The organism is Clavibacter capsici, from assembly GCF_001280205.1.
In the GTDB taxonomy this organism is placed as follows: domain Bacteria; phylum Actinomycetota; class Actinomycetes; order Actinomycetales; family Microbacteriaceae; genus Clavibacter; species Clavibacter capsici.
Window position 1 is genome coordinate 2,492,967 of record NZ_CP012573.1, and the last position, 113,341, is coordinate 2,606,307.

Sequence of the window (113,341 nt, forward strand, 5' to 3'; positions counted from 1 at the left end):
CCGAGGCGAACCCCGTCCCCGACTCGTCGCGGTCGTGCTCGGGGAGGAGGGGCGTTTCGGAGGTCATGGGCGGATCCCGTCGGTCGTCGTCGACTCGGGAGGCGGTGCCGCCCGCGCGCCGTGCACTCCGGCGCTCTGCTCCCGACGATATCCACCGGCACCCCCGCCGGGGAGGCCCGACGGCCCGCGGATAGGATGGAACCAGCATGGAATTCAGCATCGCGTACCCGCCGGAGCTCCCCGTCAGCCGGATGCGCGACGAGATCGCCGAGGCCATCCGCGACAACCAGGTCGTCATCGTCGCGGGCGCCACCGGCTCCGGCAAGACCACGCAGCTGCCGAAGATCTGCCTCGAGCTCGGACGCGAGAGCATCGGCCACACCCAGCCCCGGCGGCTCGCCGCGCGCACCATCTCGGAGCGCATCGCGGAGGAGCTCGGCGGCGAGGTCGGCCAGCTCGTCGGCTACCAGGTGCGCTTCACCGACAAGGTCTCGGCCGACACCCGCATCAAGCTGATGACCGACGGGATCCTGCTCAACGAGCTGCAGCGCGACCGGCTGCTCCGCAAGTACGACACGATCATCATCGACGAGGCCCACGAGCGCAGCCTCAACATCGACTTCCTGCTCGGCTACCTCAAGCAGCTGCTGCCGCGCCGGCCCGACCTCAAGGTCATCATCACGTCGGCCACCATCGACCCGCAGAGCTTCTCGCGGCACTTCGGCGACGCGCCCATCGTCGAGGTCTCGGGGCGCACGTACCCGGTGGAGATCCGCTACCGCCCGCTCGTCGCCGAGGCGCCCGCCGCCGGCGACGACGACCTCGCCGACGCCCCGATGGAACGCCCGGCGGACGACCGCGACTACCTCGAGGGCATCAACGCCGCCCTCGACGAGCTCTCCGCCGAGTCCTCGGGCGACGTGCTCGTGTTCCTGAGCGGCGAGAACGAGATCCGCGACGCCGAGGACGCGATCCGCAGCCGGAACCTCCCGCACACCGAGGTGCTCCCGCTCTACGGCCGGCTCTCCTCCGCGGACCAGCACCGCGTCTTCCAGCCGTCGACGCAGGCGGGCGTGCGCCGCCGCATCGTGCTCGCCACCAACGTCGCCGAGACGAGCCTCACGGTGCCCGGGATCAAGTACGTCATCGACGCCGGCACCGCGCGCATCTCCCGGTACTCCGTGCGCTCCAAGGTGCAGCGCCTCCCCATCGAGGCCGTGTCGCAGGCGTCGGCCAACCAGCGCTCGGGCCGCTCCGGCCGCACGAGCGACGGCATCGCGATCCGCCTCTACTCGGAGGAGGACTTCCTCCGCCGACCCGAGTTCACCGAGCCGGAGATCCTCCGCACCAACCTCGCGGCCGTGATCCTGCAGATGGTGTCGCTCGGCCTCGGCGACATCGCGGCGTTCCCGTTCCTCCAGCCGCCGGACTCGCGCGGCATCAAGGACGGCGTGGACCTCCTCACCGAGCTCGGCGCGGTCGTCCGCTCCCCCGACGGCACCCCGGCGCTCACCAAGGTGGGCCGCGACCTGTCGCGCCTGCCGATCGACCCGCGGTTCGCGCGCATGGTCGTCGAGTCGCGCAAGCACGGCGTGAGCCGCGAGGTCATGATCATCGTGGCCGGCCTCACCATCCAGGACGTGCGCGAGCGCCCGCTCGAGAAGCGCCCGCAGGCCGACCAGCAGCACGCGCGGTTCGTGGATCCGTCGAGCGACTTCATCACGCTCCTCAACCTCTGGAACCACCTCGAGGAGAAGGAGGCCGAGCTCTCCTCGAGCGCGTTCCGCCGCATGTGCAAGGCCGAGTTCCTCAACTACGTGCGGGTGCGCGAGTGGAAGGACGTCCTCCGGCAGCTGCGCCAGCTCGCCCGCCCGCTCGACCTCCAGATGAACGACCCCAAGGCCGATCCGGACGGGATCCACAAGTCGCTGCTCGCGGGACTCCTCTCCCACATCGGCCTCAAGGACGCGCAGAAGAAGGACTACGTCGGCGCGCGCCAGGCCCGGTTCGTGGTGTTCCCCGGATCCGCGCTCGCGAAGAAGCAGCCCGACGCGATCATGAGCGCCGAGCTCGTGGAGACCAGCCGCCTGTTCGCGCGCACCAACGCGGCCATCGACCCGGCGTGGGCCGAGCCCATCGCGGGCTCCCTGGTGAAGCGCACGCACAGCGAGCCGCACTGGGAGAAGAAGCAGGGCGCGACCGTGGCGTGGGAGCGCGTGACGCTGTACGGCGTCCCGATCGTGCTCAAGCGCCGCGTGCAGTTCTCCCGCATCGACCCGGCGTACGCGCGCGAGCTCTTCATCCGGCACGCGCTCGTCGAGGGCGACTGGGAGTCGCAGCAGGCGTTCGACCGCGCCAACCGGAGGCTCCGCGAGGAGCTCGCCGAGGTGGAGGAGCGCACGCGCCGCCGCGACATCCTCAACGACGACGAGGCCGTCTTCGAGTTCTACGACCGGCGGATCCCGCGCGACGTCGCCTCCACGCGCGCCTTCGAGGGCTGGTGGAAGAAGGCCCGGCAGGAGACGCCCGACCTCCTCACCATGACCGCCGAGGAGCTCCTCGCCGAGGACGCGGTCGACGTCGACGAGGCCGCGTTCCCGCCCACCTGGCAGCAGGGCGACCAGCGCCTCTCGCTCACCTACCGCTTCGAGCCGGGCGCGCCCGACGACGGCGTGACCGTGCAGGTGCCGCTCGCGCTCCTCGCGCGCCTCAGCCCCGCCGGGTTCGACTGGCAGGTGCCGGGCATGCGGCGCGACCTCGTGACCGCGATGATCAAGGCCCTTCCGAAGGCGCTGCGCAAGAACGTGGTGCCGGCCGCCGACTGGGCCGACCGACTCCTCGAGGGGCTGCCCGAGCCGGATCCGCAGCACCCCGTGGCCTTCACCACCACCATCGCGGGCCTCATCATGCGCAAGGCGCACGTGCGCGTCGCCGACGACGACTTCGACCTCGACCGGATCCCCGCGCACCTGCGCATGGCGTTCCGCGTGGTCGACGAGCGCGGCCGCGAGGTCGCCGCCGGCCGCGACCTCACCGAGCTGCAGGCGCGCCTGTCCAGCCGCGCCCGCGACAGCGTCGCCCGGGCCACCGCGCGGCCGGTCGAGCGCGTCGCCGGGGCCAAGGGATCCGCGACCCGCGGCATGGAGCGCACGGGCCTCACCACGTGGGACCTCGACGAGCTGCCCCGCTTCGTCGACACCGCGCAGGGCGGCACGGGCGACAGCCGGCACGTCATCCGCGCGTACCCGGCGCTCGTCGACGAGGGATCCACGGTCGCGATCCGCCTCATGGCCACCGCCGAGGACCAGGCGCGTGCGATGCCCGGCGGCGTGCGGCGCCTGCTCGTCCTCGCCATCGCGAACCCCTCGGCCTACGTGAAGCAGCACCTCACGAGCCAGGAGAAGCTGATGCTCGCGACGAGCCCGTACCCGAACGTGCAGGCGCTCTTCGACGACTGCCTGCTCGCCTGCATCGACCAGGTGCTCGAGCGCGTGGCCCCGGGCGGCGCGATCTACTCGAAGGAGCTGTTCGAGACCGCGCGCGACCGGGTCTCCGGCGTCGTCATGGACTCGATGTTCGACACGGTGGCGCTCGTCAACCGCGTGCTCACGGGCGCGCGCGACGCCGAGAAGGCGATCAAGCAGGCGACGAGCATGCAGCTGATCGGCGCGCTCACCGACGCGCGTGAGCAGCTCGCGGGCCTCGTGCACCCGGGCTTCGTCTCCGCCACCGGGCTCGCGCGGCTCCAGCGCCTGCCCGCCTACCTCTCGGGCCTCACGCACCGCGTGCAGCGCCTCCCCGACCAGCCCGCCCGCGACCGCGCGTGGATGACCGAGGTGCAGAAGGCGACCGACCTCTACCGCGAGGCCGGCGGCGTCATCCCGTCCGCGCCGCACGCGCCCGAGTCGCTCGTGCACGCCCGGTGGATGCTCGAGGAGCTGCGCCTCAGCCTCTTCGCCCAGCACCTGCCGACGGCCGAGCCGGTGTCGCTGCAGCGGATCCGGAAGGTGCTCGCGGGCTGAGGCGGCGGCACGGGCGGTGCCCAGGTCGCGTCCCGCGAGGCGCGTAGGCTCGTCGTGTCGCGCACGACCGGCCAGGTCGCCCTGCGCGACGCGCGGATCGGGGGATCCGCCGGAGGAGCACAGGGGGACCGCATGGACACCGAGCTCCGCGAGCGCCAGCGCCTCGAGTCGCTCGAGTCGCTGCACGTGTTCGGCACGGCGCCGGAGACGCGCTTCGACCGCATCACGATGATGATCGCCGAGTTCTACCGCGTGCCCATCGCGGCGGTCGGCATCGTCGGCGCCGACGCCATCTGGATGAAGTCGAGCGTCGGCCTGCCCAGCCCGCGCTGGTCGCGCGACGGCACGTTCACCGAGGCGGCCCTCGCCGCGGACGGCATGCTCGTCGTCGAGGACGCGCTGGTGGATCCGCGGCTCGCCTCCTCCCCCAGCGCCACGGGCGCGCTCGGCATCCGCTTCTACGCGGCGCAGCACCTGCACGCACCCGACGGCAACGTGATCGGCGTCTTCTTCGTCGCCGACACCGTGCCGCGCTCCTTCGGCCAGGCCGACCGCGCGCGCCTCGCCCTCATCGGCGACTTCTTCGCGGAGGAGATCGCGCGCGAGACCGACAGCCAGCGCGCCGCGGACGTCGCCCGGGCGCTCTCGCCGCAGCCGGCCCCGCACCTCGAGGGCTACGAGATCGCGGGCACGAGCATCCCCGCGCAGACGGTGGGCGGCGACGTGCACGACTGGTTCCTCGAGGGCGGCGACCTCCGGCTCACGCTCGCCGACGTGATGGGCAAGGGCGTCGGCGCCGCGATCCTCGCCGCGGGCGTCCGCGCGACCATCCGCATGGCGTCCCGCACGCACGGGGTCCGCTCGACGATGGTCCGCACCGCCACCGCGCTCGTCGACGACCTGGCGTCCGCGGGGTCGTTCAGCACGCTCTTCCACGCCCGGCTCGAGATCGCGACCGGCATCCTCACCTACGTCGACGCCGGGCACGGCCTCACCCTCGTGATCCGCGCCGACGGCAGCACCGTGCGCCTGCGCGGCCGCCACCTCCCGCTGGGGCTGGAGGCGCCGGACGCGTGGCAGGAGGAGTCGGTGCGGCTGGACCCCGGCGACACGCTCCTGATCTTCAGCGACGGCCTCCTCGACTTCTTCGACGACGAGGAGGCGACGCACGCCTACCTCGCGAACGCCCTGGCCCGGCACCGCACGCCGCAGCGCTTCCTCGACGCCCTCATCGGCGTCACGCCCGCGAACAAGGCGGACGACTGCACGATCGTCGCCGTGCAGCGCCGGCCCGTCTGATCAGCGGTCGCCGTCCGGGGCCTCGCCCGTCGCGACGGGCAGCTCGGGCCGGTTCGACCAGGCGGACCAGGATCCCGGGTACAGCGCGGCGTCGATCCCCGCGATCGAGAGCGCCGCGACCTCGAGGGCGGCGCTGACGCCCGACCCGCAGTAGACCGCGACCTCGCCCACGTCGGGCACCCCCAGCGCCTGGTACCGAGCGCGCAGCTCCGCGGCCGGACGGAAGGTGCCGTCGGAGGAGAGGCCGTCCGTGGAGGGCGCGCTGCGGGCGCCCGGGATGTGGCCGGCGCGCGGATCCCACGGCTCGACCTCGCCGCGGTACCGCTCGCCTGCGCGGGCGTCGAGCAGCACGCCGTCGCGCGCGACCCGGGCGGCGCCGGCCTCGTCCAGCACGGCGAGGAGGCCGGAGGTCAGCGTCACGTCGCCGGGCGCCGGCACCACCGGGCCGGTCTCGAGCGGCAGGCCGGCCGCGGTCCAGGCCGGCAGCGCGCCGTCGAGGATCCGCACGTCGGCGATGCCCGCGTCGCGCAGCACCCACCAGGCCCGCGCCGCCGCGAGGCTGCCGCCGCCGTCGTAGGCGACGACCGCGTCGCCCTCCCGCACGCCCCAGCAGCGGGCGGCCTCCTGCAGCGCCGCGGGATCGGGCAGCGGGTGCCGGCCCTCCTCCGGTGCGCCGTGCCGCGAGAGCTCGGCGTCGAGATCCACGTAGACGGCGCCCGGGATGTGCCCCGCCTCGTGCAGCGGACCGCCGGGCGGACCCCCGAGCGACCAGCGCACGTCGAGGACGCGGACGTCGTCACGGGTGCGGAGGGCGTGGTCGAGCTCGGTCGGCGTGATGAGGATCTCCATCGCCCCATGCTCGCAGGGCGCCCGGGCCGAGCGTCGCCCTCAGCCCAGCGGCTTCTCGAAGCAGATCGAGTTCGTGACCGGGATGTACGGCGGGTACACGTCGATCGGCAGCCAGCCCGCAGTCTCGTAGAGCCGCACGGCGTCGGGCTGCCGGTCGCCCGTCTGCAGGATCAGCCGGCGCGCGCCGCGCTCCCGGCCGACCCGCTCGAGCTCCGCCATGAGCACGCGCGCGAGGCCCGTGCCGCGGTGCGCCGGATCCACGACGACCTTCTTCAGCTCCAGCTCGCCGCGCAGCCGTCGGATGACGCCGTGCGCGGCCGCCTCCCGGTCGTCGCCCTCCGGCACGAGCAGCACGACGGCCTCCACGTCGGCCGGGTCGAGCGCGAACGCGACGGCGGCCTTCGCGGGCCAGTCGGGGTCGTCCGCGTGACGGCCCTCGTACCGCTCGTCCATCTCGTCCTCCATGGCGCGGCGGATCCGGGCGCCGCGCGGGTCGTCCCACCCCACGACCTCGGTGCGGTAGGCGCGCCCGTCGCGTGCGACGTGACGGGTGGCGGAGTCGTGCTGGTCGTCCATGGGCCCTCTCGGTGCTGGCGATGCTGCGGGTGACGGCATGACGACGCCCGCACCGGCATCCGGGTGGATGCGCGGCGCGGGCGTCGTCGACGGTGCGGTGCGGCGGTCTCCCGCAACGGCGGCCGGTGCTACTTGGCGCCGACCGTGGCGGACGCGTTCGACTCGTACGACGTGTTGGTCGACTCGAAGAAGTTGACGAGCTGGAGCGTGTCGTTCGCCGTCGCCATCCACTTCGCCGGGTTGGAGACCTTGTACTCGGCCTCGAAGCCGAGCTCCTCGAGGCGGCGGTCGGCCAGGTACTTCACGTACTGGTTGATGTAGTTCGCGTTGAGGCCGAGGATGCCGTTCGGCAGGAGGTCCTTGTTGTACTGCTCCTCCATCTCGACGGCGTCGAGGATCATCTGCTTGATCTCGGCGGCGAACTCCTCCGTCTGCAGGTCAGGGTTCTCCTCGAGCACCGTGAGGATCAGGTTGATGCCGAACTTGAGGTGCAGCGACTCGTCGCGCACGATCCAGTCCATGAGCGAGCCGAAGTTGCGCAGCAGGTTCCGCTGGCGGAACGAGAGCGACACCATGAAGCCCGAGTAGAACCAGATGCCCTCGAGGATCACGTTGTACGCGACGAGGTTCCGGACGAAGTCCTTCTTGCCCTCGGTGGTGGTGATGTCGAGGGTCTGCTCGGTCATCCGCTTGATGAACTTGACCTCGAACTCCTCCTTGCGCGCCATCGACGGGATGTCGACGTGGGAGTTGTACGCGGCCTCGCGGTCGATCGGGAACGTCTCCAGGACGTACTCGAACGACATGCAGTGGTTCGCCTCCTCCCACATCTGCTTCGCCAGGTAGAGGTGGCACTCCGGGGCGTTGATGTAGGGGTAGACGCCGAACGCGAGCGCCTTGTTCACGAGGAGCTCGTTCGGGTTGAAGTAGCTCATGAGGAACGTGATCGCGTGGCGCTCCTCGTCCGTCATCTTCTTGAAGTCCGCGATGTCCTCGCCGAGCTGGATCTCGTTGGGGAACCACGTGTTGGCGACGGCCTGGTCGTACAGGTCCATGGCCCACTGGTAGTTGACGGGCTTGAGGAGGAGGCCCTCCTGGATTCCCGTGCCGAGGATCTTCGACATTGGTGTCTCTTCTTCCGATTCGCTTCTAGCTCGTGGTTCGTGTGGGGACGGGCCGCGCCGCGCTGGCTGCGCGGCCCGCTGCGGCGGTCCTGCCTACTGGCAGGAGTCGCACTGGAGCTCGTCCATGGGGTCCATGGGGACGACGTAGTCGCCGAACGTGTCGTCGTTCATCAGCGTGCACCTCCCACTCCGCCGAAGCCGAAGCCCTTGCGGGGCGCGGGAGCGGCCTCGGGCGCCGGGGCGTCCGCGGTCGCGGTGGATGCGGGGGCCGCCGACGCGGGGACGGCCGCGGGAGCGCCGCCGCCGAATCCGCCGAAGCCCTTGCGCTTGGTGCCGTCGGCGTCCTGGGACTTGTCGACCTTCACGGTCGACTGCTCGGCCGTGTGGCGCGGCTTCATGTGCAGGTAGTACGTGGTCTTGACCCCGCGCTCCCAGCCGGCGAAGTAGATGTCCATCATGTCGCCGAGGTCGCGCGTCTCGAGGTACATGTTGCGGCTGATGGCCTGGTCGATCCACTTCTGCGCACGCGCGGCGACCTCGAGGAACGCGTACGGCGAGAGCTGGAAGCTCGTGCGGTACGTGGCCTTGACCGAGTCCGGGATGGCGGCGATGTTCTGGATGTCGCCCTGGCTGCGGAGGATGCTCTCCCGCACGGTCTCCCAGAGGCCGAGCTCCTGCAGGTCCTTCACCAGGTTCCGGTTGACCTCGAGGAACTTGCCCGAGGAGGTGGAGCGGCTGAAGATCTGCGAGAACTGCGGGTCGAGGCCGGGGGTGGTGCCGGCGACGAGGCCGATGGACGCGGTGGGCGCGATCGCCATGAGCGTCGCGTTGCGCATCCCGCCCTTGACCTTGGCGCGGAGCGCGTCCCAGTCGAGGCGCGTGGTGCGGTTGACCTTGACGGGCACGCCGCGGTCGGCCTCCATGAGCGCGATCGAGTCGAGCGGCACGAGGCCCTCCGACCAGCGGGATCCCTCGAAGTTCGGGTACGCGCCGCGCTCCTTCGCCAGGTCCGCCGACTCGTCGATGGCCGCGTAGGAGACGTGCTCCATGATCTCGTCGATCAGGTCGTACGACTCCTCGGACTCGTACGAGTACCCGAGCTTCTCCACGACGTCGGTGAAGCCCATGACGCCGAGGCCCACCGCGCGGTTCTGCTGGTTGGAGAAGTCCGCCTCCTTCACGCTGGAGCGCGTGATGTCGATGAGGTTGTCGAGCTGGCGCACCGCGAGGCGCGCGCTCTGCTCGATCTTCGCGAAGTCGATCTTGCCGTCGGAGAAGTGCTGCGACAGGTTGATGGACGCCAGGTTGCAGACGGAGACGTTGTCCTCGTCCTGCGGCAGCGTGATCTCGGTGCAGAGGTTCGAGAGGTGGATCGTGCCCGTGTTGTTGTTGAGGGCGCGGTTGTTGATCGTGTCCTTCCAGGTCAGCCACGGGTGGCTGGTGGTCTGGAGCGAGATGAGGATCGACTTGAACTGCTCCCGCGCCTTGATGCGCTTGAACATGCGGATCCGCCCGGCCTCGGCCTCGCCCACGTAGAACGCGTAGCGCTCCGAGAACGCCTTGCCGTACAGCTCGTTGAGGTCGGAGACCTCCAGCGGGTCGAAGAGGAACCAGTCCTCGTCGTCCTGGACGCGCTTCATGAACTCGTCGCTGATCCACACGGCCGTGTTGGCGGTGCGGGTGCGGCGGTACGGGTCGCCCGAGTTCTGGCGGAGGTCGAGGAACTCGGGGAAGTCGAGGTGCCAGTTCTCCATGTAGAAGCACAGGGCGCCGAACTTCTTGCCGCCGCGGCTGACGGCGCGGAGCACCGAGTCGATGGTGTGCATGAACGGGATCGGGCCCGTGGAGGTGGTGTTGTTCGAGCGGATGGGCGAGCCCTGCGCGCGCAGCTTGGAGACGGAGAGGCCGATGCCGCCCGTGCCCTTCGTGAGCCACATGACGTCGCGCGTGGTCTTCGCGATGTGCTCGATGTCGTCCTGCATCTCCATGACGAAGCAGTTCGCGAGCTGCGGGTAGATGGTTCCCGCGTTGACGAGGGTGGAGCCGGCCGCGAGGTACTCGAGCTTCGACATCTTCTCGTAGAAGGCGATGGCCGTCTCGGTGGGGTTCTGCTCGTTGAGCGCGAGGCCCATCGCGATGCGCATCCAGAAGTACTGGGGCACCTCGAGGGCGTCGCCGTTGCGGCCCTTGATGCCGTAGCGGTTGTTCAGCGTGACGACGCCGATGTACTTCAGCAGCTCGTCGTGCGCCGGCTCGAGGGCCTGGGCGAGGCGCTCCAGGTCGAACAGCTGCACGAGGCGGGAGTCGAGGAGCATCTCGTCGACGCCGCGCTGGATGTTGCGGGCGAAGTGCTCCGCGTGGAGGCGCTTGAGCTCCTCGGGCGACGAGTAGTCGCCGAGGACGCGCTTGTAGATGGTCTTGAGGAGGAGGCGCGCGGCGACGGTGTCGAACGCCGGGTCGTCCTTCACGTTCTGGAGCGCGACCTGGATGACGGCCTCATCCAGCTGCTGCGTGGTGATCCCGTCGAAGAGGGTGATCTCCAGCTCGGACGCGATCTGCGTGACCCAGCCGATGTTCTCGTCGAGGCCCTGCGTGGCGTCCTCGATGGCCAGGTTGATGCGGTTCGCGTCGTACGGCTCCCGCGTGCCGTCGCGCTTCACTACGGTGATGGACACTCTGCTCCTCGTCGTCTTCGTCGTCCGCGCTGATCGGCGGCGGACTGTCCCGGGGTCGGCGGGGACGCGGTGCGGGACGTACCCGCCGCGCCCTGCGCCTCACCAGGGGAAATGCTCGGCAGGCCCCTCCGCGCCCGCTCCGTGGAGCCGGGACGACCGGGGGCCGCTGCCGTCTTCATCACTATATATGCGGGCCCCCGGCCAGGACCAACCCCATATGTAGTGGGCGTGTCGTCCACAGGTGTGGACAACTCGGCGGACTTGTCCACAGGTTCCACAGGCTACGGAGCGCCGCCGACATCGCTGTCCGGTGGCGCCCGCGGCTGCGGGAGGAGGCCCGCCGGCCGGTAGGATCTGACCCTCGTGAGCACGTATGGAAGCCTCCTCAAGACCCGCGGCGTGGGCCGGATCATCACCGCCCAGCTCGTCGCGCGCTTCCCGGGCGGCATGCTCTCGCTGGCGTTCCTCATGCACGTCGAGCGGATCCACGAGTCGTACGGCGCCGCCGGCCTCGTGCTCGCGGCGACCAGCATCGGCCAGGCCGTCGCCGGCCCCCTCACCAGCAGGTGGATGGGCGTGTGGGGCATGAGGCCGGTCCTCATCCTCACCTCGGCCGTGTGCACGGTGGCCGTGGTCGCCGTCGCGCTCGGCGACGCGAGCACCTCGGTCCCCGTGTTCATGGCGCTCGGCCTCCTCGCCGGGCTCGCCAACCCGCCCGTGCAGCCGGCCGTCCGCACCATCTACCCCAAGATGGTCAACTCGAAGCAGCTGACGCCCCTGTTCTCGCTCGACGCGTCGGCGCAGGAGATCATCTGGGTGCTCGGTCCCGTCATCGCGACCTTCCTCGCGATCCAGGTGGACACGAGCGCCGGGATCCTCGTCGCCGCGGCCTTCCTCGTCGGCGGCGGCGCGTGGTTCATCTCCTCCCCCGAGCTCGGCCGGGTGCGCATCCCCCGCAGCAAGCGCCGCTTCGGCGTGGTGCTCGGCCGCCCGCCGGTGCTGCTCAGCACGATCGTCGGCTTCCTGCTCATCGCCGCGTGCTCCGCGATCGAGGCGGGCGTCGTCGCGGTGTACGGCCACGGCGGACCGGAGGCCGGCTTCGTCCTCGCGATCTTCGCGGTCGGCTCGCTCATCGGCGGCCTCGCGCTCGGCCACATCCCCATCAGCCCGTGGGCCATGGCCCGGCGCATGACGATCATCCTGGTCGGCACGGCCCTGGCCGCGGTCTGGATGCAGTTCGCCTGGCTCTCCGTCTTCCTCTTCCTCGCGGGCGTCGGCATCGCGCCGGCCCTCGCCGTGCTCTTCGCGGTCGTCTCGTCGTCGGTGCGCTTCAGCGACACGGCGGAGGCGTACGGGTGGGTCGGCACCGGCCAGCTGATCGGGGCGGCGCTCGGCTCCGCCGCGGCGGGCTTCGTCATCGACGCGCAGGGGGCGCAGGGCGCGTTCGTTGTCGCGGCCGCGCTGCTCGCGGCGGGCGCGGCCATCGCCGCCGCCTTCCACCGCCACAGCCCCGACCTCCGGGGTCGCGACGCGGGCCCGATGCCGGACACGGAGCCCGTCGCCATCGTCACCTGACCCCGTCGCCGACGGGAGCCGCGCAGATCCGCCGGCGCCGCGCCCCAGAGTCTCCGCCCCCGCGGAAAAACGGACGCCCGCCCTGGATAGTGTGAGGGCATGACCTCTCAGCAGACCCCTCTGACCACGCGCCGGCTGCGGGCCGGGATCGCCGGACTGGGGCTCGTCCTCGGCCTCGCGCTCGCCGGATGCAGCTCGCCCGCCGCCGATGACGCCGCGACCCCCACGCCCTCCGCCTCCGCGTCTGCTTCCGCCGAGGCCGCGACCCCCACGCCCGAGGCGAGCGCGGACGCCGGCTCCGGCGACGCCGCCGCCCCCGGATCCCGCGAGGCCATCGCCTCGAAGACCCGCGACATCGCCTGCGGCCTCAAGGACAAGTCCACGCTGGAGGAGTCCGACGTCCAGGCGTTCCGCGACCTCGGCACCGAGATCAGCGCGTCGACCGAGACCGGCGCGGCCTCGGCCGGCCAGCAGATCACGGCCCTCGCCGACCAGATCGCGCCCGGCGTCGGCCAGCCGATCAGCGACGAGCTGAAGACGCAGATGTCGACCGCCTGCGACCAGCTGCAGTAGCGCATCCGCACGGACGACGGCCCCGGTCAGCATCGCTGACCGGGGCCGTCGCACGTCCCGGCGGGACTACCAGCGCGGGTGGACCGCGGCGCGGAAGTACCGGTCGTAGACGTCCGCGACCTGGCGCTCGAAGACCTCGCCGAGCGCGGGAGCGTCGCCGGCGCGCGCGTTCGCCTGGGCCTGCTCCGCGTTGCGGGCACCCGGGATCACCGTGGAGACGCCCTCACGCTGCACGATCCACGCGAGCGCGACCTGCGCGGGCGTGAGGTCGGGTGCGGCCTCGTGCGCGGCGGCCGCGAACTCGCGGGCCGCGGCCACGCCGTCGTCGTAGTCGACGCCCGAGAACGTCTCCCCCACGTCGAACGCCGCGCCCTGGCGGTTGAAGTTCCGGTGGTCGGTCTCGGCGAAGGTCGTCTCCGCGGAGTAGCGGCCGCTGAGGAGGCCCGAGGCGAGCGGCACGCGGGCGATGATCCCGACGCCCGCCTCGACGGCGGCCGGCAGCACGCGGTCGAGCGGCTTGAGGCGGAACGCGTTGAGGATGATCTGCACGCTCGCGACGCCGGGGCGCGCGATGGCGAGGAGGGCCTCGTCGGTCGTCTCGACGCTGACGCCGTACGACGCGATGGCCCCGTCGGCGACGAGCTCGTCGAGGGCGTCGTACACGCGGTCGCTCGAGAAGACGGGCGTGGGCGGGCAGTGCAGCTGCACGAGGTCGAGCGTCTCGACGCCGAGGTTCCGGCGCGAGCGGTCGGTCCACTCGCGGAAGCGGTCGAGGGTGAAGTTCGCGGGGTCCTGCGCGTCGCGGCGGCCCATCTTGGTCGCGACCGTGACGCCCGAGTCCGGGTGCGCGCGGAGCCAGGATCCGATGATCGTCTCGCTGCGACCGTCGCCGTAGACGTCGGCCGTGTCGAAGAACGTGATGCCCGCGTCGGCCGCGGCGTCGAGCACGGCGAGCGCGTCGTCCTCGGCGACGTCACCCCAGTCCCCGCCGAGCTGCCAGGTCCCGAGTCCGATGACCGAGACGTTCCGATGGGTCCTGCCGAGGCTTCTCTGCTCCATGGGTCGAGCCTACGCGCGGGCCGACCCCGAGCCGGGCGCGGGCGGTCGCGCGATCCATGGCCGACGCTCGTGCTCGTCATGGGGTGCTCATAGGGAGGGGCGGTGTGATCTTCCCATCGCCCCCACCGGGCCACCCGAGACACGAAGGACCGTCATGAACGAGACACCGCAGGAGCCGACCGGACGCCCGGACGAGGCCCCGGCCGGCGACGCCGGCACGACCACCCCCGCACCGTCCGCCGACGCGACGCCCGCCGCCGCTCCCACTGACGCGACGCCCGCCGCCGCCAGCGCGACGCCCGCCGACGCGACCCCCACCGCCGCCGTGCCTCCCGCCGCGCCCGCGGCCTGGGCCGCCCCGACCGGTCCCGCCGTCGGCGGACCCGCGGCCCCGACGGCCGCCTACGCCACCGCATCGCCGTCGGTCGGTCACGGCGCTCCCGCCGGGTCCCCGTGGCCCGCCCCGGCGACCGACGCCTTCGGCCGCCCCCTCCCTGTCGACGCGGCGGGGAACCCCGTCCCGCCGAAGCGCATGCGCCGCGGCCTCCGCACCGGCCTCATCGCGGGCGCGTCCGCCCTCGCCCTCCTCCTCTCCTTCGGCAGCGGCACGGCGGTGGGCTTCATGGCCGACCTCGGGCGCTCGTCGTCCTCCGCCGGCGACACGCGGATCCAGGACCCGGGCTCGTTCACGCCGGGCCAGGGCTTCGGACGCGGCCAGGGGACGCTGCCCGGGCAGGGACGCGGCGACGGCGCGGGAACCGGATCCGGTTCCGGCAGGCAGTCCGGCACGGGCACGTCGGTCACCTCACCCGAGGCCTCGGAGGCGCAGATGTCGGGCGTCGTCACCATCGACTCGGCCCTCACCTACGAGAACGCGGCCGGGGCGGGCACGGGCATCATCCTGTCGTCCGACGGCACGATCCTCACCAACAACCACGTCGTCAGCGGTGCGACGAGCATCCGCGTCACGGTCGAGTCGACGGGCAAGGCCTACGTCGGCAAGGTCGTCGGCACCGACGCCACGAACGACGTCGCCGTGCTGAAGCTCGAGGGCGCGTCCGGCCTCACGCCGGCGAAGCTCGACACCGACGGCGCGCAGGTCGGCGAGGCCGTCACGGGCGTCGGCAACGCCGGCGGCACGGGCACGCTCACCGCGGCGACCGGCCAGGTCACCGCGCTCGGCCAGACCATCACCACCCAGGCCGAGGGCACGGCCGCGGGCGAGACGCTCACCGACCTCATCCAGACGGACGCGCCCATCGTCTCCGGCGACTCCGGCGGGCCCCTGGTGGACGCCGAGAACGAGGTCGTCGGCATCGACACGGCCGCCTCCTCCGGGTCGGCCCAGGTCGCGGGCTTCGCGATCCCGATCGACAAGGCCATGGGCATCGCGAAGCAGATCGAGAGCGGCGTCGAGTCCGGCACCGTGAAGATCGGCTACCCCGCCTTCCTCGGCGTGCTGCTCGCGAACGGCGCGGGCTCCGTCGCCGGTGCGCCCGTCCAGGGCGTGGTCGACGGGTCCGGCGCGGCGAAGGCCGGCCTCACGCAGGGCGACGTCGTGACCTCGGTCGACGGCAAGGCCGTCGCGTCGGGGTCCGAGCTCAGCGCCGCCATCTCCGGCCACAAGCCGGGCGAGTCGGTGGAGCTCGGCTGGACCACCGCGGCCGGCGCTAAGAGGACCGGCACCGTGACCCTCACCGAGGGCCCCGTCAGCTGATCCGCTCCCCCACGACGACGGCCCGCCCTGCATCGCGCAGGGCGGGCCGTCGTCGTGCGCGCGTCAGCTGCGGGTCACGTCCAGCACCACGACCGCCCAGGACAGCGCCGGGAGCGTGAGCGTGAGGCGCCCGCCCTCGGCGTGCACCCCCTCGAGCGGCACGAGGCCGACCTGTTCGCCCGACTCGAGCGTGTTGCTCGAGAAGCGGTCGCCGCCCTCGGGGACCCGCAGGACCTCGGCCCGCAGGATCCGCCCGGCGTCGAGCCCGCGGAGCGCCACCTCGGTCGCGGCCTCCTCCTCGAGCCCGCGGTTGGCGAGGAAGAGGGACACCGTGCCCGCCTCGTCGTCCCAGGTCGCGCTGACGTCCACCACGTCGGCGGTGCCGAAGCGGTCGTTGTCGTAGCGGTCGCTGTCCACCTCGATCCGCAGGATGCGGCCCGTCGCGAGCTGCGCCATGCGCGCGAACGGCCAGAAGATCGACTGGCGCCAGGCCGGGCCGCCCTCCTCGCTGCGGATCGGCGCGATCACGTTCACGAGCTGCGCCTGGTTGGCGATCTTCACCCGGTCGCCGTGCCGCAGCAGCGAGTTGAGGAGCGTGCCGACCACGACCGCGTCGGTCACGCTGTACTCGTCCTCGATGACCCGCGGGTGCTCGCGCCAGCCCGCCTTCTCGATGCGGTGCGGCTGGTCCTCGCCGTCGAGCCCGCGCTGGTACCAGACGTTCCACTCGTCGAACGAGAGGTCGATCCGCTTCCGGTTCTTCAGGCGCGCGCCGGTCGCGTCCGCCGTCGCGACCACCGACTCGATGAAGAAGTCCATGTCGACGGCGCTCGCCAGGAAGCTCCGCACGTCGCCCTCGTGCTCCTGGTAGTAGGCGTGCAGCGAGACGTAGTCGACGACGTCGTAGGTGTGGCCGAGCACGGTCTGCTCCCACTGCCCGAACGTGGGCATGCCCGAGTTGGAGCTGCCGCACGCGACCAGCTCGATGCTCGGATCCACCAGCCGCATGGCCTTCCCGGCCTCCTGGGCGAGGCGGCCGTACTCGTCGGCCGTCTTGTGCCCGATCTGCCACGGCCCGTCCATCTCGTTGCCGAGGCACCAGAGCTTGATGTCGAAGGGCTCCTCGGCGCCGTTGGCACGGCGCATGTCGGAGTACCTCGATCCGCCGGGGTGGTTCGCGTACTCGACGAGCGCGCGCGCCGCGTCGACGCCGCGCGTGCCGAGGTTGATGGCCTCCATGACCTCGACGCCCGCGGCCTTCGACCAGCCCATGAACTCGTGCAGGCCGAACGCGTTGGTCTCGACGGTGTGCCAGGCGCCGTCGAGGCGGCGGGGCCGGTCCTCGACGGGGCCGACGCCGTCCTCCCAGTCGTAGCCGGAGACGAAGTTGCCGCCGGGGTAGCGGACGACCGTGGCGCCGAGCTCCTTCGTCAGGTCGAGCACGTCCTGCCGGTAGCCCTCGGGCGTCGCGGTGGGGTGGCCGGGCTCGTAGATGCCGGTGTAGACGCACCGGCCCATGTGCTCGACGAACGAGCCGAAGAGCCGGCGCGGCACGTCGCCGATGGTGAAGTCGCGGTCGATGGTGATGCGGGCACGGGTCATGGGGCGTCCTCCTGGACGTCGGGCCCGGGCGCGTGCGTCCCGGGCGGGGTGGGTCGGTCGGTCGGGGCTGCGGGGCGGATCACTGGCCGCCGAACCCGGTGGTCGAGATGCCCTTGATGATCTGGCGCTGGAAGAAGAGGAACACCAGGATCAGCGGCAGCGCGGCGAGCACGGCCGAGGCCATGTTCTGCGCGTACTGGATCCCGTAGGCGTTCTTCACCGTCTGCAGCCCGACCGGCAGGGTCATGAGCGAGGAGTCGTTCGTGGCGATGAAGGGCCAGAGGAAGTTGTTCCAGGCGCCGATGAAGACGAAGATCGCGACCGCCGAGAGGATGGGGCGGGACAGCGGCATCACGATCTGCAGGAACACGCGCACGCGCCCGGCGCCGTCGACGCGCGCCGCGTCCTCGAGCTCGACGGGGATCTGGTCGAAGAACGCCTTCAGGATGAAGACCATCGCGGGCTGCACGATCTGCGGCAGGATCACGGCCCAGAGGGTGTCCACCAGGTCAAACGCCAGCATCTGGTGGAAGAGCGGGACGATGAGGATCTGCGGCGGGATGATGATCGACGCCACGATCGCCCCCATCAGCAGCTTCCGGCCGCGGAAGTCGATGCGGCTGAGCGCGTATCCGGCGAGCGCCGAGAACACGACCGCCACGACCGTGATCACCGTGCTGGTGAGCAGGCTGTTCCACGTCCACAGCGGGATCGTGCCGCCGTTGAGCACGGAGGCGTAGGCGTCGAGCGTGAACCCGCCCGCCGGGAAGACGGTCACCGGGAACGCCGCGGCGTCGGTCTCCGACTTGAAGGACGTGAGCACCGCCCAGAGGAACGGCAGCAGCCACGCGGCCGCGAGGACGATGAGGATCACGAGCGCGGCGATGCGCGACGGCTGGAACCTCGGCGTGCCCGTGCGTCCCTGGCGGGCGGCGACGCTGGTCGCGGGCTTCCGGGCGAGCGTGCCGGAGGAGAAGGCGGGACGGGTGGCGGTGGTCATGACTTCCTCCGGGTGGCCGTGATCTGGATGACCGAGATGACCACGATCAGCGCGAAGAAGATGTACGAGATGGCGGCCGAGTAGCCGAAGCGGAAGCCGGTGAACCCGGTCTCGAAGACGTACTGCACGACCGGCCGGGTCGATCCTCCGGGGCCGCCCGCGGTCATCTGGTAGATCTGGTCGAACACCTTGAGCGACGCGAGCACCTGCAGGATCGCGAGGAGCGCGGTCGTCGGGGCGAGCTGCGGGATCGTGATGGAGAACAGCTGCCGCCACCTGCCGGCGCCGTCGAGGGCCGCCGCCTCGTACTGCTGGTCGGGGATGTTCTGCAGCGCCGCGAGGTAGATGAGGAAGTTGAAGCCGACCGTCCACCACACCGTGGTGATCACGACGCTCGTCATGGCCAGGTTCGAGTCCTGCAGCCACGCGGGCTGCGGGAGGCCGACGGCGCCGGCGATCGCGTTCACGACGCCGAGCTGCGGGTTGTACATCCAGAGCCAGAACAGCGAGACGACGGTGGATGCGAGCAGGAACGGCAGGAAGAACGCCAGCCGCCAGAGCCACTGGCCGGGGAGGCCGAGGTTCACGAGGAGCGCGAGCACGAGGCCCACGACGAGCAGCGGGACGGTGCTCGCGATCGTGAACACCACGGTGTTGCCGAGCGAGCGCCACATCTGGCTGTCGCCGAACGCCTCGACGTAGTTGGCGAACCCGATGAGCTGGCCGTTGGCGCCCGTGAGGCTCTGCCCGGTGAGGCTCTGGTAGAAGCCGTAGAGCACCGGCCAGACCAGGAACACCAGGAAGGTGATGAGGAACGGGGCGATGAAGAGCATGCCCTGGGCCTGCTCCTTGGCGCGTGCCCGCGGGCGTCCCACGGCGGGCCGCGGGCCGGGGACCCGGCCGCGGGCGCGACCGGGGTGGGTGGTGCTGCTGTCGTCACGAGTGGACTCCTTCGTCGTTTCGCTGGGAAGAGGGTGCGGTGCCGCCCGCGGGCGGCCGCCGCTACAGGGGGTTGGGCTTGGCGAGCAGCGCGTCGATCTGCGCGATGAACGCGTCGAGGCCGGCCTCCGCGTCCTGGCGCCCGAGGAAGACGTTCTGCATGTTCTCGGCGAAGTACGTCTGGAAGTCCGAGCCGGATCCGGTGAAGTAGGCGACCGGGTCGTACTCGATCTGCGCGGCCGCGTTCGCGTAGTGCGCCTGCGGCAGCAGCTCCGCGTACTCGGGGCTCTCGATGATCGGCTTGTACGCGGGGATGTGCCCGGCTCCCGCCCACTGCAGCGAGTTCTTCAGGAGGTCGGCCACGAACTCGTAGCTCTTCCGGCGCTTCTCGGGATCCGGCGAGCTCTGGTGGGGCAGCACGAACGCGTGCGAGTCGGCGAAGGACGCGGGCGTGCCGTACAGCGTCGGGATCGGCATGGCGTCGAAGGGCAGCTCGGCCTTCTGGAACGTGGGCAGCTCCCACACCCCGGTGAAGATCGCGCCGCTCTTGCCGCCGGCGAACTCGGCGATGGACGTGCCGGCGTCGCCGCTCGGTGTGGCGATGGTGCCGTCGAGGAGCGTGCGGATGAACTCGAGGGCCGTCAGCGCCTTCTCGCGGTCGTAGACGACCTGGCCGCCCGTGGGCAGCTCCATGTCGCCGCCCATCTGCTTGTAGAGCGTGTAGAACAGGCGCCACATCTGCGTGCCATCGCCGAGGTAGCCGTAGCTGAGGCCATGCACCCCGGTGACCTGCTGCATCGCCCGCATCGCGTCGGCGAACTGCTCCGGCGAGTCGATCGGCGCGAGCTGGCCGTCGTCGCCGAGGAGCCCGGCCTGGCCCGCGACGTCCGTGTTGTACATCATCACGAACGGGTGGCTGTCGAGCGCGATCGAGTAGAGCTTGCCGTCGACGACGCCCTTGTCCCAGACGCGCGGCTCGAAGTCGTCCTGCGCGATGCCGAGCCCGGCGAGCTCGTCGAGGTCCCACGGGTCGAGCAGGCCGCCGGGCGCGAAGCCCGGGACGCGCGCCGCGTGCATGACGGCGACGTCGGGAGCCCGCCCGCCGACCGACGCCATGGCGAGCTTCGTGTAGTACGGCTGGCCCCAGGCGAGGACGGTGGCGGTGACGTCGAACCCGTCGCCCGTCTCCTCCGCCTCCTTGACCATCTCCGTCATCCGGATGCCGTCGCCGCCGGACAGCAGGTGCCAGTACTTCAGGTCGACGATGCCGCCGGCCGCCGCCGCCCGGGGCGCGCAGCCGGAGAGACCCCCGACGAGGAACGCGCCGCCCAGGGCAGCCGCGCCGCCCATGAGGACCTGGCGCCTCGACCATGCCGAGGGACGTCCCCCGGCCTTTCCCTTGACAGGTTCCATTGACCACTCCTTCGTGATGCGATGATCATTACATCGTTGTAATGCGAGCGCAACGTTTCGTGCGGAGGATCTCGCCGACGTTCGCGGAGGGGCCGTCGCGGGTCAGGCGGGAGCGCGCGTGCTGCCCCGGACGACGATGCGGTGCGGGATCACCAGCTGCACGGGCGGCCCCTCGCGCTCCTCGATCCGCCGCACGAGCTGCCCCACGGCCGCCTCGGCGTAGGCGCGGAGGTCGAAGTGGACGGTGGTGAGCGTCGGGATCGAGAAGCGGGCCTGGTCCACGTCGTCGAAACCCGCGACCTGCACGTCCTCGGGAACGCGGACGCCGTGGTCGGCGAGCGCGCGCAGCACGCCGAACGCGAGGCCGTCGGTGAAGCAGAACAGCGCGTCGGGCACGGGGTTGCCGTCGGCCAGCCAGGCGTCGACGGCCTCGGCGCCCGAGGCGCTGTTCCACCCCGTCCGGTCGATCTCGATGGGCGCCTCGCCCGCCTCCTCCATCGCGCGCCGGTAGCCGATGCGGCGGAGGTCGCCGGCGGCGGACTCCTCGCGCGTGGCCGTGCCGACCGCGGCGATGCGGCGGGCGCCCGTGCCGAGGAGGAAGCGCGTCATGTCGTAGGCGGCCTCGACGCTGTCGACGCCCACCCGGTCGGCGATCTCCTGCTCCACCTCGCCGATGACCACGACCGGCGGCAGCGACTCGGCGCGCACGATCGCGCTCTGCGACAGCAGGACGGGGTTGAGGATCAGTCCGTCGACGAGGTGCTCGCGCGCCCGCGACATGAGGTCGCGCTCGCGGTCGGGGCGCGATCCGGTCTCCTCCATCTGGATGCTGTAGCCGGCCTCGTGGGCGACCTCCACGAGGTGGTGCGCGAGCTCGGCCGAGTAGGCCGTGCCGAGGTCGGGCAGGGCGACGGCGATCACGCCCGTGCGGCCGTTGCGGAGACCGCGCGCCGAGAGGTTGGGCACGTAGTCGAGCTCGGCGACGGCCCGCTCGACGCGCTCGCGGGTGGCGGGGCTCACGGTGACGCGGCCGGTGATCACGTTGGACACCGTCTTCGGGGAGACGCCGGCGCGCGCGGCGACGTCCTTCACTGTCGCGCGCATGGTCCTCCCCGAGCCGGCCGTCGGCGGGACATGCCGCGGGCGGTGTCCCCGAATCTAATGCACACGCATTCCCTCACCTGCCGAGGCGATGCCCGGGAGCGCCGGGCACACTGCACGCATGATCTCCACCGCGCACGCCACGACCCTCCTGGAGCTCGGCCTCGAGTGGAGCCTCGAGCCCGGCGACCGGTTCCGGATCCGGGGCCAGGGCTTCGAGTCGGACGTCTTCACCATCAGCGAGCTCACCATCGAGGCGCACGAGCACGCGACCGGCACCGTGCTCGGCTTCAACGGCACGACCGAGTGGGCGCTCGACTCCGTCGCGCTCGAGGACAGCCTGTGGCTGCCGCGCGAGGACCAGCTGCGGGCGCTGCTCGGCGGCGCGTTCCGGTCGCTGCGGCGCGAGATCGGCGGGGCCGAGGACGGCGCGCACGTGGTGCTCGTCGTGATCGACGGCGAGGAGGTCGAGCACCGGGACCTCGAGGCCGAGGAGGCCTACGCGAAGGCGCTCATCGCGGTGATGGAGGCAGCGGACGCGTAGTCCGCCGCCGAAGGGCTCAGGCTCGCGCGCGCCGACGGACGACGAGCGCGGAGATCGCGCGCCAGCCGAGCATCAGGATCCCCAGGATGATCGCGGTCGTGATGACGAACGGGATCACCACGCCCTCGCCGCTGAGCGCGCGGAGCACCATCCCGACGACCACCGTGACGCCCCACACGATGAGGCCCACGGGCACGACGCGCGACGGGCTGCGCCAGGCCCGGGCGACGATCCAGCCGACGAGGCCGCCCGCGAGGAACGGCCACGCGATGCCGAGCACACCCGACGGCGCGAGGTCCTCGCCGTGGCTCGCGCGCCCGATGAGGACGAAGACGACGACGAGCGCGGCGTCGAGCACTGCGGCGCGGACGATCTCGGGGCGGGCGGCGGGGCGGGCGGGTCGGCGGGTCACCCCGCGATCCTAGGCGTCGCGTCCTGGGCGATCGGCGGGCGCGTCCCCGTCCGCCGCGGACGGCAGGAGCAGGAACCCGTCGGCGACGAGCGCGCGGATCCTCGGGAGGAGCTCGGCGCGCAGGGCGGCCGCGTCGACCGCGGTCAGCTGGGCCACCGCGTCGACGATCGCGCCGACGGCCAGCTCGCCGTCGCACGCCCCGACGAGCGCCGCGAGCCCCGTGTCGAGCGGGACCTCGCGGCCGAAGCCGGCGCCCTGGCGCAGCGTCATGACCGTCGGATCCTCGGCGCCCGGCCAGTAGTGCCGCTCCTCCGTGACGTCGCCCGCCACGACCAGCGCCGTCGCGGCGAGGGCGTCGTCGTCGAGGGTCGCGAGCGCGTCGTGCGCGGCGAGCGACGCGGCCAGGTGGTCGCCGAGCCCGGTCGGGTTGTGGCCGAGGCCGCCGTGCAGCCGCTCGAGGCGGCGGAGCGCGGGCCCGCCCGCGGACGGGCGGCGCAGGGTGAGGTAGCCGAAGCCGACGGCGTCCACCCCGCGCGCGGCGAAGTCGTCGAGCCAGGCCTCGACGAGGGCCTCCGACTCGGGGGTGCCGGCACGGGTGCCGCCGTCGCGGATCCACGTCTCGGCGTAGAGCGCCGCGTCCTGCACCTCGCGCTCGACGACCCAGGCGTCGAGGCCGGATCCCGTGCGCTCCGCGGCCCGGTCGAGCCAGCCCGCGACACGCTCGAGGCCGGGCTCCCCCGCGCGGTGCTCCCAGTTGCCGAGGAGCTGCGCGACGCCGCCCGGCGTCAGGTGGTCGACGAGGTCCGCGACGACGCCCTCCACGAGAGCGTCGCCCACCAGCCCGGCGTCGCGGTACTCGTAGGCGGGCACGCCCTCGGCCCGCGGGGTGATGACGAAGGGCGGGTTGGAGACGATGTGGTCGAAGCGCTCCCCCGCGACCGGCTCGAACAGGCTGCCGAGGCGGAGCTCGATGGTCGTGATCCCGTTGAGCGCGGCGTTGAGCGCGGCGAACGCCAGGGCGCGCGCGGAGATGTCGGTGGCGACCACGCGGTCGGCGTGGCGGGAGGCGTGCAGCGCCTGGATCCCGCAGCCGGTCCCCAGGTCGAGCGCAGTGGCGACGGGGGTGGAGATCATGAGGCCGCTGAGGGTGGCGGACGCGCCGCCGACGCCGAGCACGTGGTCCTCGTCGAGCGCGCCGCCGGTGGCGAGCTCGCCGAGGTCGGAGGCGATCCACCACTCCCCGACGCCGTGCGCGTCGATGAAGCCGTACGGGCGGAGGTCGACGGCCGGGCGCACGCGGTCGCCGTCGAGCTCGACCAGCCCGAGGCGGACGGCGCCGTCGAGGCCGAGCGACGGCAGCGCGGCCGTCAGGTCGGCCACGTCGACGGGGTCGCCGAGCACGAAGAGGGCCGCGAGGGCGGCGGATGCGGGGAGGCCGTCCGCGGTGCGCGCGTCGGCGACGGCACGGCGCGCGGGGATCCGGTCGCCGCGGTGCAGCGCCTGCCCGGCCGCGTCGCCCCAGACGTCGAGCGCCGACGCGAGCGTGAAGGGCGCCGCCTCGAGGTCGGCGCGGAGGGCGCGCACCTCCGGGGTCGCGATGGTCACGGACGGGATCGCGGGGCGGGGCACTGGTCGATCTTAACGAGCGGAGGCGCCGGCCGCCGGGCGGGAGCCCGGCGACCGGCGCCGTGGATGCGGGAGGGGTCAGCGGCTCGTCACGGTGAGCTGCGGGGAGGACGGGGCCGGCCCGCCCGCCGCCTGCAGGCCGACGTGCACGGTCTGGCCGGCCGACAGCGCACCGGCCCAGTCGGCGCCCGTGCAGGTCACGGTGCCGGAGGCGACGCCGCAGCGCATGCCCCAGCTGTTCCCCACGGAGGTCGTGCCGGGGCTCGCCCACGACACGGTCCATCCGGCGACCGCGGACTCCGCGGTGACGTCGAGGTCGGCCACGTAGCCGGACGACCAGGATCCGCCGGGCTGCCAGGTCGCCGTCACGGCGCCCTTCGTGGACGGCTGCGGCTGGGGCTGCGGCTGCGAACCGGAGCCCGATCCCGATCCGGAGCCCGATCCCGATCCGGAGCCGGAACCGGAACCCGAGCCCGAGCCGGACGACGGGCTCGGGTGCAGGATCGGCGCCATCGCGTCGAGCTTCGCCTGCTCCGGCGTGACCCAGTCGCTCTGCACGAGCCCGCCGGTGTCGCCGCTGTCGGGGTTGAAGGCCCAGAACGACGAGCTGATACCCGTGGTCTGCAGGTACGACACCAGGGTCGACAGCCACTGCTTGTCGCTGGTGGTCTCGAGCTTGGTGCCGAACTCGCCGAGCAGCACGGGGGCGAGGTCCTTCTTCGCGAGGTAGCCCCAGGCGGCGTCCCAGACGCCCGGGAGGTTGCGCGGGTAGTCGGGCGAGCTGAACCACGACTGCCCGTAGATGCTCGCGGGGTAGTCGTGCGGGGAGTAGACGACGCGGTCCGGCACGGTGAGCTCGACGGGCTTCTCACCCGCGGCGCCCAGCGCCCCGCCCCACCACGTGCCGGAGCCGTCGGGCTCCTTGTCGGTCCCCTCGACGATGACGAGCAGCTTCGGGTTCACGGACAGCACCGCGTCGCCGCCGCGCTCGGCGGCGAGCCGCCAGTCGGTGGACGGATCCCCGGTGCCCCACGACGCCGTGCCGTGCGGCTCGTTGTGCAGGTCGACGCCGATGACCGTCGGGTCGTCCTCGTAGCGGTCGGCGAGCATCTTCCAGTCGGAGATCCACTGCGACTCGGGGAGGTCCGACGAGTACCAGAGCTCGGACTGCCCGCTCACGGTGGGGCGGTGCTGGTCGAGGAACACGTTGAGGCCGTTGTCCTTCGCGGAGGCGATGACGCGGTCCATGAGCTGCAGCGGCGAGAGGCCCCGGAGGTCCGGGTTCGCGTTCAGCCAGTCGGCGGTGCTCGAGGCGTGGAGGCACTCGTTCGCGTACGGCAGGCGCACCGTGGTGAAGCCCATGTCGTGCAGGTGCTTCATGCCGCTGTCGAGCGTGATCTTGTCGAGCCCGTGGAGGACGCAGCCCGACGACTCGAGCCCGAACCACGCGGCGCCGCGGATCGTGTACGGGGAACCCGAGGAGTCGACGATCTTCCCGCCGTCCGTGTGGAGCCATCCGGAGGCGGTGGACGCGGCGGTCGTCGTCGCGGCGGTGCGAGCCGACGTGGAGCCCGGATCAGCTGCGGAGGCCGAGGCAGCTGACGCTCCCGCCGTCGCGATGGCGACCGGGAGGAGCAATCCGAGCAGTGCGGAGGTGAGGCCTCTTCGTGTCTTCATGGCGGAAGACTAGGAGCATCGGAGGATCCGGGCGATGACCCCTCACAGGACGTGAGCGTGAACAGGAGGTAGCCCGCACAAGCAAAAACCCCGCCGAAGCGGGGTTCTTGTGGACCTAAGGAGATTCGAACTCCTGACCTCCTCGATGCGAACGAGGCGCGCTACCAACTGCGCCATAGGCCCTGATGACTCCACGAGACTACCACGTCGCGGGGAGTCCTCCGGACCGCGAGGTCCGGACGGGGATCCGGTCAGCCGACCGCCCGGCGACGGCGCAGCACCTCGTCGAGGTCGCCCATGCCGGGCTCCGCGTCGTCGACGATGCCCATGCGCGAGAAGCGGCTGACCGGAGTGGCGCGCGCGGCGGGCGCGACCGGGGCGGCGGATGCGGCCGGCGCGGCCTCCTCCTCGGCGGCCAGGCGCGCGACCTCGGGCTCGAGGTGCGCACGGTGGAGCGTCTCCTCGGACGCGGCGGCGGCGCGGCGCATCTCCTCGACGGGCGACAGCGGCGTGCGCGGCGGACTGCCGGCGCCGGGACGCGGCCCGGGCGCCTGCGACCGGGAGAGGTAGAGCGGCTTCGGCACGGGCACGGGCGTCCACGACTCGCCCTCCTCGCGCGGGGCGACGGGCGCGGCGGGCTGCTCGGCGGACTCGTGGAAGTCGGTGAAGCCGGTCTGGGGGCGCGGCCGGGCCTCGGGCGCCTGGTGGCGGCGGGCCGCGGCGATCTGCGACATGCGCTGCAGGAGCGCGAGCGAGCCCATCGTGGCGAGCGAGGAGATCACGAGCAGGGTCCACGCACCGGCGGCGGCGACCTGCGTGATCCCGGCGATCACGCCCACGAGGGCGAGCGCGAGGACGACGGTGGCGGTCAGCCGGGTGCGGCGGAGGCGCGTGGCGGCGGAGGGCGACGTTGCGGACACGGGGGCCACTTTCGGTAGGGCGCGCTGGGCGGCGGCATCTCGCGCTCGCGCGGCGGCTTCGGCTTCTTCGGCGGCCCGGCGGAGGGCGCGCTGCTGCTCGACGACGCTGCGGGCGTTGGTCTCGGCGCGCACCGCGTCGGGGACCTCGGCCGTCTCGGCCAGGATCCGCAGGGTCTGCTGGAGGCGCACGGCGTTGCGCTCGGTCGCCATGTACTGGCGCCGGTGCAGCCACGTGGGCAGGAGGTAGGCGAGCCAGAGCACCGCGGAGAGCGCGATGATGATGCCGCCGGATTGCATGTCCCGAGGCTAGGAGGTCCGACGGGTGCGGCGCGGGAAGCGCGCCGCGTGTCCATGGCCGGACCGGCGCATCCGCAGGTGGTCGGTCAGATCCGGCGCTGCACGGCGAGCGGCGACGCGGCCGCCTCGACGTCGGCGTCCGGGACGCGCGACCACTCGGGATCCACGCCGCCCTCCTTCCAGCGCGCGAGCACGCTGGTGGAGAGCTCCTCGACCACGAGGCCGAAGCAGAAGTGGTCGCGCCAGTCGCCGTTGATGTGGATGTAGCGACGGCGGAGCCCCTCGTACCGGAAGCCGAGCTTCTGCACGACGCGGAGGCTGGGCGCGTTCTCCGGCCGGATGCAGATCTCCATCCGGTGCAGCCCGAGGGTCGTGAAGCAGTAGTCCGTCGCGAGGGCGACGGCCGTGGGCGTCACGCTGCGACCCGCGAACTCCTGGCCCACCCAGTAGCCGATGGTCGCGCTCGAGAGCGAGCCGTAGGCGATGGACGAGACGTTGAGCTGGCCGGCGAACTCGTCGTCGTAGTCGATGACCAGCGGCACGCCGAGGCCGGCGCGGGCGTTGGCCTGCAGCGACCGGATGCTCGCGCGGGTGTCGAACGCCATCGGCGCGTAGGGGCTGGTGGCCTCCCACTTGCGGAGCCACGAGCGGTTGTCGAGCAGCGAGCGCTCGAGGGCCCGCGAGTCGCGGAGCCGGATGGGCCGGACGGAGATGCGCCCGTCCCGCATGGTGGGTACGGTCTGCGGCACGTCCATGAGCCTAGGCCTCCGCGGCCGCGGTGGCGCGACCGCGCACCGCGCCGCGGATCCGGATCAGCGCTCGAGCGTCTTGACGAACTCGGGCAGCCACTCGCGCAGGCCCTCGCCGAGGTCCTCGTGGTCGACGCCGAGCTGGACGATGGCCTTCAGGTAGTCGAGCCGGTCGCCCGTGTCGTAGCGGCGTCCGCGGAAGACGACGCCGTAGACGCCGCCGGTCCACTCGGGCGCGGCGGCCATCTTCTCGAGCGCGTCGGTGAGCTGGATCTCGCCGCCCTTGCCGGGCTCCGTCTTGTGCAGCACGTCGAAGACCTCGGGGCGCAGGACGTAGCGGCCGATGATCGCGAGGTTGGAGGGCGCGGTGCCCGCGGCGGGCTTCTCGACCATGCCGGTGATGCGCACGACGTCGTCGTCGTCCGTCTCCTCGACCGTGGCGACGCCGTAGAGGTGCGTCTGCGAGGGGTCCACCTCGAGAAGCGCGACGACGGAGCAGCCGCGCTGGAGCTGGACCTCGATCATGCGGGAGAGGAGCACGTCGCGCTTGTCGATGATGTCGTCGCCGAGGAGCACGGCGAACGGCTCGCGGCCCACGTGCATCTCGGCGCGGAGCACCGCGTGGCCGAGGCCCTTGGGGTCGCCCTGCCGGACGTAGTGCATGTCGGCGAGGTCGGTGGACTCGTTGACCTTGCGGAGCTTGGCGTCGTCGCCCTTGAGCTGGAGGGTGGCCTCGAGCTCGGCGTTGCGGTCGAAGTGGTTCTCGAGGGCGGTCTTGTTGCGGCCCGTGATCATGAGGACGTCGTGCAGTCCCGCGCCCACGGCCTCCTCCACGACGTACTGGATGGCCGGGCGGTCGACGACCGGCAGCATCTCCTTCGGCATCGCCTTCGTCGCGGGCAGGAATCGTGTTCCGAGTCCCGCGGCGGGGATGACGGCCTTCGTGATGTGGGTGACCATGCGATCGAGCGTAGCCATAAAAGCTACCTAGACTCGACCCATGCCGAGCGATGTCCCCACTGAGAAGAGGGCCCTGCGCGCCCAGCTGCGGGAGCGTCGTCGCCAGATGACGTCGACCGAGCGCGACGAGTCGGCCCACGGGCTCACCAGCCGGCTGACGGAGCTCGTGGCGAACCACGACGCCCGCCGGGTGGCCTGCTACCTCTCCACCGTCGACGAGCCGACCACGCGTCCGTTCCTGCAGTGGCTGCACGCGGACGGCCGCCAGGTGCTCCTGCCGGTGTCCCGGAACGACGGCCTGCTCGACTGGGTCGTGAGCGACGGCACCGAGACCGAGGGCCTGTTCGGGCTGCCCGAGCCGGTCGGCGAGCTGCTCGGGCCCATCGCCATCAACGACGTCGACCTGATCCTCGTGCCGGCCGCCGCGGTCGACCAGGGCGGGATGCGCATGGGCTGGGGTCGCGGCTACTTCGACAAGACCCTCGGATCGATGGAGGCCTGCCCCCCGGTCTACGCTGTGGTGTTCGACGCCGAGTTCGTCGACGAGCTCCCGCGGGAGAAGCACGACATGCCGGTCGACGGCATCGTGACCCCGACCCTCATCCACTCCTTCTAGGGACCCATGCCCACGTACTCCTACCGCTGCACGGTGTGCGGCAACGCCTTCGACATCGTCCAGGCGTTCACCGACGACTCCCTCACCGAGTGCCCCGTCTGCGGCGGCAAGCTCCGCAAGCTCTTCGCCGCGGTCGGCGTGAGCTTCACCGGCAGCGGCTTCTACCGGAACGACTCACGCACCGAGGACGCGGCCAAGCGGTCGCGGTCCTCCTCGTCCGGGTCGTCGTCGGCGAAGTCGGGCGACTCGTCCTCGTCCTCCGACTCCTCGTCGTCCTCGTCTTCGTCCTCCGGATCGTCGGACTCGTCCGGATCGTCCGGATCCGGGACGATCGGGCAGGGCTCCGGTACCGTGACCCCCAGCACCCCGTCCGGTCCCGCGTCCTCGGGCTCCGGCTCGTCCTCGCCGTCCACCTGATCGGACGGCCCGCCAGACAGGAGCACCCGTGAAGGGCTTCAAGGAGTTCATCCTCCGCGGCAACGTGATCGACCTGGCCGTGGCCGTCGTGATCGGCGCCGCGTTCACCGCGATCGTGACGGCGATCGTCACGTCGGTCTTCAACCCGCTGATCGCGGCGCTGTTCAACGCCTCGACGCTCAACGACGCGTTCAAGGTCGAGATCCCGACAGCGTCCGGGGCGACCTCGACGCTCCTGTTCGGCGCCGTCCTCGCCGCGATCATCAACTTCCTCATCGTGGCCGCGGTCGTGTACTTCGCGCTCGTGCTCCCGGTGAACCACCTCAAGAAGGTCGCGTTCGCGAAGCAGAAGGCCGAGGAGGACGCGACGCCGAAGGACGTGCCGCCGACCGAGGCGGAGCTGCTCATCGAGATCCGCGACCTGCTCGCCGGGCGTCCGTCGCCCGAGGGCGCGCACACGATCCCGTCGTCCTCCGGCCAGCACGTGGCCGAGCCCGGGAAGCCCGCCTAGCGCGGATCCGCACGACCCGACCGCCTCCGGCGTCGACCCGTCAGCCCCAGTGGGGCGGGCGGTCGAGCCGGAGGCGGTCGTCGTTCGCGTCGGAGGCGGCGGGCGCGTCGCCCCAGCCCTGCGGGGCGTCCTCGGCGGCGCGCACCGCGGGCGCGCGGGCGGCGGCCTGCGGCGTGGGGTCGGATCCGGGGACGGGAGCCGTCGACGCACGCCGCGACCGGCGGGCCGGGCGGCCTTCCCCCGCAGCGTCGGCCGCCGAGTCGGCGTCCGTCGCGTCGCGCTCCGGCATCAGTCCGCCCGGTGCGCGCCGGCCTGCACCTGCACGGGCGCGGTCACGGGGTGCGCGTCCGAGATCGCGCCGAGGGCGGTGGCGATGCGGCGGGCGACGGCGTCCGGATCCGCGAACAGCTCGAAGGAGTGCACGCGGAGGTAGTGCCAGCCGAGGCGCTTGAGCATCTCCGGGCGGAGGCGCAGGGACTCGCGGAGGCTCGTCTGGTTGACGACCGGGTCCGTCTCGATCGCGATGGCCCGGCCGCCGTAGGACGCCACGAGGCCGAGCTTGTCGCGGTGCCCGAGGGCGGGCGCGAGGCCGAGGCCCTCGAGGCGGCGGGCGAGGTCGACGAGCATGGCGTCGCCGTCGTCCGGGATCGGGTCCTCCTTGAAGCGGGCCTCCGCCTCGGAGAGGATCTGGGCGAGCGCGACGATGCCGTGCTTCATCCGGTCCTGGTCGATGTCGGAGGGCTGGAAGCAGGAGACGACCACCATCGAGCGACGGGCGCGCGTCATGGCGACGGCGAGCAGGCGCTCCCCGCCGGGCGCCGCGAGGGCGCCGAAGTTCGACAGCACGCGGCCGTGCGGGGTGCGGCCGTAGCCGACCGAGAAGATCACCCGGTCGCGGCTCTGCGCGACGCACTGCTCGAGGGTCGCCACCATGAACGGCTCGGCGCGGTCGCCGATGAAGAACTCGGTGACGTCGCTGCGCTTGGCGGCCGCGTGGAGCACGGCCTGCTGCACCCGCACGGCGTGACGGGCGCTCGCGGTGATGACCATGAGGGACTCGCGCGGGCGGTGGCTCGCGTGGTCGAGGACGAGCTCCACCACGCGGATCACCTCGGCGTCGACGCTCTCGACGGCGCCGGTGTCCTCGTCGGGCATGCCGTGGCCGTCGGCGACGAAGTCGAGCGACAGGCTGCCGTGGCCGAGGAACGTGCCCGCCCACGGGAGGGACTGGATCCGGCCGCCGTAGAAGCGGCGGTTGACGAGCTCGGCCAGGTCCTCGCCGCCCGCGCGGTAGCTGCGCGTGAGGGAGAGGGTGGGCAGCAGCTCGCCGAGGCGCGCGAGCGCGGAGTCGGCGTGGCGCTCCTCGAGCGTGGAGTCGTCGTCCGCGAGCTGGGGCGTCGAGCGCTCCGACTGCGGGACCACCGCGATGGTGAACGGCGACGGCGTCTGCGTGACGGGATCCCCGAAGACGACGGTCTGCTTGCCGCGTCGGATGCCGCCGAGGGCCTCCGCGAGCGTCATCGCGCCGGCGTCCACGAGGAAGACGGCGTCGAACGGCATCTCGTCGGTGATCGCGGGGACCTCGTACGGCGAGGCGAGCCACACCGGCGCGATGGTGCGCGAGAGGTGGGGCGCGGAGTGGTGGAGGGCCCCGGCGTCGACGGGGGCGGATCCGCCGAGCAGCTGGCGCAGGTGGTGCGCCTCCTCGGGCCAGTCGACCACGCCGATCTTCCACGTCTCCGCGAGCTGCCACGCGAGCAGGCCGGCGCTGGCCGTGGCGTGCGCCTCGTCGACGAGGCGGAAGTCGGACTCCAGGCGGTCGAGCACGCTCGTGTTCGCGTTGAGGAGCGCCTTGTCGCCCGCGAGCATCTGCTCGAGCACCGACTGCCACCACGCGAGCTCGAGCTCGGCGGCGACGGACTCCTGCGGCACGTGCCGGTCGGAGAGGTCGCGGAGCAGCGGATCCAGGTCGAGCCGGCGCAGCTCCGCCAGCAGGGAGGTGCGCTCCTGGAGGTTCTGCAGCACCTCGCTGTCCTCGGCGAGCTGGGCGACCTTCTCGCGCAGCTCGTCGACGGGCAGCTCGGCGAGCGGCGTCGGACGCGTGAGCATGCTCAGCGGCTCGTCGAGCACCTTGAGGTCGGCGGCGACCTCCTGGTAGCGCACGTGCACGTCGGAGATCCCGCGCGGGACCTCGGGGGTCGAGCCGACCGCCACGTAGCGCTGCCACAGGATCCGCTGCTTCTGGATGGCCTTGAGGCTCTCGTGCATGTCGGAGATGTGGACGCCCGGGCGCACGTACTCGCGCGCGAGCTTGCGGAGGCGACGGCGCGTGATGCTCGTCATCTCCGGGGCGTCGCGGCGGGAGCCGGTGGCCGCGATGATCTCGCTGAGCGACCGGTCGAACACCACCGGCTGGAACTTGTCGAGCGTCTCGCGCACGTCGAGGAGGAGGCGGAGGTACACGCCGAGCTCGTCGATCGACCGGTAGGCGCGCATGCGCGTCTGGCCGATCAGCTCGTCCGCGCGCTCGAGGAGGCGCGGCAGGCCGTCGGCGGACAGCGACTTCGCGAGGTCGTGCGCGTGCGTCGCGGCGGCGCTCGTGGAGAACGTGGCGCCGTACCAGGGCGAGTCGCCCGGGCCGTAGCGGAACTCGCCGAGGCTCGCGGCCTTGACGAGGGAGGCGGCGGCGCTGGCACGGTCGTGCGCGATGGCCTTCACGGCGTCGCGCGTGAGGCGCGCGGTGGTCGCCGGCGGATCGGGCAGGAGGGCGAGGCGGGAGAGCTCGCCGAGCGCGTCGAGCACCGAGACGCCGAGGTCCCTGTCGGGACGGCCGAGCGCGAAGCGGTAGTCGAGCAGCACGTGACGGAGGCGGACGAGCGCGTCGTCGACCTCCGCGGTCTGGGCCGGCTTCGCCTTCTCGTTGCGGACGATGGACTGCACGACGTCGCGCTTCAGCGACTTCGGCGCGACCGCGAGGCCCGGCAGGCCCACGTCGGCGAGGCGCTGGCCGATGCCCTTGAGCGAGGAGGCGCGGGGGCTCACCACGAGCACGCGCTTGTTCTGCGCGACGAGGCAGCCGATGGAGTTGACGATGGTCTGCGTGCCACCGGTGCCGGGCAGCGTGGTCACCACGAGCGAGTTGCCCGCGTTGATCTGCGCGATGACGTACTCCTGCTCGGGGTCCGCGTCGAGCAGCAGGGTGTCGGTGACGGGCGGGCGCTGGTCCTGCGGGATCGGATCCACGGGCGCGTACGCCTCGCCCACGCCCCACTTGGCGGTGGGGTTGCCGGCGATGGCGTCGATGACGAGGTGCTCGAGGTGCTCGGCATCCTCGGCGAGCGCCCGGCCCACCTCCGCGAAGGAGGAGACGACGAGGCGCGGCTGCACGGCGAACGCGGGCAGGTGCGAGGTGAGGCCGCGGAGGCGGTCGATGACGGGCTGCGGCTTGAACGCGCCGTTCTGCACGGCGAGCGCGACGAACGACTCGGCGTCGAGCGTGATCTGGAACTGCTCCTCGAGGGCGCGCGCGAGCGCCGGGTTGAGGAACGGCTGGCCCTTGAGGCGCACCTCGTAGTCGCTGCCGTGGCGGCGGATCGCGAGCGGGCGCAGCAGCACGGGCGCGCGGAACTGCTCGTCGGCGAAGCGCCACTCCGCGAGGCCGATGGCCAGGTGGATCGACTCGATGCCGCGGGCCGAGACCAGCTCGATGCCCTTCTGGGTGATGCGGTTCGCGGCCTTGCGGGCGCTGCGGAGCGCGAGCTCGTCGCGGATGAGGGACGACAGCAGCGTCGTCTTGCCCGTGATGAACTGCGCGAGGCCGCCCGGGTGCGTGGTGCTCAGCTCGATGCGGGAGCCCGGTGCGTCCACGAAGTGGAGGAGAGGAGAGGTGCCGCCGATGCCGGCCAGCTGCTCGCGCCACTCGCGCCAGCGGGGCTCGGCCACGTTGCCGCTCCCGAGCTGCACGTCGCCGACGCGGAGGTCGTGGGGGCTGGTGCTGTTGTGGGAAGCATTCACGTGGGGGTCCTCAAGAGGCTCGGCGGCGAACCCGGAGAGCAGGTCGTCGTCGTCGTCGGATCGTTCATTGGCACGCCACACCCGGCAACAGTACGACGCGGCGGGTGGGGAAACCGGCAGGCGGGGCGGCGCGGGGGTGGATCCGGGGGGCTCGGCGGACAGCCGCCCCCGCTCGCGTCGCCGCGCGATCGGGCCGCGGCCGGCCGGGCTCCCCTCCGCTACCATGGGCCGGTCAGCCTCTGTAGCTCAATGGAAGAGCAGTTCCGTCCTAAGGAAAGGGTTGGGGGTTCGAGTCCCTCCAGGGGCACCCTCATGATCGCGTGATCGCGACGACCCGCATCCCCGACGCACGTGGCGCGGCTAGCCCCGAATCGACCTCGTCGCCCGGCCCCCCGATGCGGAGACGGTGTCCGACACGAGCGCGTGACGGAATCGCGTCCACGACTCCGCATCATGGAGCCCGAGGCGCGGGCCGTGCTCTCCTCGGAACCAGACCACGTTCCGCGTGAGCTCGTCGAGGTTCCATCCGATGAAGCTGGACGCCCGCCGCCGGTGGGACCGCGAATGGCAGGAGAGCGTGGTGTCCGCCCGCTCGAGGGCCCAGAGGATCACGAAGTAGGCACGCGTCGCGGACACGGCCCCGGGACGTGCCATCGTCCTGGGAATGGCGGAAGGCGCCCATCGCATCACGAGCGGCCGCCACCTCCCCCGTCGTCGGATCCGCGTGCACCGCGGCGAGCACGGCTCGCCTGCTCCGTCGCGCCTCGGCGACCGTGTGCACGAAGCCGATCACGGTCGCGAGAGAGGCCGCCGCCGCGGTGACGGCGACGGCCACGGCGACGAGGAGCGTCCCAGGCGCCCTCGATGCCCTAGCTCCCCTCCGCGCGTCGTGTCATGCGCCGACGGGCTCCCCCGCGTGGACGCGTATCGCCTCGCGGATCGCGTCCGCGTGCGCGTAGATCTCGTCGAGCGAGCCGATCGGGTGCCGCGTCTCGACCTTGTGCGCGTCGAAGAGGCCGAGGTACTTCTGCTTCTTGCCGTTGAAGTGCAGGCGCGCGATGGGCTTGCGGTTGTTGTCGTCGAGGAGGATCGCCAGATACGACTTCGCGTCGCGGTGCACCACGCGCTGCGGCTTCACCTCGCTGCAGGCGATGGCCTTGACGATCTGGTAGCCCTCGAGCTCCTCGAGCGTGGTCTCGATCTCCGTGTCGCGGTCGAGGTCGGCCTCCACGACCTCCTCACTGGTGATCGCGTCGGCCGACGGCGCGGCGGGCGCCGAGGGGAACGCGGGCGCGCCGAGCGCGGTCTTCAGCCGGTCGTTCACCTGCTCGTTCAGGTACTGCTTCGACGCCTTGCCGACGAGCGTCGTGAACTGCTCGCGCACCTTCTCCGTGAACGAACCGTCGTACACGCGACGGGTGAGGAGCTTCACCCATTCCGTGCTCGGCTCGCGGAACTCCGCGGCGATCGCGCGCTTCAGCGCACCGACGTACTTGAGCTCGCCGGCGGCGCTGATGATCGAGTCGAGGTCGAACACGTCCTTGGTGAGCTTCATCAGCTCGGGCAGCAGGGTCTCGTCGATGTCGGCGAGGTCGAGCACCAGGAAGGGCTTCTCGTCCATGCGGTTCGGCGCGTCGAGGTCCGTGTAGAAGTGATAGGTCTCGCCGTTGGTGAGCACCGCGATGCGCGCGTTCGTCACGGCGAAGTAGCGGAACAGCTGCGAGGCGTGCTCGATCTTGAGCGGCTCCGTCGACTTCTTGCACTCGATGAGGATCTGCACCTCGCCGTCGCGCATGATCGCGTAGTCGATCTTCTCGCCCTTCTTGAGGCCGAGGTCCGCCGTGAACTCGGGGACCACCTCGAGGGGGTTGAACACGTCGTACCCGAGGATCGTGGAGATGAACGGCATGATGAACGCGTTCTTCGTCGCCTCCTCCGTCTGGATGGCCTCGCGCTGGTTGCGGACCTTCAGGGCCAGGGCGGCCAGTCGTTCGGCGAATTCCACGGGGACTCCCTCGTCTCGGTGATCCCGACGATACGGACGTCGATGCGTGCTCATGGAGATACGCGTGCCCCCATTTCGGGCCGCAGCGGGCGGTGGGACAGGACCGGATCTGAAGCCCGCGGCCAGCCTCCGCTACTCCTCCCCTCCCGCCTCCCGCCGCTTCCGCTCGATCGCGTCGCGGTACTTCTGCATGCTCCGTTCCGCCGCACGCCGGCGGATCTCCTCCACGTCGGGCGCGAAGGTCTCGCGGGTCATGTCCTTCAGCTCGGCGTACTTCCGGTCGAACTCGTCCTGCGTCATGCCCGGCTCCCACGGGCGGCCGATGGCGATCCCGACCGCGGACGCCAGCCCCCATGCGGCTCCCACCGCCGTGCCCATCAGGAGCGATCCGGTCATGATCCAGCCCAGTGCCACCACCCCGACCAGCGCGACCAGCGGGGGCACGAGCGCGAAGTCCCAGCCGCCCGGCGACGAGAGCTTCCGGCGCCGGGCGAAGGGATCCTCGACCAGGACCTCGATCAGCGCGCCGATGCCGACGGCCACGGCCACGAGCGCCACCAGGTCGGCCGCTCCCCGGGACGGGACGGCGGGAAGGAGGGTCGCGAGCCACAGGAGCACCAGCACGACCGGCGCCTTGACCAGCCCGAGGACGAGATGTCCCATCAGGGGTGCCCACAGGCCAGGCGGCTCCCACGAGTCGGGGTTGCGCGGTCGCACGTCGTCCATGAGGATCCCGATGCTCGCAGGCGGGGAGCGGACACGCGCGCGCTCTCCCCCAGCGCCCTGCACCGCTCACCTCCCCCGACGGGGCACTCTGCACATGGCGCCCTCCTCGGACGGATCCCTACTCTGTGGCAACCCGTCGCCACACCCGAGGAGACTCCCCATGGCATCCACCGCACCCGACGACTACGCGCTCGCGCGGGTCCCGCAGGAGGCGCGCTACCACTGGTTCCCGATCGCGACCCAGCGCGTCGGCCAGCTGTCCGCGCTGAGCGCCTTCGTCGTCGCCGCCACGCTCGGATTCAGCATGTCGTTCTGGCATGCCTTCTGGGCGTGCCCACGGCCCAGGAGGCGGCCCGCGCGGTCCGCCGGGCCCAGCAGCGCTGAGACGACGATCTGCCGAGCGCGGTCGGCGTCGGACGCGTGCACCACGGCCCGGCGGGCATCGCCCGCTCCCTCACGGAGGCCGCCGACGCCGCGCGCCTCGCCGCCTCCCGACCGCAGTCCGGCCGCTTCCTCCACGTCGACCGCCTGGGCCTCGCGCAGCTGCTCCTCGCCTGGACCCGGACGGACACCTTCCAGCCGGCCGCGCTCGAGCTGCTCGCGCCGCTGCGGCGGCAGACCGCGGGCGACCTCCTCGCCACCCTCGCGACCTACCTCGACGCCGAGTCGTCGGTCGCCGAGACGGCGTCGATCCTCGCGGTGCACCGCAACACGGTGGCGGAGCGGATCCAGCGCGTGCAGCGCATCCTCCAGGTCGACCTCGCGGACGCCGAGACCCGCCTGGCCCTGCACCTCGCCTGCCGGACGGTGCTGGCGGCGGAGGGCTAGGCCGCCCTCCTGTGGACGCTCGCCCGCCCCGCCCAGCCGCCGCGCCTACCGTCGTCCACACCGCCTGATCGCCGCACGCGCGGCCCGACGCACCCCGGCCCGACGCAGGTGCGCCGCGGCGGTTCCGATCCGACTCGCACGAGAGGCCTGCCCCCATGACCGACACCACCCGCACGATCCCCTGGGACGGAACGCTCGACCCGCGCGCCGCCGCCGCGATCGAGGCGCCCGGCGGCCTCGTCGTCGCCGCCACCAAGGTCGGCTACATCCTCATGACCACGGACGGCGCCGGCCTCGAGCGCAAGTTCGACGCGAAGCAGCGCAACCGCGACAAGCCGGGCGTGGTGCTCTGCACGAGCATCGAGCAGCTGACGCAGCTCGCGGTGCTGAACGACGAGATCCTCGCCTTCTACCAGGAGCACTGGGACGCCGACGTGCTGCTCGGCTGCATCCTCCCGTGGCGCGAGGACGCGAAGCACCTCCTCCCCGACGAGACCGCGGCGCAGCTCGCCCTGGACCGCCGAGGCACGAGCTGCTTCGTGATCCGCTTCGGCCGCCCCGCCGAGCAGCTCGCCGAGCACCTGTGGGCGAACGGGCGCCTCGCGTTCGCGAGCTCCGCGAACCCCTCCGGCCAGGGCAACCGCGGCCGCGTCGAGGGCATCGGCGAGCGCATCGAGCAGCAGGCCGACGTCATCGTGGCGGCCGACGACTACGTCGCCTCCATCCAGCCGGGCCTCGACGAGACGAGCCGGCACGAGCAGGGCGTCATGGTCTCCATGGTCGACGCGTCCGGCGGGCTCGTCCCCGAGCAGCGCGGCGAGCGATCGGTCACCCCGAGCCCCACGCTCATCCGCCGCGGCCTCGCGGTCGACTCCATCATGTCGGCGCTCGCGCGGTCCTTCCCGTCGTGGGACTACCGCCACGGCCAGTACTACTGATCCGTCCGGCGCATCGGCCGGGGAGGGCCCGCGGAGCATCGCTCCGCGGGCCCTCTCGTGCATCCGGCGGCGGATCCCGCACGCCGCGCCTTGTTTCCACATACGGGGGAATTACCGGGCATTCACGCGCCTTATGCCGCGCGCGCCTCGAGCGGAAGTCCCGGAAAGGCGATCGGCATCACCTGCCTTGGCGCGGGAATGCGCCCTGACCGGCTGACGCGCGGTATCCGCCGGGCCCCACCGACGTCGATTCCCGCGATTTCCGGGTGCGATTCTCGCAAGATGTCGGAATTGGGTCGTCGAACGGGTATCGTGGCATCGTCGCATCATCTGATGCACCCCCTGCAATGAGAGGAACAGACGTGGCTCGCAAGGTTGTCACCACGCTCGTCGACGACATCGACGGCGTCGTCATCGAAGAGGGAAAGGGCGAGACCGTCCCGTTCGCGCTCGACGGCGTGAATTACGAGATCGATCTGAGCGACGCCAACGCCGCGAAGCTGCGCGAGGCGCTGGACACCTACGTCGACCGCGCCCGCCGCGTCGGCCGCGCGTCCACCGGCCGTTCGTCCGGCACGCGCCGCTCCTCGTCGAGCGCCCCCAAGGAGGACCTCGGCGCCGCCCGCGAGTGGCTCCGCGAGCACGGCCACAAGGTCTCCGAGCGTGGCCGCATCTCGGCCGACCTGCTCGAGGAGTACCGCGCCAACAAGTAGGCGACACGACGCGCGCACGACGCGCAACACCACGAAGAGGGCCGATCCGCCACAGGATCGGCCCTCTTCGTCGTCCGGCGGGGACCCCGTAAGGAATTCCCTTGTGCCGGAATGCCGGGGCGCGAGGAGCGCGGCGCGCCGCGCGTCACGCCGCCGTCACACCCGCGTCGCGGGTCCGTCGCGATGCCGCGAGCAGTCTGGCCGGGAAGAAGGAGCACCGTGCCGAAACACCTCGCATCACCCGGGACCGCAATTCCCGCCCGCCGTCCCCGCCGCCCGATCCGCGGGCGGTTCCTCGCCTCCGCGGGTGCCGCGCTCATCGCGCTCGTCGCCGTGGTCGGCATGACCGGTCAGATCCAGTCCGCGTCCGCCGCCGTATCCCCGACCACCACGACGCAGTGCGACGACACCCCGAACGGCGGCGGCGACCAGGTCGAATGCGACGTGACGGTCGTCAACGAATTGAACGTCGCGACGCAGACCGGGTCCTCGACGGTCACCACCCGGGTGTGCGCGGGCGCCGCAGGAGCGGCCCCCCTCTGCACCACGACCGTCTCGCAGCGCGACGGCATCATCATCACCGCGGTCGACCAGTGCAACGGCGTCGCGAACGGCGGCGGCAGCAATGTGATCTGCACCGTGGACATCACCAACAACATCGTCGGCGAGAGCACCACGACGCCCGCCACGGTGAACCAGTGCATCGGCTCCGCGACCGACGGCGCGGCAGGCGGCACGGCCTGCTCGCCCGTCTCCAACACGACGGGCGCCGACGTCACCCAGTGCAACGGCTCCGGCAACGGCGGGGGCGCCGCGGGTCGCGTGACCTGCACGGTCCCGACGTCCACCGTCACCTCCGCGCTCCTCGTCACGGTCAACCAGTGCAACGGCTCCGGCAACGGCGGCGGCGCGACGGTCACCTGCAGCACGGACATCAGCAACTTCGTCACCGCGGTGGCGGAGCCGACGGCGACGCCCACGGCCGAGCCGACCGCGACCCCCACGGCGACGCCCACCGTGACGCCCACCGTGACGCCCACGGTGACTCCCACGACCGAGCCGACCGCGCCCGTGCCCACCCCCACGGCCCCGACGCCCACGCCCACGGCTCCGACGCCGACACCGACGCCCACGGCTCCGACGCCGACGCCCACAGCCCCCACGCCCACGCCGACGGCCCCGACGCCCACCGCGACGGCTCCGGTCCCGACGCCGACCGCGCCGACGCCCACGCCCACGGCTCCGATCCCGACCCCCACGGTCCCCACGCCGACGGCCACCGCGCCGACGCCGACGCCGACCGCGCCGACGCCCACCGCGACCGCCCCGACGCCCACGCCGTCGGTCGGCACGCCGACCCCGACCGCCGGCACGCCCACGCCGAGCGCCGGGACGCCCACGCCCTCGCGCACTCCCGTGACGCCCGTCGTCCCGGGCGGCACCACGCCGGGCGGCTCCCTCCCGGTCACCGGATACGACCCGACGCCCACGATCGGCTGGGGCCTCGCCGCCCTGGTCCTCGGTGCGCTGGGACTCGGGATCCACGCCCGTCGCAGGTCCGCCCAGCGGTAGCCACCCCGCTCCACCCCTGACGGATCCCCCACCGGCCGGCCGGTCGGGGATCCGTCGCGCGTGGCCCCAAAAGCACCCCCATGGTGGGCTTTCGGCGGCGAGCGGATACGGTGTGGCGACGGAGGTGCCGGATGCATCAGCAGGCGCACGGCACGACCTCCCGTCCCGCGCGCCACGCGACCGCTCCCGTCGCCTCCCGCGCGCGCCGGTCGCGCTCCCCCGGAGGACCCGCGTGATCCAGGTCGACGTGCTCGGCGGCTTCCGCATCGCCGGCCTCGGGACCGATCCGGCATCCGCCTCGCCCGGCCGCGATCCCGGCGGTGCCGCCCTCTCGGACGGCACCCGGCGCCTCATCGCCGCGCTCGCCATCCGCACCCGCCCCGCCGATCGCGGCACGCTCGCGTCCCAGCTCTGGCCCGACGCGCTCGACGGCCGGGCGCAGTCCAGCCTCCGATCGGCCATCGCCCGCCTCGGCGACGGCGGCCGAGAGATCGTCGACAGCGCCTCCAGCGGGCTCATGCTGCACGAGGCCGTCGCGGTGGACCTGCGGACGGCCCGCGCCACCGCGGCCCGTCTGCTCGACCAGAGGAGGTCGGAGCCGGACGACGCGGACATCGCGCCGGACGCCGTCGAGCTCTTCAGCCAGAACCTCCTGCCCGACTGGTTCGACGCCTGGCTGGAGCCCGCGGCCGAGGAGTGGCGCCACCTGCGGGTCAACGCGCTCGAGGCCCAGTCCGAGGCGCTCCTCCTCCGCGGGCGCCTGCACGAGGCGGCGTCGGCCGCCCGCCGCGCGATCGACGTGGATCCCCTCCGCGAGACCGCCCAGCGTCGCCTCATCGCCGTGCACGTGGCCGCCGGGAACCAGTCGGACGCCCTGCGCGCCTACGCCATGTACCGCACGCGCCTCGACCGCGAGGTGGGCCTGGAGCCGACCGCGCTGCTCACCGACCTCGTGTCCGGCCTCCGGCCCCGCCCCGGCTCCCCCACCGGGCGCGCCAGGAGCTGACGGCGGGGCGTCGGCCCGCCCCGTCCGACGCGCCGGCACGCCCGCGTCAGGCGTCCATGCGCACGCCCGCGAGCCGCTCCCACAGGAACGCGTGGATCAGCGACTGCAGCCGCGCCGTCGCCGGGTTGTCCGCGGATCCGCCGTGACCGCCGGCCGTGTTCTCGAAGTACCAGGCGTCCTCGACGCCGGTCTCGTGCAGCAGCGCGACCATCTTCCGCGCCTGCACCGGGCCCACCCGGTCGTCGCTCGTGGCCGCGTAGACGAGCGTCGGCGGGTACGCGACCCCCGCGCGGACGTTGTGGTACGGCGAGAAGGTCCGGATGAAGTCCCAGTCCGACGGCACGTCCGGATCCCCGTACTCCGCGATCCACGACGCCCCCGCCGACAGCCGCGTGTACCGCCGCATGTCGAGCAGCGGCACGCCGCAGACCACGGCGCCGAAGAGCTCCGGGTAGGTCGTGAGCATGTTGCCGACCAGCAGGCCGCCGTTGCTGCGGCCCTCGCAGCCGAGGCGGGCGGGCACCGTCACGCCCCGCGTCACGAGGTCGCGCGCGACGGCGGCGAAGTCCTCGTACGCCCGGTGCCGGTCCTGACGCAGCGCCGCCCGGTGCCACGCCGGTCCGTACTCGCCGCCGCCGCGGATGTTGGCGAGCACGTACACGCCGCCGCGCGCCAGCCAGCCGCGCCCCCGGACGCCGCTGTACGAGGGGAGCAGGCTGTTCTCGAAGCCGCCGTAGCCCGAGAGCAGCGTCGGCGCGGATCCGTCGAGCGGCAGGTCGCGCGGCCCCACCTGGAAGTAGGGCACGCGCGTGCCGTCGTCGGAGACGGCGAAGTGCTGCTGGACCTCGAGCCCCCGGGCGTCGAAGGACGCCGGCTGCTCCTTGACGGGCCGCGGCGCGCCCTCCCCCACGGTCCCGTGCAGGAGCGTCGGCGGCGTGAGGAACCCGGTCACCGCGAGCCAGTACTCGTCGGTCTCGCGGTCGGTCGCGACGACGGTGACGGACGCGAGCGGCGTGCCCACGCGCACGTCCTCCTCGTGCCACCCGGCGGGGCCGGCGGCGGTGGGCGGCGTGAGCACGCGGATCCGGCTGGCCACGTCCTCGAGCAGCGTCAGCACCAGGTGCCCCGCCGTCCACGTCCAGTCCTCGAGGCTGCGCGACGAGGTCGGCGCGAACAGCACGGCGAGCTCACGCGATCCGGCGAGGAAGTCGTCGAGCCGCGCCGCCAGCAGCGAGCCGCCCGCGTGCACGACGCCGCCGATCTCCGTGTCGGTGCGCGGGCGCAGCACGAGCCACTCGCGGTGCAGGTCGACGTCCACGTCCTCCGGCACCTCGATGGGAACCGTGCCCGCGTCCGTCAGCAGGAGCGTGCGCGACGTGAAGAAGTCGGGCACCTCGCGCACGACGTCGCGCTCGAAGCCGGGCGTCGGGTCGTGCGTGACGTGGACGAGCATGTCCGTCGCGGCGACGGCGTGCACCTCGGGTGCGTCCGCCAGCGCCTGGCCGCGGCTCCAGCGCCGCGCGGTCCGCGCGTACGAGCTCTCGGTGAGGCTGCCCGGTCCGAAGTCGGTGCCCACGAACACCGTGTCGCGGTCGATCCACGACACCATGGTCTTCGCGACCGGCACCTCGAAGCCGCCCTCGACGAAGCGGCCGGTGCCGAGGTCGAGCTCGCGGACCGCCACCGCGTCGCCGCCGTCGGGCGAGAGCGACACGAGCGCCCGGTCGCGCTCGGGCGACAGCAGCTGCGCGCGCGAGAACTGCCACGGGATCCCCTCGGCCGCCCCCAGCGCGTCGAGGTCGAGCAGCACCTCCCATTCCGGCGCGGGCGCCTCGTACTCGTCGAGGGTCGTCCGGCGCCACAGGCCCTGCACGTGCTCGGCGTCGCGCCAGAGGTTGTAGAGGTGCTCGCCGTGCCGCGTCACGTACGGGATCCGCTCGTCCGACTCCAGCACCTCGAGCAGCTCGTGCGTGAGCCCGGCGCGCGACCCCTCCGGCGAGCGCCCCAGCGTCCGCTCGTTCTGCGACCGCACCCACGCGAGGGCGCGGTCGCCGTGGATCTCCTCCAGCCAGAGGAACGGGTCGTCGGGGGTCGAGGTGTCGCGAGCGTCGTCGGTCATCCCCTCAGCCTAGGGAGGGTCCGTCGCCGCCTGGCCGCCAGCGGGGAGGCAGGACGGTCAGGCGGCGGGCGCGAGGAACTCGTCCCAGCCCGGTGCGGGCCGCTCCATCCCGCTGACGACCCAGCCGCTGCCCTGCGGAGCCCGCGGCGACGTGCGGAGCGTCCACCCCATCTCCTCGGGCGTGCGGTCGCTCTTGCGGTTGTTGCACGACAGGCAGCAGGCCACGAGGTTCTCCCACGTGTCCTTCCCACCGCGCGACCGCGGGAGCACGTGGTCGATGGTCGTCGCGTTCCGTGCGCAGTACGCGCACCGGCCCCCGTCCCGCCGGAGGACGCCGCGGCGCGAGACCGGCACCCGGCGCGCGTGCGGGATCCGCACGTACCGCGTGAGGAGGATCACGGACGGACGCCCCCAGGCACCGCCGCTCCCGAGGATCGGGTGCTCCTCGTCCTGGGCGAGCATGGTGGCCTTGCCGCTCAGCACGAGCACCAGGGCCCGCTTGAACGACACGACGGCGAGCGGCTCGAAGCCCGCGTTGAGTACCAGTGTGCGCACGACATCCCTCTCAGACCGGCCTGGACGGCTTCCAGGCATCCGAACGAGTCGTCCCCGCCCCCGGGAACACGCGAAGGCACCGCCGAGGGAACGGCGATGCCTTCTAGGAGAGCGGGTGACCGCTCGGGTGGACCAGGTGGATGCCCACCCGGGGATGGTGCCGATGGCCGTGCCGCACGTGCGCATCCATGGTGCGGATGTCGCGTGCGGTGGTCATGGGGGCTCCCGGGCGGGTCGAGGGACGTCTCACCGCACAGGGTAGCCCAGCGACCCCGGTTTGTCCCGGGGGATGAGCGAGGGCCGGCGGCGCATCCGAGGATGCGTGCCGCCGGCCCGTCGCGGGTCGTGCAGGTGCCCGTGTCAGCCGAGGAGGCGGACGAAGTGCACGTTGGTGCTCCAGATCGGGCGCTCCTTGACGTGGTCGCCGGGCTTCGGCGCGTCGATGAAGATGCCGTTGCCGGTGTAGATGCCGTCGTGGCTGAAGTCGTTCCACACCACGATGTCGCCGGGGCGCGCGTCCTCGCGGGAGACGACGGTGCCGGCGTTGTGCTGCGCGCGCACCGAGTGCGGCAGGTTGAGGCCGAACTGGGCGAAGACGTACTTGACGAGGCCCGAGCAGTCGAAGCCGGCGGGGGTCTCGCCGCCGAAGACGTAGGGGACGCCGAGGTACTGCCGCGCGACGGCGGAGACGCCGCTGGCGGAGGTGCCCTGGTAGATCGGGTTCTGCGCGAGCTGGTCGGCGGATTCGCCCGTGTAGCTCGTGGCCGAGGACGCGAGCTGCGTGCGGCGCTGCTCGGCGAGCGCGGCCCGCGCGGCGGCGGCCTTCTGCGCGCTGAGCTCGGCGACGGAGGTGGCCGTGAAGCCCTCCTCCTCGACCGGGGCGGACGACGCGTTGTCGGCCGTGACGACCTGCGCGTTCGCGGCCGAGTAGTCCTGGAGCGAGACGCCCTCGGCGCTCGTGGTGTGCTCGAGCTGCGAGCCCGCCGCGTAGGCGGGGATGGCCATGACGCCCACGAGGCCGGTGACGAAGGTCATGACGACCGCGTTGGCGGCCTTCGTGCGGCGCGAGCGGCCGACGGGGGCCGGGGTCAGGCGAGGAGCGGGGGCCTGGAGCGTGCGGGTCGCGGAGTCGCGACGGGGGCGGAAGGCCGCGGCGCTCTCGGCGGCGCGGAGCTCGCGACGAGTGGGCAGGCGATCCATCCCGGGTGCGGGCGGTCGGGTCGGGTCGGACGGGTTCCCGACGGAACCGCTGATGTCACCATGGGCCAAGTTGTCAACCTCCTGCGTCTCGACGCCGGACATGCTGGCGCCCCGTCCCTCCAAGGTCGTCGAGGGGTACACACGCAGGGGACGGGTGTCGAGACGCCCTGCATCGAGCCCGGAACCTCTGTGGTGGTCGGTCGGGCCTGTTCGAGAGTAAGGGACGGGCACCCGTTTGTCATCCTGAGGGACCATATTTCTAACGAATCCATAACGGCAGACGTCATCCTCGGGACGGATGCGGGACAGAACCCCCGGTGGGAACGGTGAGCCGGAGGCGTGTGCCCATTCCGGGGGTGGTCCTGTGGATCCGCCGACCGCGTCGACCGACGCGCGCCGCCGTCAGCGCTCGATGAAGATGTGGCCCGCGACCTCGAGCGGCAGCTCCAGCCCGGGCCCCGCGCCGTCCACGCGGACGAGCACGTACGCGCCCTCGCGCGAGAAGGATCCGGTCGCACCGGGCAGCACGCCGGCCTGCTTGAGCTGCGAGAGGAGCTCGGGGTCGAACTGCACGGGCTCGCCCAGGCGGCGGATCACGCCGCGAGCGGGAGCGTCCTCCGTGGTGCCGAGCGACGCCTCGACGATGCTCACCACGCCCGCCATGAAAGCGACGGCGGGCGAGTCGCCCAGCTCGTCGAGCCCCGGGATCGGGTTGCCGTACGGGGACTCCGTCGGGTGGCCGAGCAGGTCGAGGATCTTGCGCTCCACCTGCTCGCTCATCACGTGCTCCCAGCGGCAGGCCTCGTCGTGGACGAACTCCCACTCGAGGCCGATCACGTCGCTGAGCAGGCGCTCGGCCAGGCGGTGCTTGCGCATCACGTGCACGGCCTTGCTGCGGCCCTCCGGGGTGAGCTCGAGGTGCCGGTCGCCGCTGACGATGACGAGGCCGTCGCGCTCCATGCGGGCGACGGTCTGCGAGACCGTGGGCCCGGAGTGCCCGAGGCGCTCGGAGATGCGCGCGCGCAGCGGCACGATGGCCTCCTCCTCGAGGTCGAGGATGGTGCGGAGGTACATCTCCGTCGTGTCCACGAGATCAGTCATCGGGCCTCCCTTGCGCCAGCCGACAGCCTACTTCCCCGGGTGCGGGATGACCGGCGCGAGATGGGTGGCGGGCCCGGGGCGGCCGGAGGCGGTCCCCTACCATTGCCGCATGCCGACCACGAAGATCCCCACCGAACTGCTGCCCCTCGACGGACGATTCGGCTGCGGGCCGTCCAAGGTGCGTCAGGCGCAGCTCGACCACCTCGCGCTCGCGGGCGCGCAGATCCTCGGCACGTCCCACCGCCAGGCGCCCGTCAAGGAGATGGTGGGCCGCGTGCGCGCCGGGCTGTCCCGGCTCTTCCGCCTCCCCGACGGCTACGAGGTCGTGCTGGGCAACGGCGGGTCCACCGCGTTCTGGGACGCCGCGGCCTTCTCCCTCATCGAGCGCCGCAGCCAGAACCTCGTCTTCGGCGAGTTCGGCGGCAAGTTCGCGAAGGCCGCCGCGGCGCCCTTCCTCGAGGCGCCGGACGTGATCCGCGCCGAGCCCGGCAGCCGCGCCACCGCGAGCCCCGTCGAGGGCGTCGACGTCTACGCGTGGCCGCACAACGAGACCTCCACGGGGGTCATGGCGCCCGTCACCCGCGTGCACGGTGACGCGGGCGCGCTGACGGTCGTCGACGCCACGAGCGCGGCCGGCGGCATCGACTTCGAGGCGACCGAGGCCGACGTCTACTACTTCGCGCCGCAGAAGAACCTCGCGAGCGACGGCGGCGTCTGGCTCGCCCTCTTCTCCCCCGCCGCCCTCGAGCGGGTCGATCGCATCGCGGCGTCCGGCCGGTGGATCCCCGAGTTCCTCAGCCTCAAGAACGCCGTGGACAACTCGCGGCTGGACCAGACGCTGAACACCCCGGCGCTCGCGACGCTCCTCATGCTCGAGGACCAGCTCGACTGGATCGAGCGCGCCGGCGGCCTCGCCTGGGCGGACGCCCGCACGCGCGAGTCGTCCTCCGTCCTCTACGAGTGGGCGGAGCGGGTGGGGTACGCGCGGCCCTTCGTGACGGATCCGGCGCACCGCTCGCAGGTGGTGGTGACGATGGACTTCGACGAGTCGATCGACGCGGCCGCCATCGCCAGGACCCTCCGCGCGAACGGCGTCGTCGACACGGAGCCCTATCGGAAGCTCGGGCGCAACCAGCTGCGCGTCGCCACCTTCACGGCCATCGAGCCGGACGACGTGCGGGCGCTCGTGCGCTGCATCGAGTTCGTGGTGGAGCAGGGCGCGGGCTGACGCCCCCCCCCCGGAGACGACGACGGCGGCGGTCCCCTCGGGGGCCGCCGCCGTCGTCATGCGGTGCGCGGGTCAGCGATCGGCGCCGTCGAAGCTCGTGTCGTCGTCGTCGTCGTCGTCATCGTCGTCGTCGTCCTCGGACGGCGCGGCCTCGAAGTCGACGCCGTCGAGGACGTCGTCCGCGTCCTCCGCGGGGTCGTCCTCGTCGTCATCGTCGTCGTCGTGGTCGGACTCCGCCGCGATCCGCTCCGCCTCCTGATCGGCCTCGATGCCGGCCAGCCGATCGGACCAGGGCAGCCACTCCGGCGAGAGCAGGGCGCCCTCGCCCGGCATGAGCTCGGCCTCGAGCACGGTCGGGGCGGCGTCGTCGACACGGGCCAGCGTCACCGTCCAGAACCAGCCGGGGTAGCCCGCCATGGTGTTCGCGAACAGGAGCGACAGCAGGCGGTCGCCCTCCACGATCGACCCGGCGGGCTCGCCGACCGTGTCGGCCGGCGTGATCTCGAGCAGCGCCGCGCGCGCCAGGTCCACGGCCGCGAGCAGCTCGATATCGGGGACGGCGGGCTCGACATCGGCGGTCGCGTCCGGAGCGGTCGCGTCGTCCACGGTCGTCGGCTCCGCGCCGCTCCCGTCCGTCGTCGTCACGTCGTCATCGTGATCAGGCATCGAGCTCCTCCGCGACCCGGCGCAGCAGCGCCGCGATCTTCCGGCTGTGGGCGTCGTCCGGGTACCGGCCGCGCTTGAGGTTGGCGCCGATCCCGTCGAGCACCTTCACGAGGTCCTCGACGATGACGGCCATGTCGTCGGCGGGCTTGCGGGACATGCGGACGAGGGAAGGCGGGGCGTCGAGGATCCGCGCCGAGAGCGCCTGTGCGCCGCGCTTCCCGTCGGCGATGCCGAACTCGAGCCGGGTGCCGGCCTTCACGCCGGCGACGCCCGAGGGCAGGGCCGACGCGTGCAGGAAGACCTCCTGGCCGTCGTCCGAGCTGATGAACCCGAACCCCTTGTCCTCGTCGTAGAACTTCACCTTGCCGGTGGGCATGCGATCCTCTTCCCTCGCCCCGGGAGGGGCTCGATGTGCTGGTGGGCGGTCCAGTCTATTCGCCGGGACCCCGCGCGCCCGGGGGCGGCGTCGTGGGCCGTCGCGCCGGACGTCCCGTGCGACGCGCCCGGGCGCGTGCCACGGCGTAGTCTGGGCGGATGGCATCCGAGACCGCACCGAGCGAGGGACGGGCCGAGCGCATCCTCGCGTACATGCTCGCCGGGATCCTGCTGGTCGCCGTGCTGAGCATCCTCGCGATCCTGCTGGCGCCCCTCGTCGCGGTCGACGCGTCGCAGTACAGCACCCCGCTCTGGCAGGTCATCCTGCTCCTCCCGGCCGTCGGCATCCCGATCGCCGCGCTCCTCTTCATCGCGATCCTGGTCATCAGCGTCCGTCGCCGTCGCCGCATGGACGGCACGTCCCGCTAGCGGGACGACCATGACCGACGCCATCGTGCTCGCGTCCCGCCTGCGCGCACTGGACGACGGGTCGCTCGCCGCCCTCGTGCGCGACCGCGGCGTCGACGCCGCCCGGGTGGCCGACCTGTTCGACCTGGCGGACGCCGTCCTCGCAGCGGATGCGGTGGCCCGGGCCCTCGAGCAGCTCGACCGCACGGCCCTGGCCGTGCTCGCCGTCGCCGCGGCGGAGGGCGCCACGGTGGGCCGGATCCCGCTCGAGGCCGTCCGCGACGCCGTCGCCCGCCGGTCGGGCGAGGATCCGCGCGACCCGGACGAGCTCGCCGACGCCGCAGCGCGGGCGGCGGCCACGCTGCTCGCCGACCTCGACGCGGGCGGGATCACCACGCACCCCGAGGTCGCCACCGCCCTGGCGACATGGCCCGCGGACGGGCGGCCCGGGACCGACGAGCTCGCCCGCCTGGATCCCCCGCTCCCCTCGCCGCCGTGCCCCGCGTCGACCCGGACGAGGTCGACGGGCGCGCGGGCGAGAGCGCCTTCCGCTCCGTGGTCGCCGTCGCCGCCCTCCTCGACGAGCTCGCACGGGAGCCCGCCCGCGAGCTGAGCCGCGGCGGCATGTCCCTCCCCGACGCACGCCGACTCGCGGCCGCGCTCGGCGCCGACCTCGACGACGTGCCGGTCGTCCTCGCCATCGCCGCCCGCGCCGGCCTCGTCGCGCAGGCCGGCCGCACGTGGTCCGTCGCGGCCGGGGCCGCCGCCTGGTCCGCACGTCCGACAGCCGAACGCTGGGAGGCGCTGGCCGCCTCGTGGCTGGACGCGCTCGCGCCCGCCACCCGCGGGATCCTCGCCGAGCGCGCCGACGCCTCCTGGGGCGCCGGCCTCCTCGAGGGCGTCCTCTGGCGCTTCCCCGGCGGATCCACGTGGATCGGCGAGCGCGTGACCCTCTTCACACGGGACGCGGGCCTCCTCGGCATCACCACGGGCGACGTCCCGAGCTCCGCCGGCCGCGCGCTCCTCACCGTCGGCGCCGACGCGGCGGCCGCCGCCCTCGCGCCGCACCTCCCGGCCGAGGTCGACCGGGTCTACCTCCAGCACGACCTGTCGGTCGTCTCGCCCGGCCCGCTGGATCCCGCCGTCGAGTCGCGCCTCCTCGCCGTCGCGGACCCCGAGGGCCGGGGCCTCGCCGCGAGCTACCGCATCTCGGCCGCATCCGTCTCGCGCGCCCTCGCGGCGGGCCACACGGTCGACGGCATCCGCTCCTTCCTCGCCGGCATCTCGCTGACGGGCGTCCCACAGCCGCTCGACTACCTGCTCACGGAGACCGGGACGCGCTTCGGGCGACTCCGCATCCGCCCGGCCGTACCCGCCGGGTCCACGCCGGACGCGCGGACCGCCGTCGTCTCCGAGGACGCGCCGCTCCTCGCCACCCTGCTGGTCGACCGCGACCTGGCTCCCCTGCGGCTCGTGCGCGCCGGCGACGGCGTGCTGGTGTCGCCCGCATCGCCCGACGCCGTCGAACGCGCCCTCGCGGCCGCGCGCCTCGGACCGGTCCGCGAGGACGCCGAGGGACGCCGCGTCGCCCCCGCTCCCCGGACGCACTCGGCGCCCGACCCCGCCCGGGATCCCGAGCCGGACGCCGCGGAGGCGCTCGTCGCCCGCGTCCGTGCCGCCGACGGGCCCGACGACGGCGCCGCATGGACGGCTCGCCAGCTCGAGGTCGCGATCCGCGCCAAGGCCGCTCTCCGCGTCCGCGTCCGCATGCCCGACGGCCGCGAGGTGGACCACGTCCTCGAGCCCGCCAGCGTGTCCGGCGGCCGCCTGCGCGCCCGCGATCGCGTGGCCGACGTCGAGCGCACCCTCCCCCTGTCGAGCATCGTCTCCCTCTCCCCCGGGCCGACGGCCGGGTGAGCGCGCCTAGGCTGGCGGGCATGTCCGACGGCCCCCTCATCGTCCAGAGCGACCGCACCGTCCTCCTCGAGGTGGCCCACGCGGACGCCGAGGACGCCCGGCACGACCTCGCCGTCTTCGCCGAGCTGGAGCGGGCGCCGGAGCACATCCACACGTACCGGATCACCCGGCTCGGCCTCTGGAACGCGCGGGCCGCCGGCCACACGGCCGCGGACATGCTGGCGACGCTCGAGCGCTACTCCCGCTTCCCCGTCCCGCAGTCCGTCACGGCGGACGTCACCGACACCGTGGGCCGCTACGGCCGCCTCGTCATCGGACGCGACGACGAGGGCGAGCTGCGGATCTCGAGCACCGAGTCCGCCGTCCTCTCCGAGGTCGCGAGCTCGCGCCGCATCGCACCCCTGCTGACCGAGCGCGTCGACGCCTCCACGTACCGGGTGCAGGCGTGGGCGCGCGGCCAGCTCAAGCAGGAGCTGGTGAAGATCGGATGGCCCGCCGAGGACCTCGCCGGCTACACCCCGGGCACGCCGCACGACATGGACCTCACGCAGGACGGCTGGACCCTGCGCGACTACCAGGCGGACGCGGTCGAGCACTTCCTCGACGGCGGATCCGGCGTGGTCGTCCTCCCCTGCGGCGCCGGCAAGACGCTCGTCGGCGCCGCCGCGATGGCGCGCGCCAAGACGACGACGCTGATCCTCGTGACCAACACGGTCTCCGCCCGCCAGTGGCGCACCGAGCTGCTGAAGCGCACCACGCTCACGGAGGACGAGATCGGCGAGTACTCGGGCCAGTCCCGGGAGGTCAAGCCCGTCACCATCGCGACCTACCAGATCCTCACGGCCAAGAGGAAGGGCGAGTACGCCCACCTGGCGCTCCTCGACGCGCTCGACTGGGGCCTCGTCGTCTACGACGAGGTACACCTGCTGCCCGCTCCGGTCTTCAAGCTGACGGCCGACCTGCAGGCCCGCCGCCGCCTCGGCCTCACCGCCACGCTCGTGCGGGAGGACGGCCGCGAGGGCGACGTCTTCAGCCTCATCGGGCCGAAGCGGTTCGACGCGCCGTGGAAGGAGATCGAGGCCCAGGGCTTCATCTCCCCCGCGGAGTGCTTCGAGGTGCGCATCGACCTGCCCGACGACGAGCGCCTCGTCTACGCCGCCGCTGCCGACGACGAGCGCTACCGCCTCGCCGCGACCGCGCCCGCGAAGCTCGACGTGACGCGCGCGCTGGTCGAACGGCACCGCGGCGAGAGCATCCTCGTGATCGGCCAGTACCTGGAGCAGATCGACGAGCTCTCCGAGGCGCTGGGCGCCCCGAAGCTCACGGGCGCCACGCCCGTCGCCGAGCGCGAGCGGCTGTACCAGGCGTTCCGCGACGGCACGGAGCGCGTGCTCGTGGTGAGCAAGGTCGCGAACTTCTCGGTCGACCTGCCGGACGCGACCGTCGCGATCCAGGTGTCCGGCTCGTTCGGGTCGCGCCAGGAGGAGGCCCAGCGCCTCGGCCGCCTGCTCCGCCCGGAGGCGTCCGGCCTGTCGGCGAGCTTCTACACGCTCGTCTCCCGCGACACCGTCGACCAGGACTTCGCGCAGAACCGCCAGCGGTTCCTCGCCGAGCAGGGGTACGCGTACACGATCCTCGACGCCGCCGGCATCGCCGCCTGATCCCCGGATCGGTCGTCCCGAGAGCCGGTCACACGCGTCCAGGCGGCTCCCAGCGAGCGCGCAGATACTTCATCCCATGAGCGATGGCCCGAAGATCCTTATCGTCGATGACGAGCCCAACATCCGCGACCTGCTGACCACGAGCCTCCGGTTCGCCGGGTTCGCGGTCCGTGCCGTCGGCAACGGCGCCCAGGCCATCTCGGCCGTCCTCGAGGAGGAGCCCGACCTCATCATCCTCGACGTGATGCTTCCCGACATGAACGGCTTCGGCGTCACCAAGCGCCTCCGCGCCGCCGGGTACACCGCGCCGATCCTCTTCCTCACCGCGAAGGACGACACCGAGGACAAGATCACGGGCCTCACGGTCGGCGGCGACGACTACGTCACGAAGCCGTTCAGCCTCGACGAGATCGTGGCCCGCATCAAGGCCATCCTCCGCCGCACGATGCACGCGGACGAGGACGCGATCATCCGCGCGGGCGAGCTCACCATGGACCAGGACACGCACGAGGTCCTCGTCGGCGAGGAGCCGATCGAGCTGAGCCCCACGGAGTTCAAGCTCCTCCGCTACCTCATGCTCAACCCGAACCGCGTGCTCTCGAAGGCGCAGATCCTCGACCACGTGTGGGAGTACGACTTCAACGGCGACGCGGGCATCGTCGAGTCGTACATCTCCTACCTCCGCCGCAAGCTCGACCAGCACTCCTCCGAGCCCGTCATCCAGACCAAGCGCGGCTTCGGCTACATGCTCAAGGCCGCCAAGTCCTGATCCCCCGGGCGCGAGCCCGCACCGCCTGATCGGCCGGACGCCCGCTGGGCGCCCGGCCGATCCCACATCCGGCGTCGCCTATCCTCATGGGACACGGTCACCATGACGGAACACGAGGTGCGGCCAGTGCACGACTACGTCTCGGAGAAGTGGAACAACGTCTCCCTGCGCACCAAGATCACGGGCGTCACGGTCCTCCTCCTGCTCCTCGGCCTCCTCGTCTCCGGCGCGGGCACCATGTACCTGCTGCGGCAGCAGATGGTGACGCAGCTCGACGGCCAGCTCTCCATCGCCATCAACCAGCTCCCCAAGGTCCTCGACACGGACCCGTCGCAGCCGGACACCTTCACGGCGGCGGACGTCGAGGGCGCGAACCCGCAGTGGTTCGTGGTCCTCCTCGACGCGGACGGCGACGTCATCGCGGACAACTGGACGGGCGACGCCGCCAAGCACCCGCGCGTCTTCGGCCTCGACCTCGCCCGGGCGTCGCAGCTCAACGACCAGATCGTCGGGTTCTCCGACAACTCCGGGAAGAACAGCTGGCACGGCATCGTCCGCGTCTCGCAGAACACCGGGCCGAACTCGAACGAGTACTCCACCCTCGTGGTCGCGCGGCCGCTCGAGGAGGTCGACGCCCTCGTCGCGACGTACATCGTGATCTTCGCGAGCTTCGGCCTCGCCGTGGTCGTGCTCGGCGCCGCCGTCACGCGCATGCTCGTGACCAGCACGTTCGGTCCGCTCCGCGAGGTGGAGCGCACCGCGGCCGCCATCGCCGGCGGCGACTTCAGCCAGCGGCTCGGAGGCGCGACCCCGAACACCGAGGTCGGGCGGCTCAACCGCTCCCTCAACATGATGCTCAGCCGCATCGACCGCGCCTTCGCCGACCGCGCGAAGACCATCGACCAGATGCGCCGCTTCGTCGGCGACGCCAGCCACGAGCTGCGCACGCCCCTGGTGTCCGTCCGCGGGTACGCCGAGCTGTACCGGATGGGCGCGCTGCAGACGCCCGAGGACGTCTCGCAGGCCATGGAGCGCATCGAGAAGGAGGCCATCCGGATGGGCGGCCTCGTCGAGGACCTGCTGGAGCTCGCGCGCCTCGACGAGACCAAGCCGCTGCAGCTCGCGCCCGTGGACCTCTACCCCATCGCGCGCGACGCGGCCCTCGACGCGATGGCGTCCTCGCAGACGCGCACCGTGACCGCGCTGCCGCCCGTCCTCGTGAACCCCGTCGGGCCGGTCCTCGACGCCGACGGCCTCGAGCCGACGCAGGAGATGTCGCCGGAGTCGCTGCGGAGCACGGGCACCGCTTCCGGGAGCGATGTGACGGGACCGATCGCGTTCGCGGGCGCGACCCTCTCCCGGTTCCGCTCCCGCCGTTCGCGACGCCCGGGCGACACGGCCACGGATGCGCTCGCCCCGCTGCGCGCGGGCGACGGCGACGCCCCTGCGGTCGCGGAGGGCGTCGCGATGGTCTCGGCGGAGGAGAACAAGATCCGCCAGGTCGTGACGAACCTCATCGGGAACGCCGTGCGCTTCACACCCGCGGGCAGCCCCATCGAGCTCGCCACCGTCGTGGACGAGACCGCGCGCGAGGCGCGCATCGAGGTCCGCGACCACGGCGACGGCGTGCCCCCGCAGATCCGGGAGAAGATCTTCCAGCGCTTCTGGCGCGCCGACACCTCGCGCACCCGCGAGACCGGCGGCAGCGGCCTGGGCCTCGCCATCGTGTCCGCCATCGTCGCCGCCCACCGCGGCCGCGTCGACGTCGTGGAGACCGAGGGCGGCGGCGCGACCTTCCGCGTGATCCTCCCCCTCCTCCCCAGCCCCGAGGCCTCCGCCCGCTCCACGCCCCCGACCCCGGCAGCGCCCGCGTCCTGAGCCCGGCCTAGTCTCCGCTCGTCCCACGACGAGAAGGAGGAGACGCATGACGAGGTACCAGGTGGACAGCGAGGCCGTCCTGTCGGCCACGGCCGCCGTGCAGGGCAGCATCGGCCGCATCCAGGCGGAGGTGGCGGGCCTCCACGGCCAGCTCGCCGACCTGCAGGGGTCGTGGTCCGGCAGCGCCGCCACGGCGTTCCAGGGCGTCGTCGCCGAGTGGAAGGGCACGCAGCAGCGCGTGGAGGAGGCGCTGGCGAGCATCAACCAGGCGCTGAGCGCCGCCGCCCGGCAGTACGCGGAGGTGGAGGAGGGCAACGCCCGCATGTTCGCGCACTAGGCCAGGCGCCCCTCCGGCCCACGCGGTCGGGGAGGCGCGAGCACGACGAAGCGGGCGGCCCCGGTGAGGGACCGCCCGCTTCGTCGTACAGGTCGTACTGGTCATGCAGGTGGGCGGGAGCGCTGGCGCTCCCGCCCGGTCGGACTAGAAGTCCATGCCACCCGTGGGGTCGCCGGCCGGGGCCGGGTTCTTCTCGGGCTTGTCGGCGACGACCGCCTCGGTCGTGAGGAACAGACCGGCGATGGACGCGGCGTTCAGCAGCGCCGAGCGCGTGACCTTCACCGGGTCGTTGATGCCCGCGGCCAGCATGTCGACGTACTCACCCGTGGCGGCGTTGAGGCCGTGACCCGAGGGGAGGTTGCGGACGCGCTCGGCGACGACACCGGGCTCGAGGCCCGCGTTGATCGCGATCTGCTTGAGCGGGGCGTCGACCGCGACGCGGACGATGTTCGCGCCGGTGGCCTCGTCGCCCTCGAGCTGGAGCTTCTCGAACGCGAGCTTGCCGGCCTGGATGAGGGCGACGCCACCACCGGCGACGATGCCCTCCTCGACGGCGGCCTTCGCGTTGCGGACGGCGTCCTCGATGCGGTGCTTGCGCTCCTTGAGCTCCACCTCGGTCGCGGCGCCGGCCTTGATGACGGCGACGCCGCCGGCCAGCTTCGCGAGGCGCTCCTGGAGCTTCTCGCGGTCGTAGTCGCTGTCCGTGTTGCCGATCTCGTTGCGGATCTGCTGCACGCGGGCCGCGATCTCGGTGGCGTCTCCGCCGCCCTCGACGATCGTGGTCTCGTCCTTGGTGATGACGACCTTGCGGGCCGTGCCGAGCAGGTCGAGGGTGACGTTCTCGAGCTTGAGGCCGACCTCCTCGGCGATGACCTGACCACCGGTGAGGATGGCGATGTCCTGCAGCTGCGCCTTGCGGCGGTCGCCGAAGCCGGGGGCCTTCACGGCGACCGACTTGAAGATGCCGCGGATCTTGTTGACGACGAGCGTGGCCAGGGCCTCGCCGTCGACGTCCTCCGCGATGATGAGGAGCTGCTTGCCCGACTGGATGACCTTGTCGACGATCGGCAGCAGGTCCTTGATGTTCGAGATCTTCGAGTTGACGATCAGGATGTACGCGTCCTCGAACACGGCCTCCTGGCGCTCGGGGTCGGTCACGAAGTACTGCGACAGGTAGCCCTTGTCGAAGCGCATGCCCTCGGTGAGCTCGAGCTCGGTGCCGAAGGTGTTCGACTCCTCGACGGTGACGACGCCCTCCTTGCCGACCTTGTCGATCGCCTCGGCGATGATGGCGCCGATGGTGGAGTCGCCGGCGGAGATGGACGCGGTGGCGGCGATCTCCTCCTTGGTCTCGATCTCCTTCGCGGCGGACTTGAGCTCCTCCGTGACGGCCGCGACGGCCTTCTCGATGCCGCGCTTGAGGCTGATGGGGTCGGCGCCCGCGGCGACGTTGCGGAGGCCCTCGCGGACCAGCGCCTGCGCGAGGACGGTCGCGGTGGTCGTGCCGTCACCGGCGACGTCGTCGGTCTTCTTGGCGACCTCCTTGACGAGCTCCGCGCCGATCTTCTCGAACGGGTCGTCGAGCTCGATCTCCTTGGCGATGGACACGCCGTCGTTCGTGATGGTGGGGGCGCCCCACTTCTTCTCCAGGACGACGTTGCGGCCACGCGGGCCGAGGGTCACGCGGACCGCGTCGGCCAGGATGTTCAGGCCGCGCTCGAGGCCGCGGCGGGCTTCTTCGTCAAAAGCGATGATCTTAGCCATGTGTATCTCTCGTCCCTCCCGGACGTCAGGAAAAAGGCAGTCGTCTAGCACTCCCCGTGAGGGAGTGCCAGGGACGATTCTGGCACTCGCCCTACGGGAGTGCAAGCGAGCCGCTCACAGCCCCGAGCATCCCGGCGTGGACGTCACGACGCCGCCGCCCTCCCGGGCGACGGCGTCGTGGTGATGCCCCCTAGGCCAGCGTGACGTTCTCGGCCTGCAGGCCCTTGGAGCCCTGGCCGATCTCGAAGGCCACGCGCTGCCCCTCCTCCAGGACCTTGTACCCGGACATCTCGATCGCCGAGTAGTGGACGAAGACGTCCTGCTGGGCCGGTCCGCCCTCGACGGGGTCGACGGTGATGAAACCGAACCCCTTCTCCCCGTTGAACCACTTCACGGTTCCGTTGGCCATGTGCTTCTCCATGTGCGACTGCGCGGTGTCGGGAGCGCGGTGCCGCCACCCCCGGGTCGACCGCGGGACCCTGCATCGACCCCGCGCCACGCCCTCGGGAACTCACAGCGTTCAGCACCTGGTACGCGACGGGCGTGCGACCAGGCAGCACGATATCCAGGGAGGGGGATCCGCGGTCCGGTTCCTCCACGTACGCCCTACGGAGACTCCGGGCTAGCCGCGCGCCGCGTAGTCGGAGCCGAGCACCGCCGTGAGCCGCGGCGCGGTCGCGGCGGACGTGCCCTCCGCCGGACGGAACTGGTCGGACTGCTGCACGTCGCCCACGCCCAGCGCCGCGGCGAGCCCGCGTGCGGCGCCCTCGTCCGCGTCGTCGTAGTAGTAGACCGTCGTGGTGGTGATGTCCGACGTGCTGGCGTTCGCGCGCGACCCGACCTTCCAGCCCGCCTTGTCGAGCACGGTGGAGGCCCGGGCCGAGAGGCCGGAGGTCTTCGTGCCGTTGAGGACGGTCACGACCATGCCGGGGACGGTCGTCGGTGCCGCGGTGGGCACCTCGGCAGGAGTCGCCTCCGCGGAGGAGGAGTCGCTCGGGATGATGTCGGTGAACGAGACCCGGTCGTCGATGACGAAGAGGCCGACGACGCCGAGCCCGACGAGGAGGCCCGTGGCGAGGGCGGCCCAGGCGAAGACGCGGAGGCGGTGGTGCCGGGGACGCGGCGCACGGTGGGCGCCCACGCGGCTCAGGTCGCCGGGGACCTCGTCGAAGCGGTCGGGAGCGTGGGAGGGCATGGCGGGTCTCGTGTCTCCTCGGTGGGGCGCGGGGTCAGCGCGCGGACGGACGGTGCGCGAGACCGGCGGGCAGGGCGCGGGCGGCGCGGGCCGCGGCGCGCGTCTCGCGGAGGCGCAGGAGGCGCCCCACGAGCAGGGGGTCGTAGGCGAGCGCCTCGCGCGTCTCGAGCAGGGCGCCGAGCAGCTGGTAGTAGCGGGTGGCGGAGAGGCCGAAGGCCTGGCGGATCGCCTCCTCCTTCGCGCCGGCGTGACGCGTCCAGTCGCGCTCGAAGTCGAGGACGGCGCGGGCGCGGTCGTCGAGCGGGGCGGTCGCGGGGTGGGTCTCGCGCTGGTCCACGGCGTCCTCCTTCCCCGACATCCCCCACATACTAGGTGCGCCTCCCTGGGCGCACCGCGCACGCGGACGGGGTGTCCCCTCCCGTCCCGGGCGGCCCCGGCGGCAGCCGCCCTCTCCCGTGCGCCCGGCCGTGTCTTCCCCGTATGGAGGAATCCGCGGAGCGTCACGTCGGTTGACCAGGGAGGCGCGCTGGGACGCCGCCCCTAGGATCGACCAGCGAGAAAGGACCCGCACCATGGCCTACGAGATCGAGAAGACCGACGACCAGTGGCGTCAGGAGCTCTCCCCCGAGGAGTACGCGGTGCTGCGCCAGCAGGCCACCGAGCGCCCCTGGACCGGTGAGCTGCTGGACGAGGACCGCACGGGCGTGTACGGCTGCAAGGCCTGCGGCGCCGAGCTGTTCACGAGCGACACGAAGTTCGACTCCCACTGCGGGTGGCCGAGCTTCTACGCGCCGAAGGAGAGCGACGCGGTCAAGCTCTACACGGACACCAGCCTCGGGATGAAGCGCGTGGAGGTCGTCTGCGCCCGCTGCGGATCCCACCTCGGGCACGTCTTCGACGACGCGCCGCAGACCCCCACCGGCGACCGGTTCTGCATGAACTCGGTCTCCATGTCGTTCCGCACCGCGGAGTGACCGACGTGCCGCGGCATCGGGCGGGCGGCGACGCCGACCCGTCCGGGCCCGGCACCCCCGGACCCGTGCTCCAGGCGCTGCGCGGCCGGCGCTCGCGGTCGTCCGTGGGCGAGGCCGCGCCCGCGCACGAGGACCTCGTGCCCCTCGTGGAGGCCGCCTCCCGGCTCGCCGACCACGGCGGCCTGCGGCCGTGGCGGGTCATCGAGATCCGCGGCGACGCCCGCGACCGTCTCGGCGCCGCCATGGACGAGGCGGCGGGAGACCCCGGATCCGGCAAGCACCGCAAGAAGACCCACCGGGCGAGCCTGCTCGTCGCCGTCGTCGCGTGCGTCGCACCGAGCCGCAAGGTCCCGGACTGGGAGCAGGAGGCGGTCGCCGCGGGCGTCGCCCATGCGCTCACGCTGCTGCTCGAGGAGCAGGGCTGGGGCGTCTTCTGGCGCACCGGATCCCTCACCCGCAGCGACGCGGTGCGCAGGATGCACGGGCTCGGCGACGGGGAGGAGCTCCTCGGCTGGCTCTACGTCGGCGACGTGGAGCCGGACGGGAAGGGCCCCCGCTCGACCGTCGACGGCGAGCGGATGATCACGGTCCTGGACTGATCCGTCGGCTCCCGTATTCGGAGCCGGCCACGGGACTCGAACCCGTAACCGCCGCATTACAAGTGCGGTGCGCTACCAATTGCGCCAGGCCGGCCGACGGCCCTCGCGGGCCGTCGATCCATCATAGGAGCCGCGCTACGGAGCGGCGGTCGGCGTCTCGGACGGCACCGGAGTCGGCGTCGGCGTCGCGTCCTGACCCGCGGCCTGGAGCACGAACGCCGCGAACGCCTTCGCGTCGTCGGGCTGGCCCGTGTACTGGCGGTCGCCCACGACGATGACGGGGGCGCCCACGACCTTCGCCACGTTGGAGTCGGGGATCTTGCCGTCGAGGACGCGATCGGTCGCGGAGTTCACCCACGACTGGAAGCGCTGCTCGGACACGCACTTCGCGACGTCGGGGGACGCGGCCCCCGCCTGCGAGGCGAGCTCGACGAGGCGGTCGTCGCTCAGGCCGGTGCTCTGCTCGGCCGGCTGCTCCGCGAAGAGCGCCGAGTTGAACGCCCAGAAGTCGTCGGGCGAGGAGTCCGCCACGCAGGCGGCGGCGTTGGCCGCGCGCATGGAGTAAGCCTGCGACTTGCTCGTGAGGATGGCGACGGGGTGGATCTCGACGGTGGCCGCGCCGGACTGCAGCCAGCCCTCCATCTGCGCGCCGTTGGTGTCCTGGAACTCCTTGCACGCGGTGCAGAGGTAGTCGACGTAGACGCGGATGTGCGCGACGCCGGCGGACGGGGATGCCGCGGGGACGGGCTCCTGCTCGGGCTCGAGCGCCTGCGTGGGGGCGGCGGCGAGGTCCTTGCCGATGAGGATCCCGTCGCTCGCCATGTTCTGCGGGCCGGGGCCCGCGGGCCGCGCGCCCTGCATGACGACGAGGCCCACCACGACGACCACGGCGACGAGGGCGACCGCGATGCCGCCGCGGACGAGGCCGCGCGCCGCGACGTCGCGACGTCGCTGCTTCATGCGGTTGAGCCGGGCCTTCTCGCGCGCCGCCTCCCGGCGTCGACGATGACCGCCGTGCTGTTCGTGCGCGGGCGGCGTGCTGCTCATGGATCCTCGCTCCGGGGATGGGATGTCGGGCGCGGGCGGGCTCCCGCACGACCTCAGGACTCTAGGCGGCCAGTCTGGGAAAGCGGTGACGCGGCCGGGTCGAGAAGGTCGTCCCGCCGACGATACAGGTCCGGGCCGCCTCGTCCCCAGGTGAGGAATAGCCGCCGATCCGCATCATGGCGCGCTTCCCGCTCCCCTGCCCCCGTGCAATACTCATCGGGTGGTCGTCGTCGCCCACAGCGATGAGCCATGAGCATCACATCCATCACAACGGATCGTCGGGCACGTACCTGCCCGTGAAGGAGAACACCGAAATGGCATCAGTTACTTTCGACAAGGCCACGCGCCTGTACCCGGGCTCCACCCGCCCGGCCGTCGACCAGATCGACCTCGAGGTCGCGGACGGCGAGTTCCTCGTCCTCGTCGGCCCGTCCGGCTGCGGCAAGTCGACCACCCTCCGCATGCTCGCGGGCCTCGAGGAGGTCAACGACGGCAACATCTTCATCGGCGACCGCAACGTCACGGACGTGCCGCCGAAGGACCGCGACATCGCGATGGTGTTCCAGAACTACGCGCTCTACCCGCACATGACGGTGGCCGAGAACATGGGCTTCGCGCTCAAGATCGCGGGCGTCGGCAAGGACGAGCGCGCCACCCGCGTCCTCGAGGCCGCCAAGCTCCTCGACCTCGAGCCCTACCTCAGCCGCAAGCCCAAGGCCCTCTCCGGCGGCCAGCGCCAGCGCGTCGCCATGGGGCGCGCCATCGTGCGCCAGCCGCAGGTGTTCCTCATGGACGAGCCGCTGTCGAACCTCGACGCCAAGCTCCGCGTCCAGACCCGCACGCAGATCGCGTCGCTCCAGCGCCGCCTCGGCGTCACCACGGTCTACGTCACGCACGACCAGACCGAGGCGCTCACGATGGGCGACCGCATCGCGGTCCTCAAGGACGGCGTCCTGCAGCAGGTCGGCACGCCCCGCGACCTCTACGAGAAGCCGCAGAACGTGTTCGTGGCCGGCTTCATCGGCTCGCCCGCGATGAACCTCTTCACCGCGAACGTCGTCGACGGCGGCGTGCAGTTCGGCTCCGCCGTGGTGCCGGTCGAGCGCGACGTGCTCTCGCACGCCACGGGCGGCTCGGTCACCATCGGCGTCCGCCCCGAGGACGTCGTGGTCTCCACGACGCAGGGCCAGGGCCTCTCGGTCACGGTGGACCTCGTCGAGGAGCTCGGCGCGGACGGCTACCTCTACGGCCACACCGACATCGAGGGCAAGCGCACCGACCTCGTCGCGCGCGTCGACGGCCGCCTGCACCCCAACGCCGGCGACACCGTCTTCATCACGCCGCAGCCCGGCCACCTCCACGCGTTCGACGCCGAGAGCGGACTCCGCCTCAACGCGCCCGTCGCCGCGAGCTGATCGATCCGGTCCACCACCGCTGCCGCGGTCCCCTCGCTCCCCTCGCCGGGAGCGCCGGGGGCCGCGGCAGCGGCGTTTCCGCGGTCGGGTAGGGTCGCAGCATGGCCGGATCCCTGAACATCACCTCGGCGACGGTCGATCCCGCGCTCCTCGACCTGCCCTGGCAGCTGCCGCTCGACGAGTGGCCCTCCTCGGCCATCGCGACGCTCCCCAAGGGCATCTCGCGGCACCTCGTGAGGTTCGCGAACCTCTCCGGCTACGTCATCGCCATCAAGGAGACGACGGACGAGATGGCGCGCGGCGAGTACGACATGCTGCGGACGCTGCAGCGCCTCGAGATCCCGTGCGTGGAGCCGGTCGCGGTCATCACGAACCGCACGGACGAGGACGGCGATCCGCTGAAGTCGGTGCTCGTCACCCGGCACCTCAAGTTCTCGCTCCCCTACCGCGCGCTGTTCTCGCAGCAGCTGCGACCGGACACCGCGACCCGCCTCGTCGACGCCCTCGCGGTGCTGCTCGTGCGGCTGCACATGATCGGCTTCTTCTGGGGCGACGTCTCGCTGTCGAACACGCTCTTCCGCCGCGACGCCGGCGCCTTCGCCGCGTACCTGGTGGACGCCGAGACCGGCAAGCTCTTCAACGGCGGCCTCTCCAACGGGCAGCGCGAGAACGATCTCGAGATCGCCCGCGTCAACATCGCCGGCGAGCTCATGGACCTCGAGGCCGGCGGCCGCATCGAGGAGGGGCTCGACCCGCTCGAGACCAGCACGCGGATCGTCGCCCAGTACCGCACGCTCTGGAAGGAGCTCACGGGTCGCGAGGAGTTCCCGACGTCGGAGCGCTGGCGCATCAACGAGCGCGTCGACCGGCTCAACGACCTCGGCTTCGACATCGAGGAGCTCGCGATCCGGACGACCGCGGAGGGCTCGCAGGTGCGGATCCAGCCCAAGGTCGTGGACGCCGGCCACCACCAGCGCCGGCTGCTGCGCCTCACGGGCGTGGACGCGCAGGAGAACCAGGCACGCCGCCTGCTCAACGACCTCGACTCGTACACCGCGACCTTCGACAAGCAGGACCTCGACGAGGAGATGGTGGCGCACGAGTGGCTCGCGCGCGTGTTCGAACCGGTCGTGCGCGCGATCCCGCGGGACCTCCGCGGCAAGCTGGAGCCCGCCGAGGTGTTCCACCAGCTGCTCGAGCACCGCTGGTACATGTCGCAGAAGCTGAGCCGGGACATCCCGCTCGCCGAGGCCGTGACCGCGTACGTGCAGGACATCCTCCGCCACCGCCGCGACGAGGCGACCGTCATCGACCCGCCGACGGAGTCGATCGGCGTCATCGAGGACGAGTCGGACGTGCCGATCACCGAGGCCGAGGCCGCGGAGGACTGGCGCACCAAGGTCTGAACCTCCGGCGCATGATGCCGCACGACGACGAGCCGGGACCCTCGCGGGTCCCGGCTCGTCGTGGTGGCGGGGCTACTTCGCGCGGGCGGCCGCGCGCAGCTTGCCGATCTCGTAGAGCGTGACGCTCGCGGCGATGCCGGCGTTGAGCGACTCGGTCGAGGCGCCGATCGGGATGGAGACCACGGTGTCGCAGGTCTCGGTGACGAGGCGCGACAGGCCCTTGCCCTCGGATCCGACGACGACCACGATCGGCCGGTCCGCGAGCGTGAACTCGTGCAGCGACATGTCGCCGCCGCCGTCGAGGCCGACCACGAAGACGCCGCGCTGCTTGAGCGCCTTGAGCGTCTGCGTGAGGTTCGACGCCATGGCGACGGGCGTGCGCGCGGCGGCGCCGGCCGACGTCTTCCACGCGCTGGCGGTGAGGCCGACCGAGCGGCGCTGCGGCACGATCACGCCGTGGCCGCCGAATGCGGCGACGGAGCGGATGATGGCGCCGAGGTTCCGCGGGTCGGTGATGCCGTCGAGCGCGACCATGAGCGGCACCTGGCCGCGCGAGATCGTCTTGTCGAGCAGCTCGATGGCGTCCGCGTACTCGTACGGCGGCACCTTGAGCGCGAGGCCCTGGTGCACGGCGTCGTGGCCGGCGATGCGGTCGAGCTCGGGGCGCATGACCTCGAGCACGGGGATCCCGCGCCCGGTGGCGAGCGACAGCACCTCCTTGACGCGGTCGTCGTACTCGATGCGCGAGGCGATGTAGAGCGCGGTCGCGGGGATCTTCGCGCGGAGCGCCTCGACCACCGAGTTGCGGCCGGTGACGACCTCGGACTCGTCCTGCTGCTTGGCGCGGCGCGCGCGCGGCGCGTCGGCCGCGGCGGGGCGGTCGGTCGCGCGGGCGCGCGGCGTGGCGGAGCGCTCGGAGCGCTCGTCGCGGCCGCGGTTGGCGCCCGCGGACGCCGCCTCGTACCGGTCCTTCGCGGCCTTGCGCTTGCCCGCGGGGTGGTACGGGCGGTCCTCGGCCTTCGGCGTGGGCTTCTTGCCCTCGAGGGCCTGCCTGCCCTGCCCTCCGGATCCCTTGAGCGGGCCCTTCTTGGTCTTGCGTACCGCGCCTGATCGGCTGGGCTTATTCGCCATCGATGCTCCAATGCGACCCGCCGGGCGAGTCCTCTATCGTGATGCCGGCCTCGGCCAGCTCCTGTCTGATGCGGTCGGCGAGGGCGAAGTCCCTGGCCTCCCGCGCGGTCTGTCGCTCGGCGATCCTGTGCTCGACCAGCGCCTGCAGCGCACGGCGCGCGGGCTGGTCGGACGCGGTGCGCCACTCGTCGGCGAGCGGGTCGATGCCGAGCACGGCCACCATCGCGGAGACGTCCGCGCGCTGGGCTGCGGCCTCCTGGAGGTCGCCGGCGTCGAGGGCGGCGTTGCCCGCGCGGACGGCGTCGTGCAGCACGGCGAGCGCCTGCGGGACGCTGAGGTCGTCGTCCATGGCGTCCGCGAAGGCGTCGGGCACGGCGGCCGGCGCGCCGTCGACCGGGGCGGGCGCGGCCTGGAAGCGCGTGCCGGCGAGGCGCCGGGCGCTGCGGTCGAGGAACGTCTCGATGCGGTCGAGCGCGGCCTCGGCCTCGGCGAGCGCGCCGTCGTGGAACTCGAGGGTGGAGCGGTAGTGCGCGGATCCGAGGAAGTAGCGGACCACGACCGGGCGCGCGGACGCGAGCAGGTCGGCCGCGAACAGGGAGTTGCCGAGCGACTTGCTCATCTTCTGGCCGGCGACGGCGACGAGGCCGTTGTGCAGCCAGTAGCGGGCGAACGGGTCCCCCGCGGCCCGCGACTGCGCGAGCTCGTTCTCGTGGTGCGGGAAGCGGAGGTCGAGGCCGCCGCCGTGGATGTCGAACTCAGCACCGAGGTAGCGCGTGGACATGGCGGAGCACTCGATGTGCCAGCCCGGCCGGCCGGCGCCCCACGGCGACGGCCACGACGCGCTCGCGGGCTCGCCCGGCTTCGCGCCCTTCCAGAGGGCGAAGTCGCGGACGTCGCGCTTGGCGCGGGGATCCGCGTCGGCCGCGGCCTCCATGTCGGCGGCCCGCTGGCGGGTGAGCTCGCCGTACTCGGGCCAGGAGGCGGTGTCGAAGTAGACGTCGCCGGATCCGTCGTCGGCCGGGTACGCGTGGCCGCGCTCGACGAGCCGCCGGATGATCTCCTGCATCTCGCCGATGCTCGCCGTGGCGCGGGGCTCGTAGCTGGGCGGGAGGATCCCGAGGGCCGCGTAGGCGCGGGAGAACTCGAGCTCGACGCGGTAGGCGAGCGCCCACCACTCCTCGGTGCCGCCGGCCTCCTGGCCGCGACGCGCGTTGTCGATGACCTTGTCGTCGATGTCGGTCACGTTGCGGACGAGCGTGACGTCGAGCCCGCGGTGGGTGAGCCAGCGACGCAGCTGGTCGTACGCGAGCGCGCTGCGGAGGTGGCCGATGTGCGGCGCGGACTGCACGGTCGGGCCGCAGACGTAGATGCCGACCCTGCCGTCGACGAGGGGCACGAAGTCCCGCAGGGACTGCGTCCGGGAGTCATGGAGGCGCAGGGTCACACACAGATCCTAGTCAGCGCGCCTCCGTGCCCCCGCCGGATGACGGGCCGCCCTGCCGCGCGGTGGCGGGCTCAGAGGCGCTCGACGAGGGCCGTCGCGACCGCCGCGACGCCGTCGCCGCGCCCCGTGAAGCCGAGGCCGTCGGTCGTGGTGCCGGCGAGCGAGACGGGCGCGCCGACCGCGGCCGCGAGGATCCGCTCGGCCTCGGCTCGCCGCGGCGACAGCTTGGGGCGCACGGCCATGACCTGCACGGCGACGTTGACGATCGAGAAGCCGGCCTCCCGGACGAGCTCGGCCGTGCGCCGGAGGAAGACCTCGCCGTGCGCGCCGTCGAGCTCCGGGTCGTCGGTGCCGAAGATCCCGCCGATGTCGCCGAGGCCCGCGGCGGAGAGGAGGGCGTCGCACATCGCGTGGCTCACGGCGTCGCCGTCGCTGTGGCCGGCGAGGCCCGCCTCGCCCGGCCAGTGCAGGCCCGCGAGCCAGAGCGGCTGGGTGGCGTCGACCGCGTGCACGTCGGTGCCGATCCCCGAGCGGAGGCGCGAGGCGGTGGATCCGGCGCCGCCCGCCCGCGCGACGAGCTCCTCGGCGCGCCGCAGGTCCCACGCCGTGGTGACCTTGAACGCGAGGGCGTCGCCCGGGACCACGCGGACGTCGCCGCCCGCGGCCTGGAACAGCGCGGCGTCGTCCGTGTGCTCGGCGGTCGCCGCCGCGTAGGCGGCGTCGAGCGGAGCGCGCGGGAAGCCCTGCGGGGTCTGGACGCCGACGAGGTCGCTGCGGTCGACCGTGCCGAGGCACTCCCCCGCGGCGTCGACGCGCTTGATCGTGTCGGTGACGGGCAGCCCCGGGACGACGCCGACTCCCTGGTCGCGGACGGCCTGCGCGACCCGGTCGAAGAGGGCGGTGGGGGTGAGCGCGCGGGCGGCGTCGTGCACGAGGACGGTGTCGACGGATCCGGCGAGCGCCGCCAGCCCCGCCCGCACCGAGCCCTGCCGGGTCGCTCCCCCGGCGACGACCGCGACGGATCCGCGGGCCGCGCCCGCGACGGCGTCCACGACCGCGGTCGTCTCGGCCAGGTGCGTCTCGGGCGCGACCACGACGACGTGCGCCTCCTGGGCGAGGGCGAGGACGGCGCCGAGCGAGCGGGCGAGCAGCGTGGCGCCGCCGACCTCGACGAGCGCCTTCGGGATGCCCGCTCCGAGCCGGGTGCCGCTGCCCGCCGCGACCACGACGACGCCGAGGCGGGGCCCGTGGACCGACGCGCCATCGGTCGCGCGGGCGGACGGGACGACGGGGTCGTGGCTCATTCGGCCAGGCTACCGGCGGCGGCCTGCGCCGACGGCGGGCGGATCAGGAGGCGAGGACCTCGTCGAGCAGCGTCGACGCGTGCTCCTCGTCGGTCTTCTCCGCGAGGGCCAGCTCGCCCACGAGGATGCCGCGCGCCTTCTGGAGCATGCTCTTCTCGCCGGCGGACAGGCCGCGATCCTCGTTGCGGCGCCACAGGTCGCGCACGACCTCGGCCACCTTCAGCACGTCGCCCGACGCGAGCTTCTCGAGGTTCGCCTTGTAGCGCCTCGACCAGTTGGTGGGCTCCTCCGTGAACTCGGCGCGCAGCACCGCGAACACGCGCTCCACGCCCTCGCGGCCGATGACGTCGCGCACGCCGACCATGTCGACGTTCTCCGCCGGGACCTCGATCTGGAGCCCGCCCTGGCTGACGTCGAGCTTGAGGTACAGCTTCTCCTCGCCGCGGATGACGCGCTTCTTCACCTCGATGATGGTCGCCGCCCCGTGATGCGGGTACACGACGGTCTCGCCGACCTCGAAGATCATGGACTCCCCGTTCCTCAGACTGCCGTCCAGGGTACCAGCCGGGTCCCGCGCGCCGACGGGCGGTCGCGCCGCAGCGCATCCCGTAGGCTGGGCGGGTCAGCTGATACACGCGCGGACGCCCCCGGACGCCCCGGCGCCGGCCCCGTGCGACAACCGGAGGGTCCCGTGAGAGCGCGTACCGCATCGTCCATCGTCCTCGCGGCCCTGATCGCGGTCGGCACGTCGTCCTGCACCTTCATCACGCCCCAGGCGACGCAGATCTCCTACTTCCCGAGCGACGGCTTCGACGCCACGGTCGGCGACATCGAGGTGCGGAACGCCATCCTCCTCTCCGAGGACGGATCCGCGGCGGGCGCGAGCCTCGTCGTCACGCTCGTCAACAACTCCGGCGACAGCCAGCGCGTCGCCTTCCAGCACGAGCTCACCCCGGGCAGCGCGGACCGCGAGACCCGCACCGTCACCGCGGCACCCGGCCTCACGAAGTTCGGCGCCGAGGACTCGCAGCGCATCGTCTTCGACTCGGTCGACCCGACCCCGGGCTCGCTGACCAAGATCTACATCCAGTACGGCGACGCCGAGGGCGTCGAGATGGACGTCCCCGTGCTCAACGGCGACCAGGAGACGTACACGAACCTGGTCCCCGGCGAGACCGGATCCACGCCCGACACGAAGGTCACCACGACCCCCGGCACGACCGAGGGCGACGAGGGCCTCGAGGACGACACGAACTGATCCCGCGCCGGCCCGCCCGGACGCACGACGAAGGCCCCGCCCCTGGAGGGGACGGGGCCTTCGCCGTGCGCGGCCCGGGTCGCGCCGGCCGCGACCGGCTACGCCTCGAAGCGGTAGCCGAGCCCGCGCACGGTGACGAGCAGCACGGGGTCGGACGGCTCGCGCTCGATCTTCGAGCGGATCCGCTTGATGTGCACGTCGAGCGTCTTGGTGTCGCCGAAGTAGTCGGAGCCCCATACGCGGTCGATGAGCTGCCCGCGCGTGAGCACGCGGCCGGCGTTGCGGAGCAGCAGCTCGAGCAGCTCGAACTCCTTCAGCGGCATCGCGATCTCGCGGCCGCCGACCTCGACCGTGTGGCGCTCCACGTCCATGCGGACCGTGCCGACCTCGAGCACGTTGAGCGGCTCGTCGTCGACCTCGACCTTGCGGCGGAGCACCGCGCGGATCCGCGCCAGCAGCTCCCGCGTCGAGTACGGCTTCGTCACGTAGTCGTCGGCGCCGAGCTCGAGGCCGACGACGATGTCCACCTCGGAGTCCTTGGCGGTGAGCATGATGATCGGCACCGCCGAGCGCGTGCGGATCTCCCGGCACACCTCCGTGCCGGGGAGGCCGGGGAGCATCAGGTCGAGCAGGATCAGGTCCGCCCCGTCCTTGTCGAACGCCGCCACGGCCGCGGGGCCGTCCTCGACGACGTCGACCTCGTAGCCCTCGCGCTGGAGCAGGAAGGCGAGCGGCTCGCTGAGCGACGCCTCGTCCTCGACGAGCATGATGCGTGTCACGTGGGTTCTCCGATGTCCGTACCGGCGAGCGCCGGGGTCTGCGATGCCTCGGGGAGGCGGATGGTGAAGGTCGAGCCGCGGCCGGGGCGGGACCAGACCCGCACGTCGCCGCCATGATTCTGCACGACGTGCTTGACGATGCTGAGCCCGAGCCCCGTGCCCCCGGTGTCGCGGGCGCGGGCCTGGTCGACGCGGAAGAAGCGCTCGAAGATCCGGTCCTGCTCGTCCTCCGGGATGCCGATGCCCTGGTCGGTGACCACGACCTCGACGGCGCCGTCGTCGACCATGACGCCGATGCCGACACGGGATCCGTCAGGCGAGTAGTTCACCGCGTTGCTCAGCAGGTTGTGCACGGCCACGACGAGGAGGGCCTCGTCGCCGTAGACGGTGGTGCGCGAGCGCTTGCCGCGCGCCAGCTCGATGCCGCGGAGCTCGGCGCCGAGGCGCACCTGGTCGAGCGCGACGCTGATCACGTGGTCGACGTCGACGGGCTCCGCCTTCTCCAGCGCGTTCGCCGCCTCGAGCCGGGAGAGCTCGATGATCTCCTGCGTGATGCGCGCGAGCCGGGCCGACTCCGTGGTGAGCCGCGCGGCGAAGCGCCGCACCTGCACGGCGTCGTCGGCGCACGAGTCGAGCGCCTCCGCGAGCAGGCCGACCGCGCCGATGGGCGTCTTCAGCTCGTGGCTGATGTTGGCCACGAAGTCGCGGCGCACCTGGTCGAGACGGTGGGACTCCGTGCGGTCCTCCGCGAGGAGGAGGACGTAGCGCGTCCCGAGGCGCGCGACGCGCACGTGCATCTGGAACTCGGCGGCGCCGAACGGACCCCGCGCGAGCGACACCTCGTCGGCCATCGGCTCGCCGGACCGCCGCACCCGGTCGACCATGGAGACGAGCTCCGGGTGCACGAGCGCCTGGTGGAAGACGAGGCCCGAGGAGATCGCGCCGGGCGACGCCTTCATGACGTTGTTGGAGGGGTCGAGCACGATGCCGGCCGACTCCAGCGCCTCGAGCACCTGGTCGACGCCGTCCGGGACGACCGGGTTGGTGATCTCGACGGCACGGTCGCCACGGTCCGCCGCGTGGTGCAGCAGCCACACGAATCCCGCGCCGACCGCCAGTCCGATGAGGAGGCAGACGAGCACCAACGCACCGGTGTCCATGCGCCCACACTAGGAGACCGTGCCAGGGGCTCCCGGCCGTCCAGCCGTCCAGCGCCGTGCTCGGGGTCGCGAATTCAGCTCGCCGGCACCGTGCGTTAACCTCGCATGACCAGAGTCGTCAGGACGTGGACCGTCACCCGGGGTCCGCCGTGCCCGAGAACCACCCCGTCCCTCGCAGCGGGGCGGCCTGAAAGGACGTCCCCATGCGCGAAGTGTTCCAGCAGGAGCTCCACGAGGTCCAGGAGCGTCTCATCGAGATCTCCGCGCTCGTCGCCATCTCCATCGAGAACGCGACCCGCGCGTTCAACGAGTCGAACGTCAGCCTCGCCGAGACGGTCATCGAGCAGGACCGCCGCATCGACGAGCTCGCGACGAGCCTCGACGAGCTGGCCATCAACATCCTCGCCCGCCAGCAGCCGGTGGCCCGCGACCTCCGCATCGTCGTGAGCGCCCTCCGCATCAGCGCGTCGCTCGAGCGCATGGGCGACCTCGCCGAGCACATCGCGCAGCTGTCGCGCTACCGCTTCCCGGACAAGGTGGTGCCGAAGTCGCTCCGCCCCACGTTCCTCGAGCTCGGCCAGCTCGACGTCGCCATCGCCCGCAAGCTCACGGACCTCCTCACCACGGAGGACCCGAAGCTCGCCGAGGAGATCCGCAACGACGACGACCGCATCGACGAGCTGCACCTCAGCGTCTTCGACAAGGTGCTCGGCGAGACCTGGAAGGGCGCGGCCGTCGACACGGTCGACTCCACGCTCGCCAGCCGCTACCACGAGCGCTTCGCCGACCACGCGGTGTCCATCGCGAAGACCGTGCAGTACCTCGCGACCGGCGACTGGGTGCAGTCCGACGCCTGATCCGCGTCCGCCGGCATCGCGCCGGCCCGCCGCTGCGCGGTGACATGACGAGAGCCCGACCGGATGATCCGGTCGGGCTCTCGTCGCACGTGCGCGGGCGCTACTTCTTGGAACCCTGCGCGGCCACGGCCGCGGCGCCCGCGGCGGCCGCCTCGGGGTCGAGGTACTCGCCGCCGGGGACGATCGGGCGGAAGTCCTCGTCGAGCCGGTACACGAGCGGGATGCCCGTGGGGATGTTGAGCTCGGCGATGTCCGCGTCCGAGATGCCGTCGAGGTGCTTCACGAGCGCGCGCAGCGAGTTGCCGTGCGCCGTGACGAGCACCGTGCGGCCGGAGGCGAGGTCGGGCTGGATGTCGGACTCCCAGTAGGGCAGCATCCGCTCGATGACGTCCTTGAGGCACTCGGTGCGGGGCAGGTCGTCGCCGAGGTCCGCGTAGCGCGGGTCGCGCGACTGCGAGTACTCGTCGTCGTCGGCGATGGGGGGCGGCGGCACGTCGAACGAGCGGCGCCAGGTGGCGAACTGCTCGGGGCCGTACTCGGCGAGGGTCTGCGCCTTGTCCTTGCCCTGGAGCGCGCCGTAGTGGCGCTCGTTGAGGCGCCAGGTGCGCTGGACGGGGATCCACGACCGGCCGGCGCGCTTGAGCGCGATGTTGGCGGTGTCGATGGCGCGGATGAGGACGGAGGTGTGCAGCACGTCGGGGAGGATGCCGGACTCGGCGAGGAGCTCGCCGGCGCGCTGGCCCTCCGCGACGCCCTGCTCGCTCAGCTCGACGTCCACCCATCCGGTGAACAGGTTCTTCTGGTTCCAGTCGCTGTTGCCGTGACGCAGCAGCACGAGGGTGCGGGGTTCAGCCATGCGGCCAGCCTATCGAGCAATGGGAGACTGGACCCATGCCGGGCGCCGCCTCCCCCGTCGGCTCCGTGACCCGCGGGACGACCAACACGAACCGCCTCCGGCGCGTGGACAGGTGGATCCGGACCCTCGACTCCCTGCGCACCGCGGAGGACCCGCTCGTGGTCGACCTCGGCTACGGCGCGAGCGGGATCACGGCGCTCGAGATGCACCGGCGGCTGCGGGAGGCGCGGCCGGACGTGCGCGTCGTGGGCATCGAGATCGAGCCGGGGCGCGTGGCGCGTGCCCGGGAGCAGCTCGCCGCGTGGCCGGACGCCTCGGCCCGGGAGCGGGTCGCGTTCGTCCGCGGCGGCTTCGAGGTGCCGCTGCCGGGCGGCGAGCGGGCGACCGTGATCCGCGCGTTCAACGTGCTGCGGCAGTACGACGAGGCGGAGGTGCCGGCCGCCTGGGCGCGCATGACGGCGCGGCTCGCGCCCGGCGGATCTGTGGTGGAGGGCACGTGCGACGAGATCGGCCGGGTCGCCAGCTGGGTCGACGTGCGCGCCGACGGCCCCCGCAGCCTGACGATCTCGCTGCGGCTCGCGGGCCTGGAGCTGCCGTCGATCGTGGCCGAGCGGCTGCCGAAGGCGCTCATCCACCGCAACGTCCCCGGCGAGCGCGTGCACGAGGTGCTCGCCCTGCTCGACCGGAGCTGGATCCTCAGCGCCCCGCTCGGCGTGTACGGCCCGAGGCAGCAGTGGCTGGGCGCCGTCGAGCGGATGCGCGATGCGGGCGTCCCCGTCGAGGGCGGCCGCGCGCGCTGGCGGCTCGGCGAGCTGACCGTGCCGTGGTCGGCGGTGGCGCCGGCCTAGACCTCGGGCAGCGCGGCGCGGGCGGTCGCCGCGTCGACGCCCGCCGCCACCTGCAGGTCGACGAGGAGCGGGCGGAGGAGCATGACGAGCATCACCTCGCCGACGGGGGCGCCGGGGATGAGCTCGCGCGGATCCAGCCGGACGGCGACGAGCACGAGGTTCTGCTGGGCGAGCGGCGCGGCCGACGGATCCGAGAGGCTCTGCCCGAGCAGGTTGACGCCGTTGGAGACGGTCGCGAGCAGCTCCGCGAGGACCGGTCGCCTGACCCCGTCCACCACGAGGAAGTCGATGCGGCGGGAGATCACGCGGAGGTTCCGCACGGCGAGGTCCATGCCGTCGAGCACCCGCCGCTGGTCGCGCAGCTCCGGCAGGTGGCGGCGGAGGAACGGCGAGATGCGCGCGATCGAGAGGGCCGAGTCGGCCGCGGCGCTCCACGCGTCGATGAGCGGCTGCGTGCGCCGCAGCCGGTCGAGCGCCCGGTCCGCGGCCGTCGCGTCGCCGAGCCGCAGCGCCGTCACGAGCGAGGTGAGCGCGTAGGAGCACTCGGAGAAGACGCGGCGGGCCTCGCGGATGGCCTGGCGGCGCGGATCCCGTGGGATGAGCGCCGTCGCGAGGAGCGCCACCGCGCCGCCCACGAGCCCGTCGACGCTGCGGACGAAGACGCCGCCGGGCGGCGCGGGCAGGAGCGCCACGAGCACGGCCTGCACGCCGGCCGCCACGGCGAACGCGGCGTTCGACGACAGCAGCCGCGCCGCCAGCAGCGTCGCCAGGATGATGACGAACAGCTGCCAGGCGCCCCGCCCGATCCCGAGCAGCAGCACCTCGCTGAGCGTGATGCCGACGGTCATGCCGATCGCCGTCTCGAGCACCCGGACGGGTCGCGCGTCGCGCACGAAGCCGAGGCTCGTGATGGTGACGGTCGTGGCGAGCAGCGGGGTGTCGTGGCCGAGGACGTGGTGCGCGAAGGCCCAGCCGCCCGTGGCCGCGACGGCGATCTGGAGGGCGGCGGGCGCCGATCCCCACAGCCGCAGGAGCGCGGCGCGCGGATCCGCCCGGTGCCTCAGGGTGCGGGCGGCCCGGGCCGACCGGTCCCGCGCGCGCTCAGCGGCGGACCGCACCGAGCCGCGGCAGGCGGGGGACGTCGGCGGAGCGGCCGGCGTCGGTGGGCACGATCACGTCCTGCATGGCCTGCACGCGCACGTCGTCGGCGACCACCTCGAGCTGCGCGGCGGGGTCCACGTTCCGGCGGATGACCGCGAGCGCGATCGGGCCGAGCTCGTGGTGCAGCGCGGAGGAGGTGACGGCTCCGACGACCTCGCCGGGCGCGCCCTCGGCGTCGGCGGGGAGCCGCACGTCGGATCCGGTGCCCGGCAGGACCGCGTCCGACCCGTCGAGCTGCAGCAGCACCAGGCGGCGCGGCGGACGGCCGAGGTTGTGCACCTTGGCGACCGTCTCCTGCCCGCGGTAGCAGCCCTTGCTGAGGTGGACGGCGCTCCGCAGCCAGTCGAGCTCGTGCGGGATGGTGCGGTCGTCGACCTCGGTGGCGAAGCGCGGGCGCCACGCGGCGATCCGCAGGGCCTCCGCCGCGAGGACGCCCGCGACGGGCAGTTCGCCCGACGCGACCCGGGCGACGACGCCCGGCAGCTCGGACCGCGGCACGAGGCGCTCGCTCCAGCTCCAGCCCTCGCCCGGGTGCGACGCCGCGGCCGCGTACTGGTGGCCGCCGGGCGCGACGCGGACCCACGGGTCCCGCCACACGAGCGGCACCCCGGCGGGCGCCGCCACCGGCAGGTCGGGCTCGCCGAGCGTGCCGACGACCGCGAGCTCGGCCGTGCGATCGGCGGGCTCGACGCGCAGCATGAAGCGCATGCGCTGGAGGTAGGCGAGGAGGGCCGGCGCGTCCGCGGCGCCGAGCAGGAGCCAGGTCGACACCCCGTCGTCGAGCACGCCGACCGCGTGCTCGAGCCGGCCGTTCTGGTCGAGGAACAGGGTCTCGGCGGAGTCGCCGGGGGCGAGGCCGCGCAGCGACTGGCTGGTGATGGAGTCCAGCCAGGTCAGCCGGTCCTCGCCCGTGACGGAGAGGACGGCGCGGTGCGAGAGGTCGACGACGGCCGTGCCCGCGGCGAGCGCGCGCTGCTCCTGGACGAGCGATCCGTGGTGGGCCGGGACGCCCGCGTCCGGCCCGTCGGCGTCGGCCGCGACGGCGCCGGGCAGGTCGAGGAAGGGCGAGCGGGAGGCGGGATCCGGGTCAGTCGACATGCGCCACCCGCCCGGAGGCGTGCGTGCGCAGCGGCTGGCCGAGCGCCGCGATGTCCCACGCCCAGAGCAGGTCGCGCTCGACGAGCCCGTAGAGGCGCGTGGCGCCCGTGTACTCCTTGGCGCCCTCGGTGCGCATGACCGCGTCCGTGGCGAGGTCGATGCGCGCGCTCTTCACCTGGCCGACGTAGAGCTCGCTCACGCCGCCCGGGTGCACGAGCGCGACCTCGACGTCGAAGCCGCCGTCGGCGTTCCGGAGCGTCTCGACCTCGTCGGCCGTCGTGAAGGGGCGCTCGCCCGTGGGCGGCAGCATGGCCGGACCCGGGTCGCCGTCGGTGACGCGGCGGCGCAGGCGCCAGTAGCCGGTCTCGGTGACGAAGGGGACCGGGCCGTCGTCGCCCTCGATCCAGGCGTAGGAGGAGTAGTTGAGGTGCGGGAGGCCGTCGTGGCTGAAGCTGATGCGCTGCCCGAACTCGCGGCGGACGACCTCGTCGCCCACGGAGTACTCGACGACGCCGGAGCCCTCCCAGACGCCGAGGAGCCAGGACAGCGGGACGAGCTCGGCGGGCAGGCCGGTCGGGATCTCGATCATGCGGCGCGCGGTCAGCGCTGGCCGCGGAAGAGGTTGTAGACCACGACGAGCGACACCCAGCCGATGGAGAGGCTCGCCAGGACCAGCAGTCCGGTGAAGAGGAGTTCCAGAGCAAGCAGCGACGACATGGCCTCAATCTACCCCACGGGCGGCCGTCGCAGGCCTGCCGGGTCAGGCCGAGGCGGGCAGGAGCAGCACGACCGCGGTGGCCGCGGCGAGCACGAGCACGGCCCCCACGACGCTGCCGACGGCGCGGTCCACGAAGCCGGTCTTGCGGGGCAGCGCCAGCTGGATCACGAAGGTCGCGACCACGCACGTCGCGAGCACGAGGGGGAACCACCGCGGGGCGTCGTGCGGGCCGACCGCCGCGGACACCACGACCGCGCCGACGACGGCGGCCAGCCAGACCGGGACGAGGCTGCGCAGGGGGGAGGTCACCCGCCAATCCTGCCCCACGTATCATGGGGTCAATTCATCCATGGAGGATCCCTGTGGCCCAGCTGTTGATCCTGACCTCGTCCGCGGACACCGACGTGCTCCCGGCGCTCGGGCTCCTCAGCCACCGCACGCGGCACATCCAGGCGGACGCGGCCAGCCTCGTCAACGCCCCGGCGGCCGACCTCGTCCTCGTGGACGCGCGCCGCGACCTCGCCAGCGCCAAGTCGCTCTGCAAGATCCTCACGACCACGGGCGGCGGCACGCCCCTCATCCTCGTGCTCACCGAGGGCGGCCTCACCGCGGTGAGCGCCGACTGGGGCGCGACCGACGTGATCCTCGACTCGGCCGGCCCGGCGGAGGTCGACGCCCGCGTCCGCCTCGTCATCGGCCGCGCGGCGCAGGAGCACACGGGCAGCAAGATCCAGGCGTCGGGCGTGGTCATCGACGAGGCCAGCTACTCGGCCAAGGTGCACGGCAAGCCCCTCGACCTCACCTTCAAGGAGTTCGAGCTGCTCCGCTTCTTCGCGAGCCACCCCTCGCGGGTCTTCACGCGCGAGCAGCTGCTCAGCGAGGTGTGGGGCTACGACTACTTCGGCGGCACGCGCACGGTCGACGTGCACGTGCGGCGCCTCCGGGCCAAGCTCGGCGACCTCGAGTCGCTCATCGGCACGGTGCGCAACGTCGGCTACCGCTTCAACGTGTACGAGGAGGACAGTGAGCGCGATCCCGCCCCCTCAGGAGCCTGAGGCCCCGCGCGTCGACCGGGTCGACGCGACCCCCGACGCCGTCCGCGGGATCCTCGCGCTCGCCGACCGAGCACGCGAGGCCGACGGCCCCGCGCCCTTCAACGAGCAGACGCGCCTGACCCTCGGCGCCGACGACGGGCCGTCCGCGCTCGTCGTGCACGGGGAGGACGGCCGCCCGGTCGGCGCGGCGGTCGTGGCGCGCGGCGACGGCGGGGTCGCGGCCGAGCTCGTCGTGGATCCCGCCCACCGCCGACGGGGCGTCGGACGCGCGCTCCTCGACGCCGTGCTGGCCGACGCCGACGGATACCCCGTCTCGGTCTGGGCGCACGGCGACCACCCGGCAGCCCGCTCGCTCGCCGCCGCCGCCGGGCTCGACCGGGCCCGCGAGCTGCTCCGGCTGCGCGCGTCCGTCGCGGAGGCGCGCGACGGCCTCGGCGAGCGCCCGATGCCGGCGGGCCTCGCCCTCTCCTCCTTCTCCCCCGACGACGCCGACGACTGGGTCGCGCTCAACGCCCGCGCGTTCGCGAGCCACCCCGAGCAGGGCCGCATGACCCGCGGCGACCTCGACGACCGCGTCGCCGAGCCCTGGTTCGACCCCGCCCTGCTGCTCCTCGCCCGCGACGCGGACGGCCGGCTCGCCGGCTTCCACTGGCTCAAGGTCGAGGACGGCGAGGCCGAGGTCTACGTGCTGGGCGTGGATCCCGACCGCGCCGCCCGCGGGCTCGGGTCCGCCCTCCTCGCCGCGGGCCTCGACCGGCTCGCCGCGCGGGGCCACGAGGACGTCGACCTGTACGTCGAGGCGGACAACGCGCCCGCCCTCGCCCTGTACCGCCGGGCCGCGTTCCGGGACGCCGCGGTCGACGTCCAGTACCGCCGCGCCTGATCCCCGCGCCCCCGCCGGCGCGCCCCCGATGCGGTTCACCGTGCGTTCACCTCCCCGAGGGCGGAGCGCACACCGCGATGCCATGATGGGCGGATGGACAGCGAGACGTACATCGGCGACGCCAAGGCGGTCGCCGAATCCCTGGACGACTTCGACGAGGACGAGATCCTCGAGGACGACGGGACCCTCCCCGAGGGGCGCTTCCTCGACCGCGAGCTGAGCTGGCTGGCCTTCAACCGCCGCGTGCTCGAGCTCGCCGAGGACCCGGAGCTGCCCGTCCTCGAGCGCGCCAACTTCCTCGCGATCTTCGCCAGCAACCTCGACGAGTTCTTCATGGTCCGCGTCGCCGGCCTCAAGCGCCGCATCGCCACGGGACTCGCCGTCCCCACGAACATCGGCCGCACCCCCGCGGAGGTGCTGTCCGCCATCAACGAGACCGCCTACCGCCTGCAGGTCCGCCACGCGGCCGCCTTCAACGACAGCGTCCGCCCGGCGCTCGAGGAGCACGGCATCCGCATCGTCCGCTGGGACTCGCTCGACGCGGCCCAGCAGGACCGGCTGCACGAGCTGTTCTCCGAGCAGGTGTTCCCGGTGCTCATGCCGCTCGCGGTGGATCCGGCCCACCCGTTCCCCTACATCTCCGGCCTCTCGCTCAACCTCTCCGTGCGGATCCGCAACCCGAAGACGAACCGCCAGGAGTTCGCGCGCATCAAGGTGCCGCAGATGCTGCCGCGCTTCATGCCGCTCACGCCGGACACCCGCTCGGGCCCCATCGACTTCATCGCCCTCGAGGACCTCATCGCGAACCAGCTGGAGACGCTGTTCCCCGGCATGGAGATCGTCGAGCACCACGTCTTCCGCGTCACGCGCAACGAGGACGTGCAGATCGAGGAGGACGAGACCGAGAACCTCATCCAGGCCCTCGAGAAGGAGCTGCTGCGGCGCCGGTTCGGCCCGCCCATCCGCCTCGAGATCTCGGACGACATGGACGCGGTCACGCTCGACCTCCTCATGCGCGAGCTCGACATCACCGAGCAGGAGGTGTTCACGCTCCCGTCCCCGCTCGACCTGGGCGGCCTGTTCGACCTCGCCAAGCTCGACCGGCCGGCGCTGCACTACCCGAACAACGTGCCCACCACGGCCGTCGCGCTGAAGCCCGCCGAGGACAACTCGCGCGCCGACATCTTCCGCTCCATCGCGCAGCAGGACATCCTGCTGCACCACCCCTACGAGTCCTTCACCACGAGCGTGCAGGCGTTCCTCGAGCAGGCCGCGGCGGACCCGCACGTGCTCGCCATCAAGCAGACGCTCTACCGCACGAGCGGTGACAGCCCCATCGTCGAGGCGCTCATCGACGCCGCCGAGGCGGGCAAGCAGGTCCTCGCGCTCGTGGAGATCAAGGCGCGCTTCGACGAGCAGGCCAACATCACGTGGGCGCGCAAGCTCGAGAAGGCCGGCGTGCACGTGGTCTACGGCGTCGCGGGGCTCAAGACGCACTGCAAGCTCGCGCTCGTCATCCGCCAGGAGAAGGGCGGGGTGCTCCGGCACTACAGCCACATCGGCACGGGCAACTACAACCCCAAGACGAGCCGCATCTACGAGGACCTCGGGCTCCTCACCGCGGACGACGTCGTGGGCAAGGACCTCACGCGCCTGTTCAACGAGCTCTCCGGCTACGGCATCGAGAAGAAGTTCAAGCGCCTGCTGGTCGCACCGCTGCACCTGCGGAAGGGCCTGCTCAAGCGCATCGCCGTGGAGACGCAGAACGCGCTCGACGGGAAGCCGAGCGGCATCCGCATCAAGGTCAACTCCATCGTCGACGAGAAGATCATCGACGCGCTCTACCGGGCCAGCAACGCGGGCGTGCCCGTGCAGGTCTGGGTGCGCGGCATCTGCTCGCTCACGCCGGGGCAGCCGGGGCTCAGCGAGAACATCGAGGTGCGGTCCATCCTCGGCCGGTACCTCGAGCACTCCCGCGTCTTCTCGTTCGTCAACGACGGCGACCAGGCCACCTACATCGGCAGCGCGGACATGATGCACCGCAACCTCGACCGGCGCGTCGAGGCGCTCGTCCGGCTCGTGGATCCCGCGCACCTGCAGGAGATCGAGGACCTCTTCGACCGCGCCATGGCCGACACGACGTCCGCGTGGGTGCTCGACTCCGACGGCGAGTGGACGCGCCGCAACAAGGGCCCCGACGGCACCACGCTGGAGGACCTGCAGACCGCGGTCATGGGCATCGTCACCAAGCGCAAGCGACGCGTGCTCCGCTGAGCACGGCTCCGCGCCGGCCGTCCGCGGTCGGCGCCCCCGGGGCATCCGGGGGCGCCGACCGCGTCGCCGATCCGGCTAACCTGGCGGACGTGACGTCCCGCCCCACCGTGTTCGCCGCCGGCGCCGTCGTCTGGCGAGTCCTCGAGGGGCGCATCCGGGTGCTCATCATCCACCGCACCCGCCGGCGCGACACCTCCCTCCCCAAGGGCAAGGTGGATCCGGGCGAGACCCTCCCGCAGACCGCGGTCCGCGAGGTGCACGAGGAGACGGGCCTCCGGGTCGCGCTCGGCGTCCCCCTGGGGGCCATCGAGTACGGCATCTCCGGCGGGCGCCGCAAGTCCGTGAGCTACTGGGCCGCCGAGGCGACCGACGCCATGGTGGAGGCCGGCCGCTTCGAGCCGGACGACGAGGTCGAGAGCGTCGAGTGGGTGTCGATCCCCAACGCGCGCAAGCGCCTCGACTACCCGGGCGAGGTGCAGATCCTCGACCTGTTCGCCGGGCTCGTGGAGACGGGCTCGCACCGCTCGTTCGCCCTCATCGCGCTGCGTCACGGCCACGCCGTCCAGCCCTACGAGTGGGACGGCGCCGATGCCGGCAGGCCGCTCAGCGCGCGCGGCCGCGAGGAGGCGCGATCCATCGTCCCCACGCTCGCCGCGTTCGGGCCGCGCGTCATCACCAGCAGCACCGCCGAGCGCTGCCTGCAGACCGTCGGGCCGCTCGCGGAGGCCCTCGGACGCCAGGTGAAGGAGGACGCGGGCATCAGCCAGGACGCGTACGAGGCCGACGGCGGATCCGTGCGCGAGACCGTCGCGAAGCGCGTGCGCAAGGCGAGGAGCGCGGTGCTCTGCAGCCACAGCCCGGTCCTGCCGGAGATCCTGCACGAGATCGCCCTCGCCACCGAGACGCCCGACGCGAGCCGCATGCCGCGGGCCGGGATGCTGTCGCCCGCCGAGTTCTCGGTGGTGCACCTGTCGGCGTCCGACCCGGAGGCGGGGATCCTCGCCGTCGAGAGCTACGGGCCCTCCTCCTGACGTCCGCGGACGCCGCGGGGTCGTCGCCCGTCCGGAGTCCGACCGACCACTGTGCGCCCGCGAGCCTGAGCCCGGCCCCATCCGCGCGGTGTGTTCACCTGCCGTTCACCGATATCGGCCGATCCGGTCAAGAGCCCGACATAGCTTCGTCCAGGGGCATGCACCGGCCCCCTCACAGCACGAAATACCCGGAAGGCTCCATCACGTGAAGATCTCGCGTCTCGGCAGCGCAGCAGCGCTCGCCGCCGTCACCGCCATCGCCCTCTCCTCCTGCGCCGCCAACGAGGCGCCCGCCGAGGGAGGGTCCGCATCGGCGTCCACCCTCTCCGGCTCGCTCAACGGGATCGGCGCCACCTCCCAGGGCTCCGCCCAGGAGGCCTGGAGCGCCGCGTTCCAGACCGCCAACCCCGACGTCACCGTCAGCTACGCCGGCGAGGGTTCCGGCGCCGGACGCGAGGCCTTCATGGCCGGCGGCCAGAACGCCATGTTCGCCGGCTCCGACCGCGCGCTGAAGACCGACGAGCTCACCGGCACGTTCGGCCAGTGCGCCGACGGCACCAAGCCGATCGACGTCCCCGCCTACATCTCCCCCATCGCCATGATCTTCAAGATCGACGGCGTCAAGGAGCTGCACCTCGACCCCGCCACCACCGCGGGCATCTTCAAGGGCACCATCACGAAGTGGAACGACCCGGCCATCGTCGCGCTCAACCCCGACGCCACGATGCCCGACGCGGGCATCACCGCCGTGCACCGCTCGGACGACTCGGGCACCACCGAGAACTTCGCGAAGTACCTCAACACCACGGCGAAGGACGTCTGGGACGCCGAGCCCAAGGGCGTCTGGCCCTACCAGGGCGGCGAGGCGGCCCAGGGCACGTCCGGCGTCGTCGACGCCGTCACCGGCGGCACCAACATCATCGGCTACGCCGACGCGTCCAAGGCGGGCGACCTCGGCGTCGCGAAGATCAAGGTCGGCGACGAGTTCGTCGGCTTCTCCCCGGAGGCGGCAGCGGCCGTCGTCGAGGCCTCGCCCGAGGCCGAGGGCCGCGAGGAGAACGACGTCGTCTTCGACCTCGACTACTCCACCACCGAGGCGGGCGTCTACCCGATCGTCCTCGTCAGCTACCTCATCGCCTGCCAGGAGTACAAGGACCCGGCCGTCGGCGAGCTCGTCAAGGCGTACGTCGGCTACGTGACCAGCACCGAGGGCCAGCAGGTCGCCGCCGAGAAGGCCGGCGCCGCGCCGCTGTCCGACACGGTCGCCGCGCAGGTCAAGACCGCGGTCGAGTCCATCAAGTAGCACCCGCCGTCCGCCCCCTGACCCGCGTCCGCGCGGGTCAGGGGGCGCTCCCACGGGCGGCCCCCGCCGTCCCCAGCCCCACCATCTCGACCGTAGGGAACCCGACCCATGACGACCGCCGCCCCGCAGCCTCCCCAGGCTCCCGAGACCGATCGGCCGCGCGACGCCGCCGAACCCCGCAGCTCGCAGGACGCGAAGCCCAAGGCCCGCGTGGGCGACCGCATCTTCTCCGGGGCATCCCGCGGGTCCGGCACGCTCATCCTCGTGATCCTCGCGGCCGTCGCGCTGTTCCTCATCGTGCAGAGCATCCCCGCCCTCACCGCGCCCCCCGCGGAGGTCTCCGGCGGCAGCGGCTTCTGGGCCTTCGTCGGGCCGCTCATGTTCGGCACCGTCTACGCCGCCGCGCTCGCCATGCTCATGGCCGTCCCGGTCGCCATCGGCATCGCCCTGTTCATCTCGCACTACGCGCCGCGCCGGCTCGCGCAGGGCCTCGGCTACATCATCGACCTGCTGGCCGCGGTGCCCTCCGTGGTCTTCGGCCTCTGGGGCATCACCGTCCTCGCGCCGTTCCTGCAGCCGTTCTACGCGTTCGTCACCGACGCCTTCGGCTGGTTCCCGCTCTTCGCCGGCCCCGTCTCCGGCACCGGCCGCACGATCTTCACGGTCGCGGTGGTCCTCGCCGTCATGATCCTGCCCATCGTCACCGCGCTCTCCCGCGAGGTCTTCCTCCAGACGCCGAAGCTGCACGAGGAGGCGGCGCTCGCCCTGGGGGCGACGCGCTGGGAGATGATCCAGACCGCCGTCCTGCCGTTCGGCCGCCCCGGCATCATCTCGGCCTCGATGCTCGGCCTCGGCCGCGCCCTCGGCGAGACGATGGCGGTCGCGATCGTCCTCTCCCCCGCCGCGGTCGTGAACTTCGCCTGGTTCCAGTCGACGAACTCGAACACCATCGCCGCGAACATCGCGCTGAGCTTCCCCGAGGCGTACGGCCTCAAGGTCAACGAGCTCATCGCGTCCGGCCTCATGCTCTTCGTCATCACGCTGGCCGTGAACATGCTGGCCCGCTACATCATCAGCCGCCGCAAGGCCTTCTCCGGAGCGAACTAATGGCGACGACAGCCCCCTCCCGCACGCGGCCCGCGGCGAGCACCCTGCCCAACTCCCTCACCGCCGGCAAGCTGCACCGCTTCACGGCCCCCGCGATCTTCGTCGCGTCCTGGCTCGTGATGGCCGCGATCTTCCTCGTGCTCCAGCTCTCGGGCGCCGCGGAGGGGTTCAACCTCGTGGGCACCGCGGTGTTCGGCACGCTCCTGTTCGCCGTCGCCCTGTTCAGCATCTCGCTCGCCGTGGAGGGCGAGCGCAAGGCGAAGGACCGGGTCATCACGATCCTCGTCACGGTCGCGTTCGTGCTCGCGCTCATCCCGCTGATCTCGCTCGTCATCACGGCCGTCACCAACGGATCCGCCCGCTTCGACCCGCTGTTCTTCAACTCGAGCCTGCGCAACGTGGTCGGCGAGGGCGGCGGCGGCCTCCACGCCATCATCGGCACGCTGATCGTCACGGCCATCGCCGCGGTGATCTCCATCCCCGTGGGCCTGATGGCCGCCATCTACCTCGTGGAGTACGGCCGCGGTCGCCTGGCCCGCGCGATCACGTTCTTCGTCGACGTGATGACCGGCATCCCGTCCATCGTCGCCGGCCTCTTCGCCTACGCGCTGCTCGTGATCTTCCTCGGCCCCGGCATCCGCCTGGGCTTCGGCGGCGCGCTGGCGCTCTCCGTGCTGATGATCCCCGTGGTCGTGCGCAGCGCCGAGGAGATGCTGAAGCTGGTCCCCAACGAGCTCCGCGAGGCGTCGTACGCGCTCGGCGTGCCGAAGTGGCTGACCATCGTGAAGATCGTCCTGCCGACGTCGCTGGCCGGCATCGTCACGGGCGTGATGCTCGCCATCGCGCGCGTCATCGGCGAGACCGCGCCGCTGCTCATCGTGGCCGGCTTCACGCAGAGCATGAACTACAACCCGTTCAAGGACCAGATGATGACCCTGCCGGTGTTCGTCTTCCGGCAGTACGCCGACCAGGGCAGCGACGCGTTCGCCTACGTGGACCGCGCGTGGACCGGCGCGCTCGTGCTGATCCTCATCGTGATGCTGCTGAACATCGTCGCCCGCCTCATCGCCCGCATCTTCGCCCCCAAGCTCGGCCGCTAGCGCCCGCTCCCCCGGCCCACTCACCCGATCGGTAGGAACACCCTTTGTCCAAGAGCATCGAAGTCAACGACCTGAACGTCTACTACGGCAAGTTCAAGGCGGTCGAGGACGTCAACCTGCGGATCGAGCCGCGCACGGTCACCGCCTTCATCGGCCCGTCCGGCTGCGGCAAGTCCACCTTCCTGCGCACGCTCAACCGCATGCACGAGGTCATCCCCGGCGCGTACGTCGAGGGCGAGGTGCTCGTCGACGGCAACGACCTCTACGGCCCCGGCGTCGACCCGGTGCTCGTGCGCCGCCAGGTCGGCATGGTCTTCCAGCGGCCGAACCCGTTCCCCACCATGTCGATCCGCGACAACGTGCTCGCGGGCGTGAAGCTCAACAACCGCAAGATCTCCAAGTCGGACGCGGACGCGCTCGTCGAGCAGTCGCTCATCGGCGCCAACCTCTGGAACGAGGTGAAGGACCGCCTGGCCCTTCCCGGATCCGGCCTCTCCGGCGGCCAGCAGCAGCGCCTCTGCATCGCGCGCGCCATCGCGGTGCAGCCGGACGTGGTGCTGATGGACGAGCCGTGCTCCGCGCTCGACCCGATCTCCACGCTCGCCATCGAGGACCTCATCGAGGAGCTCAAGGCGCAGTACACGATCGTGATCGTGACCCACAACATGCAGCAGGCCAGCCGCGTCTCCGACCGCACCGCGTTCTTCAACATCGCGGGCACGGGCAAGCCGGGCAAGCTCATCGAGTACGACGACACCACCACCATGTTCTCGAAGCCCAGCGTGCAGGCCACCGAGGACTACGTGAGCGGCCGCTTCGGCTGATCCGCCGCGAGACGGACGACGGCCCCGCATCCTTCGCAGGATGCGGGGCCGTCGTCGTCGTGCGGGCGGTCGCGTGATCAGGTGCTGGTGACCGCCACGATGGGCTCGGTGGTGGGCTGCTCGGATCCGCCCTCGGGCTCGACCGTGATGGCCACGGTGTCGCCCGGCGTGTAGCGGCCCTCGAGCACGGCGTGACCCGCTCCGCCCTCGGACGGCATGACGCCGGCGGAGACGGGGCCGGACTTGCCGACGTACCACATCTGGAGCACGCGGCCGTCGGGCAGCGGCGACGCGTCGTTGAGCACGACCGCCGTCCTCGCCTCGGAGGCCGAGAAGTAGACCGTGGCAGTACCGCCGCCGACGACGTCGCGCTTGTCGATCACCACGTCGGACGCGGTGGTCACCTGCTCGTACGCCGAGGCGACGGGACCCTGCGAGCTGCCGGGGCCGCCCACGTTCGCGCCGACGACCACGCCGCCGACCACGAGCACGACGGCCGCGGCCGCGACGCCGATGAGGGCGCCGGGCCTGCGGAACCAGCGCTCGGAGGCGCGGGCCGACGCGGAGCCGAGGCGCTCGCGGGGAGCGGACGCGGACGGAGCCGAGGGAGCGGACGCGGATGGAGCCGAGGGAGCGGACGCGTCGCCGGCGGCGACGGCCGGACGGAGCTCCGTCACGGGCGCGGGCCGGCGGTCGTCGGCGGGCGCCGCATCGGGCACGGCGAGCGGCGGCAGCTGCGGGGTGGCGTCGAGCAGGGACATGAGGTCGGCCTTGAGGCGCGGCGAGGGATCCACCGGCTCGGTCGTCCAGGCGAGGTCGGCCGCGGTCGCCCGCAGCTCCTCGACCTCGGCGCGGAGCACCGGGTCGCGCTCCAGGAGCGCCTCGAACTCGGCCGCCTCGTGCGCGTCCACGGCGCCGAGCGCGTAGGCCGCGGTGAGCGTGCGGAGGTCGTCGTCGGTGGTCATGATGCGACCCCCATCTCGTCGCGCAGGCGGATCATGCCGTCGCGCAGACGCGTCTTCACGGTGCCGATGGGCACGTCGAGCATGGAGGCGACCTCGCTGTGGCTGTAGCCGCCGTAGTACGCGAGCGAGACGGCCTGGCGCTGGATCTCGGTGAGCTTCGTCATCGCCTTCTTCACCCTCTCGTGCTCGATGCTGATCTCGACGGTCTCGGAGACCTGGTCGTAGCCGCTCTCGTGGTCGCGGATGCCGATGCGAACATCGCGGTCACGGCTGGACTGGGAGGCGCGCACGCGGTCGACCGCGCGGCGGTGGGCCATGGTGAGGACCCACGTGGTCGCTGCGCCCCTGGCGGGGTCGAAGCGGGAAGCGGACTGCCAGATCTCCAGGAAGATCTCCTGCGTGACCTCCTCCGACTGCGCGTGGTCGACGAGCAGGCGGCGGACGAGGCCGAGGACGCGCGGGGCGAGCTGGTCGTAGAGCTCGGCGAAGGCGCGCCTGTCGCCCTGGGCGACGCGGCCGAGGAGGGCCTCCTTCGACTCGGGGTCCGCCGGCCCGGGTAGGTCGGGACGCTCGATCGATGAAGGCACGAGCCCCAGCATCCCAGACCCGGCCGGGTTCCGCATGCAGGCGCATCGACGCCGGCCGAGCGGAGGTGGATGTGCGGGGAGGTCATGTGGGTCTTCCGGGTGGTGGAGCGGATGGTGCGGGAGGTAGCGGGGAGCCCCGCACCGGTCGGATCCCGCTCTCGCGGCATCTGGGATGGCCGGGCGGCCTGCCGCGCAGCAGGACACGACCGATGCGGGTCGCACCCTCACGGGTGTCGGATGCGGAGCGGGTGAGCGCCCCACGATGACTCTTCGGCGCGGGTCACGTCCTGGATTGGTCACAGGACGCCCGGATCCCACGGGGACGGACGACGCCGGGCGGGCCGCTCGCGTGGGGGGGCCATCCTCCCGGCGAGGGAGGGCGAGAGGAGCCGGACCGCAGGAACGCCTCTCGGCGCGAGGCCGCTCGGAGCGGCGAATATTGGAGCCCGGGGTTACTGCGGCCCGACCTCGACCACTGTACGCGAGACGGCGCGGGCTGTCGTCCCGGGCGTCGCGCTCACAGCGAACGGGGCGGATCCGCGGACGCGTCCCCGCGGATCAGTCGAGCCGCTCGCTCCGCCACAGCCGGGCGCACTGCACGAGGTCGGCGGCCATCTGCGAGAGGCGGAGGGCACGCGTGGTGAGGTCGCCGGCGCGCTCCGGGGACGCCGTGGCGTCCAGGTCGTCGGCGACGCTCGTCGCGCCGAGCGCGGCCAGCCGGCTGAACGCGCCGGCGCGGTCGAGGGCGACCGCGAAGTCGCCGGTGAACAGGCCCCGGAGGATGCTGTCGGCGAGCTCCACGATCTCGGCGGGCCCGGTGGGCGCCGTGGCCCCGGCGACGACGGGGTCGATGGTCGTGGCGACCTCCGTGCCGCGCTGGTACAGGAGGCTGATGCCGTCGGGATCCTGGCGGATCAGCGCGCGCATGAGGTACAGCCGCCAGAGCGCGCCCGGCAGGCTGCGCGGGCTCGCGCGCGACCACAGCTCGGCGACCGCGTCGATGCCGTGCTCGTCGGTGTAGGAGATGAGGCGCTCGACGACCGCGGGGTCGGGATCCGCCCGCACGCGCGCCAGCAGCGCCGACGCGGTCTCGTGGGCCACGCGGCTGATCATGGCGGGGTCCTCGCCGCCGAGCATGCTCTCGAACTTGGACCCGGAGAACTTGGTGGGCTTGTGGTAGTCGCCGGACATCCCGGCAAGCGTACGCCGGGCGGGGCGACCGCCGTCCGGCGCGCGTCGGGGCCACCCGCGTAGGCTGGATCCATGAGCCCCGCCTCCCGCCTCCCCGGACCTCGACGATGAGCGGCGGGATGCGCGTCGTCGCCGCCCTCGTGGTCCTGTGGCTCGTGCTGGTCGTCCTCGGCTTCGTCGTGAAGGCGCTGGCCTGGCTCGTGGGCGTGGGCGTCTTCCTCGCCGTGGTCACCGTCGTCGCCGGCGCGGTCGTGCGCCGCGGCTCCTCGCGCGACGTCGACCGCCCCTGACCGCGCAGCCGCCGTCCCGTAGCATCGGGGCACGGGCCTCTAGCTCAGTTGGTAGAGCAAGGGACTTTTAATCCCTGGGTCGTCGGTTCGAGCCCGACGGGGCCCACCCTCCCGCCTCTCCCCCGGCGTCCTCCTGCGCGGCGGCAGGCCGATGCCGTGACGCCCGCCCGACGCCGCTGCTCGGGCCCGGGCGTACGCTCGCCGCATGGGGATGGTGGAGAAGCTCGTGGGGAAGCGGCACGTCCGACTGGTGCGGGAGGTCCTGCTCCTGATGGGGGTCGAGGCCCACGCGCGGACCAGCATCGGCCCGGGGCTGGTGATGCACCACCGCGGGAACGGGGTCGTGATCACGCCGGCCACGCGGATCGGACGGTCGGTCTCCATCTACCAGCAGGTCACCATCGGGCGCAGCGGCGTCGGCATGACCGACCGCGAGCAGGGCTTCGAGGGCGTCGAGATCGGCGACTTCGCGGTGCACTGCGCGGGCGCCAAGGTCCTCGGCGGCCGGGGGACGCTGCGGGTAGGCACGGGGACGGTCGTGGCCGCGAACGCGGTGCTGACCCGGTCCACCGGCGACTGGGAGGTGTGGGCGGGTGTCCCCGCCGTCAAGGTCTCGGACAGGAAGCGCACGCCGCCTGACGCTGCCGCCGGCGCGCGGATCCCGGCCTGGCCCGCGACGGATCACACGGAGGGAGTCGGCGTCGGCGTCGGCGTCGCCACCGGCTCCGTCAGAGAACGGCCGAAGCCGTCGAGGCTGCGGACGCCGCCGTCCGTGACCACGGAGCGGAACGGCGCATCCGGGTTGTTCGGCAGGGCCGGGCGCTCGACGCGCGTGTCGCGGGCGTAGGGGCCCACCACCACGACGCGCTGGGCCGGATACCTCGTCGGGGTCATGAACATGGTGCCGCGGCCGATGAGCGTGTCCGTGGTGAGCCGGCCGCCCTGGTCGACGAGGCCCACGCCGATGCCGTGGGCGCCGAGGTCGCCGCCGGTCACGATGTTGTAGCCGACGACCGTGGCCCCGACGCCCGCCCCGATCTCCATCTGGTAGCCGCCCGCGCCCGAGTTGCCCTCGAGGCGCATGCCGTTGATCCCGAGCTCGGACACCATCGACGCCGTGTTGCTCGTGGGGATCGCGAGGAAGCCGCGCGCGGCCTTGTTGCCGGCGCCGCAGCCGATGATGCGGGTGTTCTCGAAGCGCGCGTTGGTGGGCGCGATGCGGATGCCGCCCGCGACGCAGTTCACGATCTCGGTGTCGCGCATGACGATGTCGATGGCGTTGACGCCGTCGCAGTCGACGCCCCAGGTGCCGGCGGTGATCACGCGCAGCCCCTCGATGACGTTCGCGTACGAGTACTCGTCGTTGGCCGCGGTGAAGTTCGTGCGCGCGAAGTAGACGCCGGCGCCGCCGGTGGCGTTCAGCTCGATGTCGGTGATGCGGCAGTGCAGCAGCGAGCGCAGGTACAGCCCGTGGCGACCGGTGCGCGTGCCGGAGATGCTGAAGCCGCTGAGCGTCACGGTGGCCTTGTTGTTGGCGGCGGGTCCGGCGTCGGCGCCGATCTTGCCCTGCACCTTGAAGACGTCGCCCGTGGATCCCGCGATCTGCCGGATGGTCGTCACCCGCCGCCCGTAGCCCTCGACGGAGATGGCCGGGTACCCGTAGGGCGCCCCCGACAGGACCTGCTTGGGCCAGACGGCGCTCGCGTAGTCGATGCCGGTGGAGGTGACGCGGATCTCGCACGGCGGCAGGATCCCCCGCCCGCCGGTCTTCTGCAGGGCGGCGAAGAACGCGTTCATGGCCTTCGTGTGATCCGCGGCCGACGGGACGAAGCCGAACTGCTCGGGGTAGTAGACGCGGGTCTGGTCGCCGACCACGCCGGCGGCCGAGGCGGACGGGGCCGCGGCGGGTGCGGCGACGGACGCGGCACCCGCGGTGGCGCCGACGGCGGCGAGGAAGACGGCACGGCGGCCGACGAGCGGCGGCCGTTCGGCGGGCACCGGGGCGTCCTGGGCGAGAGCCTCTTCGGGCAGGTCGGGGCTGGGCGCATGCGCATCCGCGCGAGGGTGGGACAAGGGGGAGCCTTCCGGGTGGGCCGTGCTGACGGGCGCAGTCGGGCCGCGCCGATCCGCTCCCCCGAGCACCGGACGCCCCACGCTGGATAGGGCAAGGGTGCGGCCTGCTGCCGCCCGGAGCGTACCCCCAGTTCGGGGAGGCGCGGCGCCGGGTCTCCACCGGTGGATCCGCATGCGCACGGGGGTCGCCCCTCGCCGACGCCGACGGCGGAGGTCCGGACGGCGGTGCGATGCTGGGCGCATGAGCATGCAGGCCGACGAACTCGTGATAGCGATGCTGACCGCCGAGGGGACCGGCGAGCGCTACGACCTGCTGAAGTCCGCGCTCGAGGAGCACGACGACCGGGGTGTGCAGTACCTGTCGGGCGTCGTCGGGCGGCTGCTCGCCTACATCGACGGGCTGCGCGAGCCCGAGGAGAACCGCATGGCGCTGGAGCTGTACACGCAGCGGGTCGCGCTCCAGTGGGCGCAGGAGGACGAGGGATGACCGTGCGCCCGGGAACGAGAGAGCCCTGCCTCACCATCCGGTGAGGCAGGGCTCGTCTCCTAGCTGGACGCGATCAGTTCTCGCAGGCGACCCCGTCGCGGTCACGGTCGAGGTCGAAGCTGTAGCCCGGCTGGCCCGCGTAGAGCGGAGCCTTCCCGGCGCGCTTGACCGCTGCGCAGTTGGCGTAGAAGACGCTGCCGCCACCACCGCCACCACCGCTGGACGGCGGGGGCGTCGGCTGGCCGGCGACCTGGATCACGCGGACGGCGGGAGAGCCGGCGGCGCGGTACTCGTTGAAGCTCACGACCCGATTCATGCCGGGGCCGGCGTACCAGACCTGGTTGCTGTTCGAGTAGCGGTAGAACTGGTCGCCGTTGATGCGCTGCACGACCTGCGGGGTCGGGAACGCCTCCTCCTGCCACTCGCCGTAGCCGATCGCGCGGCCCTGGCCGCCCCGGACGTCCGTCATGCGGACGATGTCGCTGGTCCAGGAGAGCTTCATGAAGCCCTCGTTGGCGCGGTCGTCGAAGGGGCGGTAGGCCATGTCGCGCCACTCCGCCCCGGTGAGCTTGTGGTTCACCTTGTCCTCGCCCTCGACGAGGATCTCAGCCGACGTGCCCCACTTGTAGATGTAGCTGTTGACGATGTATCCGGCGTTGCGCACGGCAGGGAAGCCGGCGCGCTCGTACTGCGAGTAGCCGAGGCGGGTCCACTGCCAGGCGTTCTCCCCGCCCGGCCAGAAGGTGACCGCGTAGACGGTCGAGGACCACGGGTACTTCACGTAGTCCGTCGGGGACAGGAACGGGACGCGCTCGTCGTACACGTCCCGGAACCGCTGGAAGCTGAGGGGGCGCGGCGAGCGTCCGTCCACGAGCTCGTAGATCGTGCCGTCGAAGGGCGTGAGGAAGATCTCGTACGGGCCCTGGTCACGCGGAGGCGCGGGTGCCGGGGTGGGCGCGGGCGTCGGCGTCGGCGTCGGCACGGCCGTCGGGGTAGCGGTCGGGGTGGGCGTGGGGACGGGGTCGACCGAGGCGGTCGCCGCCTGGGCCGGGAGCAGCAGGGCGGCGGCCAGCAGGGTCGCCGTCACGAGGGGAAGAGGACGCATCATTTCCTTCGGTTGGGTAATTACCCTCACCGTAGGGTGACGAGGGCCGCGGTCCCCCACCCACTTCGGGGGTGCGGGCACCGTCCGGCCGACGCGCTAGAAGCCGGTGGCGCGGATCCCCCAGCTGAGCGTCCACTCCTCGCCGGGCGCGAGGCGGCGGACGCCGACGCCCGAGTTGAAGGCGTCGGCCGGGGCGGTCATCGGCTCGATGGCGACCGCCTGACGGCCGTGCGTCGCGAACTCGCGCGGCGTGTAGACCTGCAGGAAGCCGAAGGACGCGTCCGCCCACAGCTCGACGCCGCGGCCGTCGGGTGCGGTGAGGCCGTGGCGGCTCGTGCCGCCCTCCACGTGCACATCGCCGTAGCCCGTGTTGAGGTCGAGCTCGCCGACGACGCGGCCCTGGCGGAGGTCCTCGTCGGCGCCGTCGACGGGGTGGTCGGCCATGGGGATCAGCGCGTCGTCGACCTCGGACCACGTGTCGGCGCGGACGGTGAGCGTGAGGTCGGCGGAGGGGATTCCGCCGATCGCGAGGTACGGGTGCGCGCCGACCGCGACGGGCGCGGCCGCCGCGGAGTCGTTGCGGATCCGGTGCGTGACGACGAGGCCGTCGTCGGTGAGCCGGTAGGTGACGGAGGTGTCGAGGAGGAAGGGGTAGCCGTGCTGCGGGAAGACGGTGGCGGAGAGGGTCACGCGGTCGTCGTCGCGGTCGGACGCCGCGTACCCGGTGTTGCGGAGGAGGCCGTGGGAGGCGTTGCCGAGCGACGGCTCGGAGACGTCGAGGGCCTGGGCCTTCCCGTCGAGCTCGTAGCGGGCGCCGCGGATCCGGTTGGGCCACGGCACGAGCACCATGCCGGCGCCCATGGGGGCGACCAGGTCATCGCCGTAGGGCTCGACGAGGTCGACGCCGTCGAGGGTCAGGCCGCGGATTGCGGCGGCGAGCTGCACCACGGTGGCGCGGAGCTCGCCGGACGGGCCGGCGTGGACGAGGTGGTGCTGCTCTCCGGTGACGGGTCTCATGGGATCCACGTTACGGCCGCGCCGCCCCGGGCGACCCGCCGGCCTCGACGACGCGCAGTCCCGCCTCGCGCAGGCGGCCGACCTCGTGCGGGTCCGCGCCGGCGTCCGTGAGCAGCGTGTCGACGAGGTCGAGCGGCGCGACGGAGCCGAGGTGCGTGCGTCCGACCTTCGTCCCGTCCGCGACGACGACCGTGCGCGCGCTCGCGGCGACCATCCGCCGCTTCACCTCGGCCTCGGGCAGGTTGACGTTCGTGACGCCGCGGTCGACGTCGATGCCGTTGCAGCCGATGAAGGCGACGTCGGGGTGGAGGCGGTCGAGCACGACGGTCGCGAGCGGATCCACGAGGCTGTGCTGCAGCGCGCGCAGGGTGCCGCCCGTGACGACCACGGTGAACCGCGGCATGGCGCGCTCGAGCTCGAGGGCGAGCGTGAGGCCGTTGGTGATCACCGTGACGTCGACGAGGTCCTCGCGCGCCACGAGCGCCCGGGCCACCTGGAGCGTCGTGCTGCCGACGTCGAGCAGCACGCTCTGCCCGCTCTCGACGAGGTCGGCGGCGGCCCGGCCGATGGCGCGCTTCGCGTCGGCCGCGGACTCGAGCGTCACCTCGAGGCTCTGCTCGCGGGCGGCGAGGCCGGAGCGGAGGACCGCGCCCCCGTGCACGCGCTGGACGGCGGCGGAGTCGGCGAGCGCGTCGAGGTCGGCGCGGATCGTGACGGCGGAGACGCCCGCGTCGGCCGCGAGCTCGGCGACGGTCGCGAACCCGCGGTCGCCGAGCCGCTCGAGGATGCGGGAGCGTCGCGTCGCCGCGGGGACGGATGCGGTGTCGTCGGCCATGCCGCGAGCCTCGCGCACGCGGTTGCCGGAACGCAAGCCGGGGCTTTCGCGAGCGCAGATCCCTGCCCTCCGAGCCCGTAGGATCGAGGGATCATGCATGCCGACCAGACCGTCACGACATCGCCGTCCGGGATCACGCAGCGCCGCACGCTGCTGTCCGACGGCCGCGAGCTCGTCTACTTCGACGACGCCGACACGACCCTGCCGCCCGAGCGCGCCGTCGACGCCCGCCCCGCCGCGCCCCGCCCGCCCACCGCGACGATGCGGCAGGACGTCCTCACGGGCGAGTGGGTGTCCATCGCCGCCGCCCGCCAGAACCGGGCGCACCTCCCGCCGGCGGAGCTGGATCCCCTCGCCCCGGCGAGCCCGACGAACCCGTCCGAGATCCCGAGCATGTACGACGTCGCGGTCTTCGAGAACAAGTCGCCGTCCTTCGGACCGGCCCTCGCCGACGCGGACGGCGTGGACGCGCCCGTGGACGACGACGACCTCACCGCCATCGGCCTGGAGCGCACCCGCACCTCGGTCGGCCGCTGCGAGGTCGTCTGCTTCAGCCCCGCGCACACCGGCTCGTTCAGCGGCCTCACGCCGTCGCGCGCCCGCACCGTGGTGGAGGCGTGGGCCGAGCGCACGCGCGCCCTGTCGGCGATGCCCGGGATCCGCCAGGTGTTCCCGTTCGAGAACCGCGGCGAGGCCATCGGCGTGACGCTGCACCACCCGCACGGGCAGATCTACTCGTACCCCTACGTCACGCCGCGCACGCGCCGGCTCGTGGAGTCGATCGAGCGGTTCGGGCCCGGCCTGTTCCAGCGGATCCTCGAGTCCGAGCAGGCGTCCGAGCGCGTCGTGCTGCGCGGCGAGCACTTCACCGCCTTCGTGCCGTTCGCGGCGCGCTGGCCCGTGGAGATCCACCTGCTCCCCCACCGCCACGTGCCCGACCTCGCGGAGACGACCGAGGCCGAGCGCGACGAGCTGGCGACGATGTACCTGCGGCTGCTGCAGGGGATGGACCGGCTGTACGACACCCCGACGCCCTACATCGCCGCCTGGCACCAGGCGCCCGTGGACGCGCACCGCGACGAGATCCGGCTGATGCTGCAGATCACGTCGCCGCGTCGCGCGGCCGACAAGCTCAAGTTCCTGGCCGGATCCGAGGCGGCCATGGGCGCCTGGATCGGCGACGTGCCGCCGGAGAAGGCGGCCGAGATGATCCGGAAGGCAGTGGAGGACGCATGACCGACATCCGAGACGACGTGCGCGAGGGATTCCGCGCCCGCTTCGAGCGCGAGCCGCACGGCGTGTGGTCGTCGCCCGGGCGCGTGAACCTCATCGGCGAGCACACCGACTACAACGAGGGCTTCGTGTTCCCGTTCGCGATCGACCGCCGCACGGTGATCGCGCTCGCGCCGCGCGACGACGACCGCATCCGCCTCGCCAGCTCCTTCTCCGAGGAGGTCGTGGAGGCGCGCCTCGCCGACCTGAGCGGCGAGCGCATCGACGGCTGGCAGGCCTACCCGCTGGGCGTCGCGTGGGCGCTCGGGCAGCGCGGGGCCGACCTCGCCGCCGTCCCCGGCTTCGACGTGTTCATCGACAGCGACGTGCCCGTGGGCGCGGGGCTGTCGTCGTCGGCGGCGCTCGAGGGGTCCATCGCCCTGGCGCTCGACGACATCTGGCGCCTGGGCCTCGACCGGCCGACCCTCGCCGCGGTCGGGCAGCTCGCCGAGAACGAGATCGTGGGCGCGCCGACCGGGATCATGGACCAGTCCGCGAGCCTCCTCGGCCAGGCCGACGCGGGCGTGTTCCTCGACTGCCGCTCGCTCGACGCCGAGGTCATCCCGCTCGGGCTCGAGGCGGCGGGGCTCACCATCGCCGTGATCGACACCCACGTCGCCCACGCGCACGCCGACGGCGGGTACCGCGCGCGCCGCGAGTCGTGCGAGCAGGGCGCGCGCCTCATGGGCGTCCCGTCGCTGCGCGACCTCTCGGTGGACGACCTCGTCCGCGCCCGCGAGGTGCTCGACGACGAGACGTTCCGCCGCGTACGCCACATCGTCACCGAGAACCAGCGCGTGCTCGACACCGTGCGCGCGCTCCGCGAGGAGGGCCCGCGCGCCATCGGCGAGCTGCTCGATGCGAGCCACAGGTCCATGCGCGACGACTTCGAGATCAGCGTCCCGGAGCTCGACCTGGCCGTCGAGGTCGCGCAGAACGAGGGCGCGATCGGCGCGCGCATGACGGGCGGCGGCTTCGGCGGATCCGCCATCGCGCTCATCGACGTCGACTCGCTGTCGCGCCTCCAGGTCGCGATCGACGGCGCGTTCGCGGAGCACGGCTACACGGGGCCGACCGTCTTCACGGTCACGCCGTCGGACGGGGCGAAGGCGGAGCAGTAGGGCGGGTGCCGCTCCGGCGGCGCCCCCTAGGCTCCTCGTCATGACGCGAGCGGCCGCGGGCCTGACCGAGATCTCCGACGACCGGGACGGCTTCCGCGACATCGGGCCCGCGCTGTCCGGGTGGTTCCCCGCGTCGACGCACCCCGGCGGGTTCGCGTGGGAGGCGTCCACCGGGCAGCTGCCCGAGCGGATGGCCGTGGTGCGCGACGCGGCCGGCGCCCTGATCGGCTGGGCCGGCTTCTCCGCGGACGACGCGCGCGTCGAGTGCGCGCCCGGCGACGACGCCACCACCGACCTGCTGGCCGCATGGGTCCTCGACGCGGCCGGCCACGGAGGCGCGAGCGTCGCCGCGCACCGCGGGCAGGACCGGCTCCGCGGGATCCTCGCCGCCCGCGGCTTCGTCGACGAGGCCGTCCCGCTCGCCGGGCTCCGCCACCCCGCCCTGGACACGGGCGCGCGGCCGCCCGCGGGGTACCTGATCCGCCCGGTCGCCGACGGCGAGGAGCAGGCCAAGGTCGACGCCCACCGCCGCGCGTGGAAGCCGGTCGAGCTGCCCTTCACCGACGGATCCGGCGACGGCATCGACCCGGAAGCCGAGAGCCGCTTCGACGCCGACGGCTACGCGGCCATGCGGGCCGCCGCCGTGTACCGCCGCGACCTCGACCTGGTGATCGAGGCACCCGACGGCTCGCTCGCGGGCACCTGCACGGCCTGGCTCGACCCGGCGAGCGGATGGGCGGAGCTCGAGCCGCTCGGCATCGTGCCCGCGCACCGCCGCCGGGGCCTCGCGCAGATCCTCGCGCTCGACGTCTGCCGCCGGGTCGGCGAGCTGGGCGGGCACGACGTCTTCATCAACGCCTCCCCGCTCCCCTACTACCGCGCGCCGTGGGACGCCTACGTCGCCGCGGGCTTCACGCCGATGGAGCGGGGCGCGCGCATGCGTCCGGCGCCTACCCTGTCGGCATGACCGTCGATCCCCAGGCCACCGTCCGCGCGCTCCCCGGATCGCCCGCCCCCGTCATCGCCGACGACGCGCTCGTGGCCGCCGGCGCGCGCGTGGTCGGGCGGGTGACGCTCGGCGCCGGATCCAGCGTGTGGTTCAACGCCGTGCTCCGCGCGGAGGCCGCCGACATCCGGATCGGCGCCCGCTCGAACCTGCAGGACAACGTGAGCTGCCACGTCGACCCGGGCTTCCCGCTCACGGTCGGCGAGGGCGTGAGCGTCGGCCACAACGCCGTGCTGCACGGCTGCACGGTCGAGGACGACTGCATCGTCGGCATGTCGGCCACCGTGATGAACGGCGCCGTCGTCGGCCGGGAGTCGCTGCTCGCGGGCGGCACCGTCGTGCTCGAAGGGCAGGTGATCCCGCCGCGCTCGCTCGTCGCGGGCGTGCCCGGCAAGGTGCGGCGCGAGCTCACGGACGAGGAGGTCGCGGGGCTCCGCGCGAACGCCGACCACTACGTGGAGAACGCGCGGCTGCACGCCGGGGCGATCCCGACGCCCGCGGTCCTGCTGAGCGCGGACCCCGGACGCGAGGAGGGGACGGCCTGACCGGCCGTCCCCTCGTCGCGTCCCCGCCGCGCTGTCGCGGCGAGCGCCGTCAGCCCCGGAGGTCGGCGGCGAGGCGGGCGTCGCGCTCGGCGGCCAGCACCACGTTCGCCAGCAGCATCGCGCGGGTCATCGGCCCGACCCCGCGCGGGTTGGGCGACAGGTGGCCGGCGACCTCGGCGACGGCCGGGTCCACGTCGCCCGTGAGGCGCGCCTTGCCGGTCTCGGGATCCACGACGCGCGTGATCCCCACATCCAGCACCGCGGCGCCCGGCTTCACCCATTCCGGCTCGATCAGGTGCGCGACGCCGACGGCCGCGACCACGATGTCCGCGCGGCGGACCTCCTGCTCGAGGTCGCGCGTGCGGGAGTGCGTGAGCGTGACGGTCGCGTCGAGGCCCTTGCGCGTGAGCAGCAGGCCGAGCGGGCGCCCGACCGTGAGGCCGCGGCCGACGACGACCACGTGCTGGCCGGCGATCGGCACGTCGTAGCGCTCGAGCATCTCGACGATGCCGGCGGGCGTGCACGGCAGCGGCGAGGTCAGCTCGCCCTGCACGCCGAGCACCAGGCGCCCGAGGTTGGTCGGGTGCAGGCCGTCCGCGTCCTTCGACGGGTCGATGAGCTCGAGCATCGCGTTCTCGTCGATCCCCGCGGGGAGCGGCAGCTGCACGATGTACCCCGTGACGGCCGGGTCCGAGTTGAGGCGCTCGATCGCCTGGCGCACGTCCGCCTCGGTCGCGTCGGCGGGGAGGTCCACGCGGATGGACTCGATGCCCACCTCGGCGCAGTCGCGGTGCTTGCCCGCGACGTACGAGCGGGATCCCGGGTCGTCGCCCACGAGGAGCGTGCCGAGCCCGGGCACGAGGCCCTGCTCGCGGAGGGCGCGGATCCGCACGGCCAGCTCCGACTTGACGGCCGACGCGGTCGCGACGCCGTCGAGCACGACCGCGGTCACTGGGCGAGGCCCTCGTAGAGCGGGAAGCCGTCGGTGAGCGTGAGCACGCGCGCACGCAGGGCGGCGAGGTCGCTGCCGGGCTTCAGGGTCTCGGCGATGATGTCCGCCACCTCGGTGAACTCGGCCTCGCCGAAGCCGCGGGTCGCGAGCGCCGACGTGCCGATGCGGACGCCGGAGGTGACCATCGGCGGGCGCGGGTCGAACGGCACCGAGTTGCGGTTGACCGTGATGCCGACCTCGTGCAGCGCGTCCTCCGCCTGCTTGCCGTCGATCTCCGAGTGGCGGAGGTCGGCCAGCACGAGGTGCACGTCGGTGCCGCCGGTGAGGACCGAGACGCCGGCCTCGGTGGAGTCGGTGGCCGTGAGGCGCTCGGCGAGGATCTGCGCGCCCTGGATGGTGCGGCGCTGGCGGTCGGCGAACTCCTCGGTGGCCGCGATCTTGAACGCCGTGGCCTTGGCCGCGATGACGTGCATGAGCGGGCCGCCCTGCTGGCCCGGGAACACGGCCGAGTTCAGCTTCTTGGCGAGCGCGGTGTCGCGGCTGAGGATCACGCCGGACCGGGGACCCGCGAGGGTCTTGTGCACGGTGGAGGAGACGACGTCCGCGTAGGGCACGGGCGACGGGTGCACGCCCGCGGCGACGAGGCCCGCGAAGTGCGCCATGTCGACCCAGAGCTTCGCGCCGACCTCGTCGGCGATGGCGCGGAACGCGGCGAAGTCGAGGTGGCGGGGGTACGCCGACCAGCCGGCGATGATGACCTGCGGGCGGTGCTCCAGCGCCTTCTCGCGCACGACGTCCATGTCGATGAGGAAGGTGTCGGGATCCACGCCGTACGCGGCCGCGTCGTAGAGCTTGCCGGAGAAGTTGAGCTTCATGCCGTGCGTGAGGTGGCCGCCGTGCGCGAGCTCGAGGCCGAGGATCGTGTCGCCCGGCTGCGCGATGGCGGCGAGGACGGCCGCGTTCGCGGTCGCGCCCGAGTGCGGCTGGACGTTGGCGAACTCGGCGCCGAAGAGGCTCTTGGCGCGGTCGATGGCGAGCTGCTCGGCGACGTCGACGAACTCGCAGCCGCCGTAGTAGCGGCGGCCCGGGTAGCCCTCCGCGTACTTGTTGGTGAGCACGGACCCCTGCGACTGCAGCACCGCGCGCGGCACGAAGTTCTCGCTGGCGATCATCTCGAGGGTGCCGCGCTGGCGGCCGAGCTCCTGCTCGAGGACGGCCGCGATCTCCGGGTCGACCTCGGAGAGGGGGGCGTTGAAGGACTGGTCGACGGGCATGGGACTCCTTGTGCACGGTGGACGAGCGGATGCGTCGTGGCCCAGGCGTACGGCCACCAACCGTGTGAGTCGCTCCCCGATGGTGACCCATCCGAACGCCAGTCGCGACGTCGTCGAGCCTACCCGGGCGGGCGCGCGGGCGCGAGGCGCGTGCCCACGGGGACGGGCGGCGGATCCGCGTCGGGCGCCACCGGGCGGACCGCAGCTGGCCGCCGAGCGAGGAAAAGCGATGCGCACGAACGGATCAGCCGGTCAGGGCGGCCGACCGCCCGTAGGATCAGGGGGTCGGGCGACGGTGCCCGCCGGATGCGGAGGAAGGACCGAGCATGGGGAGCGCAGCGCTCACGACCGATCCCGCGGCAGGCGGACACGACCGCGACGACGCGCGCCCGGATCCCGCGGCCGTCCCCGCGCCCCTCGACCGCGACGCCCTCGCCGCCGAGCTCCGCCCGCTCCTGGGCGACCGCGCCGACGCCCTCGCGGACGACCTCGCCGACGACCTCCGCGACGTGCGCGCCCGCATCGCGCCCCCGGCCGCCCTCGACCTCGACCGCCGCACCGGCGGCCTCTGCTACGTCGACCGGTACGCCGACGACCTCCGCGGCCTCGCCGCCCGGATCCCCGCCCTCCGCGACCTCGGCCTCACGCACCTGCAGGTCACGCCCGTCGCCGAGGGGGCGGATCCCGACGCCGACGACGACGCGCTCCTCGCGCCGGGTGTGCGCGTGCGCCCGGGCCTCGGATCCGCCGCCGACCTGGCGGCGCTCGTGGACGCGCTGCACGACGCCGGCCTCACGCTGGGCGTCGACCTCTCCCCCGCCGCCGCCGACGCGTCGCCCGCCGACCGCATCGGATCCGCGATCCGTGAGGCCGTCGCGCTCGCCGCCGTCGGCGCGGACGTCGTGCGCGTCGACCCGGCCGCGATCCTCGGCGAGCGCCCCGACGCCGACCCGCATGCCGACCGCGCCGCCCTCCTCCGCGTGATCGGCGCCCTCGCCCGCCGCGTCGCCCCCGCGCTCGCGCTGGCCGTCGCGGCCGAGGCCGACCCGCGCGGCGGCGCCGACCTCCTCGACGGCGACGCCGTGCGCGTCGCCGAGGACCCCGCCCTCACCGCCCTCGTCTGGGAGGCCCTCGCCACCCGGTCCTCCGCGCTCCTCGCGCGGGCGCTCGTCCGCCGCGGCGACGCGCCGGCGGGATCCGTCCGCCTCGCGCGCGTCCGCAGCCTCGACGCCCTCCGCTTCGCCTTCGACGACGACGACGCGCGCGCCCTCGGCATCGACCCCGACGAGCACCGCCGCTTCCTCGCCGACTACCACGTGGGCCGCTTCCCCGGGAGCCACGCACGCGGCGTCTGGCACGCGGACGGCGCGGTCGCCGGCACCACGGCGTCCCTCGCGGGGCTCGAGCAGGACGACCCGGGCGCGGTCGAGCGGATCCTGCTCGCCCACTCCGTCGCCCTCAGCATCGGCGGCCTGCCGCTCGTCGTGCTCGGCGACGAGGTCGGCCAGCTCAACGACTACGGCTACGACGACGTCCCGGCGCACGCCGAGGACAGCAGGTGGGTGAACCGCCCGCTCTACCCGTTCGAGCGCTACGACCAGCGCGACGACCGCACCACGAGCACGGGCGTCGTCCACGCGGGGATCCGCCGGCTCGTCGCGGTGCGCCGGGCCACGCCCGCGCTGGGCGGCACGCGCGTCGTCGGCTTCGACGCGAACGACCCGCACGTGCTCGGCTACCAGCGCCCGCACGAGGACGGCACGGTCCTCGTGCTCGCCAACCTCGGCGACCAGGCCGCGACGGTGTCCGCGGAGACGCTCGGCGGGTTCGCGGAGCAGGCCGTCGACCTCGTGCGCGACGAGCGCCTCCGCCTCACGAAGGGCATCGTGCTCAGCCCGCGCACGTTCGTCTGGCTCCAGGCGGCTCACGACCTCGCGTGACACACTCGCAGGCACAGGCGGGTCGGCACGGAGGAACGGCATGAGCGACGAGGGACGCGGCACGGACGAGCCCCGCGAGGGCGCCCGCGGCGCCTCGGGGTTCGCGTGGCCGATGTGGGTCAACATCGGCTGGATCGCGCTCGGCGCCTGGCACGTGCTCGCCCCCGTGAACGACGCGTCCGGCTGGCTCGGCATGTTCCAGATCGCGGTCGGCGCGTTCGGGATCCTCGCCGCGCGCCGCCGCGCCCGTCGCCTCGCGGAGGCGGAGGCCGACGCGCTGCCGCTCGAGGAGGCCACCCGGATCCCCGCCGACGTCGACGAGGAGCGCGTGCGCCTCGCCGAGGCCGCCGCCGCCCACGCCGAGATGGACGCCCGCCTCCGCGCCCTCGCCATGCAGCTGGAGCAGCCCGGCGACCCCGCGGCGGATCCCGACAAGCCCGAGCCGCCGCACCAGCCCGGTGCCCGCGGGCGCGGACGCCGCGGTCGGACGCGCACCCGCGACGCCGGCCTCGCCGACGACGGCCTGCCGCCCGTCGCCCGCTGGTAGCGCGCGTCCGACGGCGCCGCGCCCGTCAGCTCGCCCGCGCCACCCCGCGCGACATGATCGCCGACGTCAGCGCCTCGATCGACGCCCGCGGGCCCGCCGGGTTGTCCATCAGCACGTAGTCCACCTCGTCGAGCTCCGGCAGGCCGAGGCGCGAGGTGACCTTCACGAGGTCCGTGGGGATGAGCGCCTGGGGAAGCACCGCCACGCCCATGCCCGCGCGCACGGCCGCGAGCACGCCGTTCACGTCGCGCGTGCTGCACGTGATCCGCCAGGTGCGGCCGGCCCGCTCGAGCGCGTCCATCGCCATCTGCCGGCTGATGCTCGGGGCCCGGTACGCGATGAGCGGCACGCTCGCGCCCGGCTCCAGGATCGTGCGCTCGAGGCCGACCCACACCATGCGGTCGCGGCCGACGAGCTTCGCGGTCGGCTGCTCGTCGACCGTGGTCTTGGTGAGGATCAGGTCGAGCTGGCCCGCGAGCAGCCGCCGGTGCAGCGGCCCGCTCTGCGTGACGGTGAGCTCCAGCTCGATCTGCGGGTGCAGCTGCCGGAAGTGCCGCAGGATCCGCGGCAGCTGCGTGATCGCGAGGTCGTCCGCGGTGCCGAAGCGCAGGCGGCCGCTCACCTCGGATCCGCCGAAGTAGCTCTCCGCCGCCCGGTGCGCCGCGAGGATCGTGCGCGCGAAGCCCGCCATCGCGTCGCCCGCGTCGGTGAGGCGCATGGCGCGGGTGTCGCGCGCGATGAGGGTGCGGTCGACCGAGCGCTCGAGCCGGCGCACCTGCTGGCTCACGGTCGGCTGGCTGATGCCGAGCCGCGCGGCCGCCTGCGTGAAGCTGCGGGTGTCGGCGACGGCGAGGAACGTCCGCAGCAGGGTGGGGTCGAGCACGGCGCCTCCCGGTCATTCGATCACGTGATGGCACTCATCATGTCGAGACGGGATCCGAATGGGAAGCCCGGCGCTAGCGTCGAGCACGGCCCCACGAGGGCCGCACCCATACGGAACCGATCCGCCCATACGCAACGCACCCCGCAGGATGAAGTGACCCCGCCGCCGAACGCCTTCCCCCCGACCGCCCCGCTCCCGATCCAGACGCAGCGCCCGCCGTGGCGCCACACGCTCATCGCCCTGAGCGTGCCGAACTTCCGCCGGTTCACGGCCTCCAACGTCATCGCCATGACCTCGGGCTGGATGCAGCGCATCGCCCAGGACTGGCTCGTGCTCGAGCTCACCGGCAGCGTCACCGCGGTGGGCATCACGGTCGCGATGCAGTTCGCGCCGATGCTCCTCTTCGGGCTGCTCGGCGGCGTCCTCGTCGACCGGTGCTCGAAGCGCATGCTGATGATGATCACGCAGGGCACCTACGCGCTCCTCAGCGCGCTGCTCGCCGTCCTCACGCTCTCGGGCGCCGTCGAGGCGTGGCACATCTTCGCCATCGCGTTCGCGACCGGGCTCGTCACGGTGATCGACAACCCGGCGCGCCAGGTGTTCGTGACCGAGATCGTCGGCCAGCAGCACCTCCGGAACGCGATCAGCGTCAACTCGTCGGTGTTCCAGCTCGGCGGCATGGTGGGCCCCGCGCTCAGCGGGATCCTGCTGCTCGCGGTCGGCGCCGGCTGGTCGTTCGCGATCAACGCGCTCGCCTGCGTCGTGGTGGTGCTCACGCTGTGGAGCCTCGACGTGAAGGCCCTCATCCGGATGCCGCCGGCGCCGCGCCGCCGCGGCCAGCTCTCGGAGGGCCTCCGCTACGCGCGGTCGAAGCCGACCATCCTCTGGCCCGTCGTGCTCGTCGCCGTGTTCAGCGTCTTCGGCCTCACGATGCCCGTGCTCCTCGCCGCGTTCGCGAGCGACGTGTACGACGTCGGCGCGGGCGGCTACGGCTTCTTCAACTCGATGGTGGCCATCGGCGCGCTCACGGGCGCCCTGCTCTCGACGCGGCGCGCGACCGTGCGGCTGCGGACCATCGTGGTCGGCGTCGGGATCACGGGCCTCCTCCAGGCGGCCGCGGGCCTCATGCCGGGGATCGCGCCGTTCGCCGTCGTGCTCGTCACGGTCGGCATGGCGTCGCTGCTCTTCCAGACGGCGGCGAACTCCCTCGTGCAGCTCTCCAGCAACGTGGCCATCCGCGGGCGGGTGATGAGCGTCTACGTGCTCGTGCTGCTCGGCGGCCAGGCGATCGGCGGGCCGCTCATGGGCGGGATCGTCGAGGCGTTCGGCGTGCACGCCGGCATGGTCGTCTCCGGCGGCGTGCCCGCGCTGGCGGCCGCGGTCGTCGCCGTGGTGCTCGCGCGGCGCGGGCAGCTGACCCTCGAGGTCGTGGTGCGCCGGCACGTGCCGCGGGTGCGGATCACGCCGCGGGCACCCGGTGCCGGCCGCCCCCGCGTCGCCGGAACGGACGAGGGGACGACCGGCGGCGGGATCAGCCGCGCACGTCGATCGCGCGGTGGCGCTGCTGCACGCCGGCCGGGCCGTACGGGTAGTCGGACACCACGGGCGCGCTCACCGCGCTGAGCGACGCGATCTCGTCGGCCGTGAGCTCCAGGTCGGCGGACGCCATGTTGTCCTCGAGCTGATCCACGGTGCGGGCGCCGAGGATCACGCTGGTCACCGCCGGCTGCGCCTCGAGCCACGCGAGCGCGACGCGGGCGGAGCTGGATCCGTGCGCGTCGGCGATCCGGCGCACCTCGTCGAGGATCGCCCACGTCCGCTCCTGGCCGTTCCGCGGCGTGAACGCCTCCATGCCGCGCTCCGGGTCCTCGCCGAGGCGGGTGGCGCCGGTGGGCGTCTCGTCGCGGCGGTACTTGCCGGTGAGCCAGCCGCCCGCGAGCGGCGACCAGGGCAGCAGGCCGATCCCGGCGTCGAGCGACGCGGGCACGATCTCCGACTCGATCTCGCGCACGAGCAGCGAGTACTGCGGCTGCAGCGTGACGGGCGGCGTGCACCCGAGCGCCTTCGCGACGTGCACGGCCTTGGTCAGCTGCCAGCCGAGGTAGTTCGAGAAGCCGTAGTACGCGATCTTGCCGGCGCGCACGGCGTCGTCGAGGAAGCGCAGCGTCTCCTCGAGCGGGGTCACGGCGTCCCACGCGTGCATCTGGTAGAGGTCGATCGTGTCGACGCCGAGGCGGCGCAGCGAGTCGTCGAGCGCGCGGGTGAGGTGGCGACGCGAGGTGCCGACGTCGTTGTTGCCCTCCCCCATCGGGAAGCGGGCCTTGGTGGCGACCACGAGCTGGTCGGCCTCCGACGGGTGGGCCTTCAGCCAGCGGCCGACGATCTCCTCCGAGACGCCCGACGTGTAGACGTCGGCGGTGTCGATGAACGTGCCGCCGCCCGCGACGTACGCCTCGAGGATGCGCCCCGAGGTCTCCTCGTCCGCCTCCGCGCCGAAGGTCATGGTGCCGAGCGCGTAGGTCGAGACGACCGCGCCGCTGTTCCCGAGATTCCGGTACTGCATGTGGTTCCTCCATCGGATCCGCCGCGGGCGTCCCTGCCCGCGGGTCCCGTCCAGCATGCTCCGCCCGGGCGGCCGGGGGCCGGGCGGGGCGGCTCGGTACCATGGCGGCATGTCCGTCGACGAGCTCTCCAGCGCCGCGCAGGACTACCTCAAGCTCATCTGGACCGCGACCGAGTGGTCCGACCAGCCCGTCACCGTCGGCCGGCTCGCCGAGCGGCTCGGGATCCGGCCCGCCACCGCGTCCGACGGCCTCCGCCGCCTCACCGCGCAGGGCCTCGTGGAGCACCGGCCGTACGGCAGCATCGAGCTCACGGCCGACGGGCGCCGGCACGCGATCCAGATGGTGCGCCGCCACCGCCTGCTGGAGACGTTCCTCGTGGAGGTGCTCGGCTACGGCTGGGACGAGGTGCACGACGAGGCCGAGGTGCTCGAGCACGCGGTCTCCGACGACTTCGTGGCGCGCATCGACGCGCACCTCGGGCACCCGTCCCGGGATCCGCACGGCGACCCGATCCCCTCGGCCGACGGCGAGCCGCACCTGCCGGACGCGACCGTGCTCGCGCAGGCGGCGGCCGACCGGCCCATGCGCGTGCGCCGGATCTCCGACGAGGATCCGCGCCTGCTGCGCGAGCTCGCCGAGCACGGGATCGGGCTGGACGCGACGCTCGTGCGGGCGGCTTCGACGGACGGCCAGGCGCACGGCCCGGCCGCCGTGGTCGTGACGGTCGACGGATCCGCCGCCCGGCCCCTCACGGCCGCCGCCGCGTCCGCGGTCTGGGTCTCCGACGCCGGCTGACGGCCGGCCTGCCCGCGTGCGTGCGTGCGTCAGCCCGTGAGGGTCAGCACCACGAGCGCGACGTTCAGCACCACCACGAGCGACACCGCGACCCACGCCGCGATGCGCGTGAGCGGCCGGTCGACGTGGTCGCCCATCACGCGGCGGTCACCCGTGAGGCGGATGAGCGGCACGAGCGCGAACGGGATCCCGAGGCTCAGCACCACCTGGCTCACGACGAGCGCCGTGGTCGGGTCGACGCCGACGGCGAGGATCGCGAGCGCGGGGATGAGCGTCACCACGCGCCGCGCGAGCAGCGGCACCCGCACGTGCAGCAGCCCGCCCATGATCGCCGCGCCCGCGTAGGCGCCCACGGACGTGGACGCGAGGCCCGACGCCAGCAGCCCGACCGCGAACACCACGCCGACGACCGGCCCGAGCGACGCCGTGATGGCCGCGTGCGCGCCCTCGATGGAGTCGGTGCCGGGCACGCCGCCGAGGCTGGCGGCCGCGATGAGGAGCATGGAGATGTTGACGGCGCCGGCCACGGCGAGCGCCGTGACCACGTCCCAGCGCGTCGCGCGGAGCAGCCGCCGGAGCGCGCCGTCGTCCGTCTGCACGCCGTGCCGGTCGCGGCTGAGCGACGAGTGCAGGTAGACGGCGTGCGGCATCACGGTCGCGCCGAGCATGCTCGCGGCGAGCAGCACGCTGTCCGGCCCCGCGAAGCGCGGCACCAGGCCGCCCGCGATCCCCGACGCCGACAGCGGGCTCACGACGAGGCCCGTGAGGAAGCCGACGGTGATCACGAGGAGCAGCGCGCCGATCACGAGCTCGAACGGGCGCTGCCCGTGCCGCGACTGCACGGCGAGCAGGCCGATGGAGACGAGGCCGACGATCACGCCGCCCGCGACCAGCGGGATCCCGAACAGGAGGTGCAGCGCGATGGCCCCGCCGATGACCTCCGCGAGGTCGGTGGCCGCGGCGATGAGCTCCGCCTGGATCCAGAACGCGCGGCGACGGCCGGTCGGCAGCCGCTGGCCGAGCAGCTCCGGGAGGCTGCGGCCCGTCACGAGCCCGAGCTTCGCCGACTGGTACTGCACGAGCACGGCGATGGCGTTCGCGGCGACGAGCACCCACACCAGCAGGTAGCCGTAGCGGGCGCCCGCGGTGAGGTTGGCGGCGACGTTGCCCGGATCCACGTACGCGATGGCCGCGACGAACGCCGGCCCGAGCAGGAGCACGAGCCGCGGCCCCGTGACGGGCCGGCGCGCGCGGCGCTCGGGGGCGGTGCGGGTCATGGCGGCCTCTCCGTCGAAGTGTTAGCCGAGGCTAACATCCGTTCGCGCACACGCGGAAGGGCCCGTCCGGGATCGGACGGGCCCTTCCGGTCATGCGGCGAGCGCGGCGGCTGATCCGCGCGGATCAGCTCGCGGAGCGCCCCGGCGCCAGGAACGCGGAGTCGTCCTCGGCCTCGCCGCGCACGATGCGCACCCACTGCGCGAGGAGCGCCGCGCCCGCCTCGTCGTGGATCAGGTCGCCGGCGGTGAGCACGTCGTACGGCGTCGCGGGGATCCCGTCGGCCGGCCGCACGTCGACGTGCGCGACCTCGTGGCCGTTCTCGTGCAGCCAGCGCGCCATCGCGTAGTCGGTGCGCGAGTCGCCGACCGTGCGCCAGCGCAGCGGCAGCGGCCCGCTGTCGGCGAGGAGCTCCAGCGCGCGGGCGGCGCCGAGGTCCTTGCCGAGGCGGACGGACTCGATGTCGGTGGAGATGATCGTGGGGTCCACACGCACCTGCACCTCGCCGCGCGCGTCCGGCACCTCGACGCCCTCGAGCACCGAGCCGAGCCCGCGCGCGGCGAGCATCTCGACCGCGAGCGCATCGAGGTCGGGCTGCACGGCGAGGTAGTCGGCGGAGGCGACGCTCGTGAGCTGCTCGAGCGAGACCATCGCGTGCTTGGTCGTGTCGAAGAACATCCAGTCCGCGAAGCGCTCGGCGACGAGGCGCTCCATGTCGCGCATGAACGCCTCGGGCAGCGCGAGCGACCGGTCGACGTGCACCTCCCCCGCGCCCTCGGGCGTGATGGAGAACCACGACGCGCCCTTCTCGCACACGGCGTGCACGCGCGCGCCTTCGGGCAGGCCGGCGTCGAGCAGCGGGCCGACGACCTGCGCGCGGATGAACGCGTCCGAGCGCCCCGTGTTGAAGACGACGGGCACGCCCGCGGCGGCCAGCTCCACGAGGTCGGCGGCGATGCTCGGGATGGCGAGGGTGCGGGTGATCGGGCTGGCGATGGGGCCGTCGACGTCGAGGAGGAGGCCGAGGGGCGCGGGGGTCGTGGTCACGGCACCCATCCTCGCGCAGGCGGCGGGCGCCCAGGTGCGGATGGGGATGCCGCAGGCCTCAGGCGGCGGAGCGCCGGGCGGTCGCGCGTCCCCGGGCGGCCCGGCCCGCGGATCCGACGACGAGCACGGCCGACACCGCCAGCACGACGAGGTACGCGCCCGGCAGCGACGCGATGCCGAGCCCGTCGAGCAGCGCGCCGCCCACGAGGGCGCCGCCGCCGATCCCGACGTTGAACGCGGTCGTGTAGAAGGAGCTCGCGGTGTCGCGGAACGACGGGTGCGCCGCGTGCAGCATGCGCGTCTGGAGGAGGGACGGGATCGCGCCGAACGCGAGGCCCCAGAGGAGGAAGCCGGGGATCGCGACCGCCCAGAGGCCCGGCACGAGCGCGAGCGAGCTGACCCCGAGCGCCGCCGCCGCGAGGCCCGTCAGCACGCCGAGCTGGGGCCGACTCGCGAACACGGTGCCGGCGAGCAGGAGCCCGAGGGCCCCGGCGATGCCGTAGCCGAAGAGCATGGCGCTGAGCTGCTCCGGCGGGATCCCCATCACGCGCGTGACGAACGGGTCGACGTACGTGTAGAAGCCGTACTGGCCGATCATGATCACCATCGCGGTGAGGCAGACGAACAGCACGCCGCCGACGCCCTGGCCGGCCATGCGCTGCCGGATCCCGACGCGGCCGCCGCCGGGCGCACCGGCCGGCGCCTCCCGCTCGGGGCGGCCGACCGCGGGCAGGAAGCGCCAGACGAGCACGATCCCGAGGAGCGTGAGCACGCCGATCCCCGCGAACGCCGCGCGCCAGCCGAACGCCTGCCCGGCCGCGGTGCCCACGGGCACGCCCAGCACGAACGCGAGGCTGCCGCCGCCGACCGTGAGCGCCACGGCCCGGCCGATCAGCGCGGGCGGCACGAGGTGCGCCGAGTACGCGCCGACGACCGCCCAGAACAGGCCGTGCGCGAGCCCGCCGAGCACGCGCGTCGCGATGACGAGCTCGAACGTGGGGGCGAGCGCGGTCAGCAGGTTGCTCGTCGCGAAGACCGCGAGGACCACGAGGAGCAGCGCGTGCCGCGGCACCCGGCGGGTGAGGGCCGCGAGCGGCGCGCTGGAGAGCACCACGGCGACCGCGAACACCGAGACGAGGAGGCCGACGCGCGACTCGTCCACGCGGAGGTCGCCGCTCATCTCGCTGAGGAGGCCGGTGGGCAGCGTCTCGCTCGTGACGCTGAGGAAGACGCACGCCGCGAGCGTGAGGATGCCGACCCAGGGGAAGCGGAAGGCGGGGTCCGCCGGGTCGTGCGGCGGCACCGGCGAGCGCCGTCCGCCGTGGGCGGCGCGGTCCGGATCGGGCAGGAATATGGGGGAGGTGTTCGTCATGGGGCACCCACAGGACGTCGACGGCGGGAGGACTCCCGGGGCCGGCGGGATCCGCGCAGCCAGGCAATAGCCTAGACGGATGACCGACCAGGCCACCCGCGCGCAGCCGCCGCACCGCGTCCTCAGCTTCTCCTGCGACGACCGTCCGGGGATCGTGCACGCCATCGCCGGCGCGATCGTCGAGGCCGGCGGCGACATCACGGAGTCGCAGCAGTTCTCGAGCGCCGACACCGGCCGGTTCTTCATGCGGCTCCAGATCCAGAGCGCCGCCGACGACGACCGCCTGGCCGAGTCGCTCGCTGCCGTCGTCGAGCGCTACGACGCGACCTGGCACCTCGACGAGGTGGGCCGGCCGCTGCGCACGCTCGTGCTGGGATCCACCGCCGAGCACTGCGTGAACGACCTGCTGTTCCGGCAGCGCGCGGGGCAGCTGCCCGTCGAGATCCCGCTCGTGCTCAGCAACCACGGGAAGCTCGCCGACCTCGCCGGCTTCTACGGGGTGCCGTTCGAGCACGTGCCCGTCACCGACGACGCGTCGAAGCGGGCGTTCGAGGAGCGCGTGATCCGCGCGGTCGAGGAGCACGACGTCGAGCTGGTGGTGCTGGCGCGCTACATGCAGATCCTCTCCCCCGAGCTGTGCGCGCGCCTCAGCGGCCGGATCATCAACATCCACCATTCCTTCCTCCCCGGCTTCAAGGGCGCGAACCCCTACAAGCAGGCGCACGCGCGCGGCGTGAAGCTCATCGGCGCGACCGCGCACTTCGTCACGAGCGACCTCGACGAGGGCCCGATCGTGGAGCAGAACGTCGTCCGCGTGGACCACTCGCGCAGCGCCCGCGAGCTCATGGCCATCGGCCAGGACGAGGAGTCGCGCACCCTCACGCAGGCCGTGCGCTGGTTCGCGGAGCACCGCGTGCTGCTCGACGGCGCGCGCACCATCATCTTCCGCTGAGGCATACGCCCGGTCGGCTTCGGGCATGCGAGAGGGGCGGGCGCCTCCCGGCACCCGCCCCTCTGCGGTGGTCCTGCGTCAGCCGGGTCAGCGGGTCACGTAGAGGTACTTCGGCGCGCTGGTCTTGGCCGCGTTCGCGTCGTCACCCGCGTAGGCCGCGGTCACCGCGTAGCGGCCCTTCGGGTACGCCGGCAGCTCGACGCGGCCGGTGCCGGCCGCGTCGAGGGTGACCTCGAACGTGTCCGCGCCGACCTTCACGGTGACGGTGCCCGTGGGCGCCGCCTTCGCGGCGCTGTCGACCTTGACCGTGACGACCGCCTTCTGCGCGCTCGTCAGCACGGGCGGCTTCACGCTCACCGTGACCGTGCTGGCCAGCTTGATCACGA

The 113,341-nt window shown here is 72.9% G+C and carries 106 protein-coding genes, 4 tRNA genes and 1 riboswitch (2 of these 111 only partly in view); of the genes, 50 read left to right on the plus strand and 60 right to left on the minus strand.

Annotation, left to right across the window (positions count from 1 at the left end; translation table 11 throughout):
* Positions 1-67: the 5' end (the start) of a long-chain-fatty-acid--CoA ligase gene (locus AES38_RS11655; RefSeq protein ID WP_053775123.1), read on the minus strand. Its footprint begins 1,526 nt before the window's first position; 67 of the gene's 1,593 nt are visible here — the first part of the coding sequence; its start codon is at positions 65-67; the stop codon falls past the left edge of the window.
* A 139-nt stretch (positions 68-206) separates the two neighbouring features.
* Between AES38_RS11655 and hrpA the strand changes: the two genes are divergently transcribed.
* On the plus strand, positions 207-4,022 hold the full coding sequence (gene hrpA / locus AES38_RS11660; RefSeq protein WP_053775124.1) for an ATP-dependent RNA helicase HrpA: 3,816 nt from the start codon (positions 207-209) through the stop codon (positions 4,020-4,022).
* A 54-nt stretch (positions 4,023-4,076) separates the two neighbouring features.
* Positions 4,077-5,321 carry a PP2C family protein-serine/threonine phosphatase gene (locus AES38_RS11665; protein WP_053775125.1) on the plus strand — a complete coding sequence of 415 codons (1,245 nt, stop codon included), beginning with the start codon at positions 4,077-4,079 and terminating at the stop codon, positions 5,319-5,321.
* Here the strand turns inward: AES38_RS11665 and AES38_RS11670 are convergent, their stop codons facing one another.
* The 4 genes from AES38_RS11670 to AES38_RS11685 form a co-directional block, all read right to left on the minus strand.
* The gene (locus AES38_RS11670) at positions 5,322-6,170 is read right to left on the minus strand and encodes a sulfurtransferase (protein WP_053775126.1); all 849 of its coding nucleotides are present in this window, start codon (positions 6,168-6,170) and stop codon (positions 5,322-5,324) included.
* A gap of 39 nt (positions 6,171-6,209) precedes the next feature.
* Positions 6,210-6,746, minus strand: coding sequence for a GNAT family N-acetyltransferase (locus AES38_RS11675; RefSeq protein ID WP_053775127.1), 537 nt, complete (start codon positions 6,744-6,746; stop codon positions 6,210-6,212).
* Positions 6,747-6,874: 128 nt separating this feature from the next.
* A complete protein-coding gene (locus AES38_RS11680; RefSeq protein WP_015491025.1) occupies positions 6,875-7,870 on the minus strand; it encodes a ribonucleotide-diphosphate reductase subunit beta in 996 nt (331 codons plus the stop codon).
* A 170-nt stretch (positions 7,871-8,040) separates the two neighbouring features.
* Positions 8,041-10,545 carry a ribonucleoside-diphosphate reductase subunit alpha gene (locus AES38_RS11685; protein ID WP_081001895.1) on the minus strand — a complete coding sequence of 835 codons (2,505 nt, stop codon included), beginning with the start codon at positions 10,543-10,545 and terminating at the stop codon, positions 8,041-8,043.
* Between the two features lie 363 nt (positions 10,546-10,908).
* Between AES38_RS11685 and AES38_RS11690 the strand changes: the two genes are divergently transcribed.
* Positions 10,909-12,120, plus strand: coding sequence for an MFS transporter (locus AES38_RS11690; RefSeq protein WP_053775128.1), 1,212 nt, complete (start codon positions 10,909-10,911; stop codon positions 12,118-12,120).
* A gap of 99 nt (positions 12,121-12,219) precedes the next feature.
* On the plus strand, positions 12,220-12,693 hold the full coding sequence (locus AES38_RS11695) for a hypothetical protein (protein WP_053775129.1): 474 nt from the start codon (positions 12,220-12,222) through the stop codon (positions 12,691-12,693).
* 66 nt (positions 12,694-12,759) lie between these two features.
* Here the strand turns inward: AES38_RS11695 and AES38_RS11700 are convergent, their stop codons facing one another.
* The gene (locus AES38_RS11700) at positions 12,760-13,752 is read right to left on the minus strand and encodes an aldo/keto reductase (protein WP_053775130.1); all 993 of its coding nucleotides are present in this window, start codon (positions 13,750-13,752) and stop codon (positions 12,760-12,762) included.
* Positions 13,753-13,906: 154 nt separating this feature from the next.
* On the opposite strand from AES38_RS11700, the gene AES38_RS11705 reads away from it, so the two are divergent.
* Positions 13,907-15,469: a S1C family serine protease gene (locus AES38_RS11705; RefSeq protein WP_244629167.1), complete on the plus strand. Its 1,563-nt coding sequence runs from the start codon at positions 13,907-13,909 to the stop codon at positions 15,467-15,469.
* A 63-nt stretch (positions 15,470-15,532) separates the two neighbouring features.
* On the opposite strand, the gene arfA is transcribed toward AES38_RS11705, so the two are convergent.
* From arfA to AES38_RS11730, 5 genes are all read right to left on the minus strand, one after another.
* On the minus strand, positions 15,533-17,071 hold the full coding sequence (arfA, locus tag AES38_RS11710) for an arabinosylfuranosidase ArfA (protein ID WP_053775131.1): 1,539 nt from the start codon (positions 17,069-17,071) through the stop codon (positions 15,533-15,535).
* Positions 17,072-17,150: 79 nt separating this feature from the next.
* Positions 17,151-18,071: a carbohydrate ABC transporter permease gene (locus AES38_RS11715; RefSeq protein ID WP_053775132.1), complete on the minus strand. Its 921-nt coding sequence runs from the start codon at positions 18,069-18,071 to the stop codon at positions 17,151-17,153.
* Positions 18,068-18,904 (minus strand): carbohydrate ABC transporter permease, encoded by an 837-nt coding sequence (locus AES38_RS11720; protein ID WP_157883536.1) that lies wholly within the window; start codon positions 18,902-18,904, stop codon positions 18,068-18,070. Before AES38_RS11720 ends, AES38_RS11715 begins: the two co-directional genes overlap by 4 nt.
* Positions 18,905-19,073: 169 nt before the next feature.
* The gene (locus AES38_RS11725) at positions 19,074-20,423 is read right to left on the minus strand and encodes an extracellular solute-binding protein (RefSeq protein ID WP_053775134.1); all 1,350 of its coding nucleotides are present in this window, start codon (positions 20,421-20,423) and stop codon (positions 19,074-19,076) included.
* Positions 20,424-20,525: 102 nt separating this feature from the next.
* On the minus strand, positions 20,526-21,527 hold the full coding sequence (locus AES38_RS11730) for a LacI family DNA-binding transcriptional regulator (protein WP_053775135.1): 1,002 nt from the start codon (positions 21,525-21,527) through the stop codon (positions 20,526-20,528).
* A 118-nt stretch (positions 21,528-21,645) separates the two neighbouring features.
* Here AES38_RS11730 and AES38_RS11735 point away from each other — a divergent pair, with 118 nt between their 5' ends.
* Entirely contained in the window at positions 21,646-22,068 is a 423-nt protein-coding gene (locus AES38_RS11735; protein ID WP_053775136.1) for a hypothetical protein, read from the plus strand.
* A 16-nt stretch (positions 22,069-22,084) separates the two neighbouring features.
* Here the strand turns inward: AES38_RS11735 and AES38_RS11740 are convergent, their stop codons facing one another.
* The 7 genes from AES38_RS11740 to galU all read right to left on the minus strand — a co-directional run bounded on the left by AES38_RS11740 (position 22,085) and on the right by galU (position 28,709).
* A complete protein-coding gene (locus tag AES38_RS11740; protein ID WP_072174642.1) occupies positions 22,085-22,480 on the minus strand; it encodes a DUF3054 domain-containing protein in 396 nt (131 codons plus the stop codon).
* Positions 22,481-22,489: 9 nt separating this feature from the next.
* A complete protein-coding gene (locus AES38_RS11745) occupies positions 22,490-24,109 on the minus strand; it encodes a DUF7059 domain-containing protein (protein WP_053775137.1) in 1,620 nt (539 codons plus the stop codon).
* Positions 24,110-24,184: 75 nt separating this feature from the next.
* Positions 24,185-25,783 (minus strand): cellulase family glycosylhydrolase, encoded by a 1,599-nt coding sequence (locus AES38_RS11750; RefSeq protein WP_053775138.1) that lies wholly within the window; start codon positions 25,781-25,783, stop codon positions 24,185-24,187.
* Between the two features lie 110 nt (positions 25,784-25,893).
* A tRNA-Ala gene (locus tag AES38_RS11755) sits at positions 25,894-25,966 on the minus strand.
* A gap of 68 nt (positions 25,967-26,034) precedes the next feature.
* Positions 26,035-27,000, minus strand: coding sequence for a hypothetical protein (locus AES38_RS11760; protein WP_053775139.1), 966 nt, complete (start codon positions 26,998-27,000; stop codon positions 26,035-26,037).
* A gap of 86 nt (positions 27,001-27,086) precedes the next feature.
* Positions 27,087-27,755 (minus strand): GNAT family N-acetyltransferase, encoded by a 669-nt coding sequence (locus AES38_RS11765; RefSeq protein ID WP_053775140.1) that lies wholly within the window; start codon positions 27,753-27,755, stop codon positions 27,087-27,089.
* A gap of 57 nt (positions 27,756-27,812) precedes the next feature.
* Positions 27,813-28,709, minus strand: a complete 897-nt coding sequence (gene galU / locus AES38_RS11770) for a UTP--glucose-1-phosphate uridylyltransferase GalU (protein WP_012039135.1) — start codon at positions 28,707-28,709, stop codon at positions 27,813-27,815.
* 40 nt (positions 28,710-28,749) lie between these two features.
* Between galU and AES38_RS11775 the strand changes: the two genes are divergently transcribed.
* Genes AES38_RS11775 through mscL form a run of 3 tightly spaced genes read left to right on the plus strand, consistent with a single transcriptional unit; the run spans position 28,750 to position 30,253 of the window.
* On the plus strand, positions 28,750-29,325 hold the full coding sequence (locus tag AES38_RS11775; protein ID WP_053775141.1) for a 5-formyltetrahydrofolate cyclo-ligase: 576 nt from the start codon (positions 28,750-28,752) through the stop codon (positions 29,323-29,325).
* 6 nt (positions 29,326-29,331) lie between these two features.
* Positions 29,332-29,742 (plus strand): FmdB family zinc ribbon protein, encoded by a 411-nt coding sequence (locus AES38_RS11780; RefSeq protein ID WP_053775142.1) that lies wholly within the window; start codon positions 29,332-29,334, stop codon positions 29,740-29,742.
* A 28-nt stretch (positions 29,743-29,770) separates the two neighbouring features.
* Positions 29,771-30,253, plus strand: coding sequence for a large conductance mechanosensitive channel protein MscL (gene mscL, locus AES38_RS11785; protein WP_053775143.1), 483 nt, complete (start codon positions 29,771-29,773; stop codon positions 30,251-30,253).
* Between the two features lie 40 nt (positions 30,254-30,293).
* On the opposite strand, the gene AES38_RS11790 is transcribed toward mscL, so the two are convergent.
* Entirely contained in the window at positions 30,294-30,542 is a 249-nt protein-coding gene (locus AES38_RS11790) for a hypothetical protein (protein WP_053775144.1), read from the minus strand.
* Positions 30,542-34,267: a DUF4011 domain-containing protein gene (locus AES38_RS11795; RefSeq protein ID WP_081001896.1), complete on the minus strand. Its 3,726-nt coding sequence runs from the start codon at positions 34,265-34,267 to the stop codon at positions 30,542-30,544. Before AES38_RS11795 ends, AES38_RS11790 begins: the two co-directional genes overlap by 1 nt.
* A 235-nt stretch (positions 34,268-34,502) precedes the next feature.
* Here AES38_RS11795 and AES38_RS11800 point away from each other — a divergent pair.
* Positions 34,503-34,574 (plus strand) — tRNA-Arg (locus AES38_RS11800).
* A 585-nt stretch (positions 34,575-35,159) separates the two neighbouring features.
* On the opposite strand, the gene AES38_RS11810 is transcribed toward AES38_RS11800, so the two are convergent.
* Positions 35,160-36,272, minus strand: coding sequence for a type I restriction endonuclease (locus AES38_RS11810; RefSeq protein ID WP_053775147.1), 1,113 nt, complete (start codon positions 36,270-36,272; stop codon positions 35,160-35,162).
* Between the two features lie 132 nt (positions 36,273-36,404).
* Positions 36,405-36,935 (minus strand): hypothetical protein, encoded by a 531-nt coding sequence (locus AES38_RS11815; protein WP_244629168.1) that lies wholly within the window; start codon positions 36,933-36,935, stop codon positions 36,405-36,407.
* 483 nt (positions 36,936-37,418) lie between these two features.
* On the opposite strand from AES38_RS11815, the gene AES38_RS11825 reads away from it, so the two are divergent.
* From AES38_RS11825 to AES38_RS11845, 5 genes are all read left to right on the plus strand, one after another.
* The gene (locus AES38_RS11825) at positions 37,419-37,826 is read left to right on the plus strand and encodes a PucR family transcriptional regulator (RefSeq protein WP_053775150.1); all 408 of its coding nucleotides are present in this window, start codon (positions 37,419-37,421) and stop codon (positions 37,824-37,826) included.
* Positions 37,827-37,981: 155 nt separating this feature from the next.
* A complete protein-coding gene (locus AES38_RS11830) occupies positions 37,982-38,764 on the plus strand; it encodes an L-threonylcarbamoyladenylate synthase (RefSeq protein WP_053775151.1) in 783 nt (260 codons plus the stop codon).
* Between the two features lie 362 nt (positions 38,765-39,126).
* The gene (locus AES38_RS11835) at positions 39,127-39,477 is read left to right on the plus strand and encodes a histone-like nucleoid-structuring protein Lsr2 (protein WP_043673582.1); all 351 of its coding nucleotides are present in this window, start codon (positions 39,127-39,129) and stop codon (positions 39,475-39,477) included.
* 219 nt (positions 39,478-39,696) lie between these two features.
* A complete protein-coding gene (locus tag AES38_RS16085) occupies positions 39,697-41,049 on the plus strand; it encodes a hypothetical protein (protein ID WP_053775152.1) in 1,353 nt (450 codons plus the stop codon).
* A gap of 232 nt (positions 41,050-41,281) precedes the next feature.
* Entirely contained in the window at positions 41,282-42,055 is a 774-nt protein-coding gene (locus AES38_RS11845) for an AfsR/SARP family transcriptional regulator (RefSeq protein ID WP_053775153.1), read from the plus strand.
* 46 nt (positions 42,056-42,101) lie between these two features.
* On the opposite strand, the gene AES38_RS11850 is transcribed toward AES38_RS11845, so the two are convergent.
* The 4 genes from AES38_RS11850 to AES38_RS11865 all read right to left on the minus strand — a co-directional run bounded on the left by AES38_RS11850 (position 42,102) and on the right by AES38_RS11865 (position 47,030).
* Positions 42,102-44,174, minus strand: coding sequence for a prolyl oligopeptidase family serine peptidase (locus AES38_RS11850; RefSeq protein ID WP_053775154.1), 2,073 nt, complete (start codon positions 44,172-44,174; stop codon positions 42,102-42,104).
* 57 nt (positions 44,175-44,231) lie between these two features.
* Positions 44,232-44,729, minus strand: a complete 498-nt coding sequence (locus tag AES38_RS11855) for an HNH endonuclease (RefSeq protein ID WP_053775155.1) — start codon at positions 44,727-44,729, stop codon at positions 44,232-44,234.
* Between the two features lie 360 nt (positions 44,730-45,089).
* Positions 45,090-45,929: a C40 family peptidase gene (locus tag AES38_RS11860; protein WP_244629169.1), complete on the minus strand. Its 840-nt coding sequence runs from the start codon at positions 45,927-45,929 to the stop codon at positions 45,090-45,092.
* A 402-nt stretch (positions 45,930-46,331) separates the two neighbouring features.
* Positions 46,332-47,030 carry an iron-dependent transcriptional repressor DtxR gene (locus tag AES38_RS11865; RefSeq protein WP_012039156.1) on the minus strand — a complete coding sequence of 233 codons (699 nt, stop codon included), beginning with the start codon at positions 47,028-47,030 and terminating at the stop codon, positions 46,332-46,334.
* Positions 47,031-47,139: 109 nt separating this feature from the next.
* On the opposite strand from AES38_RS11865, the gene serC reads away from it, so the two are divergent.
* The gene (gene serC / locus AES38_RS11870; protein ID WP_053775157.1) at positions 47,140-48,258 is read left to right on the plus strand and encodes a phosphoserine transaminase; all 1,119 of its coding nucleotides are present in this window, start codon (positions 47,140-47,142) and stop codon (positions 48,256-48,258) included.
* 72 nt (positions 48,259-48,330) lie between these two features.
* Here serC and AES38_RS11875 read toward each other — a convergent pair whose 3' ends face one another.
* On the minus strand, positions 48,331-48,924 hold the full coding sequence (locus AES38_RS11875) for a DUF3027 domain-containing protein (RefSeq protein WP_053775158.1): 594 nt from the start codon (positions 48,922-48,924) through the stop codon (positions 48,331-48,333).
* On the minus strand, positions 48,917-49,300 hold the full coding sequence (locus AES38_RS11880; protein WP_043673558.1) for a cold-shock protein: 384 nt from the start codon (positions 49,298-49,300) through the stop codon (positions 48,917-48,919). Before AES38_RS11880 ends, AES38_RS11875 begins: the two co-directional genes overlap by 8 nt.
* Before the next feature lie 158 nt (positions 49,301-49,458).
* Here AES38_RS11880 and AES38_RS11885 point away from each other — a divergent pair, with 158 nt between their 5' ends.
* From AES38_RS11885 to AES38_RS11910, 7 genes are all read left to right on the plus strand, one after another.
* Positions 49,459-49,728 (plus strand): hypothetical protein, encoded by a 270-nt coding sequence (locus AES38_RS11885; RefSeq protein ID WP_053775159.1) that lies wholly within the window; start codon positions 49,459-49,461, stop codon positions 49,726-49,728.
* 10 nt (positions 49,729-49,738) lie between these two features.
* Complete coding sequence (locus AES38_RS16370) at positions 49,739-50,320, plus strand: hypothetical protein (RefSeq protein WP_256998898.1); 582 nt, start codon at positions 49,739-49,741, stop codon at positions 50,318-50,320.
* Entirely contained in the window at positions 50,203-51,624 is a 1,422-nt protein-coding gene (locus AES38_RS11890) for a helicase-associated domain-containing protein (protein ID WP_256998815.1), read from the plus strand. Before AES38_RS16370 ends, AES38_RS11890 begins: the two co-directional genes overlap by 118 nt.
* Before the next feature lie 20 nt (positions 51,625-51,644).
* Entirely contained in the window at positions 51,645-53,285 is a 1,641-nt protein-coding gene (locus AES38_RS11895) for a DNA repair helicase XPB (RefSeq protein ID WP_043673547.1), read from the plus strand.
* Between the two features lie 76 nt (positions 53,286-53,361).
* Complete coding sequence (locus tag AES38_RS11900; RefSeq protein ID WP_012039163.1) at positions 53,362-54,054, plus strand: response regulator transcription factor; 693 nt, start codon at positions 53,362-53,364, stop codon at positions 54,052-54,054.
* Positions 54,055-54,171: 117 nt separating this feature from the next.
* Positions 54,172-55,932, plus strand: coding sequence for a sensor histidine kinase (locus tag AES38_RS11905; protein ID WP_053775160.1), 1,761 nt, complete (start codon positions 54,172-54,174; stop codon positions 55,930-55,932).
* 46 nt (positions 55,933-55,978) lie between these two features.
* A complete protein-coding gene (locus tag AES38_RS11910) occupies positions 55,979-56,269 on the plus strand; it encodes a WXG100 family type VII secretion target (RefSeq protein WP_043586029.1) in 291 nt (96 codons plus the stop codon).
* 144 nt (positions 56,270-56,413) lie between these two features.
* Here the strand turns inward: AES38_RS11910 and groL are convergent, their stop codons facing one another.
* The 4 genes from groL to AES38_RS11930 form a co-directional block, all read right to left on the minus strand.
* Entirely contained in the window at positions 56,414-58,033 is a 1,620-nt protein-coding gene (gene groL, locus AES38_RS11915) for a chaperonin GroEL (protein ID WP_053775161.1), read from the minus strand.
* A 190-nt stretch (positions 58,034-58,223) separates the two neighbouring features.
* The gene (locus AES38_RS11920; protein WP_053775162.1) at positions 58,224-58,442 is read right to left on the minus strand and encodes a cold-shock protein; all 219 of its coding nucleotides are present in this window, start codon (positions 58,440-58,442) and stop codon (positions 58,224-58,226) included.
* A gap of 213 nt (positions 58,443-58,655) precedes the next feature.
* Positions 58,656-59,228 carry a LytR C-terminal domain-containing protein gene (locus tag AES38_RS11925; RefSeq protein ID WP_053775163.1) on the minus strand — a complete coding sequence of 191 codons (573 nt, stop codon included), beginning with the start codon at positions 59,226-59,228 and terminating at the stop codon, positions 58,656-58,658.
* 34 nt (positions 59,229-59,262) lie between these two features.
* Entirely contained in the window at positions 59,263-59,586 is a 324-nt protein-coding gene (locus tag AES38_RS11930) for a DUF3263 domain-containing protein (RefSeq protein ID WP_053775800.1), read from the minus strand.
* Between the two features lie 214 nt (positions 59,587-59,800).
* Between AES38_RS11930 and msrB the strand changes: the two genes are divergently transcribed.
* Positions 59,801-60,202, plus strand: coding sequence for a peptide-methionine (R)-S-oxide reductase MsrB (gene msrB, locus AES38_RS11935; RefSeq protein WP_043673531.1), 402 nt, complete (start codon positions 59,801-59,803; stop codon positions 60,200-60,202).
* A gap of 5 nt (positions 60,203-60,207) precedes the next feature.
* On the plus strand, positions 60,208-60,801 hold the full coding sequence (locus tag AES38_RS11940) for a nitroreductase family protein (protein WP_053775801.1): 594 nt from the start codon (positions 60,208-60,210) through the stop codon (positions 60,799-60,801).
* A 21-nt stretch (positions 60,802-60,822) separates the two neighbouring features.
* Here AES38_RS11940 and AES38_RS11945 read toward each other — a convergent pair.
* A tRNA-Thr gene (locus AES38_RS11945) sits at positions 60,823-60,895 on the minus strand.
* A 41-nt stretch (positions 60,896-60,936) separates the two neighbouring features.
* On the minus strand, positions 60,937-61,848 hold the full coding sequence (locus tag AES38_RS11950; protein WP_053775164.1) for a DsbA family protein: 912 nt from the start codon (positions 61,846-61,848) through the stop codon (positions 60,937-60,939).
* Positions 61,849-62,162: 314 nt separating this feature from the next.
* Here AES38_RS11950 and AES38_RS11955 point away from each other — a divergent pair, with 314 nt between their 5' ends.
* Both AES38_RS11955 and AES38_RS11960 read left to right on the plus strand, forming a co-directional pair.
* Positions 62,163-63,263, plus strand: a complete 1,101-nt coding sequence (locus AES38_RS11955; protein WP_053775165.1) for an ABC transporter ATP-binding protein — start codon at positions 62,163-62,165, stop codon at positions 63,261-63,263.
* A 101-nt stretch (positions 63,264-63,364) separates the two neighbouring features.
* On the plus strand, positions 63,365-64,669 hold the full coding sequence (locus tag AES38_RS11960; RefSeq protein ID WP_053775166.1) for a DUF4032 domain-containing protein: 1,305 nt from the start codon (positions 63,365-63,367) through the stop codon (positions 64,667-64,669).
* 72 nt (positions 64,670-64,741) lie between these two features.
* Here the strand turns inward: AES38_RS11960 and rlmB are convergent, their stop codons facing one another.
* The 4 genes from rlmB to AES38_RS11980 form a co-directional block, all read right to left on the minus strand.
* Complete coding sequence (gene rlmB, locus AES38_RS11965; protein WP_053775167.1) at positions 64,742-65,800, minus strand: 23S rRNA (guanosine(2251)-2'-O)-methyltransferase RlmB; 1,059 nt, start codon at positions 65,798-65,800, stop codon at positions 64,742-64,744.
* Positions 65,790-67,244, minus strand: coding sequence for a cysteine--tRNA ligase (gene cysS / locus AES38_RS11970; protein WP_053775168.1), 1,455 nt, complete (start codon positions 67,242-67,244; stop codon positions 65,790-65,792). Before cysS ends, rlmB begins: the two co-directional genes overlap by 11 nt.
* Positions 67,245-67,315: 71 nt before the next feature.
* Positions 67,316-68,548: a 2-C-methyl-D-erythritol 4-phosphate cytidylyltransferase gene (gene ispD / locus AES38_RS11975; RefSeq protein ID WP_053775169.1), complete on the minus strand. Its 1,233-nt coding sequence runs from the start codon at positions 68,546-68,548 to the stop codon at positions 67,316-67,318.
* A gap of 43 nt (positions 68,549-68,591) precedes the next feature.
* Positions 68,592-69,074, minus strand: coding sequence for a CarD family transcriptional regulator (locus tag AES38_RS11980; RefSeq protein ID WP_053775170.1), 483 nt, complete (start codon positions 69,072-69,074; stop codon positions 68,592-68,594).
* Between the two features lie 165 nt (positions 69,075-69,239).
* On the opposite strand from AES38_RS11980, the gene AES38_RS11985 reads away from it, so the two are divergent.
* Positions 69,240-69,806 carry a hypothetical protein gene (locus tag AES38_RS11985; protein ID WP_053775171.1) on the plus strand — a complete coding sequence of 189 codons (567 nt, stop codon included), beginning with the start codon at positions 69,240-69,242 and terminating at the stop codon, positions 69,804-69,806.
* Between the two features lie 98 nt (positions 69,807-69,904).
* Here AES38_RS11985 and AES38_RS11990 read toward each other — a convergent pair whose 3' ends face one another.
* Both AES38_RS11990 and AES38_RS11995 read right to left on the minus strand, forming a co-directional pair.
* Positions 69,905-70,585: a response regulator gene (locus tag AES38_RS11990; RefSeq protein WP_053775172.1), complete on the minus strand. Its 681-nt coding sequence runs from the start codon at positions 70,583-70,585 to the stop codon at positions 69,905-69,907.
* On the minus strand, positions 70,582-71,745 hold the full coding sequence (locus tag AES38_RS11995; protein ID WP_053775173.1) for a sensor histidine kinase: 1,164 nt from the start codon (positions 71,743-71,745) through the stop codon (positions 70,582-70,584). The genes AES38_RS11990 and AES38_RS11995 overlap by 4 nt, the downstream gene beginning before the upstream one ends.
* 203 nt (positions 71,746-71,948) lie before the next feature.
* On the opposite strand from AES38_RS11995, the gene phoU reads away from it, so the two are divergent.
* Positions 71,949-72,602 (plus strand): phosphate signaling complex protein PhoU, encoded by a 654-nt coding sequence (gene phoU, locus AES38_RS12000; RefSeq protein WP_053775174.1) that lies wholly within the window; start codon positions 71,949-71,951, stop codon positions 72,600-72,602.
* 100 nt (positions 72,603-72,702) lie between these two features.
* Here phoU and AES38_RS12005 read toward each other — a convergent pair whose 3' ends face one another.
* A complete protein-coding gene (locus tag AES38_RS12005; protein WP_053775175.1) occupies positions 72,703-73,458 on the minus strand; it encodes a phosphoglyceromutase in 756 nt (251 codons plus the stop codon).
* 35 nt (positions 73,459-73,493) lie between these two features.
* Between AES38_RS12005 and AES38_RS12010 the strand changes: the two genes are divergently transcribed.
* Positions 73,494-74,306 (plus strand): class I SAM-dependent methyltransferase, encoded by an 813-nt coding sequence (locus AES38_RS12010; RefSeq protein ID WP_053775176.1) that lies wholly within the window; start codon positions 73,494-73,496, stop codon positions 74,304-74,306.
* Here AES38_RS12010 and AES38_RS12015 read toward each other — a convergent pair.
* From AES38_RS12015 to AES38_RS12030, 4 genes are all read right to left on the minus strand, one after another.
* The gene (locus tag AES38_RS12015; RefSeq protein ID WP_053775177.1) at positions 74,303-75,424 is read right to left on the minus strand and encodes an FUSC family protein; all 1,122 of its coding nucleotides are present in this window, start codon (positions 75,422-75,424) and stop codon (positions 74,303-74,305) included. The genes AES38_RS12010 and AES38_RS12015 overlap by 4 nt on opposite strands.
* On the minus strand, positions 75,408-76,565 hold the full coding sequence (ygfZ, locus tag AES38_RS12020; protein WP_053775178.1) for a CAF17-like 4Fe-4S cluster assembly/insertion protein YgfZ: 1,158 nt from the start codon (positions 76,563-76,565) through the stop codon (positions 75,408-75,410). Before ygfZ ends, AES38_RS12015 begins: the two co-directional genes overlap by 17 nt.
* Complete coding sequence (locus AES38_RS12025) at positions 76,555-77,154, minus strand: heme-binding beta-barrel domain-containing protein (RefSeq protein ID WP_053775179.1); 600 nt, start codon at positions 77,152-77,154, stop codon at positions 76,555-76,557. Before AES38_RS12025 ends, ygfZ begins: the two co-directional genes overlap by 11 nt.
* 171 nt (positions 77,155-77,325) lie before the next feature.
* Complete coding sequence (locus AES38_RS12030; protein ID WP_053775180.1) at positions 77,326-77,592, minus strand: hypothetical protein; 267 nt, start codon at positions 77,590-77,592, stop codon at positions 77,326-77,328.
* Positions 77,593-77,645: 53 nt separating this feature from the next.
* On the opposite strand from AES38_RS12030, the gene AES38_RS12035 reads away from it, so the two are divergent.
* The 8 genes from AES38_RS12035 to pstB all read left to right on the plus strand — a co-directional run bounded on the left by AES38_RS12035 (position 77,646) and on the right by pstB (position 86,860).
* Positions 77,646-78,338 carry a response regulator transcription factor gene (locus AES38_RS12035; RefSeq protein WP_053775181.1) on the plus strand — a complete coding sequence of 231 codons (693 nt, stop codon included), beginning with the start codon at positions 77,646-77,648 and terminating at the stop codon, positions 78,336-78,338.
* The gene (mshD, locus tag AES38_RS12040) at positions 78,307-79,221 is read left to right on the plus strand and encodes a mycothiol synthase (protein WP_053775182.1); all 915 of its coding nucleotides are present in this window, start codon (positions 78,307-78,309) and stop codon (positions 79,219-79,221) included. Before AES38_RS12035 ends, mshD begins: the two co-directional genes overlap by 32 nt.
* Positions 79,222-79,314: 93 nt before the next feature.
* Entirely contained in the window at positions 79,315-81,495 is a 2,181-nt protein-coding gene (locus AES38_RS12045; protein WP_053775183.1) for an RNA degradosome polyphosphate kinase, read from the plus strand.
* Positions 81,496-81,575: 80 nt separating this feature from the next.
* Positions 81,576-82,526, plus strand: coding sequence for an NUDIX hydrolase (locus AES38_RS12050; RefSeq protein ID WP_053775802.1), 951 nt, complete (start codon positions 81,576-81,578; stop codon positions 82,524-82,526).
* Between the two features lie 205 nt (positions 82,527-82,731).
* The gene (locus AES38_RS12055) at positions 82,732-83,829 is read left to right on the plus strand and encodes a phosphate ABC transporter substrate-binding protein PstS (protein WP_053775184.1); all 1,098 of its coding nucleotides are present in this window, start codon (positions 82,732-82,734) and stop codon (positions 83,827-83,829) included.
* Between the two features lie 108 nt (positions 83,830-83,937).
* Positions 83,938-84,936, plus strand: a complete 999-nt coding sequence (gene pstC / locus AES38_RS12060; protein ID WP_172404231.1) for a phosphate ABC transporter permease subunit PstC — start codon at positions 83,938-83,940, stop codon at positions 84,934-84,936.
* Positions 84,936-86,036 (plus strand): phosphate ABC transporter permease PstA, encoded by a 1,101-nt coding sequence (gene pstA, locus AES38_RS12065; RefSeq protein ID WP_053775185.1) that lies wholly within the window; start codon positions 84,936-84,938, stop codon positions 86,034-86,036. Before pstC ends, pstA begins: the two co-directional genes overlap by 1 nt.
* A 44-nt stretch (positions 86,037-86,080) precedes the next feature.
* On the plus strand, positions 86,081-86,860 hold the full coding sequence (pstB, locus tag AES38_RS12070) for a phosphate ABC transporter ATP-binding protein PstB (protein ID WP_053775186.1): 780 nt from the start codon (positions 86,081-86,083) through the stop codon (positions 86,858-86,860).
* 77 nt (positions 86,861-86,937) lie between these two features.
* On the opposite strand, the gene AES38_RS12075 is transcribed toward pstB, so the two are convergent.
* The 3 genes from AES38_RS12075 to AES38_RS12085 form a co-directional block, all read right to left on the minus strand.
* The gene (locus tag AES38_RS12075; protein WP_053775187.1) at positions 86,938-87,825 is read right to left on the minus strand and encodes an anti-sigma factor; all 888 of its coding nucleotides are present in this window, start codon (positions 87,823-87,825) and stop codon (positions 86,938-86,940) included.
* Positions 87,822-88,424 carry a sigma-70 family RNA polymerase sigma factor gene (locus AES38_RS12080; protein WP_053775188.1) on the minus strand — a complete coding sequence of 201 codons (603 nt, stop codon included), beginning with the start codon at positions 88,422-88,424 and terminating at the stop codon, positions 87,822-87,824. The genes AES38_RS12075 and AES38_RS12080 overlap by 4 nt, the downstream gene beginning before the upstream one ends.
* Before the next feature lie 546 nt (positions 88,425-88,970).
* Positions 88,971-89,603 carry a hypothetical protein gene (locus tag AES38_RS12085; protein ID WP_043673457.1) on the minus strand — a complete coding sequence of 211 codons (633 nt, stop codon included), beginning with the start codon at positions 89,601-89,603 and terminating at the stop codon, positions 88,971-88,973.
* 119 nt (positions 89,604-89,722) lie between these two features.
* Between AES38_RS12085 and AES38_RS16050 the strand changes: the two genes are divergently transcribed.
* Both AES38_RS16050 and AES38_RS12090 read left to right on the plus strand, forming a co-directional pair.
* Entirely contained in the window at positions 89,723-89,893 is a 171-nt protein-coding gene (locus tag AES38_RS16050) for a hypothetical protein (protein ID WP_167437028.1), read from the plus strand.
* A gap of 33 nt (positions 89,894-89,926) precedes the next feature.
* Positions 89,927-89,999: transfer RNA gene (locus AES38_RS12090), tRNA-Lys, on the plus strand.
* Positions 90,000-90,574: 575 nt separating this feature from the next.
* Here AES38_RS12090 and AES38_RS12095 read toward each other — a convergent pair.
* Positions 90,575-91,891 carry a hypothetical protein gene (locus AES38_RS12095; RefSeq protein ID WP_244629170.1) on the minus strand — a complete coding sequence of 439 codons (1,317 nt, stop codon included), beginning with the start codon at positions 91,889-91,891 and terminating at the stop codon, positions 90,575-90,577.
* Positions 91,892-92,207: 316 nt separating this feature from the next.
* Between AES38_RS12095 and AES38_RS12100 the strand changes: the two genes are divergently transcribed.
* Positions 92,208-92,453, plus strand: coding sequence for a hypothetical protein (locus AES38_RS12100; RefSeq protein ID WP_053775190.1), 246 nt, complete (start codon positions 92,208-92,210; stop codon positions 92,451-92,453).
* A 73-nt stretch (positions 92,454-92,526) separates the two neighbouring features.
* Here the strand turns inward: AES38_RS12100 and AES38_RS16375 are convergent, their stop codons facing one another.
* The 3 genes from AES38_RS16375 to AES38_RS12115 all read right to left on the minus strand — a co-directional run bounded on the left by AES38_RS16375 (position 92,527) and on the right by AES38_RS12115 (position 95,410).
* Positions 92,527-93,558, minus strand: a complete 1,032-nt coding sequence (locus AES38_RS16375; protein WP_244629171.1) for an excalibur calcium-binding domain-containing protein — start codon at positions 93,556-93,558, stop codon at positions 92,527-92,529.
* A 96-nt stretch (positions 93,559-93,654) separates the two neighbouring features.
* Positions 93,655-94,575: an aldose 1-epimerase family protein gene (locus AES38_RS12110; protein ID WP_053775192.1), complete on the minus strand. Its 921-nt coding sequence runs from the start codon at positions 94,573-94,575 to the stop codon at positions 93,655-93,657.
* 10 nt (positions 94,576-94,585) lie between these two features.
* Positions 94,586-95,410 carry a DeoR/GlpR family DNA-binding transcription regulator gene (locus AES38_RS12115; protein WP_053775193.1) on the minus strand — a complete coding sequence of 275 codons (825 nt, stop codon included), beginning with the start codon at positions 95,408-95,410 and terminating at the stop codon, positions 94,586-94,588.
* A gap of 93 nt (positions 95,411-95,503) precedes the next feature.
* Between AES38_RS12115 and galT the strand changes: the two genes are divergently transcribed.
* From galT to AES38_RS12135, 4 genes are read left to right on the plus strand one after another with little or no spacing between them, the layout of a single operon-like run.
* A complete protein-coding gene (gene galT, locus AES38_RS12120) occupies positions 95,504-96,646 on the plus strand; it encodes a galactose-1-phosphate uridylyltransferase (protein ID WP_053775194.1) in 1,143 nt (380 codons plus the stop codon).
* On the plus strand, positions 96,643-97,803 hold the full coding sequence (gene galK / locus AES38_RS12125; RefSeq protein WP_053775195.1) for a galactokinase: 1,161 nt from the start codon (positions 96,643-96,645) through the stop codon (positions 97,801-97,803). The genes galT and galK overlap by 4 nt, the downstream gene beginning before the upstream one ends.
* 40 nt (positions 97,804-97,843) lie before the next feature.
* Positions 97,844-98,770 (plus strand): GNAT family N-acetyltransferase, encoded by a 927-nt coding sequence (locus AES38_RS12130; protein ID WP_053775196.1) that lies wholly within the window; start codon positions 97,844-97,846, stop codon positions 98,768-98,770.
* A complete protein-coding gene (locus AES38_RS12135) occupies positions 98,767-99,354 on the plus strand; it encodes a gamma carbonic anhydrase family protein (RefSeq protein ID WP_053775197.1) in 588 nt (195 codons plus the stop codon). Before AES38_RS12130 ends, AES38_RS12135 begins: the two co-directional genes overlap by 4 nt.
* A gap of 49 nt (positions 99,355-99,403) precedes the next feature.
* Here the strand turns inward: AES38_RS12135 and AES38_RS12140 are convergent, their stop codons facing one another.
* Together AES38_RS12140 and glyA are read right to left on the minus strand one after the other, a co-directional pair.
* Positions 99,404-100,306, minus strand: a complete 903-nt coding sequence (locus AES38_RS12140) for a bifunctional methylenetetrahydrofolate dehydrogenase/methenyltetrahydrofolate cyclohydrolase (RefSeq protein WP_053775198.1) — start codon at positions 100,304-100,306, stop codon at positions 99,404-99,406.
* Positions 100,303-101,580 carry a serine hydroxymethyltransferase gene (glyA, locus tag AES38_RS12145; RefSeq protein WP_053775199.1) on the minus strand — a complete coding sequence of 426 codons (1,278 nt, stop codon included), beginning with the start codon at positions 101,578-101,580 and terminating at the stop codon, positions 100,303-100,305. Before glyA ends, AES38_RS12140 begins: the two co-directional genes overlap by 4 nt.
* A gap of 32 nt (positions 101,581-101,612) precedes the next feature.
* A riboswitch (ZMP/ZTP riboswitch) is annotated at positions 101,613-101,696 on the minus strand.
* A 210-nt stretch (positions 101,697-101,906) separates the two neighbouring features.
* Here glyA and AES38_RS12150 point away from each other — a divergent pair.
* Together AES38_RS12150 and AES38_RS12155 are read left to right on the plus strand one after the other, a co-directional pair.
* Positions 101,907-103,520, plus strand: a complete 1,614-nt coding sequence (locus tag AES38_RS12150) for an alpha-amylase family glycosyl hydrolase (RefSeq protein ID WP_053775200.1) — start codon at positions 101,907-101,909, stop codon at positions 103,518-103,520.
* Between the two features lie 40 nt (positions 103,521-103,560).
* Positions 103,561-104,067, plus strand: coding sequence for a hypothetical protein (locus AES38_RS12155; protein ID WP_053775201.1), 507 nt, complete (start codon positions 103,561-103,563; stop codon positions 104,065-104,067).
* Positions 104,068-104,092: 25 nt separating this feature from the next.
* Here AES38_RS12155 and AES38_RS12160 read toward each other — a convergent pair whose 3' ends face one another.
* Complete coding sequence (locus tag AES38_RS12160; protein WP_053775202.1) at positions 104,093-104,950, minus strand: LysR substrate-binding domain-containing protein; 858 nt, start codon at positions 104,948-104,950, stop codon at positions 104,093-104,095.
* A gap of 153 nt (positions 104,951-105,103) precedes the next feature.
* Here AES38_RS12160 and AES38_RS12165 point away from each other — a divergent pair, with 153 nt between their 5' ends.
* Positions 105,104-106,573: an MFS transporter gene (locus AES38_RS12165; protein ID WP_053775203.1), complete on the plus strand. Its 1,470-nt coding sequence runs from the start codon at positions 105,104-105,106 to the stop codon at positions 106,571-106,573.
* On the opposite strand, the gene AES38_RS12170 is transcribed toward AES38_RS12165, so the two are convergent.
* Entirely contained in the window at positions 106,482-107,513 is a 1,032-nt protein-coding gene (locus AES38_RS12170; RefSeq protein WP_053775204.1) for an aldo/keto reductase, read from the minus strand. The genes AES38_RS12165 and AES38_RS12170 overlap by 92 nt on opposite strands.
* Before the next feature lie 109 nt (positions 107,514-107,622).
* Between AES38_RS12170 and AES38_RS12175 the strand changes: the two genes are divergently transcribed.
* Positions 107,623-108,309, plus strand: coding sequence for a metal-dependent transcriptional regulator (locus tag AES38_RS12175; RefSeq protein ID WP_053775205.1), 687 nt, complete (start codon positions 107,623-107,625; stop codon positions 108,307-108,309).
* A 29-nt stretch (positions 108,310-108,338) separates the two neighbouring features.
* Here AES38_RS12175 and AES38_RS12180 read toward each other — a convergent pair whose 3' ends face one another.
* The 3 genes from AES38_RS12180 to AES38_RS12190 form a co-directional block, all read right to left on the minus strand.
* Positions 108,339-109,586 carry an Nramp family divalent metal transporter gene (locus AES38_RS12180; protein WP_053775206.1) on the minus strand — a complete coding sequence of 416 codons (1,248 nt, stop codon included), beginning with the start codon at positions 109,584-109,586 and terminating at the stop codon, positions 108,339-108,341.
* Positions 109,587-109,710: 124 nt separating this feature from the next.
* Positions 109,711-110,640 (minus strand): Cof-type HAD-IIB family hydrolase, encoded by a 930-nt coding sequence (locus AES38_RS12185; protein WP_053775207.1) that lies wholly within the window; start codon positions 110,638-110,640, stop codon positions 109,711-109,713.
* A gap of 49 nt (positions 110,641-110,689) precedes the next feature.
* Positions 110,690-112,003 carry an MFS transporter gene (locus tag AES38_RS12190; protein WP_053775208.1) on the minus strand — a complete coding sequence of 438 codons (1,314 nt, stop codon included), beginning with the start codon at positions 112,001-112,003 and terminating at the stop codon, positions 110,690-110,692.
* Positions 112,004-112,082: 79 nt separating this feature from the next.
* Between AES38_RS12190 and purU the strand changes: the two genes are divergently transcribed.
* Positions 112,083-112,955 (plus strand): formyltetrahydrofolate deformylase, encoded by an 873-nt coding sequence (gene purU / locus AES38_RS12195; RefSeq protein ID WP_053775209.1) that lies wholly within the window; start codon positions 112,083-112,085, stop codon positions 112,953-112,955.
* An 87-nt stretch (positions 112,956-113,042) separates the two neighbouring features.
* On the opposite strand, the gene AES38_RS12200 is transcribed toward purU, so the two are convergent.
* Positions 113,043-113,341 carry the final stretch of a S8 family serine peptidase gene (locus AES38_RS12200; protein ID WP_053775210.1) on the minus strand. It continues 3,319 nt past the right edge of the window, so only the last 299 of its 3,618 coding nucleotides appear in the window; its start codon lies beyond the right edge, outside the window — the gene reads right to left on this strand; its stop codon occupies positions 113,043-113,045.

Bases quoted from the DNA above. Each gene is read 5' to 3' on its own strand.
- AES38_RS16050 (WP_167437028.1), top strand. From the start codon at position 89,723: ATGCGCGTCGTCGCCGCCCTCGTGGTCCTGTGGCTCGTGCTGGTCGTC.
- AES38_RS12115 (WP_053775193.1), bottom strand. From the start codon at position 95,410: ATGGCCGACGACACCGCATCCGTCCCCGCGGCGACGCGACGCTCCCGC.
- AES38_RS12130 (WP_053775196.1), top strand. From the start codon at position 97,844: ATGACGCGAGCGGCCGCGGGCCTGACCGAGATCTCCGACGACCGGGAC.
- AES38_RS11950 (WP_053775164.1), bottom strand. From the start codon at position 61,848: ATGAGCAGCACGCCGCCCGCGCACGAACAGCACGGCGGTCATCGTCGA.
- msrB (WP_043673531.1), top strand. From the start codon at position 59,801: ATGGCCTACGAGATCGAGAAGACCGACGACCAGTGGCGTCAGGAGCTC.
- AES38_RS11715 (WP_053775132.1), bottom strand. From the start codon at position 18,071: ATGACCACCGCCACCCGTCCCGCCTTCTCCTCCGGCACGCTCGCCCGG.
- rlmB (WP_053775167.1), bottom strand. From the start codon at position 65,800: ATGGCGAATAAGCCCAGCCGATCAGGCGCGGTACGCAAGACCAAGAAG.
- AES38_RS12080 (WP_053775188.1), bottom strand. From the start codon at position 88,424: ATGCTGGGGCTCGTGCCTTCATCGATCGAGCGTCCCGACCTACCCGGG.
- AES38_RS11780 (WP_053775142.1), top strand. From the start codon at position 29,332: ATGCCCACGTACTCCTACCGCTGCACGGTGTGCGGCAACGCCTTCGAC.
- AES38_RS12185 (WP_053775207.1), bottom strand. From the start codon at position 110,640: ATGGGTGCCGTGACCACGACCCCCGCGCCCCTCGGCCTCCTCCTCGAC.
- AES38_RS11720 (WP_157883536.1), bottom strand. From the start codon at position 18,904: ATGCTCTTCATCGCCCCGTTCCTCATCACCTTCCTGGTGTTCCTGGTC.
- AES38_RS11980 (WP_053775170.1), bottom strand. From the start codon at position 69,074: ATGATCTTCGAGGTCGGCGAGACCGTCGTGTACCCGCATCACGGGGCG.
- AES38_RS12010 (WP_053775176.1), top strand. From the start codon at position 73,494: ATGCCGGGCGCCGCCTCCCCCGTCGGCTCCGTGACCCGCGGGACGACC.
- AES38_RS12005 (WP_053775175.1), bottom strand. From the start codon at position 73,458: ATGGCTGAACCCCGCACCCTCGTGCTGCTGCGTCACGGCAACAGCGAC.
- AES38_RS11725 (WP_053775134.1), bottom strand. From the start codon at position 20,423: ATGGAACCTGTCAAGGGAAAGGCCGGGGGACGTCCCTCGGCATGGTCG.
- AES38_RS11885 (WP_053775159.1), top strand. From the start codon at position 49,459: ATGGCATCCGAGACCGCACCGAGCGAGGGACGGGCCGAGCGCATCCTC.
- AES38_RS12190 (WP_053775208.1), bottom strand. From the start codon at position 112,003: ATGACGAACACCTCCCCCATATTCCTGCCCGATCCGGACCGCGCCGCC.
- AES38_RS16375 (WP_244629171.1), bottom strand. From the start codon at position 93,558: ATGCGTCCTCTTCCCCTCGTGACGGCGACCCTGCTGGCCGCCGCCCTG.
- galU (WP_012039135.1), bottom strand. From the start codon at position 28,709: ATGGTCACCCACATCACGAAGGCCGTCATCCCCGCCGCGGGACTCGGA.
- AES38_RS12100 (WP_053775190.1), top strand. From the start codon at position 92,208: ATGAGCATGCAGGCCGACGAACTCGTGATAGCGATGCTGACCGCCGAG.
- purU (WP_053775209.1), top strand. From the start codon at position 112,083: ATGACCGACCAGGCCACCCGCGCGCAGCCGCCGCACCGCGTCCTCAGC.
- AES38_RS12075 (WP_053775187.1), bottom strand. From the start codon at position 87,825: ATGACCACCGACGACGACCTCCGCACGCTCACCGCGGCCTACGCGCTC.
- AES38_RS12170 (WP_053775204.1), bottom strand. From the start codon at position 107,513: ATGCAGTACCGGAATCTCGGGAACAGCGGCGCGGTCGTCTCGACCTAC.
- AES38_RS11675 (WP_053775127.1), bottom strand. From the start codon at position 6,746: ATGGACGACCAGCACGACTCCGCCACCCGTCACGTCGCACGCGACGGG.
- galT (WP_053775194.1), top strand. From the start codon at position 95,504: ATGCATGCCGACCAGACCGTCACGACATCGCCGTCCGGGATCACGCAG.
- AES38_RS11895 (WP_043673547.1), top strand. From the start codon at position 51,645: ATGTCCGACGGCCCCCTCATCGTCCAGAGCGACCGCACCGTCCTCCTC.
- AES38_RS11850 (WP_053775154.1), bottom strand. From the start codon at position 44,174: ATGACCGACGACGCTCGCGACACCTCGACCCCCGACGACCCGTTCCTC.
- arfA (WP_053775131.1), bottom strand. From the start codon at position 17,071: ATGACCCGTGCCCGCATCACCATCGACCGCGACTTCACCATCGGCGAC.
- AES38_RS11955 (WP_053775165.1), top strand. From the start codon at position 62,163: ATGGCATCAGTTACTTTCGACAAGGCCACGCGCCTGTACCCGGGCTCC.
- AES38_RS11670 (WP_053775126.1), bottom strand. From the start codon at position 6,170: ATGGAGATCCTCATCACGCCGACCGAGCTCGACCACGCCCTCCGCACC.
- AES38_RS11960 (WP_053775166.1), top strand. From the start codon at position 63,365: ATGGCCGGATCCCTGAACATCACCTCGGCGACGGTCGATCCCGCGCTC.
- AES38_RS11760 (WP_053775139.1), bottom strand. From the start codon at position 27,000: ATGCAATCCGGCGGCATCATCATCGCGCTCTCCGCGGTGCTCTGGCTC.
- AES38_RS11705 (WP_244629167.1), top strand. From the start codon at position 13,907: ATGAACGAGACACCGCAGGAGCCGACCGGACGCCCGGACGAGGCCCCG.
- AES38_RS11900 (WP_012039163.1), top strand. From the start codon at position 53,362: ATGAGCGATGGCCCGAAGATCCTTATCGTCGATGACGAGCCCAACATC.
- AES38_RS12025 (WP_053775179.1), bottom strand. From the start codon at position 77,154: ATGATCGAGATCCCGACCGGCCTGCCCGCCGAGCTCGTCCCGCTGTCC.
- AES38_RS11995 (WP_053775173.1), bottom strand. From the start codon at position 71,745: ATGGACACCGGTGCGTTGGTGCTCGTCTGCCTCCTCATCGGACTGGCG.
- AES38_RS12175 (WP_053775205.1), top strand. From the start codon at position 107,623: ATGTCCGTCGACGAGCTCTCCAGCGCCGCGCAGGACTACCTCAAGCTC.
- AES38_RS16370 (WP_256998898.1), top strand. From the start codon at position 49,739: ATGACCGACGCCATCGTGCTCGCGTCCCGCCTGCGCGCACTGGACGAC.
- AES38_RS12155 (WP_053775201.1), top strand. From the start codon at position 103,561: ATGAGCGACGAGGGACGCGGCACGGACGAGCCCCGCGAGGGCGCCCGC.
- AES38_RS11815 (WP_244629168.1), bottom strand. From the start codon at position 36,935: ATGGGACATCTCGTCCTCGGGCTGGTCAAGGCGCCGGTCGTGCTGGTG.
- AES38_RS11860 (WP_244629169.1), bottom strand. From the start codon at position 45,929: ATGGATCGCCTGCCCACTCGTCGCGAGCTCCGCGCCGCCGAGAGCGCC.
- AES38_RS11880 (WP_043673558.1), bottom strand. From the start codon at position 49,300: ATGCCCACCGGCAAGGTGAAGTTCTACGACGAGGACAAGGGGTTCGGG.
- AES38_RS12150 (WP_053775200.1), top strand. From the start codon at position 101,907: ATGGGGAGCGCAGCGCTCACGACCGATCCCGCGGCAGGCGGACACGAC.
- AES38_RS11765 (WP_053775140.1), bottom strand. From the start codon at position 27,755: ATGGACGTGCCGCAGACCGTACCCACCATGCGGGACGGGCGCATCTCC.
- AES38_RS11700 (WP_053775130.1), bottom strand. From the start codon at position 13,752: ATGGAGCAGAGAAGCCTCGGCAGGACCCATCGGAACGTCTCGGTCATC.
- AES38_RS11875 (WP_053775158.1), bottom strand. From the start codon at position 48,924: ATGCCTGATCACGATGACGACGTGACGACGACGGACGGGAGCGGCGCG.
- AES38_RS11730 (WP_053775135.1), bottom strand. From the start codon at position 21,527: ATGCGCGCGACAGTGAAGGACGTCGCCGCGCGCGCCGGCGTCTCCCCG.
- pstA (WP_053775185.1), top strand. From the start codon at position 84,936: ATGGCGACGACAGCCCCCTCCCGCACGCGGCCCGCGGCGAGCACCCTG.
- serC (WP_053775157.1), top strand. From the start codon at position 47,140: ATGCCGACCACGAAGATCCCCACCGAACTGCTGCCCCTCGACGGACGA.
- AES38_RS11695 (WP_053775129.1), top strand. From the start codon at position 12,220: ATGACCTCTCAGCAGACCCCTCTGACCACGCGCCGGCTGCGGGCCGGG.
- ispD (WP_053775169.1), bottom strand. From the start codon at position 68,548: ATGAGCCACGACCCCGTCGTCCCGTCCGCCCGCGCGACCGATGGCGCG.
- AES38_RS12110 (WP_053775192.1), bottom strand. From the start codon at position 94,575: ATGAGACCCGTCACCGGAGAGCAGCACCACCTCGTCCACGCCGGCCCG.
- AES38_RS11910 (WP_043586029.1), top strand. From the start codon at position 55,979: ATGACGAGGTACCAGGTGGACAGCGAGGCCGTCCTGTCGGCCACGGCC.
- hrpA (WP_053775124.1), top strand. From the start codon at position 207: ATGGAATTCAGCATCGCGTACCCGCCGGAGCTCCCCGTCAGCCGGATG.
- AES38_RS12180 (WP_053775206.1), bottom strand. From the start codon at position 109,586: ATGACCCGCACCGCCCCCGAGCGCCGCGCGCGCCGGCCCGTCACGGGG.
- AES38_RS12085 (WP_043673457.1), bottom strand. From the start codon at position 89,603: ATGTCCGGCGACTACCACAAGCCCACCAAGTTCTCCGGGTCCAAGTTC.
- glyA (WP_053775199.1), bottom strand. From the start codon at position 101,580: ATGCCCGTCGACCAGTCCTTCAACGCCCCCCTCTCCGAGGTCGACCCG.
- AES38_RS11790 (WP_053775144.1), bottom strand. From the start codon at position 30,542: ATGCCGGAGCGCGACGCGACGGACGCCGACTCGGCGGCCGACGCTGCG.
- AES38_RS11750 (WP_053775138.1), bottom strand. From the start codon at position 25,783: ATGAAGACACGAAGAGGCCTCACCTCCGCACTGCTCGGATTGCTCCTC.
- AES38_RS11865 (WP_012039156.1), bottom strand. From the start codon at position 47,030: ATGACTGATCTCGTGGACACGACGGAGATGTACCTCCGCACCATCCTC.
- galK (WP_053775195.1), top strand. From the start codon at position 96,643: ATGACCGACATCCGAGACGACGTGCGCGAGGGATTCCGCGCCCGCTTC.
- AES38_RS11920 (WP_053775162.1), bottom strand. From the start codon at position 58,442: ATGGCCAACGGAACCGTGAAGTGGTTCAACGGGGAGAAGGGGTTCGGT.
- AES38_RS12135 (WP_053775197.1), top strand. From the start codon at position 98,767: ATGACCGTCGATCCCCAGGCCACCGTCCGCGCGCTCCCCGGATCGCCC.
- phoU (WP_053775174.1), top strand. From the start codon at position 71,949: ATGCGCGAAGTGTTCCAGCAGGAGCTCCACGAGGTCCAGGAGCGTCTC.
- AES38_RS11775 (WP_053775141.1), top strand. From the start codon at position 28,750: ATGCCGAGCGATGTCCCCACTGAGAAGAGGGCCCTGCGCGCCCAGCTG.
- ygfZ (WP_053775178.1), bottom strand. From the start codon at position 76,565: ATGTCGACTGACCCGGATCCCGCCTCCCGCTCGCCCTTCCTCGACCTG.
- groL (WP_053775161.1), bottom strand. From the start codon at position 58,033: ATGGCTAAGATCATCGCTTTTGACGAAGAAGCCCGCCGCGGCCTCGAG.
- AES38_RS11925 (WP_053775163.1), bottom strand. From the start codon at position 59,228: ATGCCCTCCCACGCTCCCGACCGCTTCGACGAGGTCCCCGGCGACCTG.
- AES38_RS11735 (WP_053775136.1), top strand. From the start codon at position 21,646: ATGATCTCCACCGCGCACGCCACGACCCTCCTGGAGCTCGGCCTCGAG.
- pstC (WP_172404231.1), top strand. From the start codon at position 83,938: ATGACGACCGCCGCCCCGCAGCCTCCCCAGGCTCCCGAGACCGATCGG.
- AES38_RS11830 (WP_053775151.1), top strand. From the start codon at position 37,982: ATGACCGACACCACCCGCACGATCCCCTGGGACGGAACGCTCGACCCG.
- AES38_RS11930 (WP_053775800.1), bottom strand. From the start codon at position 59,586: ATGTCGGGGAAGGAGGACGCCGTGGACCAGCGCGAGACCCACCCCGCG.
- AES38_RS12045 (WP_053775183.1), top strand. From the start codon at position 79,315: ATGGACAGCGAGACGTACATCGGCGACGCCAAGGCGGTCGCCGAATCC.
- AES38_RS11680 (WP_015491025.1), bottom strand. From the start codon at position 7,870: ATGTCGAAGATCCTCGGCACGGGAATCCAGGAGGGCCTCCTCCTCAAG.